The sequence below is a fragment of the Croceitalea sp. W27 genome (assembly GCF_055693185.1).
The window spans coordinates 1,095,368-1,210,710 of the sequence record NZ_CM146327.1 but is presented as its reverse complement, the minus strand read 5'-3'; the positions used below and the strand labels follow the sequence as shown (position 1 = coordinate 1,210,710).

General features: G+C 35.9%; 113 protein-coding genes and 1 tRNA gene (2 of these 114 running past the window's edge). 72 read left to right on the top strand and 42 right to left on the bottom strand.

The genetic code is table 11. From position 1 onward, the window contains the following. The 3 genes in view from ACZ1GR_RS05415 to ACZ1GR_RS05405 are tightly spaced (at most 13 nt apart) and all read left to right on the top strand, a layout consistent with a single transcriptional unit that may run on beyond the window. Window positions 1-1,031, top strand: partial view of an ATP-dependent nuclease gene (locus ACZ1GR_RS05415; protein WP_472611188.1) — the 3' portion only. Its footprint begins 1,000 nt before the window's first position; the window shows 1,031 of its 2,031 coding nt (coding positions 1,001-2,031); its start codon lies off the left edge, out of view; its stop codon occupies window positions 1,029-1,031. Next, window positions 1,021-2,775 carry a UvrD-helicase domain-containing protein gene (locus ACZ1GR_RS05410; protein ID WP_472611187.1) on the top strand — a complete coding sequence of 585 codons (1,755 nt, stop codon included), beginning with the start codon at window positions 1,021-1,023 and terminating at the stop codon, window positions 2,773-2,775. Before ACZ1GR_RS05415 ends, ACZ1GR_RS05410 begins: the two co-directional genes overlap by 11 nt. A 13-nt stretch (window positions 2,776-2,788) precedes the next feature. After that, window positions 2,789-3,499: a hypothetical protein gene (locus ACZ1GR_RS05405; RefSeq protein ID WP_472611186.1), complete on the top strand. Its 711-nt coding sequence runs from the start codon at window positions 2,789-2,791 to the stop codon at window positions 3,497-3,499. An 89-nt stretch (window positions 3,500-3,588) separates the two neighbouring features. On the opposite strand, the gene ACZ1GR_RS05400 is transcribed toward ACZ1GR_RS05405, so the two are convergent. Continuing rightward, window positions 3,589-4,227: an N-acetylmuramoyl-L-alanine amidase family protein gene (locus tag ACZ1GR_RS05400; RefSeq protein WP_472611185.1), complete on the bottom strand. Its 639-nt coding sequence runs from the start codon at window positions 4,225-4,227 to the stop codon at window positions 3,589-3,591. Window positions 4,228-4,392: 165 nt separating this feature from the next. Between ACZ1GR_RS05400 and ACZ1GR_RS05395 the strand changes: the two genes are divergently transcribed. The 8 genes from ACZ1GR_RS05395 to ACZ1GR_RS05360 are packed head-to-tail and all read left to right on the top strand — an operon-like array spanning window position 4,393 to window position 11,103. Further along, window positions 4,393-4,680 carry a hypothetical protein gene (locus ACZ1GR_RS05395; protein WP_472611184.1) on the top strand — a complete coding sequence of 96 codons (288 nt, stop codon included), beginning with the start codon at window positions 4,393-4,395 and terminating at the stop codon, window positions 4,678-4,680. 1 nt (window position 4,681) lies between these two features. Continuing rightward, entirely contained in the window at window positions 4,682-4,966 is a 285-nt protein-coding gene (locus tag ACZ1GR_RS05390; RefSeq protein ID WP_472611183.1) for a hypothetical protein, read from the top strand. Then, window positions 4,953-7,352: a TraG family conjugative transposon ATPase gene (locus tag ACZ1GR_RS05385; RefSeq protein WP_472611182.1), complete on the top strand. Its 2,400-nt coding sequence runs from the start codon at window positions 4,953-4,955 to the stop codon at window positions 7,350-7,352. Before ACZ1GR_RS05390 ends, ACZ1GR_RS05385 begins: the two co-directional genes overlap by 14 nt. A gap of 10 nt (window positions 7,353-7,362) precedes the next feature. Continuing rightward, window positions 7,363-7,944 carry a conjugal transfer protein gene (locus ACZ1GR_RS05380; protein ID WP_472611181.1) on the top strand — a complete coding sequence of 194 codons (582 nt, stop codon included), beginning with the start codon at window positions 7,363-7,365 and terminating at the stop codon, window positions 7,942-7,944. After that, on the top strand, window positions 7,944-8,783 hold the full coding sequence (locus tag ACZ1GR_RS05375; protein ID WP_472611180.1) for a hypothetical protein: 840 nt from the start codon (window positions 7,944-7,946) through the stop codon (window positions 8,781-8,783). The genes ACZ1GR_RS05380 and ACZ1GR_RS05375 overlap by 1 nt, the downstream gene beginning before the upstream one ends. A 4-nt stretch (window positions 8,784-8,787) precedes the next feature. Then, window positions 8,788-9,408 (top strand): conjugal transfer protein TraK, encoded by a 621-nt coding sequence (locus tag ACZ1GR_RS05370; RefSeq protein WP_472611179.1) that lies wholly within the window; start codon window positions 8,788-8,790, stop codon window positions 9,406-9,408. Next, window positions 9,395-10,324 carry a conjugative transposon protein TraM gene (traM, locus tag ACZ1GR_RS05365; protein WP_472611178.1) on the top strand — a complete coding sequence of 310 codons (930 nt, stop codon included), beginning with the start codon at window positions 9,395-9,397 and terminating at the stop codon, window positions 10,322-10,324. The genes ACZ1GR_RS05370 and traM overlap by 14 nt, the downstream gene beginning before the upstream one ends. Then, on the top strand, window positions 10,321-11,103 hold the full coding sequence (locus tag ACZ1GR_RS05360) for a DUF4138 domain-containing protein (protein ID WP_472611177.1): 783 nt from the start codon (window positions 10,321-10,323) through the stop codon (window positions 11,101-11,103). Before traM ends, ACZ1GR_RS05360 begins: the two co-directional genes overlap by 4 nt. Here the strand turns inward: ACZ1GR_RS05360 and ACZ1GR_RS05355 are convergent. Beyond that, the gene (locus ACZ1GR_RS05355) at window positions 11,095-12,351 is read right to left on the bottom strand and encodes a site-specific integrase (RefSeq protein ID WP_472611176.1); all 1,257 of its coding nucleotides are present in this window, start codon (window positions 12,349-12,351) and stop codon (window positions 11,095-11,097) included. The genes ACZ1GR_RS05360 and ACZ1GR_RS05355 overlap by 9 nt on opposite strands. Before the next feature lie 234 nt (window positions 12,352-12,585). Further along, window positions 12,586-12,659, bottom strand: a tRNA-Arg gene (locus tag ACZ1GR_RS05350). Between the two features lie 65 nt (window positions 12,660-12,724). Between ACZ1GR_RS05350 and ACZ1GR_RS05345 the strand changes: the two genes are divergently transcribed. Next, on the top strand, window positions 12,725-13,237 hold the full coding sequence (locus tag ACZ1GR_RS05345; RefSeq protein WP_472611796.1) for an adenine phosphoribosyltransferase: 513 nt from the start codon (window positions 12,725-12,727) through the stop codon (window positions 13,235-13,237). Here the strand turns inward: ACZ1GR_RS05345 and ACZ1GR_RS05340 are convergent. The 3 genes from ACZ1GR_RS05340 to ACZ1GR_RS05330 all read right to left on the bottom strand — a co-directional run bounded on the left by ACZ1GR_RS05340 (window position 13,234) and on the right by ACZ1GR_RS05330 (window position 16,391). After that, window positions 13,234-13,386: an SsrA-binding protein gene (locus ACZ1GR_RS05340; RefSeq protein ID WP_377765467.1), complete on the bottom strand. Its 153-nt coding sequence runs from the start codon at window positions 13,384-13,386 to the stop codon at window positions 13,234-13,236. The genes ACZ1GR_RS05345 and ACZ1GR_RS05340 overlap by 4 nt on opposite strands. A 570-nt stretch (window positions 13,387-13,956) precedes the next feature. Continuing rightward, on the bottom strand, window positions 13,957-16,032 hold the full coding sequence (locus tag ACZ1GR_RS05335; RefSeq protein ID WP_472611175.1) for a M56 family metallopeptidase: 2,076 nt from the start codon (window positions 16,030-16,032) through the stop codon (window positions 13,957-13,959). Further along, window positions 16,032-16,391, bottom strand: a complete 360-nt coding sequence (locus tag ACZ1GR_RS05330) for a BlaI/MecI/CopY family transcriptional regulator (RefSeq protein WP_377765463.1) — start codon at window positions 16,389-16,391, stop codon at window positions 16,032-16,034. The genes ACZ1GR_RS05335 and ACZ1GR_RS05330 overlap by 1 nt, the downstream gene beginning before the upstream one ends. A gap of 154 nt (window positions 16,392-16,545) precedes the next feature. On the opposite strand from ACZ1GR_RS05330, the gene ACZ1GR_RS05325 reads away from it, so the two are divergent. Beyond that, window positions 16,546-17,484 (top strand): calcium/sodium antiporter, encoded by a 939-nt coding sequence (locus ACZ1GR_RS05325; protein ID WP_472611174.1) that lies wholly within the window; start codon window positions 16,546-16,548, stop codon window positions 17,482-17,484. 63 nt (window positions 17,485-17,547) lie between these two features. Here the strand turns inward: ACZ1GR_RS05325 and ACZ1GR_RS05320 are convergent, their stop codons facing one another. Next, window positions 17,548-18,564: a glutamine synthetase beta-grasp domain-containing protein gene (locus ACZ1GR_RS05320; RefSeq protein WP_377765460.1), complete on the bottom strand. Its 1,017-nt coding sequence runs from the start codon at window positions 18,562-18,564 to the stop codon at window positions 17,548-17,550. Between the two features lie 203 nt (window positions 18,565-18,767). Here ACZ1GR_RS05320 and ACZ1GR_RS05315 point away from each other — a divergent pair, with 203 nt between their 5' ends. From ACZ1GR_RS05315 to ACZ1GR_RS05240, 16 genes are all read left to right on the top strand, one after another. Next, on the top strand, window positions 18,768-20,954 hold the full coding sequence (locus tag ACZ1GR_RS05315) for a glutamine synthetase III family protein (RefSeq protein ID WP_472611173.1): 2,187 nt from the start codon (window positions 18,768-18,770) through the stop codon (window positions 20,952-20,954). Between the two features lie 47 nt (window positions 20,955-21,001). Continuing rightward, entirely contained in the window at window positions 21,002-21,994 is a 993-nt protein-coding gene (locus ACZ1GR_RS05310; protein ID WP_472611172.1) for a serine/threonine dehydratase, read from the top strand. Window positions 21,995-22,163: 169 nt separating this feature from the next. Next, on the top strand, window positions 22,164-23,498 hold the full coding sequence (locus tag ACZ1GR_RS05305; RefSeq protein WP_472611171.1) for a serine hydrolase domain-containing protein: 1,335 nt from the start codon (window positions 22,164-22,166) through the stop codon (window positions 23,496-23,498). Between the two features lie 65 nt (window positions 23,499-23,563). Next, window positions 23,564-24,259 carry a hypothetical protein gene (locus tag ACZ1GR_RS05300; RefSeq protein ID WP_472611170.1) on the top strand — a complete coding sequence of 232 codons (696 nt, stop codon included), beginning with the start codon at window positions 23,564-23,566 and terminating at the stop codon, window positions 24,257-24,259. Between the two features lie 155 nt (window positions 24,260-24,414). Further along, window positions 24,415-24,831, top strand: a complete 417-nt coding sequence (locus ACZ1GR_RS05295; protein WP_472611169.1) for a hypothetical protein — start codon at window positions 24,415-24,417, stop codon at window positions 24,829-24,831. Between the two features lie 151 nt (window positions 24,832-24,982). Then, on the top strand, window positions 24,983-26,158 hold the full coding sequence (locus tag ACZ1GR_RS05290) for a putative Ig domain-containing protein (RefSeq protein ID WP_472611168.1): 1,176 nt from the start codon (window positions 24,983-24,985) through the stop codon (window positions 26,156-26,158). A gap of 86 nt (window positions 26,159-26,244) precedes the next feature. Further along, window positions 26,245-27,285: a succinylglutamate desuccinylase/aspartoacylase family protein gene (locus ACZ1GR_RS05285; protein WP_472611167.1), complete on the top strand. Its 1,041-nt coding sequence runs from the start codon at window positions 26,245-26,247 to the stop codon at window positions 27,283-27,285. A 55-nt stretch (window positions 27,286-27,340) separates the two neighbouring features. Further along, window positions 27,341-27,772 (top strand): EthD family reductase, encoded by a 432-nt coding sequence (locus ACZ1GR_RS05280; protein WP_472611166.1) that lies wholly within the window; start codon window positions 27,341-27,343, stop codon window positions 27,770-27,772. A gap of 7 nt (window positions 27,773-27,779) precedes the next feature. Next, complete coding sequence (locus tag ACZ1GR_RS05275) at window positions 27,780-28,238, top strand: DUF1801 domain-containing protein (protein ID WP_472611165.1); 459 nt, start codon at window positions 27,780-27,782, stop codon at window positions 28,236-28,238. 107 nt (window positions 28,239-28,345) lie between these two features. After that, window positions 28,346-29,524: an AIR synthase related protein gene (locus tag ACZ1GR_RS05270; RefSeq protein ID WP_472611164.1), complete on the top strand. Its 1,179-nt coding sequence runs from the start codon at window positions 28,346-28,348 to the stop codon at window positions 29,522-29,524. 49 nt (window positions 29,525-29,573) lie between these two features. After that, window positions 29,574-30,032 carry a QcrA and Rieske domain-containing protein gene (locus ACZ1GR_RS05265; protein ID WP_377765443.1) on the top strand — a complete coding sequence of 153 codons (459 nt, stop codon included), beginning with the start codon at window positions 29,574-29,576 and terminating at the stop codon, window positions 30,030-30,032. Between the two features lie 14 nt (window positions 30,033-30,046). Further along, the gene (locus ACZ1GR_RS05260; RefSeq protein ID WP_472611163.1) at window positions 30,047-30,478 is read left to right on the top strand and encodes a thioredoxin family protein; all 432 of its coding nucleotides are present in this window, start codon (window positions 30,047-30,049) and stop codon (window positions 30,476-30,478) included. Further along, the gene (locus ACZ1GR_RS05255) at window positions 30,478-31,473 is read left to right on the top strand and encodes an FAD:protein FMN transferase (protein WP_472611162.1); all 996 of its coding nucleotides are present in this window, start codon (window positions 30,478-30,480) and stop codon (window positions 31,471-31,473) included. The genes ACZ1GR_RS05260 and ACZ1GR_RS05255 overlap by 1 nt, the downstream gene beginning before the upstream one ends. A gap of 8 nt (window positions 31,474-31,481) precedes the next feature. Continuing rightward, window positions 31,482-31,691, top strand: coding sequence for a DUF4266 domain-containing protein (locus tag ACZ1GR_RS05250; RefSeq protein WP_377765438.1), 210 nt, complete (start codon window positions 31,482-31,484; stop codon window positions 31,689-31,691). Window positions 31,692-31,982: 291 nt separating this feature from the next. Then, a complete protein-coding gene (locus ACZ1GR_RS05245; RefSeq protein ID WP_377765436.1) occupies window positions 31,983-32,339 on the top strand; it encodes a bleomycin resistance protein in 357 nt (118 codons plus the stop codon). After that, on the top strand, window positions 32,336-33,613 hold the full coding sequence (locus tag ACZ1GR_RS05240) for a DUF3570 domain-containing protein (RefSeq protein WP_472611161.1): 1,278 nt from the start codon (window positions 32,336-32,338) through the stop codon (window positions 33,611-33,613). The genes ACZ1GR_RS05245 and ACZ1GR_RS05240 overlap by 4 nt, the downstream gene beginning before the upstream one ends. Here ACZ1GR_RS05240 and ACZ1GR_RS05235 read toward each other — a convergent pair. After that, window positions 33,600-34,259: an ATP-binding cassette domain-containing protein gene (locus tag ACZ1GR_RS05235; protein WP_472611160.1), complete on the bottom strand. Its 660-nt coding sequence runs from the start codon at window positions 34,257-34,259 to the stop codon at window positions 33,600-33,602. The two genes, ACZ1GR_RS05240 and ACZ1GR_RS05235, sit on opposite strands and share 14 nt — an antisense overlap. Window positions 34,260-34,612: 353 nt before the next feature. On the opposite strand from ACZ1GR_RS05235, the gene prfA reads away from it, so the two are divergent. Both prfA and pyrF read left to right on the top strand, forming a co-directional pair. After that, window positions 34,613-35,689, top strand: coding sequence for a peptide chain release factor 1 (gene prfA / locus ACZ1GR_RS05230; RefSeq protein ID WP_472611159.1), 1,077 nt, complete (start codon window positions 34,613-34,615; stop codon window positions 35,687-35,689). Window positions 35,690-35,778: 89 nt separating this feature from the next. After that, complete coding sequence (pyrF, locus tag ACZ1GR_RS05225) at window positions 35,779-36,600, top strand: orotidine-5'-phosphate decarboxylase (protein ID WP_472611158.1); 822 nt, start codon at window positions 35,779-35,781, stop codon at window positions 36,598-36,600. On the opposite strand, the gene ACZ1GR_RS05220 is transcribed toward pyrF, so the two are convergent. After that, window positions 36,592-36,786: a hypothetical protein gene (locus ACZ1GR_RS05220; protein WP_472611157.1), complete on the bottom strand. Its 195-nt coding sequence runs from the start codon at window positions 36,784-36,786 to the stop codon at window positions 36,592-36,594. The two genes, pyrF and ACZ1GR_RS05220, sit on opposite strands and share 9 nt — an antisense overlap. A gap of 180 nt (window positions 36,787-36,966) precedes the next feature. Between ACZ1GR_RS05220 and ACZ1GR_RS05215 the strand changes: the two genes are divergently transcribed. Together ACZ1GR_RS05215 and ACZ1GR_RS05210 are read left to right on the top strand one after the other, a co-directional pair. Beyond that, window positions 36,967-37,749, top strand: coding sequence for an alpha/beta fold hydrolase (locus ACZ1GR_RS05215; protein WP_377765427.1), 783 nt, complete (start codon window positions 36,967-36,969; stop codon window positions 37,747-37,749). Further along, on the top strand, window positions 37,746-38,258 hold the full coding sequence (locus ACZ1GR_RS05210; protein ID WP_472611156.1) for a hypothetical protein: 513 nt from the start codon (window positions 37,746-37,748) through the stop codon (window positions 38,256-38,258). Before ACZ1GR_RS05215 ends, ACZ1GR_RS05210 begins: the two co-directional genes overlap by 4 nt. A gap of 203 nt (window positions 38,259-38,461) precedes the next feature. Here ACZ1GR_RS05210 and ACZ1GR_RS05205 read toward each other — a convergent pair whose 3' ends face one another. The 6 genes from ACZ1GR_RS05205 to purU form a co-directional block, all read right to left on the bottom strand. Then, window positions 38,462-39,157, bottom strand: a complete 696-nt coding sequence (locus ACZ1GR_RS05205) for a hypothetical protein (protein WP_472611155.1) — start codon at window positions 39,155-39,157, stop codon at window positions 38,462-38,464. A 73-nt stretch (window positions 39,158-39,230) separates the two neighbouring features. Beyond that, a complete protein-coding gene (locus ACZ1GR_RS05200) occupies window positions 39,231-40,646 on the bottom strand; it encodes a RagB/SusD family nutrient uptake outer membrane protein (RefSeq protein ID WP_472611154.1) in 1,416 nt (471 codons plus the stop codon). Window positions 40,647-40,661: 15 nt separating this feature from the next. Further along, on the bottom strand, window positions 40,662-43,679 hold the full coding sequence (locus ACZ1GR_RS05195) for a SusC/RagA family TonB-linked outer membrane protein (protein WP_472611153.1): 3,018 nt from the start codon (window positions 43,677-43,679) through the stop codon (window positions 40,662-40,664). A gap of 231 nt (window positions 43,680-43,910) precedes the next feature. Next, the gene (locus ACZ1GR_RS05190; protein ID WP_472611152.1) at window positions 43,911-45,443 is read right to left on the bottom strand and encodes a helix-turn-helix domain-containing protein; all 1,533 of its coding nucleotides are present in this window, start codon (window positions 45,441-45,443) and stop codon (window positions 43,911-43,913) included. Window positions 45,444-45,789: 346 nt separating this feature from the next. Then, window positions 45,790-46,503 carry a DUF4197 domain-containing protein gene (locus ACZ1GR_RS05185; protein WP_472611151.1) on the bottom strand — a complete coding sequence of 238 codons (714 nt, stop codon included), beginning with the start codon at window positions 46,501-46,503 and terminating at the stop codon, window positions 45,790-45,792. 28 nt (window positions 46,504-46,531) lie between these two features. Beyond that, complete coding sequence (gene purU / locus ACZ1GR_RS05180; protein WP_472611150.1) at window positions 46,532-47,380, bottom strand: formyltetrahydrofolate deformylase; 849 nt, start codon at window positions 47,378-47,380, stop codon at window positions 46,532-46,534. Between the two features lie 141 nt (window positions 47,381-47,521). Between purU and ACZ1GR_RS05175 the strand changes: the two genes are divergently transcribed. Next, on the top strand, window positions 47,522-50,977 hold the full coding sequence (locus ACZ1GR_RS05175) for a methylmalonyl-CoA mutase family protein (protein ID WP_472611149.1): 3,456 nt from the start codon (window positions 47,522-47,524) through the stop codon (window positions 50,975-50,977). Window positions 50,978-51,101: 124 nt separating this feature from the next. Here ACZ1GR_RS05175 and ACZ1GR_RS05170 read toward each other — a convergent pair whose 3' ends face one another. Beyond that, window positions 51,102-51,491, bottom strand: coding sequence for a hypothetical protein (locus tag ACZ1GR_RS05170; protein ID WP_377765414.1), 390 nt, complete (start codon window positions 51,489-51,491; stop codon window positions 51,102-51,104). Between the two features lie 118 nt (window positions 51,492-51,609). Between ACZ1GR_RS05170 and ACZ1GR_RS05165 the strand changes: the two genes are divergently transcribed. Both ACZ1GR_RS05165 and ACZ1GR_RS05160 read left to right on the top strand, forming a co-directional pair. Next, window positions 51,610-52,065 (top strand): Lrp/AsnC family transcriptional regulator, encoded by a 456-nt coding sequence (locus tag ACZ1GR_RS05165; protein ID WP_472611148.1) that lies wholly within the window; start codon window positions 51,610-51,612, stop codon window positions 52,063-52,065. 61 nt (window positions 52,066-52,126) lie between these two features. Further along, window positions 52,127-53,542, top strand: coding sequence for an alpha/beta hydrolase (locus ACZ1GR_RS05160; RefSeq protein ID WP_472611147.1), 1,416 nt, complete (start codon window positions 52,127-52,129; stop codon window positions 53,540-53,542). Here ACZ1GR_RS05160 and ACZ1GR_RS05155 read toward each other — a convergent pair. After that, the gene (locus ACZ1GR_RS05155) at window positions 53,532-54,263 is read right to left on the bottom strand and encodes a DJ-1/PfpI family protein (protein WP_472611146.1); all 732 of its coding nucleotides are present in this window, start codon (window positions 54,261-54,263) and stop codon (window positions 53,532-53,534) included. The two genes, ACZ1GR_RS05160 and ACZ1GR_RS05155, sit on opposite strands and share 11 nt — an antisense overlap. Window positions 54,264-54,329: 66 nt before the next feature. On the opposite strand from ACZ1GR_RS05155, the gene ACZ1GR_RS05150 reads away from it, so the two are divergent. Then, entirely contained in the window at window positions 54,330-54,974 is a 645-nt protein-coding gene (locus ACZ1GR_RS05150) for a DUF1684 domain-containing protein (protein WP_472611145.1), read from the top strand. A 54-nt stretch (window positions 54,975-55,028) separates the two neighbouring features. On the opposite strand, the gene ACZ1GR_RS05145 is transcribed toward ACZ1GR_RS05150, so the two are convergent. From ACZ1GR_RS05145 to ACZ1GR_RS05125, 5 genes are all read right to left on the bottom strand, one after another. Beyond that, window positions 55,029-56,057: an outer membrane beta-barrel protein gene (locus ACZ1GR_RS05145; RefSeq protein WP_472611144.1), complete on the bottom strand. Its 1,029-nt coding sequence runs from the start codon at window positions 56,055-56,057 to the stop codon at window positions 55,029-55,031. 123 nt (window positions 56,058-56,180) lie between these two features. Continuing rightward, a complete protein-coding gene (locus tag ACZ1GR_RS05140) occupies window positions 56,181-57,434 on the bottom strand; it encodes an ammonium transporter (RefSeq protein ID WP_472611143.1) in 1,254 nt (417 codons plus the stop codon). A 23-nt stretch (window positions 57,435-57,457) separates the two neighbouring features. Further along, complete coding sequence (locus ACZ1GR_RS05135) at window positions 57,458-57,796, bottom strand: P-II family nitrogen regulator (protein WP_377765402.1); 339 nt, start codon at window positions 57,794-57,796, stop codon at window positions 57,458-57,460. A 253-nt stretch (window positions 57,797-58,049) separates the two neighbouring features. Beyond that, the gene (gene crcB / locus ACZ1GR_RS05130; protein WP_472611142.1) at window positions 58,050-58,418 is read right to left on the bottom strand and encodes a fluoride efflux transporter CrcB; all 369 of its coding nucleotides are present in this window, start codon (window positions 58,416-58,418) and stop codon (window positions 58,050-58,052) included. 107 nt (window positions 58,419-58,525) lie between these two features. Beyond that, complete coding sequence (locus tag ACZ1GR_RS05125; RefSeq protein ID WP_472611141.1) at window positions 58,526-58,705, bottom strand: hypothetical protein; 180 nt, start codon at window positions 58,703-58,705, stop codon at window positions 58,526-58,528. A gap of 339 nt (window positions 58,706-59,044) precedes the next feature. Here ACZ1GR_RS05125 and ACZ1GR_RS05120 point away from each other — a divergent pair, with 339 nt between their 5' ends. Continuing rightward, complete coding sequence (locus ACZ1GR_RS05120; RefSeq protein ID WP_377765399.1) at window positions 59,045-59,431, top strand: pyrophosphohydrolase domain-containing protein; 387 nt, start codon at window positions 59,045-59,047, stop codon at window positions 59,429-59,431. Window positions 59,432-59,457: 26 nt separating this feature from the next. Here ACZ1GR_RS05120 and ACZ1GR_RS05115 read toward each other — a convergent pair whose 3' ends face one another. After that, window positions 59,458-60,510 (bottom strand): branched-chain amino acid aminotransferase, encoded by a 1,053-nt coding sequence (locus tag ACZ1GR_RS05115; protein ID WP_472611140.1) that lies wholly within the window; start codon window positions 60,508-60,510, stop codon window positions 59,458-59,460. A gap of 123 nt (window positions 60,511-60,633) precedes the next feature. Between ACZ1GR_RS05115 and ACZ1GR_RS05110 the strand changes: the two genes are divergently transcribed. From ACZ1GR_RS05110 to ACZ1GR_RS05065, 10 genes are all read left to right on the top strand, one after another. After that, a complete protein-coding gene (locus ACZ1GR_RS05110) occupies window positions 60,634-61,116 on the top strand; it encodes a DUF4920 domain-containing protein (protein WP_472611139.1) in 483 nt (160 codons plus the stop codon). Window position 61,117: 1 nt separating this feature from the next. Further along, window positions 61,118-61,777: a tRNA (5-methylaminomethyl-2-thiouridine)(34)-methyltransferase MnmC2 gene (mnmC2, locus tag ACZ1GR_RS05105; RefSeq protein WP_472611138.1), complete on the top strand. Its 660-nt coding sequence runs from the start codon at window positions 61,118-61,120 to the stop codon at window positions 61,775-61,777. A gap of 138 nt (window positions 61,778-61,915) precedes the next feature. Beyond that, window positions 61,916-62,875, top strand: a complete 960-nt coding sequence (locus tag ACZ1GR_RS05100) for a TIGR01777 family oxidoreductase (protein ID WP_472611137.1) — start codon at window positions 61,916-61,918, stop codon at window positions 62,873-62,875. A 132-nt stretch (window positions 62,876-63,007) separates the two neighbouring features. Beyond that, window positions 63,008-63,571, top strand: coding sequence for a nucleotide exchange factor GrpE (locus ACZ1GR_RS05095; RefSeq protein ID WP_472611136.1), 564 nt, complete (start codon window positions 63,008-63,010; stop codon window positions 63,569-63,571). Window positions 63,572-63,580: 9 nt separating this feature from the next. Continuing rightward, window positions 63,581-64,690 (top strand): molecular chaperone DnaJ, encoded by a 1,110-nt coding sequence (gene dnaJ / locus ACZ1GR_RS05090; RefSeq protein ID WP_472611135.1) that lies wholly within the window; start codon window positions 63,581-63,583, stop codon window positions 64,688-64,690. Window positions 64,691-64,908: 218 nt separating this feature from the next. Further along, on the top strand, window positions 64,909-65,841 hold the full coding sequence (locus ACZ1GR_RS05085) for an ABC transporter ATP-binding protein (RefSeq protein WP_472611134.1): 933 nt from the start codon (window positions 64,909-64,911) through the stop codon (window positions 65,839-65,841). Continuing rightward, window positions 65,838-67,169 carry an ABC transporter permease gene (locus ACZ1GR_RS05080; protein ID WP_377765386.1) on the top strand — a complete coding sequence of 444 codons (1,332 nt, stop codon included), beginning with the start codon at window positions 65,838-65,840 and terminating at the stop codon, window positions 67,167-67,169. The genes ACZ1GR_RS05085 and ACZ1GR_RS05080 overlap by 4 nt, the downstream gene beginning before the upstream one ends. A 3-nt stretch (window positions 67,170-67,172) precedes the next feature. Then, a complete protein-coding gene (locus tag ACZ1GR_RS05075) occupies window positions 67,173-68,078 on the top strand; it encodes a mechanosensitive ion channel family protein (protein ID WP_377765385.1) in 906 nt (301 codons plus the stop codon). Then, a complete protein-coding gene (locus tag ACZ1GR_RS05070) occupies window positions 68,071-68,955 on the top strand; it encodes a DUF6268 family outer membrane beta-barrel protein (protein WP_472611133.1) in 885 nt (294 codons plus the stop codon). Before ACZ1GR_RS05075 ends, ACZ1GR_RS05070 begins: the two co-directional genes overlap by 8 nt. Window positions 68,956-68,965: 10 nt before the next feature. Next, the gene (locus tag ACZ1GR_RS05065; protein WP_472611132.1) at window positions 68,966-70,129 is read left to right on the top strand and encodes a sigma-54-dependent transcriptional regulator; all 1,164 of its coding nucleotides are present in this window, start codon (window positions 68,966-68,968) and stop codon (window positions 70,127-70,129) included. On the opposite strand, the gene ACZ1GR_RS05060 is transcribed toward ACZ1GR_RS05065, so the two are convergent. Next, entirely contained in the window at window positions 70,130-70,840 is a 711-nt protein-coding gene (locus tag ACZ1GR_RS05060) for a hypothetical protein (RefSeq protein WP_472611131.1), read from the bottom strand. A gap of 166 nt (window positions 70,841-71,006) precedes the next feature. Between ACZ1GR_RS05060 and ACZ1GR_RS05055 the strand changes: the two genes are divergently transcribed. The 3 genes from ACZ1GR_RS05055 (at window position 71,007) to ACZ1GR_RS05045 (ending at window position 74,404) form a co-directional block, all read left to right on the top strand. After that, window positions 71,007-71,891: a PPK2 family polyphosphate kinase gene (locus ACZ1GR_RS05055; protein WP_472611130.1), complete on the top strand. Its 885-nt coding sequence runs from the start codon at window positions 71,007-71,009 to the stop codon at window positions 71,889-71,891. After that, a complete protein-coding gene (locus tag ACZ1GR_RS05050) occupies window positions 71,888-73,285 on the top strand; it encodes a M20/M25/M40 family metallo-hydrolase (protein ID WP_472611129.1) in 1,398 nt (465 codons plus the stop codon). The genes ACZ1GR_RS05055 and ACZ1GR_RS05050 overlap by 4 nt, the downstream gene beginning before the upstream one ends. A 186-nt stretch (window positions 73,286-73,471) precedes the next feature. Then, on the top strand, window positions 73,472-74,404 hold the full coding sequence (locus ACZ1GR_RS05045) for a peptidylprolyl isomerase (protein ID WP_472611795.1): 933 nt from the start codon (window positions 73,472-73,474) through the stop codon (window positions 74,402-74,404). Window positions 74,405-74,849: 445 nt separating this feature from the next. Here ACZ1GR_RS05045 and ACZ1GR_RS05040 read toward each other — a convergent pair whose 3' ends face one another. Then, window positions 74,850-75,044, bottom strand: a complete 195-nt coding sequence (locus ACZ1GR_RS05040) for a cold-shock protein (protein ID WP_275648494.1) — start codon at window positions 75,042-75,044, stop codon at window positions 74,850-74,852. Between the two features lie 134 nt (window positions 75,045-75,178). On the opposite strand from ACZ1GR_RS05040, the gene ACZ1GR_RS05035 reads away from it, so the two are divergent. Further along, window positions 75,179-75,721 carry a YfiT family bacillithiol transferase gene (locus ACZ1GR_RS05035; protein ID WP_472611128.1) on the top strand — a complete coding sequence of 181 codons (543 nt, stop codon included), beginning with the start codon at window positions 75,179-75,181 and terminating at the stop codon, window positions 75,719-75,721. A gap of 97 nt (window positions 75,722-75,818) precedes the next feature. Here the strand turns inward: ACZ1GR_RS05035 and ACZ1GR_RS05030 are convergent, their stop codons facing one another. Both ACZ1GR_RS05030 and ACZ1GR_RS05025 read right to left on the bottom strand, forming a co-directional pair. Next, window positions 75,819-76,244 (bottom strand): GNAT family N-acetyltransferase, encoded by a 426-nt coding sequence (locus ACZ1GR_RS05030; protein ID WP_472611127.1) that lies wholly within the window; start codon window positions 76,242-76,244, stop codon window positions 75,819-75,821. After that, window positions 76,235-76,789 carry a thioredoxin family protein gene (locus tag ACZ1GR_RS05025; protein WP_472611126.1) on the bottom strand — a complete coding sequence of 185 codons (555 nt, stop codon included), beginning with the start codon at window positions 76,787-76,789 and terminating at the stop codon, window positions 76,235-76,237. Before ACZ1GR_RS05025 ends, ACZ1GR_RS05030 begins: the two co-directional genes overlap by 10 nt. Window positions 76,790-76,975: 186 nt before the next feature. Between ACZ1GR_RS05025 and ACZ1GR_RS05020 the strand changes: the two genes are divergently transcribed. Together ACZ1GR_RS05020 and ACZ1GR_RS05015 are read left to right on the top strand one after the other, a co-directional pair. After that, entirely contained in the window at window positions 76,976-77,893 is a 918-nt protein-coding gene (locus ACZ1GR_RS05020; protein WP_472611125.1) for a bile acid:sodium symporter family protein, read from the top strand. Next, window positions 77,890-78,951 (top strand): 1-acyl-sn-glycerol-3-phosphate acyltransferase, encoded by a 1,062-nt coding sequence (locus ACZ1GR_RS05015; RefSeq protein ID WP_472611124.1) that lies wholly within the window; start codon window positions 77,890-77,892, stop codon window positions 78,949-78,951. The genes ACZ1GR_RS05020 and ACZ1GR_RS05015 overlap by 4 nt, the downstream gene beginning before the upstream one ends. Here ACZ1GR_RS05015 and ACZ1GR_RS05010 read toward each other — a convergent pair. From ACZ1GR_RS05010 to ACZ1GR_RS05000, 3 genes are all read right to left on the bottom strand, one after another. Next, window positions 78,926-81,451 (bottom strand): M14 family zinc carboxypeptidase, encoded by a 2,526-nt coding sequence (locus ACZ1GR_RS05010; RefSeq protein ID WP_472611123.1) that lies wholly within the window; start codon window positions 81,449-81,451, stop codon window positions 78,926-78,928. The genes ACZ1GR_RS05015 and ACZ1GR_RS05010 overlap by 26 nt on opposite strands. A gap of 79 nt (window positions 81,452-81,530) precedes the next feature. After that, window positions 81,531-81,908, bottom strand: coding sequence for a PUR family DNA/RNA-binding protein (locus ACZ1GR_RS05005; RefSeq protein ID WP_377765366.1), 378 nt, complete (start codon window positions 81,906-81,908; stop codon window positions 81,531-81,533). A gap of 81 nt (window positions 81,909-81,989) precedes the next feature. Continuing rightward, window positions 81,990-83,741, bottom strand: coding sequence for an ABC transporter ATP-binding protein (locus ACZ1GR_RS05000; RefSeq protein WP_472611122.1), 1,752 nt, complete (start codon window positions 83,739-83,741; stop codon window positions 81,990-81,992). A gap of 167 nt (window positions 83,742-83,908) precedes the next feature. On the opposite strand from ACZ1GR_RS05000, the gene nusB reads away from it, so the two are divergent. From nusB to yajC, 3 genes are read left to right on the top strand one after another with little or no spacing between them, the layout of a single operon-like run. Next, window positions 83,909-84,856 carry a transcription antitermination factor NusB gene (gene nusB, locus ACZ1GR_RS04995; protein ID WP_472611121.1) on the top strand — a complete coding sequence of 316 codons (948 nt, stop codon included), beginning with the start codon at window positions 83,909-83,911 and terminating at the stop codon, window positions 84,854-84,856. 42 nt (window positions 84,857-84,898) lie between these two features. After that, complete coding sequence (locus tag ACZ1GR_RS04990) at window positions 84,899-85,381, top strand: DUF1573 domain-containing protein (protein ID WP_472611120.1); 483 nt, start codon at window positions 84,899-84,901, stop codon at window positions 85,379-85,381. 9 nt (window positions 85,382-85,390) lie between these two features. Next, window positions 85,391-85,681: a preprotein translocase subunit YajC gene (gene yajC, locus ACZ1GR_RS04985; protein ID WP_472611119.1), complete on the top strand. Its 291-nt coding sequence runs from the start codon at window positions 85,391-85,393 to the stop codon at window positions 85,679-85,681. A 128-nt stretch (window positions 85,682-85,809) separates the two neighbouring features. Here the strand turns inward: yajC and ACZ1GR_RS04980 are convergent, their stop codons facing one another. The 6 genes from ACZ1GR_RS04980 to ACZ1GR_RS04955 all read right to left on the bottom strand — a co-directional run bounded on the left by ACZ1GR_RS04980 (window position 85,810) and on the right by ACZ1GR_RS04955 (window position 92,482). Next, the gene (locus ACZ1GR_RS04980) at window positions 85,810-87,090 is read right to left on the bottom strand and encodes an HlyD family secretion protein (RefSeq protein WP_472611118.1); all 1,281 of its coding nucleotides are present in this window, start codon (window positions 87,088-87,090) and stop codon (window positions 85,810-85,812) included. After that, a complete protein-coding gene (locus ACZ1GR_RS04975) occupies window positions 87,090-89,285 on the bottom strand; it encodes a peptidase domain-containing ABC transporter (RefSeq protein WP_472611117.1) in 2,196 nt (731 codons plus the stop codon). The genes ACZ1GR_RS04980 and ACZ1GR_RS04975 overlap by 1 nt, the downstream gene beginning before the upstream one ends. 69 nt (window positions 89,286-89,354) lie before the next feature. Next, complete coding sequence (locus ACZ1GR_RS04970) at window positions 89,355-89,561, bottom strand: hypothetical protein (protein ID WP_472611116.1); 207 nt, start codon at window positions 89,559-89,561, stop codon at window positions 89,355-89,357. A gap of 177 nt (window positions 89,562-89,738) precedes the next feature. Continuing rightward, the gene (locus ACZ1GR_RS04965) at window positions 89,739-89,996 is read right to left on the bottom strand and encodes a hypothetical protein (RefSeq protein WP_472611115.1); all 258 of its coding nucleotides are present in this window, start codon (window positions 89,994-89,996) and stop codon (window positions 89,739-89,741) included. A 79-nt stretch (window positions 89,997-90,075) separates the two neighbouring features. Continuing rightward, window positions 90,076-91,653 carry a vitamin K epoxide reductase family protein gene (locus ACZ1GR_RS04960; RefSeq protein WP_472611114.1) on the bottom strand — a complete coding sequence of 526 codons (1,578 nt, stop codon included), beginning with the start codon at window positions 91,651-91,653 and terminating at the stop codon, window positions 90,076-90,078. A gap of 97 nt (window positions 91,654-91,750) precedes the next feature. Further along, a complete protein-coding gene (locus tag ACZ1GR_RS04955) occupies window positions 91,751-92,482 on the bottom strand; it encodes a LytR/AlgR family response regulator transcription factor (RefSeq protein ID WP_472611113.1) in 732 nt (243 codons plus the stop codon). Between the two features lie 42 nt (window positions 92,483-92,524). Between ACZ1GR_RS04955 and ACZ1GR_RS04950 the strand changes: the two genes are divergently transcribed. Further along, on the top strand, window positions 92,525-94,447 hold the full coding sequence (locus tag ACZ1GR_RS04950) for a tetratricopeptide repeat-containing sensor histidine kinase (RefSeq protein WP_472611112.1): 1,923 nt from the start codon (window positions 92,525-92,527) through the stop codon (window positions 94,445-94,447). A gap of 40 nt (window positions 94,448-94,487) precedes the next feature. Here the strand turns inward: ACZ1GR_RS04950 and ACZ1GR_RS04945 are convergent, their stop codons facing one another. Continuing rightward, window positions 94,488-95,087 carry a YdeI/OmpD-associated family protein gene (locus ACZ1GR_RS04945; protein ID WP_472611111.1) on the bottom strand — a complete coding sequence of 200 codons (600 nt, stop codon included), beginning with the start codon at window positions 95,085-95,087 and terminating at the stop codon, window positions 94,488-94,490. A 2-nt stretch (window positions 95,088-95,089) separates the two neighbouring features. Continuing rightward, window positions 95,090-96,316, bottom strand: a complete 1,227-nt coding sequence (pepT, locus tag ACZ1GR_RS04940; RefSeq protein WP_472611110.1) for a peptidase T — start codon at window positions 96,314-96,316, stop codon at window positions 95,090-95,092. A 95-nt stretch (window positions 96,317-96,411) separates the two neighbouring features. Between pepT and ACZ1GR_RS04935 the strand changes: the two genes are divergently transcribed. The 3 genes from ACZ1GR_RS04935 (at window position 96,412) to ACZ1GR_RS04925 (ending at window position 98,479) form a co-directional block, all read left to right on the top strand. Continuing rightward, window positions 96,412-96,834 (top strand): hypothetical protein, encoded by a 423-nt coding sequence (locus ACZ1GR_RS04935; RefSeq protein ID WP_472611109.1) that lies wholly within the window; start codon window positions 96,412-96,414, stop codon window positions 96,832-96,834. Between the two features lie 57 nt (window positions 96,835-96,891). Then, a complete protein-coding gene (locus ACZ1GR_RS04930; protein WP_472611108.1) occupies window positions 96,892-97,932 on the top strand; it encodes a quinone-dependent dihydroorotate dehydrogenase in 1,041 nt (346 codons plus the stop codon). Window positions 97,933-98,074: 142 nt separating this feature from the next. Next, window positions 98,075-98,479 carry a DinB family protein gene (locus ACZ1GR_RS04925; RefSeq protein WP_472611107.1) on the top strand — a complete coding sequence of 135 codons (405 nt, stop codon included), beginning with the start codon at window positions 98,075-98,077 and terminating at the stop codon, window positions 98,477-98,479. Window positions 98,480-98,482: 3 nt separating this feature from the next. Here ACZ1GR_RS04925 and ACZ1GR_RS04920 read toward each other — a convergent pair whose 3' ends face one another. Continuing rightward, the gene (locus ACZ1GR_RS04920) at window positions 98,483-98,812 is read right to left on the bottom strand and encodes a Dabb family protein (RefSeq protein WP_472611106.1); all 330 of its coding nucleotides are present in this window, start codon (window positions 98,810-98,812) and stop codon (window positions 98,483-98,485) included. 170 nt (window positions 98,813-98,982) lie between these two features. Here ACZ1GR_RS04920 and ACZ1GR_RS04915 point away from each other — a divergent pair, with 170 nt between their 5' ends. Both ACZ1GR_RS04915 and ACZ1GR_RS04910 read left to right on the top strand, forming a co-directional pair. Beyond that, entirely contained in the window at window positions 98,983-99,609 is a 627-nt protein-coding gene (locus tag ACZ1GR_RS04915) for a LysE family translocator (protein ID WP_472611105.1), read from the top strand. Between the two features lie 19 nt (window positions 99,610-99,628). Then, a complete protein-coding gene (locus ACZ1GR_RS04910; protein WP_472611104.1) occupies window positions 99,629-100,492 on the top strand; it encodes a hydroxymethylglutaryl-CoA lyase in 864 nt (287 codons plus the stop codon). Between the two features lie 50 nt (window positions 100,493-100,542). On the opposite strand, the gene ACZ1GR_RS04905 is transcribed toward ACZ1GR_RS04910, so the two are convergent. Next, the gene (locus tag ACZ1GR_RS04905; RefSeq protein WP_472611103.1) at window positions 100,543-102,762 is read right to left on the bottom strand and encodes a TonB-dependent receptor family protein; all 2,220 of its coding nucleotides are present in this window, start codon (window positions 102,760-102,762) and stop codon (window positions 100,543-100,545) included. A 225-nt stretch (window positions 102,763-102,987) separates the two neighbouring features. On the opposite strand from ACZ1GR_RS04905, the gene guaB reads away from it, so the two are divergent. The 3 genes from guaB to ACZ1GR_RS04890 all read left to right on the top strand — a co-directional run bounded on the left by guaB (window position 102,988) and on the right by ACZ1GR_RS04890 (window position 109,237). Beyond that, window positions 102,988-104,460 (top strand): IMP dehydrogenase, encoded by a 1,473-nt coding sequence (gene guaB, locus ACZ1GR_RS04900; RefSeq protein ID WP_472611102.1) that lies wholly within the window; start codon window positions 102,988-102,990, stop codon window positions 104,458-104,460. A gap of 213 nt (window positions 104,461-104,673) precedes the next feature. Next, window positions 104,674-105,561, top strand: a complete 888-nt coding sequence (locus ACZ1GR_RS04895) for an ABC transporter ATP-binding protein (RefSeq protein ID WP_377765343.1) — start codon at window positions 104,674-104,676, stop codon at window positions 105,559-105,561. 31 nt (window positions 105,562-105,592) lie between these two features. Then, window positions 105,593-109,237 (top strand): ABC transporter permease/M1 family aminopeptidase, encoded by a 3,645-nt coding sequence (locus tag ACZ1GR_RS04890; RefSeq protein WP_472611101.1) that lies wholly within the window; start codon window positions 105,593-105,595, stop codon window positions 109,235-109,237. A gap of 74 nt (window positions 109,238-109,311) precedes the next feature. On the opposite strand, the gene ACZ1GR_RS04885 is transcribed toward ACZ1GR_RS04890, so the two are convergent. Both ACZ1GR_RS04885 and lysA read right to left on the bottom strand, forming a co-directional pair. Then, window positions 109,312-109,821: a thioredoxin family protein gene (locus tag ACZ1GR_RS04885; protein WP_472611100.1), complete on the bottom strand. Its 510-nt coding sequence runs from the start codon at window positions 109,819-109,821 to the stop codon at window positions 109,312-109,314. Between the two features lie 60 nt (window positions 109,822-109,881). Next, on the bottom strand, window positions 109,882-111,123 hold the full coding sequence (lysA, locus tag ACZ1GR_RS04880) for a diaminopimelate decarboxylase (protein WP_472611099.1): 1,242 nt from the start codon (window positions 111,121-111,123) through the stop codon (window positions 109,882-109,884). 158 nt (window positions 111,124-111,281) lie between these two features. Here lysA and ACZ1GR_RS04875 point away from each other — a divergent pair, with 158 nt between their 5' ends. From ACZ1GR_RS04875 to ACZ1GR_RS04850, 6 genes are all read left to right on the top strand, one after another. Then, window positions 111,282-111,923, top strand: coding sequence for an LON peptidase substrate-binding domain-containing protein (locus tag ACZ1GR_RS04875; RefSeq protein WP_377765336.1), 642 nt, complete (start codon window positions 111,282-111,284; stop codon window positions 111,921-111,923). A 90-nt stretch (window positions 111,924-112,013) separates the two neighbouring features. Beyond that, entirely contained in the window at window positions 112,014-113,207 is a 1,194-nt protein-coding gene (gene sucC, locus ACZ1GR_RS04870; RefSeq protein WP_377765335.1) for an ADP-forming succinate--CoA ligase subunit beta, read from the top strand. A 166-nt stretch (window positions 113,208-113,373) separates the two neighbouring features. Beyond that, window positions 113,374-113,700 (top strand): hypothetical protein, encoded by a 327-nt coding sequence (locus ACZ1GR_RS04865; protein WP_472611098.1) that lies wholly within the window; start codon window positions 113,374-113,376, stop codon window positions 113,698-113,700. Between the two features lie 105 nt (window positions 113,701-113,805). Next, complete coding sequence (locus tag ACZ1GR_RS04860; RefSeq protein ID WP_472611097.1) at window positions 113,806-114,207, top strand: TerB family tellurite resistance protein; 402 nt, start codon at window positions 113,806-113,808, stop codon at window positions 114,205-114,207. 115 nt (window positions 114,208-114,322) lie between these two features. Then, complete coding sequence (locus ACZ1GR_RS04855) at window positions 114,323-114,748, top strand: Hsp20/alpha crystallin family protein (RefSeq protein WP_377765330.1); 426 nt, start codon at window positions 114,323-114,325, stop codon at window positions 114,746-114,748. A 134-nt stretch (window positions 114,749-114,882) separates the two neighbouring features. Continuing rightward, a protein-coding gene (locus ACZ1GR_RS04850) for a hypothetical protein (protein WP_472611096.1) crosses the window boundary here: on the top strand, window positions 114,883-115,343 show its 5' portion. It continues 136 nt past the right edge of the window; only the first 461 of its 597 coding nucleotides appear in the window; its start codon is at window positions 114,883-114,885; its stop codon lies off the right edge, out of view.

Genomic DNA, 115,343 nt, shown 5'->3' with positions numbered 1-115,343 from the left:
ATAGCAATTTGATTTTTATGGTTTTAGAGTTGGCCAGCTTCATTGAAGAATATAAAAACCAAAAGGAACAAGCAGATTTCATGTTGGTTCTAATTGAAGAACCAGAAGTTCATATGCATCCTCAAATGCAACAAGTATTTATCAAAAATATTAATAATCTACTATCAAAGTCAAAGAAAGAAAACAACTTAACATCTCAAATTTTAATCACTACACATTCATCTCATATTATTTCAGAAGCTGGAATAGATGAAAAAAGAGGTTTTTCAAGGATAAGATATTTTAATACTGCAAAATCAAGATTGGAAGTAAATGATTTTAGTGAAGATTTCAAGATTGAAGATGATGATGGGAAGACATATAAATTCTTAAAACAATACTTAACGATACATAAATGTGATTTGTTTTTTGCTGATAAAATCATTCTTATCGAAGGTGTTACTGAGAGAATGTTATTACCAAAAATGATAAGTAAACAAGCTTCAAGTTTAAACAGCGAATATATATCTGTTTTAGAGGTAGGAGGAGCTCATGCTAAGAGATTTAAGGAATTGTTAGAGTTTATAGGTGTTAGAACTTTAATTATTACTGATTTGGATTTTGGAAAGGAAGATGGAGAGAAGGTAGAAATAGAACAAGCAACCAAAACCACCAACCAAACTTTGATAAAATGGTTACCACAAAAAGAAAAAGTCACAGAGTTACTTAATTGTAAGATTGAAGAAAAGTTATCAAAAAATAAACTAATAAGAGTTGCTTATCAGGTAAATGAAGAAGGTGAAAATCCTAGAAGTTTTGAAGAGGCTTTCATTCTTAAAAATAGAAAATTAATAGAGGATAATAAGAATGACTTTGGTAAGACCAAGGTTATGAATCTTGATGATTTGAAAAAGAAGAAAGCTTTTGAAATTGCCCCAACATCATCAAAAGGGAAAATAAACTTTGCTTTTAATGTAATGCTTTTTGAAGAAGACTGGAGTGTTCCTAATTATATATCTGAGGGTTTAAAATGGTTAGCTAATGAAAACTAAAGAAAACCAAACTTTTAATGATATAAAGGTTGCGCTAGGAAATTATCAAAGCTTTGTTGTTGAGGCAGGTGCTGGCTCTGGTAAGACGTATACTTTGATTCAAACCTTAAGACATTTAATTGACATTAGACGAGAAGAATTATTCAAAAAAAATCAAAGAATTGTTTGTATCACTTTTACTAACGTTGCCAAAAATGAAATAGTTGAAAGGATAGAAGATAATCCTTTAATCGAAGTATACACTATACATGAATTTTTATGGAGTTGCATGAGTTCTTTTCAAATTCAACTTAAGAAAGAAATAATAGAATTAAATGAAGAATACAGAATTAGCAAAAGAAGTTACAAGTATTGTGAAAATTTAGAAACGGTTTTGATTGATAAAACTATAGTATATCATGATTACGGTAGGAATTTTTTGGAAGGCAAATTACACCATGACGATGTTATTCTTTTAGCTAACAAAATGTTTGAAAAATACTCAATGATATCTATTATAGTTGGAGATAAATATCCATATGTTTTTGTGGATGAATATCAAGATACCGAGCCAGGTACTATTGAAGCTTTAATTGATAATCATCAATTGAAAAATCCAACAAAAGTGTTAATGGGGTTTTTTGGTGACTCTCATCAAACCATATATGATAATAGAATAGGTTCATTAGAAGATTATTACAGTCAGGGAATAGAAGTTTTAAAATATATAACTAAAACGGAAAATTATCGAAGTAGGCCTGAAATAGTCAACCTTCTTAATAAAATAAGAACAAACATTAAGCAATACATTCCAGAGAGTAGCAGAAACAAACTAAAAAAAGGAACAGCTAAATTTATCTATGCTCACCAATCAGTAGACAAATATGGTTCAATTCAAAAAATAAAATCAGACCTAGAAGCTAATTTCGCCTGGGATTTTAAAAATACAGAGGAAAATAAAATTCTTTACTTAACCAATAGAGGTATTGCAAATCAATTAGGTTATGATTCCTTGTTTAGTGCATTCAATGGAAGATATGGTCAATATACTACCAACAGGTTGAATAACAAAGATGATAGGTTTATCGAATTTTTTATTGGTACCGAGTTTTATTTAGGACTAGAACAACTGATGTTAGACTATGAAGCAAAAGAATATGCTGAAATTCTTTCTAAACCTTCAATTCTGAATATTTCATTACGAACTCACCGTGATAAAATAACTATTAAGAATTTACTCGAAGAAATAATAGAGCTGAAGAATAAAACTATTGAAGATATACTAGACTTCGTTAGAAACCATGACTTACTAAACTTGCCAATGCGCATCATTGATTTTGAAGAGTATTTAAATAAAGATTTAGAAAATCCAGAAGAGATTGATAGGCAAAATAGAGATAAGAATTTTTATGAGGAATTAAAGAAAGTTAACTATGAAGAAGTAGGCTATTTTTATGAATATATTGAGAATCTCTCACCGTTTTCCACAAAACATGGTACAAAAGGAGATGAGTACAAAAATGTATTATTGGTAATTGATGATACTTTATGGAGAAACTACAACTTCAACGAAGTTCTTGCTGAAGACGAAACCAAAAATAGATACACCAGAACATTAAATCTACTATATGTTTGTTGTTCGAGGGCTAAAGAAAATTTAATTGTGGTTAGCCTTTCTGAAATGAATAATGAAGCAAAGAGAAATATTGAAAATTGGTTTGGAGATGAAAACGTTTCAACTTTTAATAACACCAGTGCTAGTTAGTAATTAAAAAAATATGAAAAAAACTGGAAAATGTAGATTATGTGGGGAGTATAAAAAGCTCTCATTTGAACACGTTCCACCAGAATCAGCATTTAACTCTAAACCTGTTTTCTTTCAAGATTATGAAAATCTACACGATAAATCTAGCTATGTTTATGGTAAAAGAAAAAAGAGTCTACGTGGTGCCGGGGGTATGTATTTATGTATTTCTTGCAATAATAATTCAGGTAGTTGGTATGCAAACGATTATAAAGAATTCACTGAAATAGGAATGTATGTTCTGAAGTCTAGGGTCTATGCAAACAAATATATTTGTGCAGAATACAATATCAAACCACTAAATGTTTTAAAGCAAATTTTAATGATGTTTGTTGCTTTAGACAGTAGCGAGTATCTTATTGGTCGCCCTGGTCTAAAAGAATACTTGATGAAGCCAAATAATACCAATTGCCCAAAGAATATTCGTTTGTTTTCATATTTGACCAGTACTATAAAACTAAGAAATGCACTATCCTTTTCAAATATGGATGGTTATATGAGGCACTTTGGAGAAATCAGTTATACGCCTTTTGGTTTTCATATATCTATTGATACACCACCTATTAATAGACCTTACTGCGAAATCACCAATTTTTCTCAATTCAAGTTCAACGAAAAGACAGAAATAATACTACTTCTTCAGTATTTAATTCCTAGGTTGAGTTTTCCAGGAGTTTATGTATAAATTCTAGATTTGATTTTCTTAGTTTACTTAAGAATTTTGGAAATAAAATCTTTTAGTCCTAAAACTTAGTAAAATCTTTTACAAATCAATTACTCATTACTGCATAACCCCATCAAAAGCGCCAACGCCATAGCCTTGATATTTTTAGTTTCCAAAAAATAATCAGCTTCATCAGTATTGGTCATGAATCCCATTTCCACAAGTATAGAGGGACAGTAGGCAATAGCTTCTCGTAGTACCTGAAAATTGGCATACTTCACACCCCGTTTTTCAAAACCTAGCTTTTGGTTGCCTTCATTCAGAATAGAAACACCAAGTGTAATAGACTTTTCATTTTTAGAATGATACACATAGACCTCCATACCCCTAGAATTGCTTGGAGAGGCATTACAATGTAACGATACAAAAACATCTGCATCTAAACTCTTAGCCAATCGATTTCTTTCCGATAATGAAATGAGTGTATCACCATATCGGGTTAGATAGATATCCAGTTCGTTATCAAAAAGGGATTTGTTCAGCTTCAAAATGGCTTTGGCAACTTTCAAAACCACATCCTTTTCATAAATGCCATTTATACCGATAGCACCCGAATCAGTTCCACCATGCCCAGGGTCTATAACCACGACTTTTTTCTGACCAAAAACCAAACACATTTTCAGCAGTAAAATCAGAAAACTGACGTTTTTGAGCGTTGAGCGATTCAAAAGTTTTAGAGTTATTAACATAGACACTTCAATTTTTAATACGATTTGATGTCAATTCACACCATTGAAAATCAATCAGGTATAAATAATATTTTATTCACAAAATACTGATAATCAGTATTTTGATATTCAATATAGTGTATTTTTCAAACAACGAAATCCAACAAATTTTAAATCAATTTCGACATGAAAAAATCACTATTCCTGACCACTTTTTTACTGCTTATTTCCAATACCATTTTTGCCCAAATTGGGGGCATTGAAGATTCCGTTAACGATGTTTCCGATACCATAAGAGCCATCTTTCCCATCATTCTGGGAGTCATCTTTCTAATAGGCTTCCTATTCAATGCAGGACACTTTTTTGGTGAGAATGCAGACCTCAAAAAAGGAATTACCCGTGTATTAGTCTTTGTGCTTATTGCGGGTGCAGTTGTGGGCATATTTACCTATCTCATAGGCATCGTAGTGTAGCATGAAACGCTACGAAATCTATAAGGATATCCGAAAGCGGGCAGTGATAATGGGGTTGCCTATTTCATTGTTCGCTTTGATGATGACATCCGTCATCGGGTCATTGCTGTTCATCATCTTTTCCTTCAGCTTTTTAGTCATCATATCGGTATTCCTTTTTAACGGAGGGCTATATGTGGTATTGACCCAGCTGACCAAACACCCCGCCTTATTACATATTAAAAAAGTATTCCCAGCCACCATCAGTAACAAACGAGAAAGTCAACTCCAATATGAAAAAAATTAACCTATCCGCATATCATCCTATCCTGAGCATAGAAAAGCATATAGTTTTTGCCAGTAATGGCAATGTAGTATTGTGTTATAAAGCAGACTTACCAGAAATCTATACTCTGGCCTCAACCGATTTTGAGGATATACATGGCTCTTGGTTTCAGGCATTCAAATCTCTCCCAACAAGTACGGTTATCCATAAGCAGGATATCTACAAGAAAAGCCGCTATGAGGCAGATAATTTGCCAAATAGAAGCTTTTTGGAAAAGGCAACCTATCGATATTTTAAAGGAAGGGAGTGCCTAACCCATCAATCTTATTTGTACTTCACGCTGCCTTTGGATAAAGCATTGAATGCTTCCAAATTTACCAACCCTTTCCGCAAGATTGAAAAAGGCATTCATAAACAACTGGACCATAATGTCCAAGAGTTTATTGCTTCGGTAAATGATGCTGTTTCCTTTATCAATAACAGCCGCAGGGTGTCCCTGAGACAATTAAATGAAAACGAAATTTTAGAGCTCACTAATGCCTACTTCAATGGGTTTAATGAAGGCTTTGATACGGATATTCAATTAAAGAAATCAGCGATTGAAATTGGCGAAAACCATTTTGACGTGTTGGCTGTAAATAGCGAACTCTGTTTCGGTGATGTAGTACAAAGCAGTAAAACCAATGATAAATTTACTTCGGATGATTTTGTGTTCCATCAGGGTTTTATTGATGGATTGGGATTAAATCTGAATGAAAACCATATCATCAACCAAATCATTTTCCTCGATGACAAACACAAATGGAGAAAACTACTGGACAAGAAAATTGAAGAACTTAGCAAGAGTTCCAACTTCGGAACACAGAACAAAGTCATTCAAAGGAAAATTGAAGCTATTGTTGCTAAAATTAATGAAGACGACAGTTCTAGAATTATACGTGGGCATATCAACATTGTTTTCTGGTGTCCGGAAGCCGGACGGCTAAAAACTATTGCCTCCAAGATTAAGACAGAGTTTAAGGAACTGGATATTGTTCCGTACTATCCGAAAGGGGAAGAACGAAAGCATTATTTTCTTAACTCTTATTGTTGTTTTAGTTCCAATTTTTCCAATGAAGATTTATACGTCACCGATTTAAAACATACATTGTGTCTGTATATCAACAACAGCAATTATAAGTCGGATAAGCAGGGTATCATTTTCAATGACAGGCAATACAATATTCCAGTTTTAAAGGATGTTTGGGACGAACAAAAGAAGCGTATCAAGGCCAGGAACTTTGCCATTTTCGCCCCAACGGGAGAAGGTAAATCCTTTTTAGCAAATAATATACTTCGGCAATACTTCGAAGCTGACGTTCGGTTGGTCATTATCGATTTGGGAGGGTCTTATTCCAAGTTTGCCAAACTCTATCCCAATAACCATATCATTCTGAGATATGAGCAGGGAAAGAATTTGGGCATTAATCCATTTTACATTTCCAATGAAGCAGATTTGACTCCCGAACGATTGGAAGACCTAGCCATTTTCCTATTGGAACTATTGGCAGAAGGAAACCAGGTTTCAAAAGCTAAAGAAGTAGCCATTAAAAAGGTACTGCTACATTACTACAAACATATCCGTGTAAATCATTCTCTGGCTTCTTTATATCAATTTATAGACGATAAAAAAGACAGCCTCATAGAGGCTCTTAGTATAAGGGAAGAGCATTTTAGCGTTTACAACTTCCTGCATATCCTTTCGGAATATGTGGATGATGGGTTGTATAGTTTCCTCTTCAATGTGAGTGAAGACCAGACCTATAAGATTGAGGACAAACGTATGATTGTCTTTGAACTGGATGAAGTGAAGGACAACAAGGAAATCCTTTCCGTAATGCTGAAACTCATCAAGTCTGCCATCCAGCGTACTATCTGGCGTAACCGCTCCGAAAGAGGTATTATCCTGTTTGATGAGTTTGCCAAACAACTGAAGTTTGACAATGTTTTAGAAAGTGTGGAATTCTACTATCAGGCTATCCGAAAACAAAATGGAGCAATCGGCATCATTCTACAATCTATCAATCAGTTGCCTAACAATTCCACATCGGCAAGTATTCTAGAGAATACACAGGTCATTTACAGTCTACGGAACGAGAAAGGGTACGAAGAACTTCAAAAGCGATTGAACCTGTCGAGCCACGATTTGAACCAGTTAAAATCTATTCGCAACAACCTTACGGGAGATAGAAAGTACACAGAGATGTTCATCAAGATTGGAAAGGAGAGCAACATCTTTCGTCTCGAAGTACCCAAAGAGGTCTATGCCGCTTACCTCACAGATGGTAAGGAAAGTGAGGCCATAATGAAACTCTACGAACAACATCAATCGATGGAAAAAGCCATCAACATATTTATTAATTCTTAAAACGAAAGCCATGAAACACAAAATCAAAATTCTAGTATTGTCACTAACTATAGCCATTTTATCATCTGGCCACATTGTGGCCCAAGGGATGCCAGTATATGACAACACCAATTTTATCAGCTTTACCAAATCCCTTATAGAATCGGCGAAACAGACCTCACAATTGCTAAAAACGGTACAGTTTCTAAAGACCCAAAAAGAGAACATAGAAAAGGTCAACAATGTCATCAGACAGCTAAAGGCAGTTCGAGAAATGGCAAGGAACAACCAACGCTTATTTAACATTGTACAGGACGATTTACGAGAGATTCTCAATTCACCCTATATCAAACCTGATGAAGTGAATCGTGTTTCAGAATCCTTCAATTCCATTATTGAAAACTCTTTATATGGATTGGAGTATATCGACCAGATATTATCCAGTAATACCCTTAAAATGACTGATGCAGAACGTGCGGAAGTTCTTAAGGACATGGAACTAAAATCCAAAGAAATGGTAGCTGAGATTGAAGCCAAGACCAAACGCTATCGTGAGATTATTGCTTTTCGTGAAATGCAGGATAAAATCAATAACAGGGAAACTAACTACTAATGGCAGGCATCTTTTTGAGCATAGGATTGGAATATGTTGATGCGGTGTTTACCACTATCAAGAACAGTGACTTTTCCCAGTACACCATTACTGGAATGAAGACACTGGCCATTCTGTTCTTTCTTATCAATATCCTCAAAAAGTACAATGAAGGCGTTGCTAACAACGATGGGTATACCTGGGGGCTGACCCCTGCAGAACTTGCAAAGAATTTTGCCGTGGTTATCCTGGTCATTTTCTCAACACAGGTATTGGATGTTTTTGATACCATTCTTGTGGCCATCGAAACCCAATACCGAGACACGGCTCCTGTGCTCCTCCCGTTACAAATGCAAGACATCGATTTGGAGCAGGATGTGGGCGCATTGGAAGCCGCCAAAAAAGCAATGGCGATGTTGTACGAAGCTCTGGTAACGCCACTGTATGGCTTAAAGATGTTAGCCTTTATCATCGGGATATTCCTTTGGTTATTGGATTTATTCATTTATCCCTTATTTCTTGCAGAACGTTTCTTTTTACTAGGTATCATGCAAGCTTTCTTCCCTTTGGTGATTAGTCTTGCCGTATTTGAAAAGTTCCGTTCATTGGCTTACAACTTCTTTAAGCTTTATGCAGGAGTATATATGTTGGTACCTGCCTTTTTTCTGGTCAATGTGTTTGTAAACAACCTGTATACAGAAATCAATACCAACTTTTGGAACACGCTTTTTGGAACGGATTGGGGAAGTACATTTTTTGCGCCATTGCTTCAATTTGGCTCCATCGGGTTTATTGTTTTTCTCAAATTCAAACTCTATCGCAGGGCAACATCATTTGTCTTTAAACTTTTTTCTTCCTAACCATATGAAAACACCTTATCAAAATATTTATAACGTACTACGCCTGAACCGATTCATTGTTTTGGCAGTTGTTATTGGAGCAGTTTTGACCTGTACCATCTCAGTAATTATGGTCGTAAAACTTCACAAAGAATCCGTCAATAATGCCTTTGTGGTCAATTCGGATGGAAGTGTCATTCCCCTTAAAATGGTACAGCAAAACGAAAATTTAGAAGTAGAAGTGTTATCACATTTAGAACAGTTCCATACCTATTTCTACCACATCGATGCAAGCAATTATGAAAGGAATCTGGAGAAAGCTTTATGGTTAGGAAATAGTTCTGTGGATGCATTGTACAGACAGAAAAAAGCTGATGGCGTTTACAACCGATTATTACAATATTCCTTAGTGCAAAAAGTATTGAAAATTGAATCGAAAATCTATATCCAGAAAGAACCCTATCGATTTGAAACCACTGTCATTTTTGAAATCAATCGAGGTTCGATAATCGACATTTATGAATTGACCACGTCAGGAAATATTATCCATGTGGATAGAAACTTTCCCAACAATACCCACGGATTATTGATAACCAACTTTTTTGAAAATAAACTGAAAAAACTAGAAAACTATGAAGATAGATAAGAATAAAATCGTGTTCGCTGCCATCATTTTAAGTGTAGTACTGTTTGTTGGCTCCTATGCCGTCATTGCATTGGGAGATGAAGAAGAACCAACGATTGAAAATAATCAGATTCCAGTTCCAGAATTGAGCGATGAACAAAAGGAGTATGATTCCAAATTAGAAGCCCTTGATGACCTTAAAGAAGTACGACAAACCAATGCTCCTAGCATTTATGATGAACGTTTGTTGGATTCTACTGGAGTCTATGACCCCGATTTATTGGATAAAGAAAAGATGCGGATTGTAGATAGCATCTATAATGAAGGACGCATCAGTTATTCCGATAGAAGTTTTAGAAAGCCCAAGGTCAAAATTGAACCAAAACCACTTCAGAAAGATTCTATTTCCAAGATAGATAAGAAAGAAGAGCGTATTGTTCCTAAAGAATTAGGATTGGAGCATCAACTGTTTTTTGCTTCAAATCCATTGGAAAATGAAAACCTCTTAACTCAAAATACGGATGCTTTTATATATGTGCGAGTAGATGGCACACAAACGGTACGGAATAATTATCGTTTGCAGATGCGTTTGACCAAAGATGCGCTTATCAATGGTAGTATTGTCTTAAGAAATACACCCATTTATGGTTTTGTAAGTTTTCAACCTAACCGAACCATTATAGAAATCGAAAACATCAATCACAAACCTATTAAACTAAACGCTTTTGACCTTCAGGACGGAAGTGAGGGTGTTTACATTGAAAACAGCTTTAGAGCTGAAGCTAGACAGGAAGTAGTCGGAGATATTGTGGATGATATCAATATCGTAGGTGTGCCACAAGTAAGCGGAGTTAAAAGGATATTCCAAAGAAACAACCGCACCGTAAAAGTTACCGTAATTGATAACTACCAACTCATTTTAAAACCCATACTATGAAAACTATAATCATAATTGCCATAGCACTATTTACAAACCTTGTAGTAGCTCAGCAAACCTTAGATACCATTTATGCCAATGATAAAAAAAATGTCGCTCTGTTTTTCCCAGAACCCATTCGCCAGGGAATCACAGGAACATCCAATTTTGTGTTTACCTATAACCGAGAAAAAGAGCAATACTTTGGCTTGTTACAAGCCACTCCAGGAACAGAAAGTAACTTATTGACAGTTACCAAAAATGGTCAGGTCTATTCTTTTATTTTGAAGTATAAAGAACAGTTGCCGAGACTGAATTATTTCATTACACCCAAAGAAAGTATTGGTAGTGAGCGACCTGTAACTTTAAAACAAAAGCCAATTTCTCAGCCTCCTAGCAGGATAGACTACTTTAGGAAATTCTGTAACTATTTATTGAAATCAAATTCTGGTTCTATAACAACCAAGCGAAAAAAAGGTATCAAAGTACAGTTGCAAAAGATGGTTTATAATGCCTCTGAATTTTATCTGGTATTAGAAATCAAAAACAAGTCTGAAATCGATTTTGAGATAGATTACTTAAATGTCTATAGAGTTAACGGAAACAAAAAGCGTAAAGCTTCTTTTCAAAGATTAGAACAAAAAGTGATTCACAAATTTATCATGCCTAATCTAGTAAAGACTGGAGAGAAAAAAAGGTTTGTATATGTGCTGCCTAAATTTGTTATTGGAGATAATGAAAAATTGATGATTGAATTAAAAGAACTTAATGGGGAAAGGAAAATCCAGCTTTTACAATAAAGCTGAATTTCCTTTTTCTTCCTTCTTAGGGTTTAACTTCATTCTTAGCGCATTCATATCATCACAGACTTTTCGTTCAACAACTCTGGCATAAACTTGAGTAGAAGCAATTTTTGAATGCCCCAATAATTTTGAAACCGTCTCTATTGGAACTCCATTACTCAAAGTTATTGTAGTAGCAAAGGTGTGCCTAGCCATATGAAATGTAAGATTCTTATTTAAACCACAAGCTTCAGCAATTTCTTTTAAGTACAAATTCACTTTTTCATTCGTAATTACTGGAAATAAAGTGCCCGTTACCTCCGTCATTGGATGGTTTTGATACTTGATTAGTAATTCTTTTGCCTTTCTGAGTAGTGGAACTTTCACCGGCGCTTTCGTTTTTTGACGATTTGTGAATATCCAGTCGCTACCATCAATCCCTTTAAGAATGTTATCAGAAGTAAGGTTCATGATATCTATGTAGGCAATTCCTGTATAGCAACTAAAAATAAACAAGTCTCGCACTCTTTCTAGTCGTGCAATTGGAAAGTAATAAGTTTCAACGTTAGACAATTCATTGACGGTCAAGAAAGGGCGTTCTCTTTTTTCATAGGTTGGCTTCCATCTAACAAAGGGGTCTCTATCTATCCATTCAATATGATATCCTAGCGTAACAATCTTTCGAAACCTTTGGATATGCTTCATAACAGTATTATTGCTCAACGCTTTAGGATGTTCTTTTGGCCAATACGTATGAAGAAAGTGTGCAAAGTCACAAATAAATTTATAATTCAAATCTTTTAAATAGATATCTGAAGTGTTCAGGACACTACCCAAGTACCTATTAACATAATTTTCTGTTACTGCAAAGTTTCTTAAAGTTCCCTTTGCTAGTGTCTTTTGGGTCTTCTTATTATGATATTCAAGAAGGCTTTGGAGTGTCTTACAATTATCGCTTTCACCTAAGTATGCAGCTTTAATTAATCTAGCAGTGATTAATTCTCCCTTAAATTTTAAATCTTGATAGCATTGAAATAGTTGAGTTCTGACCTGTTTTACATATTCATTAATCTGTATAGCCTCATTCGAATTTCCACGGGCTTTTTTCTTCTTATTATCCCAAATGGATAAGGAGATTTTCTTTTTAAGGCTAATGTCCGCTCTTTTGCCATTTACTGTAACCCTGGCATATAAGAGAGCTTCATTGTTAATTGCTTTAGATTTTTGAACTAAAAATAGGGTCGAAAAAGTGTTTTGTGTACGCATAGTTGTCGTCTTTAAATTATTAAATATTTACCTAGACGAAAGTCAAATCAACTATTCCAATTCAATGAAGTAATTTGATGAAAAAGTGTGCTTAGCACACTTTTTGAAAAAAGGTACCTTTTTAGCACACATTTAAAATCAAATCAATTCAAATCTTATGTACTCCTAAAAACTTGAAAACCATGTAAATCGTAAGACTTACATGGTTTTAATACTGTTTGATACAGTTTTTAGTGACCTCGGCAGGATTCAAACCTGCAACCTTCTGAGCCGTAATCAGATGCGCTATTCAGTTGCGCCACGAGGCCTTTTTAATGGGGTGCAAATATATTTCTTTTTAAATTTACAACAAAACCCTAGCAAGCAAAAACTAATGGATTTTAAGCCCTTTATAAGAGATGTGAACGATTTTCCTAAAACAGGAGTCATTTTTAAAGACATAACCCCACTTTTGAATGACAATAATGCTTTGAAAGCCGCATGCCAAATACTCTTTGAAAAAGTACATGGGCAACATATAGACAAGGTCGTCGGGGTAGATAGTAGAGGCTTTATTTTCGCTCCGCTTTTGGCTTCAAAATTAAATGCTGGCTTTGTGCCTGTGCGTAAAAAAGGCAAGTTACCGTATAAAACACTTTCGGAGTCGTACGCACTGGAATACGGTACAGATTCGCTGGAAATTCATGTTGATGCCATTAAAAAAGGAGAGAAAGTGCTAGTTCATGATGATGTCTTGGCCACCGGTGGCACAGCTGAAGCGGTATGTAAGCTAGTGGAGCGTTTAGGAGGAGAAATCGTGCAATGCAATTTTTTAATTCAATTAGACTTTTTAAATGGCGCTGAAAAATTGAATGGTTACGATATTAAAACCCTGTTGAAGTATTAGCCTAATGCTTTTGTGGTTACAAAATACCGCCACCCGATAATTGCCAATTGAAATTTGCTTGCTTTGGCTAAATCCAACCTTTTTTTTGTAAAAGAAGGCAAAATTATCTTGTTGATTTTTGCCAAGACTTTAAAAAACGATTTTTCCACTATTATTTTTTTGACAAAGTACAAAAAATAAAAAGCCCGCTTTAGAGCGGGCCGTTGATTGATTGATGTATTTTTTTAAAAAGGAGGAAAATGTTCAGTTCAGTTTTTTAAATAGTCATGAAAGGCATTCATTTATATTTAAATAAATAAGCCTACTACACTCATAAAAACAAGAACAATAAATTTTACAATGGCGATCATAAGTTTAAAATTTTCAGGTTAATATTTGATTACTTCGATTGATTGTTTTTTCAATATATGTTGATAAATATCATGTTTCCAAAGATTTGGACTGAAAACAATACAATTGAATACGGAAATGAAACTTTTTGAACGAGTTAGTATTTAGAAATGATGTGACCCTCTACAAATAAGTTATAATTTGTAATAAAAAACTAAGATTCTGTATTAGATTATAATAATTGTAGAGCGTTTCTTAATGCTTTTTGAAAAACCTAGGGGCGTTTCGTTTAAAAAAAGATGTTTTTTGCTGATTTCGTTTTTGCCACAAACAAAAAACCAGTCACTTATGTGACTGGAGTTTGACTAATTTAAAACCAATTTTGAGCTTTAGTTTTTCTTTTTGGTAGTAATTTCTACAACACCATTTTTACCTTTTCTACCATATTTTTCTTCCGCTGCTTTACCTTTTAGAACGTTTACAGATTCTATGTTATCCGGGTTGGTATCTTTTATCTTTTTAACTTTCTTGCCATCTACTACAAATAATGGTTTTTTACCTTTGGTTACAAATTTGATGTCATTAGAGAAATCACCTGCCTCGTTTGTATCTATAATGAACACGTTATCATCTTTTTCTATTTGAAGACCGTCTGAGTTATTGCGAAGTACAATTTGCTTTTTATCTTTTGTAATTATTTCTATTACGCCATCTTCACCTTTTTCACCATATTTTTCTTTTGCTGATATCCCTTTTAAAACATGCACGGTTTTGATATTTTCGCTAGGTAGATTGGTGATTTCTTTTTCGTCTACCTCTTCACCGTTAACAATAATTATGGGCTTGTCCGATTTGTTAGTTTGACCCTTACGAATTTTAATTTTTGTTTTTTTGGTATCGTCATTATCGTCGTTTTCAAAAATAAAGACACCTCCGTTGCCTTCTTCTTTGCTTTCAGAATCAATGATGAATTTCATATTGTTTGATTTTCCTTCCTTAATTCTGAAGATATTCATTTCTTCAAGTTCATCTTCGTCCACTTCTTTTCCGTCCACAGTGATGGTCTTTTTCCCATTGACAGTTTTGATGACTATTCTTTTTGATTCATCTTTATCAGAATCTACCCAAATTATCGATTCGTTGTTGGCGGCACCGACAGTGGAATTACTATTCCAAAAAGAAACGGCGTTACTTTCATCATCATATAAAATGGTTATTGGATTTATAGGGGTGTCTGAACTAGTGTTATAACTGCCATTGAATTTCTCTCCGTTAGTTCCTTCGCCGTTAATTTGTATGCTAATATCTATAATTTCCTTACTTGAATTTCGTACTACTGTATATGAAAAATCGGCACCTTCTTGCGCCAAATCATCTTTCATTTTGGCTAAAGATGCATCGGTGGTATTTTTGTCAATAGACAGTTTTATCGTTTTAATCGATGAACTAAAAGACGTCTTTTTTTCTTGTCCTGTTTTTTTATCCGTTTTGGTACTTGTAAATGGAATAAAGTCGGCAGGGTCAAGTTGAGTTTCAGGACTTTTAGAATCTGTCATATCCTCTTTGTTTATACTTGAACTTACCGGATTTTCTGCGAATTTAACTACCTCTTTCGTATTGAACCCAAAAAGGAAAATACCAAGAAAAGGAAGTACGACTAAAAGTTTAAGACGATTGATTGATTTTGATTGACTTTGATTTAACATGACTATTCGTTTTTTGATTATTGAATTATAAAATGGATTTGCGATTGAAATTTGATGATTTCCAATGGCTTGCTTAAGCATTAAATACTGGTAAAACTTCTTATTTTCATCAGCTTCACAGGTTTTGGCATCGGCCAAGAATTCTAGATTTTGCTTTATAATGGTTTTATAAAACCATATAACTGGATTAAACCAAAGTACTATAAGAAGCATTTGAGTAAGAAGAATGTCTATTGAATGTAATTCTCTGGCATGCACCTCTTCATGAGCAATGATGGTGTCAAGTTCCTCTTCGGGAAATTGATTTGGGTAATAAAATATATGTCTAAAAAAGGAAAAGGGAGAAATGTTCTTTTTCGTTCTTACATGAAAAAAACTTTTATTTTCGACCACTTCACTATTCTTTTTAATCTTTTTAATGGTCTTTAATTGAATAACGAGCTTTGTGGAAAAAAAGAGCACACCGGCAAAGTAGATGATAGCTAAAATTGTTTTCCAACTCAGCAAACTATGGGCTGAAGTAGTGTTAATTGGTTGCTCAACAAGGTATTGATAGCCTTGAACCAAGGGTACAGGCTCAACGATAATGGTTTTCGTAATGATTACAAAAGGCAACAGTAAGGCGATAACCAACCCAGATAATAGAAAGAGTCTATTACCGCTGAAAAAAGTCTCTTTCTTGAGAAAAAGGTGATAGCTTAACAAGAACACCAATAAAATGGACGAAGACTTTAAGAGGTGAATGAAGAGCGTATCCATTATTTTTTATTTTCGATAAGGTGAATAATTTCTTTTAACTCTTCAACAGAAATCTTTTCTTCTTTGGCAAAAAAGGAAACCAAGCTTTTATAAGAGTTATCGTAATAATCAGCGATGGTAGAATTTACAAAGGTTTTTCTGTAGTCTTCTTTGGTAATAATGGGGTAGTAGCGATGCGTATTGCCAAATACCTCGTAGCCAACATATTTTTTTTCTTCCAAATGCCTAACAATAGTTGAGAGCGTATTGTAATGCGGCTTATCGCCTGTGATTTCTGCCAGAATTTCTTTTACAAAAGCCTTTTCAAGCTTCCAAAGAATCTTCATAACCTCTTCTTCTTTGTTTGTTAGTTTTTGCATCACTTTAAATTTTAGATTTCAAACATACTAAGTAAAAAATAGTTAAACAACTATTTTTATAGTTATTTAACTATTTATTTAGTTTTTATATTCTATAAAAAAGCCCAATTCTACATTTAAAACTTCGGTTATCTTTGCCGTAAACACACCATTAATGCAAAATATACTTTTTATAATCCTTGGTCTTTTTTTATTGATTGTAGGGGGTAATTGGCTTCTAAAGTCTGCCGTAGCGCTTTCGTTAAAACTTGATATTCCGAAGATTGTAATTGGAATGACGGTAGTTTCCTTTGCAACCTCTGCACCTGAGCTCATTGTTAGTATAAAAGCGGCTTTAGATGGTTTTCCAGATTTGGCCTTGGGTAATGTGGTGGGTTCTAACATTGCAAATTTGGGTTTGGTTTTGGCCATAACCATTTTGTTGAGCAGTATTGAGGTTCGCAAAAGTTTTTATACTACCGATTGGCCTGTGATGATAGTAGCTTCATTATTGTTTGTAGGGTTTATTTATTTTGACGGTAGGCTCGAGCGTTATGAAGGTATAATAATGCTGGCATTTTTGTTTGCATTTCTAATTTATATACTAAGATTTCAAAAAATCGCTGTGGTAGATGAATTACCGGAAGATGATGAGCCGTTACCTCTATATAAAACTGTACTTTTTTTAGGTTTAGGAGGAGTAGCCCTTTGGGGTGGGTCAGAATTTTTGATTGATGGGGCCGTTGGTTTGGCCTCTAAATTTGGCGTTAGTGATAGAATAATTGGGGTGACCGTGGTTTCTGTGGGCACTAGTATACCCGAGTTGGCAGCTTCTATTATTGCAATCATCAAAAAAGAAAAGGCAATTTCACTTGGTAACCTGATAGGTTCCAATATTTTTAACCTGCTGGCCGTTTTAGGAATAACCTCGATTATTACCCCAATAAATGTAGTTGATGAGGGTTTGTTGACCAATGATATTTTCTGGATGCTCGGTATTTCTTTCTTGATCCTTCCGCTGGTCTTGTTGCCAAAAGGGCTTCGTTTGGGCTGGCGAGATGGCTTAATATTGATTGCGGTCTATATCACTTTTGTGTATTTAACCTTAGTGTAGTACAATAAAAAAGACCGCCTTAATTTTAAGACGGTCTTTTTTATCAAACAACAACTAATAATACTAAATCTTTGCAGATTTTACTGTTTTTACAATTCTACCTGCAATTTTGTATGGATCACCGTTAGAGGCCGGTCTTCTATCTTCTAACCATCCTTTCCAACCACTTTCTACGGTTGCGATAGGAATACGGATAGAAGCACCTCGGTCAGAGATACCAAAACTAAATTCGTTTATAGACTGCGTTTCATGGTCACCGGTCAAACGTTGGTCGTTGAACTCACCATATACTGCAATATGTTCTTTTACAACCGGACGGAAAGCTTCACATATTTTCTCATAGGTTGCTTTATCTCCACAAGTTCTTAATGTAGTATTAGAGAAGTTTGCGTGCATACCAGAACCGTTCCAGTCCATGTCCTTACCAAGTGGCTTTGGGTGGTATTCAATATAGTAACCATATTGCTCTGTTAATCTATCTAAAAGGTATCTGGCTACCCAAATTTCGTCACCTGCTTTTTTGGCACCCTTTGCGAACAATTGAAATTCCCACTGTCCGGAAGCAACTTCTTGGTTTATTCCTTCAAAGTTGATTCCTGCAGCGATACATAAATCGGCATGCTCTTCAACTAAATCTCTACCATGGGTATTTTTGCCACCTACGGAACAATAATACATTCCTTGTGGAGCAGGGTAACCACCAATAGGGAAGCCTAATGGTAATTGCGTTTGCGTGTCCATTATAAAGTACTCTTGTTCAAAACCGAACCAGAAATCATTGTCATCATCATCAATAGTTGCTCTTCCGTTAGAAACGTGTGGTGTTCCATCAGCATTTAAAACTTCGGTCATCACTAAAAAACCATTTGTTCTTGCCGGGTCTGGAAAAATAGCAACTGGTTTTAATAAACAATCTGAAGAACCCCCTTCAGCTTGTCTTGTTGAACTTCCATCAAAAGACCACATTGGGCAGTCTTCTAATTTACCGCTAAAGTCATTTACTACTTTAGTTTTGCTTCGCATGTTTTGCGTTGGAAAATAGCCATCCAACCAGATGTACTCTAATTTTGACTTACTCATAATAGTGGGTAGTTTACTTTAATTTTAATAAGCGGTAAAAATAATTATTTTATCAGCATTATGAATTTTTTGGGGAGGTAAATCGTTAAAAGTTATCAAAAATTTGTTAACCCCCATTTTGAAGGGGGTTAATTAATAAAATATCATTTTTAAGGCTATATATTGCTAAATTGTTAATTTTACAGTCCTAAAATTCATTCAAAATGTCTAAAATGAGATTCGATGCCTTGGCAGACAGCCATAAAAGAGAGAAAATATTGATTGATGAGACCGGAAAACGCTCTGATTTATTTGGTAAGAATGTGTTTAACGAGTCAAAAATGCTTCAGTTTTTGACCACAAATGCCTATGATAAAGTAAAGTCTGCAATTTTATCTGGTAGCAAAATAGATCGGAAAATTGCCGATCAAGTTGCCGAAGGTATGAAAGCTTGGGCACTATCAATGGGGGCAACCCATTATACTCATTGGTTTCAACCATTAACTGGAGCTACTGCAGAAAAACATGATGCCTTTTTTGATTTGTTGCCAGATGGCAGGGCTATGGAAAAGTTTGGTGGCGGTCAATTGGTGCAACAAGAGCCAGATGCCTCAAGCTTTCCAAGTGGCGGTATCCGCAATACGTTTGAAGCTCGCGGTTATACAGCTTGGGACCCAACTTCTCCGGCCTTTATTTATAAAACTACACTTTGTATCCCTACTATTTTTGTGTCTTATACAGGTGAGGCTTTAGACAACAAAGCTCCACTGTTGCGTGCGCTGAACGCTATCGATGAGGCGGCCACAGGTGTAGCGCAATATTTTGATAAGAATGTTAGAAAGGTTAATGCTACTTTAGGTTGGGAACAGGAATATTTTTTAATAGATAAGGCCTTGGCGCAATCTCGCCCCGATATTCTTATGACAGGAAGAACATTGGTCGGTAATTCTGCGGCGAAAGGGCAACAATTAGACGATCATTACTTTGGTGTTATTCCTAGTCGGGTTTTGAGCTTTATGAGCGAATTGGAAAAAGAGTGCACCCAGTTGGGCATTCCTGTTAAAACAAGGCATAATGAGGTGGCACCAAACCAATTTGAATTAGCGCCTGTTTTTGAAGAAGCAAATTTATCCGTAGATCATAATCTACTTTTAATGGATGTGATGGATGAAATTGCCGATAAACATGGCTTTAAAGTGCTTTTTCATGAAAAACCGTTTGAAGGTATAAATGGTTCTGGCAAACACAATAACTGGTCATTGGCAACTGATACCGGGGTTAATTTGTTGAGCCCGGGCAAAACACCAATGAAAAACCTTCAATTCTTGACCTTTTTTGTAAATACCATTAAAGCGGTAGATACCTACGAAGAACTGTTACGTTCGTCCATAGCATCTGCAAGTAATGACCATCGTTTGGGGGCAAATGAGGCTCCACCGGCAATTATCTCAATATTTGTTGGCAAGCAACTAGGTGAGGTTTTAGATGAGTTGGAAGGTGTTTCTAAAGGAAAGCTTTCACCTCAAGAGAAAACGGAGTTAAAGCTAAATGTAGTCGGTAAAATTCCTGAGATTTTATTGGACAATACAGACCGTAACCGTACATCTCCTTTTGCTTTTACCGGAAATAAATTTGAAATGCGCGGTGTCGGTTCAAAAATGAATTGCGCCAAACCAATGACCATTTTAAATACAATTGTGGCAAAGCAATTGACCGATTTTAAGAAAGAAGTCGATGAGCTAATTGATAAGAAAAACCTGAAAAAAGATGAAGCGGTCTTTAATGTACTTAGAGAGTATATTAAAAACTCAAAACGAATTCGTTTTGATGGTGACGGATACAGTATAGATTGGGAAGAAGAGGCACGTCGCAGAAAATTAAGTAATAATAAAAATACCCCAAAAGCGCTTCAGGTACTTACATCAAAAGAAAGTATTGCACTGTTCGATGTTACAGGGGTAATGAATGCGAAAGAATTAACGGCCCATAAAGAGGTGGAGTTAGAGAATTATATATTCCATATTCAGATAGAAGGTCGAATTTTAGGCGAGCTGATTTATAACCATATCATTCCGGCTGCCATTAAATATCAGAACCTTCTTTTAGAAAATGTTGCTGGACTAAAAGAGGTCTATGGAGCGGCACATAAAAAGATTACCGAGCCGCAATTGAACATCTTAGAGAAAATTGCCGAGCACATTGTGGCAGCAAAAAAACTTACCGATGCCATGCTGCTTACAAAAGATAAGGCCCATAAGGCAAGCACTATCGCTAAAAAAGCACAGGCATATTGCGATGACGTAAAACCTTATTTTGATAAAATTCGTGCTGAAGCCGATGGTTTGGAGCAGTTGGTGGCAGATGATATGTGGCCCTTGACAAAATACCGTGAGCTGTTGTTTGTAAAATAATTTCAAGTTGTGATTCCCGCGAAAGCGGGAATGCATATTTTTATGCAATGCAACTGGAATTAAAAGACATACAGGCGGCAAAAAATCGAATAGAACCTTATATCAATAAAACCCCTATTCTCACTTCTTCGCTGCTTAACGATTGGCTAGGTCATGAGATTTATTTTAAAGCCGAAAACTTTCAAAAAATAGGTGCTTTTAAGGCCAGGGGAGGTGTAAATACCTTAGCATGGCTTTTAGAAAACGGACATAAGCCCAAGCACATTGTAGCCAATAGCTCTGGTAATCACGCACAGGCTGTAGCTTATGCCGCCAAGCAGTTTAACATTCCTGCTACGATATTTATGGCAGCCTATTCCTCAAAAGTAAAGGTACAAGCTACAAAAGCCTACGGAGCGGAGGTTTTACTTAACGAAACTAGGGATATTACGGATGAAAAGGTGGCGGAGGCAGCAAAGGAAGAAGGTGTTTTTTGGATCCCCCCTTTTAACCACGAACAGGTCATTTGTGGTCAAGGTACTGCGGCCTATGAAGCGTTAACCGAGTTAAAAAATATAGATGCCGTGTTCACCCCCTGTGGCGGTGGTGGACTCACATCAGGTTCTTTGATCGCTACTCGCGGATTGGCCCATAAGGCAAAGATGTTTGGGGTCGAGCCTTTAAATGCCAATGACGCAGCAGAATCTTTGCGAAAAGGAAGTATTCAACGCTTATCTGGGGTGCCAGATACCCTTGCAGATGGCGCCATGACCATGGCAGTGGGTGACATTACTTTTGAGTATTTAAAGCAACTGGATGGTTTCTATGAAATTGAAGAGGAGTATTTAATCTATTGGACCCAATGGCTTACCCATTTGCTTAAATGTAGAATAGAACCAACCTGTGCCATGCCTATGGAAGCTATTCGTAGATGGTTGGAAACCCAAAAAACAAAACAACGTGTGTTGATGGTAATTTCTGGAGGTAATGTAGACCAAGCAACAACACAAAAAATCTGGGCAAAAGATTGTCTTGTCCAAGAGCCTCATTTCTCTGATTAGTATTTCCTTACATTTAATGATTTATATTGAAGGTTTTATTTATATAAATTTTTAAGCTGGATAGCATCAATAACTATATTCAATTGTTGCCTGCAAGCTGAAAAACCAATATTGAAAATCCCGAAAATCATATATAAACACGTCAGACTCAATAAAAAAACAATCGAATATGTTAAACAGTAAAGTGTCACTAAATGCAATTATAATTTTCTGTTTGCTTCTATTAGTTGGATGTAAACAACAAGCTAAAGAGCTTACTTTAGAAGAGAAAATAACATTAGCTGTAGAGTCAAGGAAAATACCCACATCAAAAGACCATAAAGTAAGTTTTACACTTCCTGAATCACTTATTGGAAGAGGACCTCAAATAACAGAGGTATTTAGCCATATGGAAAACTATATTCCTACTGTTCTGATAGAAAAAGGAAATACAAAAACAACAAAGCTTCCAGAAAATATCAGTCATACCCTCGGTCAAGAGATTCTCACCAGTGCCTTCTTTGAAGAGGAAACATCACTTGACCAAATTTGCGATGAAAAACAAGTTAATGGTGTAATTATTCTTCATAAAGGACAAGTGGTTTATGAAAGGTATCCTGAAATGAAACCTTTTGATAAGCATTTTCTAGGTTCTGTTAGTAAAACATTTTTAGGAACTATAATCGCACACTTGGCAGATGAAGGAAAACTTAACGAACAGGATCCTATTGGGCAGTATCTAACAGAATTTAAAGGTAAGCCATTGGAGAATGTGACTATTGAAAATTTGTTACGAATGACCTCGGGAATCAACTGCCGAGAGAGCGATAAGGGATCCTATACCGACCCAAACCATTGTTTTTATAAATTACTTCAGCATTCTGCAGTTTATACAGAGCCAAATCCTGGATTTGAAGAAAGCCTAATAGAATTATTAGCCAATTCAGGAAAAATTGAACCTGCTGAGCAAACCTACGATTATACTTCCGCCAATTCTGTTATTCTGACTACCATCGCTGAAAGAGTTTCTTCCAAACCTTTTCATCAGTTGGTTGAGGAATATATATGGACAAAAATTGGAGCTGAAGATGATGCAAGGGTAACGCTATCCAGTACTGGCGTTGCTGGAAGTTACGGTTTAATGCTAATGCGCTTGAGAGATCTAGCCAGATATGGACTGGCCTTTACAGATGATGCTACTACAAAAATAGCATCGGAACGATATATAAATCAAATTCATACTGGAGATAGAGCTTTATTTAGATCTGAAAGAGGAACTGATCAGCATTTGAGAAAAAAATATTATGAAGGACAAGGTGCAGATTTTCAGAGCTATCATTGGGATGTGATTTTTGAAGATGGTGACATCTTCAAAGAAGGCTTTGGAGGTCAGGGACTTTACGTATCCCCTTCAAAAAGATTAATTATTGGATTTTTTAGTGCAGGCAAGGATAAGACCAATAATAACCGTAATATGATATCCCTTGTTCGTAGTTTGGCATTATTAGAACAGTTTAAAGAATAAATTAGTAATACTACTGAGCATAACAACTTGTATAATTAATTACTAACGGGAAAACGACAATCAAAATGAAAACTAAACTTATTTTAATTTTACTTACCTCTCTTCTAGTTGGTTGCTATGGAAAATCTGACAAAAAGGAAGAAGAAAATAAAATAAGCGAAAATAAGTTTGTAGAGGTTTATAAAGAGCCAAGACATAAACTAGTCTTTGAAAATAAGGATTTTAAAATTTTAGATGTTCAAATAAAACCGAACGATACAACATTGTTTCATAGACATATAAATCCAATGTTTTATGTTTCGCTTGGATGGCAAGACTATTCTGAACAATCAATAAATACTGATTGGAAAATTCCTACCAAAAAAGGTTTGCCGAATGGAAAAACGGTTTTGGATTCTACTTATCTAGCCCAAAATTTAATCCATAGAATTACTAATGTTGGAACAAAAACTTCGCGATTAATTGGAATCTTGAACACTGGTGACGGATTAAAGTTGAATAATGAATCGAATACTAGTGAATTATCTAATAGATGGTTTCGTTCAAAACGAATAGAACTGAACGGAAATGAAAGTCTTGCTTATCAAAAAATGGAATTCCCTACAATAATCATTAATATATCTGACAATGAAATTGAAGTTATTAAAGATAATAAAAGTAGCATCCATAATTTAATATGGCTAGTGTTAGAGGATATGACCCAATTGAAAAATACAAGTAATAATAAGATTGAAATGATTCAAATTGAGGTGTTGAAATAAAAACCAGCAGGCAACACCGTGTATGATTCAATGCTAGTAATAGCCTACTTACGAAAATCCTCGCGGATTTTCTATTCGGTTTCTATTTGCTAGTTTAGTTGCTGAAACACGCAACGAAATCATATGCAAGACCGTTGTACGCAATTATGATTTTAATGAAGAAGTATTTTATAATTCTATTGGGACTAACTTGTTTTTGTTTCACAAAATCTAATAATGACTTCAATATTGTTGGCAAATGGAAGTCTAAGGATAAAAGTGGAAAAGTCATAATTACTTTTGACGAAAAGGGTTATGCAATTTTTGAATCAAAGAAGAGAAAAATTGGCGGGCAAGAATTCTATTCGGATAATGGACGGAAATTTAGTCTTGAATATAAAGTTTCTCTTGATGAAATCCCTCACCAGCTTGACCTGATTTTCACAGATTTTAAAAGTGGCAAACAGAAAATTGATAAGTGTATTTTTAAAGTTGAGTCTAAAAATAAAATCTGGTTTTCCCGAAGTGAAAATGGAAAAAGGCCAGCAAAATTCATAACATATCCAACGGTTATCCTAAAAAGAATGAAGTAAACAGCATACAACAAGAGCCATAATTTATAGCTGCGTTTTGCCAAGTTCAAAATTATTACTTTTAATACAGCTTGATTTCAGTCGGACAATTCCCGTTGGGAATCGTCGCTACCATATCATACACAAATATGTTGTATATCATCAAAACCTAATGCTCAAAACAGTACTCCCATTTATTTTAATTCTTGTACTTAGTAGTTGCAAATCTGTTGTAGAGTCTAATGATTATTTTGGGCAATCTTACCCTGATAATACACCTGAGGTTTTTGCACCAAATATCGTTTCAAAAAAAAGCAGGTTTGAGCATGGCATTTCTTTTACTCCCAACATCAGAGAAGTACTTTTTGGCACCCTTAATGATGATTTTAGCGGTGACATATTTTACGCGAAAAAGACTAGTAAAGTGTGGTCCTCACCCACTTTGTTTAAACCTTTAAAAAACGAGAGCGTATACCTTCCTTGTTTTTCGCCTGATGGAAAGTCTATTTTATATGCTAAAAGTGGGGCCGATATAAGTACTGGGATTACTGATATTTGGATGTTAACTAAAATAGATGATTCTTGGGGTAATCCAAAAATAATGACTAGCCCGATCAGCTCTTTGTCAAGAGAAGCTTCGGCCTGTATGACTTTAGACAATACAATTTATTTTTCTTCGAACAGAAACTGTGAGGGTATCGAAAACTGTTACACTGCCGATTTGTTTTCATCAAAGTTGGATGGTGGTACATATCAAAATGCAGAAGTAATAGCTGAATTGGCTTCTGCTAGTGATGAAGAAAGTGTATTTGTTTCTCCAAAAGAAGATTTTATCATTTTTTGTCGTTTTACCAATGATAAAACTTGGATGGATTTGTATATAAGTTATCGTAACGTAAACAATGATTGGACTGCACCCATTATGCTCGATTCAAGCATTAATTCAAAAGATTGGGACAGGAGACCATTCGTAACCCTTGACAACAGATTTTTGTTTTTTACACGGCTACAATTTGTAGAAAATACCCTTGTAGAATCTGATATTTATTGGGTGAACACTTCAAAGGTGTTTAAGCCCTTTGTATTCAATTCGCTTTCTGACAAGACACTCAAGGTTGGAGAAAAATTTGAAATAGAGGTTCCTTCAAATTACTTCAAAGACATAAATGATAAGCTATTAACTTTAAAACTTAATCAAGAGGATTTTGATTGGCTAACTTTTGATGCTAAACAAATGAAGCTATCGGGGGTTCCTTCTCAAGAGGGTGATTTTGAATTGACTTTTACCGCTACTGACACCTCTTTAAATAATACAGAGGATAAGGTAGTTATTAGAGTGGTAAAGTAAATGCAATGTCAAAAATGGTATAAGGTCATCTGCCCCTGAATTCTTAACTTGACTTATTAATGATTCAAATAAAACTTTAGATTATAATGGTGAAAATCTTTTCTCTGCTGCTTACCTTTTTTATGGTTAGCAATGTACTTGCCCAAAATATTTTTCAAAAGAATTTCGAAAATGCAACAAGATCTTCGCATTCGCAGATGCGTATCGATTTTAAAGATAGCCTCGGTAATACGGCTTATCTGCCTATTTCTATAATTAAGGGTAAAACAAAAGGCCCTACTTTTACTATTGTTTCTGGGGTGCATGGTTTTGAGTACCCTCCAATTGTTGCGGTGCAACGACTACTAAAAGATATTGATGTTGATGAGCTCAAGGGTACTTTGATTATCATCCCAATCGCCAATACTGCCTCATTTTTTAAACGAACACCTTTTATCAATCCTCTTGATAAAAAGAATTTGAATAACGCCTTTCCGGGAAATGTGGCAGGTAGTGTTACGGAGCAAATAGCCTGGTTTATTACGGACAATATCATTCCAGTTTCCGATGTTTTTCTTGATGTTCACGGGGGAGATGCCTGCGAAGATTTGATACCCTTCGTGTGCTACTACAACAACACCAAAAGCACCGAGCAAACTGCATTGGCAAAGAAACTGTCTGAGAATAGCGGATTTGACTATGTTGTGTCCTATCCTTATACCATTTCAGATACAGACCCGGCAAAGTATGCTTTTAAACAAGCGGTACAAGATGGAAAAACTGCCTTAAGCATTGAATGTGGTAAAATGGGTAACGTGCAAGAAGAGAATGTAGGTTTAATAGAAAAAGGAATCTACAATATGTTGGCTACCATGGCCATGTACGATAAGGGTACCGGCCCAAACAAAAATATTAGCTATCTTAATAGTCAAACCTATATAAACGCCCAGGTCAAGGGTATTTTTTATAGTGTCTATAAGGCTGGCGATAGCGTTAAAAAAAATGACTTGGTGGGTTATACTTCCGATGAATTCGGAAAAGTAATAGAAGAGTATAGATCACCAAAAGATGGGGTTATTCTGTATAAACTGGCCACGCCACCTATAAATGAAGGCGATACTGTAATGTGCATTAGTTCTTCCGAATAAGGGCTAGCCTATTTTCTGTATCCAGCGAACTTGAAAATAATTTAAAAGGACTACTATGAAAACAAAATTTTACCTATTGATCTTTGCCATTGTCATTTTAACGGGCTGTCAAAGTAGGATAGCAGATAAGTCAGAAATTAAGGCAGGTATGGTCAAAGTGACCATAATGTATCCTAACAGCGAAGGAAAAACATTTGATATGGACTATTATGCGACTAAGCACATGCCCATGGTTGCTGAATTGTTAGGAGAGTCTTTAAAGTCTTTGTCCATAGATAAAGGTATATCAGGAAGAACACCAGATGACGACATACCATATGTAGCTATTGGATACTTGTATTTTAATAAGCTTTCAGACTATCAAGAATCTTTCGGACCTAACGCAAAAAAAATTGTTAGTGATATTCCCAATTACACCAATATTCAACCAATTATTCAAATTAGTGAAGTTTTTAAGGCTCCGAAGAAAAGTTTATCAGATAACTAGACAGGTTATGGAAGCTAATATTAAACTAATGGGGTTTATACAGCCTTATGATAAAAGAATTCAAGAGTTAACAATTCAATTGCGAGATTATGTGGTCAATTTGGTTCCCGAGGCCAATGAACTAATTTGGGATAATTACAATGCGGTGGCAATGGCATATTCTAAATCTGAAAAACTAAAAGACGCTTTTTGTCATATTTCGGTATATGCTAAACATGTGAACTTTGGATTCAATAGAGGTGCAGAATTGAAGAACAATAGTGTGAAACTGGAAGGGAAAGGGAAATTGATTAGACATATTTCCTTAACGGCGTTTGAATCTTTTCCTAAAGAGGCAATGGAGAAAATGATTTGGGATGCTGTTGAAATTTCCGAAAAGTATAATACAGACTTACGTGAAAAGCAAACAACTGGCAAGAGTTTGGTCATGTCGGTTTCTGAAAAGAAAATAAGACCAATGAAATAACTAATTTAGTTTTTGAGAAGGATGTTAATAAGCAAGATATACTACTCTAGTTCTCTTTTGTAATTTTCAATCAACTACTTTCCTTATTTTTGCGCAAAACCGATTAGATGTCCTCAGACGCCAGTAAAAGATATGCCCAGCGAGGTGTTTCCGCTTCAAAAGAAGATGTTCATAATGCCATAAAGAATATAGATAAAGGGCTTTTTCCCAAAGCGTTTTGTAAGATTGTTCCTGACCATTTAACGGGCAGTGAAGACCACTGTTTGGTGATGCATGCCGATGGGGCGGGTACCAAGTCTTCGCTAGCTTATATGTATTGGAAGGAAACTGGTGATGTTTCTGTTTGGAAAGGTATTGCGCAAGATGCGCTCATTATGAACATAGATGATTTAATTTGTGTTGGCGCGACCGATAACATCATGCTTTCTTCCACCATCGGCCGTAATAAAAATTTGATTCCAGGAGAAGTGATTTCAGCAATTATCAATGGTACTGAAGAATTGATTGCAGATTTAAAAGATTACGGAATGACCATTCATTCCACAGGGGGTGAAACTGCCGATGTAGGCGATTTGGTGAGAACCATAATCGTTGATTCTACGGTTACTGCAAGAATGGAGCGTAATAAGGTTATAGACAATGCCAATATAAAAGTAGGAGATGTTATTGTCGGGCTTGCTTCTTTCGGCCAAGCTACCTATGAAAAAGAATACAATGGCGGTATGGGAAGCAATGGTCTGACCTCTGCGCGCCATGATGTATTCTCAAAGTATTTAGCGGAGAAATATCCAGAAAGCTTTGATGCCTCGGTACCTGAAAATTTAGTGTATTCAGGTAAAACAAAACTAACTGATTCGGTAGAAAATGCCCCGCTTGATGCGGGTAAATTGGTATTATCGCCAACACGAACATATGCGCCCATTGTAAAGCGCATTCTTGAAAAATATAGCGCTCAAGAAATTCATGGTATGGTGCATTGCAGTGGAGGAGCCCAGACCAAAATCCTCCACTTTGTAGATACGCTACACATCATAAAAGATAATCTTTTTGATGTGCCACCTTTGTTTAAATTAATTCAAGGGCAGTCAGGCACGGATTGGAAAGAAATGTATCAAGTATTTAACTGTGGGCATCGCCTTGAGTTGTACGTTGATGCGGAGATTGCCGAAGACTTAATTTCAATCTCGGAAGCTTTTAATGTTGGTGCTAAAATTATAGGTCGTGTGGAAGAAAGTACGGCCAAAAGGCTTACTATTAAAAGTGAATACGGAACATTTAAGTACTAGTCATACGATTCGTTAAAATCTCACGTTCTTTTAATAAACATATCACGCTATGGAAAGAAAAGAATTTTTGAGAAGCCTTGGAGCAGGCGCCGCTTTTGCCCTTACATTTCCTTGTTTAAACGGATGCTCTTCCGACTCGGAAGATTTGGAAACATTTCCAGAACCTACAGGGGTTGATTTTACCGTTGATTTAACAGATGCGAATTCGGCACCACTTGCCAATAATGGAGGTTTTATTTTGGCAAAATCGAACCCGGCCGATAGATTGACCGATATTGTTGTCGCACGGAATTTAGAAGGTAATTTTGTGGCCGCTAGCCAAATATGTAGCCATCAACAAACAGATGCTGTCCGTTTTATCAGCGAGGATGGCGGTATTTTCAGATGTTCTACTCATGGCTCTAGATTTAGTCAAACGGGTACTCCTTTAAATTCTGTTACAAATAATCCGCTTAAAGTATTTCAAACAGAATTAAATGGCGACATACTTCGCGTTTTTGAAAGCTAAATGTTTTATGACTCATGAAGTATCTGCTAGCTAGTGTTGTACTTTTTTTTTCAGTAGGAGTGTCGGCTCAAGACTGGAAACAGGATTATAGTGAAGCCTTGGAAAAGGCAACTAAAGAGAATAAACCCTTAATTCTTGTATTTTCGGGTTCAGATTGGTGCCCTCCATGTAAACGATTGGATAAGAATATTTGGACATCAGAAAAGTTTATTCAATTCTCTTCAGAAAGGTATGTGTTGTATAAAGCAGATTTTCCTAGAAAAAAAATAAATAAACTCCCCCAAGAGCAGTTAGATCAAAATAAAAGATTGGCCGAAAGATTTAACCCAAAAGGCCATTATCCCTTGGTTTTGGTGCTGGATAAGTCAGAGCAGGTTCTTGGTTCTACCGGATACCAAAAAATAAGCCCAGAAGCTTATATCGCTGTTCTGAACTCTTTTCTATAATGAAACAAATCGCTGTAATTCTTTGCTTTTTCTGTTTCCTTTCCTATGGTCAGGAACGAGAAAAACTTGTTACGGTGAAAAAGGTTTTGAAACTCATGGGAACCCGTTTTGAGTTAACGGTTGTTGCCCAAAACGAAGAGATTGGCTATATAAATATTCAAGAGGCGGTATCGGAAATTACCAGAATCGAAAAGATGATTTCATCATGGGATGCCCATAGCGAAACTTCCTTGATTAATAAAAATGCAGGAATCAAACCGGTAAAAGTGAGCATGGAACTCTTTAGGCTAATTGAGCGCGCCAAGAAAATTTCTGAGATTACTGATGGCGCTTTTGATATCTCGTATGCCTCCATGGATAAAATTTGGCGTTTTGATGGTAAAATGGATAAGTTGCCTACAGAAACGGCCATAACTTCTTCAATAGCGAAAATAGGGTATAAGAAAATACTACTTGACAAAGAAAGACAGACCGTTTTTTTAGAAGAAGAAGGAATGCGTATTGGGTTTGGAGCAATAGGTAAGGGCTTCGCCGCCGATAGAACCAAAGAACTTTTAATCTCAAAAGGGGTAAAGGCCGGACTTATCAATGCATCAGGTGATTTAACTACTTGGGGCACAAAGGCTACTGGAGAAAAGTGGATGATCGGTATTGCAAATCCGCTTAGTAAGAATAAGGTGTTTTCATGGCTTCCGGTTGTAGAGTCTTCTGTAGCAACTTCAGGCAATTACGAAAAGTATATAATGTTCAAAGGCGAAAAATATTCCCATATTATAGATCCAAGAACCGGGTACCCGACCAAGGGTATAAATAGCGTTTCGATTTTCGCAAAAGATGCGGAGCTCTGCGATGCTTTGGCAACAGCGGTTTTTATATTGGGTAGAGATAGTGGCATACATTTAATCAATCAAATACCTGGAGTTGAGGTTGTTGTGGTAGATGGTGCGAATAAAATCCATAAAAGCTCAGGTATTTTGTTCGATAATAATCAGTAGTTTTAGCTATGCGTAAAATATTTGTTGCAATACTGTTGCTGATTTGTTCTACTTCTTGTGTGGCTGTTAAAGAGTATGATAAAATTTATTTAAACGATAGCGACATGCAATTGAGCGCAAAATCGGTAGAGCGGTTCGAAACCAATTTTCAGCTTTATAGAGAAGCTTCTTCTGGAGCTAATGGCGGAAAAACTGGCGGAGGCTGCGGATGTAATTAAGTGAGACTCATTTTTAGCGCTGCTAAAAATGTCTAGTCGAACTTACCCTGAGCTTGGCGAAGGGTCTTTTTGATATGATGATAGGTCTGTGACTCATTTTTAGCGCTGCTAAAAATGTCTAGTCGAACTTACCCTGAGCTTGGCGAAGGGTCTTTTTGATATGATGATAGGTTTATGACTCATTTTTAGCGCTGCTAAAAATGTCTAGTCGAACGTATCCTGAGCTTGGCGAAGGGTCTTTTTGATTTGACGGCAGGCCTTTGTAATTTTTTAATCCTTTATAAAGAAAAAATGCTAACGACAATTAACCCTAAACTTCCAATGCGGAATAAAACCGTAACTGAAGATTATTATATTAATAAACTTGGTTTTGTGAAATTTGGAGTTGCAGATTACCCTGACTACTTGATGTTGCAAAAAGATAGTATTCAAATCCATTTTTTTCAGTTTAAAGGATTAAGACCAAAAAAGAATTATGGGCAGGTTTATATTCGTACTAGTGAGATTGACAAATTATATAGGGAATTTATAGCTAATGGTATAGCTATTCATCCAAACGGAGCTTTAGAAACCAAACCTTGGGGGCAAAAAGAATTTTCGTTACTTGACCCAGATAGTAACTTACTAACTTTTGGTCAGGAGCTATGAAGAAAATTGTAGAAATACTTATTCTATTTTCTGCAATTGGCATATTTGCCCAGCAAAATGATACGTCCTACAAAAAAAGGGTTCTTGAGACCGGTGAGTTAGATGTATTATTTAGTTATTACAATCAAGATGGTCAAAATGCTGCAGTTACTGGTGGCGAGGGTACCGAAGAATTGACCGATGCCACTTCTACATTAGTATTAAGAATGCCCTTAAACGAAGATGATGTGCTAACCGTAGATGTAGGTATATCTGCTTATACTTCGGCATCATCAAGTAATGTAAATCCTTTAGATGGCACTAACCCTAATGTAACTCCGTTTGATGCTTCATCGGGGGAGTCGAGAAAAGACGTGTTGGCCTATTTCAATCCTACTTACCAACATAGTTCTGATGACCGGAATTCTATTTGGAGCGCTAATGCCTATGTATCTAATGAGTATGATTATTTCTCGATAGGTTTTGGAGGTTCTTATGCCAAACTTTTTAATGAAAGAAATACCGAAATTTCTATAAGCGGAAGAGTGTTTTTAGATAACTGGAATTCGCAATACCCAATAGAATTAAGGCAAGGATTTTTTGATGATAGGGTTACAGGAGTCGGTGCCTATGCCCCAAACTTCTCAGAATTTACTAATGAGAAAAGAAACACTTATTCGGTTTCCTTTTCTTTTTCGCAGATTCTTACTAAAAAATTACAGGGCTCCCTATTTATTGATTTGGTCTCTCAACAGGGTTTATTAAGCACTCCTTTTCAGCGTGTTTATTTTGGTGATATCAATGATTTCTTTATTGATGATTTTCAATTGGCAGATGATATTGAAAGACTGCCAGAATCAAGATTTAAAATTCCTGTTGGCGGACGTTTGAACTATTATTTAAACGATGCTGTCGTATTACGCTCTTATTACCGTTTTTATTATGACGATTGGGGAATAATTGCTCACACAGCCAATATAGAAGCACCAATAAAGTTGAATGATAAATTTACCCTTTACCCCAGCTACCGTTATTACACCCAAAGTGGAGCTGACTATTTTTACGCAAAAGAGGATGCCTTGTCAACTTTTGATTTTTACACATCTGACTATGATTTATCAGAATATCAAGCTAATCAATTTGGATTTGGACTGCAGTATAAAGACATTTTCAATAGTGCAAAATTTTTCTTTTTTGGCCTTAAAACAATAGACCTTCGCTATAGTTATTATGATAGAAGTGACGGGTTAAATGCTTCAATATTTACCTTAGGAACTACTTTTATTTTAGATTAAGTTTTAGATAACCTTCATTGCGTAGATCTTTTTCGTCCTTTATTAATTTAGAACTTCTGTTTTTTATTAAATAGATGCTATCACTCAATTGCAAAATATCATCATAAAAGTGGTCTGTAATGATAATTGCTTTATGTTTTTTTTGTCGAGTTAGAATTTTTTTGAATTCAGCCACGTAAAGCGGAGCGATAAACGAAAATGGCTCATCTAATAGAATAATTTCTTGTTTGGCAAAAATTATCAAATAGGTCTCTATAATGCGAATTTCACCACTGGACAGTTGATTCATCTTAACATTTTCATACCTGCTAAAAGAATCAAAATGAGCTATAAAATCCTCCCATTTCAGTTCGTGAAGTTTGAATGCCGATTTTAGTTTAATATTTTTTGGCAGTAAACTATACTGGGGCAGATAGGCCATTTTTCCTGTGGCATAGCCTTTTACGGTAATAGTTTTTGAATTTATTCGTATTGTACTGTATTTTGGTGTTAAGCTTCCAAAGATAATCTCTAATAAGCAAGATTTTCCACATCCGTTACGACCTAAGATGCCGGTTATTTTACCTTTTTCGGCTTTAAGATAAATGCTGCTGAGTATTTTTTTGTTGCCAAAGCTTAATTCAATATTATCTGCTTCTAAAACCAAATTTTCACCATTATTAAGATTGAGATAAACAGGATGAGATCAAATACAAAACTAATAACGAATAACATGTTTTTTGATAGCCCTAAATTATTGTAGAAAGTAAAACGCTTATTTAGATTATTTTCTAATTGAAAGATGTATGTTACCGCCCAGAATATAATTTTAAATAGTATAATCGAGATTATAGGGATTTTCAACATTGAAAATAGAACGCTTAAAACGGTCGAAACCATCAAAAGATATTTTGAAAAAAAGAAAACTAAATAATAAGTTTTACGCAGGAATAGGATGCCCATAGGTTTTACTAAATGTACAAATTAATTGTAAATTCGCATTTTAAGGAGGATTGAACTATGCTAGATAAATTGAATATTGTAAAGCAGCGTTTTGATGAGGTTTCGGACTTGATTATTCAGCCCGATATTATTTCAGACCAAAAGCAATACGTAAAGCTGAACAAAGAATATAAAGATTTAAAAGCCCTTGTAGACAAGCGTGACTTGTACATTGAACTTACTAATAATTTAAGTGAGGCAGAAGAGATTATCTCTGACGGAAGTGATGCAGAAATGGTTGAAATGGCCAAGATGCAGTATGACGAAGCAAAAGAAGCTATTCCTAAACTGGAAGAAGAGATAAAACTAATGCTCATCCCCAAAGACCCTGAAGATGAAAAGAACGTAGTGATGGAAGTTCGTGCCGGTACCGGGGGCGATGAGGCAAGTATTTTTGCGGGAGATTTGTATAGGATGTATGCTAAGTATTGTGAATCTAAAGGTTGGAAAACCAACATCATCGATTTAAGTGAAGGTACTAGTGGGGGATATAAAGAAATACACTTTGAAGTTAATGGCGAAGATGTGTATGGAACTTTAAAATTCGAAGCGGGCGTGCACCGTGTACAACGTGTTCCGCAGACAGAAACACAGGGTAGGGTACATACAAGTGCCGCGACAGTAATGGTTATTCCAGAAGCAGAGGATTTTGATGTTCAAATCGACCCTAAAGATGTTCGTATTGATTTTTTCTGTTCATCCGGTCCAGGAGGTCAGTCGGTTAACACGACATATTCGGCAGTGCGTTTAACACACGTTCCAACCGGTTTGGTAGCGCAGTGTCAGGATCAAAAATCACAGCACAAGAATAAAGAAAAAGCCTTTAAGGTGTTACGTTCTAGATTGTACGATTTAGAATTGGCAAAGAAACAGGAAGAAGATGCGGCTAAACGTAATTCTCAGGTGAGCAGTGGTGACCGTTCAGCTAAGATTCGTACTTACAATTATCCACAAGGAAGGGTTACAGACCATAGAATTGGATTGACCTTATATGACTTACAGAATATTATCAATGGAGATATTCAGAAAATCATAGATGAGTTGATGTTGGTAGAAAATACCGAGAAATTGAAAGAAGCTTCAGAGATATTTTAAGAATAGCTAAAGCTGTCCGTTCGAGCGCAGTCGAGAACTTTGGACATGAATATTTAATGACCTCTCGACTGCGCTCGAGGAGACAAAGGATGAAGATAGAGACACTGATTGACCAAATCAACAAGAAAAAATCGTTCCTCTGTGTTGGCTTGGATACAGATTTAGAAAAGATTCCGAATCACCTTTTAAAGGAAGAAGACCCAATTTTCAGCTTTAATAAGGCAATTATTGATGCGACCCAAGAATTTTGTGTGGCCTACAAGCCTAATATTGCATTTTATGAGGCTTATGGACTAAATGGTTGGAAATCGCTTGAGAAGACCGTTAATTACCTTAATTTAAATTATCCCGAGCAATTCACTATCGCAGATGCAAAAAGAGGGGATATTGGAAATACATCTACTCGTTATGCAAAAGCCTTTTTCGAAGAGCTGGCTTTTGACTCCATAACCATTGCGCCTTATATGGGTAGGGATTCGGTAGAGCCTTTTCTGGAATTTACAGATAAACATACCATTTTATTGGCATTGACTTCAAATCAAGGTGCTTTTGATTTTCAGACTAAAAAAGTCAACGAGAAAGAACTTTATAAAGAGGTGTTGAGCGTCTCTAAGAGCTATAAAAATTCAGAAAACCTTATGTATGTAGTTGGTGCTACAAAAGCTGAATATCTCAGAGATATTCGCGAAATAATTCCTGATAGCTTTTTATTGGTGCCAGGTGTTGGTGCTCAAGGCGGAAGCTTGCAAGAAGTGTGCAATTATGGCCTAAATTCTAACGTAGGTTTATTGGTAAATTCTTCTCGCGGAATTATTTATGCTTCTACGGAAGAAGACTTCGCTTATAAGGCAGCTTTGAAAGCAAAAGAAATGCAAATTCAAATGGCCGAAGAGTTAAAAAAACTATACTAGATTCTCAAGTATCTTCTTGATGTTTTGGGCTTTGCGCTCAAAAAACTCACCAAGTTTAGTGTCCATATAATTGGCATCCATAGCTTTGCTTAAAAAGTCCTCATATCGGTATTGTAATATCGCTACAGAATGGCTTCCACTTGTTATTGGAGTCACAGCTCCAACTCTACAATATTGATTTTCCATAATTCAAAAGATTTGTTCTAACAAAGATACGTTTGAAACTATGTTTTGGACTACTGTGATTTAGTCTACACACCTAAAAATCAGGCAGTTTGTCTAATTTTTAACTAATAATTAGTAACAAGGCGACGATTTCTGGGTTTCGTTGGCTAAAAATTAACGTACTTTTATAAAAATTTAAGCTTGCTTCACTATACCAAGTATTTACATAAAACTTCAGATGAATGGGTAACCTTTGTGCATGGTGCAGGAGGAAGCTCTACAATTTGGTATAAACAGCTCCGCGATTTTAAAAAACACTTCAATATTCTTTTACTCGATTTAAGGGGTCATGGCAATTCAAAGCCTAACTTAAAAGATGCTTTTAGTGATAAATATACCTTTGATTCGATTACAGACGATATTGTTGAGGTAATCGACCATGAAAGTATTAAGAAGTCTCATTTTATTGGAATATCGTTAGGAACTATTTTAATACGCAATCTTGCTGAAAAATATCCTGATAGGGTATCGAGTATGGTAATGGGCGGGGCAATTATGAAATTGAACCTTCGATCTCAGGTTTTAATGCGATTGGGCGTTATTTTCAAATCAATTGTACCGTATATCTGGTTGTACAAATTTTTTGCCTTTGTAATCATGCCGAATAAAAACCATAGAGAGTCGCGTTCGTTGTTCGTAAGAGAAGCAAAAAAATTATATCAAAAAGAATTCATAAGATGGTTTAAACTTACTTCGGAGATTAATCCGTTGCTTCGTTTTTTTAGAACCGTAGATATTGAAATCCCAACATTGTATATCATGGGAGGAGAAGACTATCTTTTTCTGCCAACCATTGAAAAGGTGGTGAAGTCGCACCGCATGTCTCAACTTGCGGTAATTGATAATTGTGGTCATGTTGTAAACGTTGAACAACCGATTGTTTTTAATAATAAGGTAATACACTATTTATCTAATTTGAAATGATTTCCGTAAAGGGTATACTGACCAATTTAATGTTGCTACTTGTTTTCACAGTATCGTCACAAGAAGTAGCTTGTAGTTGTTGCTCTGAAAATCACAAGGACTTTGATTTTTGGTTAGGTAGTTGGAGCGTCACGAATGCTGATGGTTCAAAGGCGGGTACCAATACGATTACAAAAGACCAAGACAACTGTATTTTAAGAGAAAATTGGGTTAGTGCTACCGCAGGTTATACAGGTGCTAGCGTTAACTTCTACAATTTGAAAACAGCGCAATGGGAACAACTCTGGATCGATAATTCTGGCAACCATTTAAAGTTAAAGGGAAATAGAGTTGGGAATCGAATGATTATGTCTTCAGATGAATTTAAAAATGAAGATGGTAAGCTGTACGTAAATCGAATTACTTGGACTTTAAATGACGATGGTACTGTGAGACAATTATGGGAAGTTTTGCACAATGAAAAGGCGGTGAATATACTTTTTGATGGACATTATACTCCAATAAAGTAAACTATATAAAGACGACTCTGAAGATTTTGATAGCTAATTCAAATAAATCACCCTAAAAATGAGACATATTTTTTTTTAGAAGTATGTATCAGAGCCGCCTTATATAGTTAAGCTGAGTGTAAATAAACACCATAAATAAAACACTTTGGGTAATCCTTATAAACCATTACCCGCTCCCGATAGATAATTACTATGTTTGTTTTTTACTGAAAATAATAGTTCAGAATTTTGATCAAATCCTCTTCTGAGGATATTTTTAGGTTTTGCATTCTGATGTACTTGCTCATTTCTTTAGCTCTGTTTCCAAAAAAGTTTGGAAAAACTTTCTTTTTTCTTGGTAACTCTAACAAATGACCTGGATTTTTCTCGAGATTCATTACATAATAGATAGCATCTAGTGGTATAAATTCGGGGTCTGTTGCCGGTTCATAACTGCTCTTGGCAGGCTTCGCAGGTTGAAATTTTATGCGATGTTTTTTGTATAGCTTGTAGTTTTTAGAAGTATGTATACTTTCAAAAAAAGTATTCTCTATTTCTCCATCGGTATTAATAAATTGTTGTGTTTCATAAGTGCCCGTACCATCTAATAATTCGATTTTGTATTGATATTTTTTAGATAGATTTAATATGTTGTTGTCTTCCTTTTTGAGTTGAATAATATTATCCACTGGGTCAAATCGCACTAAGTGTGATCCAGAAAGACCCTCAATCTTTGCCAGTTTAAAATCGGCATAGATATACTTAGATCCTTGGGCATTGGCGTACTTTTTATTATTGACATCTATAAAAAAGGCAAGATCTTGTAATGTGCTGTTACTATTTGGTGGTTGCAGTTGTGAATACCCCGATAGGGTATACAAGATTGCTAAACCGAAGATTATTCTTTTTGATTTGTACATAGCTTTTAATTTATGAAAAAACCACCACCCAATTAAATTGAATGATGGTTTCTCAATTGATTGATGAAATTATTTAAAAATTACCCGGATTTTGAGTAATGTTTGGATTGTTTGTGGTTTCATCTTCCACTATAGGGAATATAACCTTATTGGCTCCAGGTGCCGAAGCGGCACCGCCATCGGGTCTAAGGTTTAAGTTATTCCTAAGTAAGTCCATTCTTCTATGACCTTCAAAACAAAGCTCTTTTCTTCTTTCCAGCGCAATAGCATCCAGATCAACAGAAGCAAGATTTCCTAAACCTGCACGAGTTCGAAGTAGATTAATGTCGTTTAAAGGACTGTCTCCTACAGATGAACCATTTCTTAGGTTCGCTTCAGCACGAATTAAATACATTTCTGTAATGCGAAGCGCCATACCATCTGAAGCATTGTTCACAACGTCAGGATATTTGGTGGTGAAAAAGGTATCGTTACCACCCGCATCTGATGCAGCCTGAGAGAGTTCACTAAATCTTCTATCACCAGCTTCCGCAGCAAATGCATCTATCAACTCTTGGCTGAAAGGTGCATCTCCTCTACCACCTGGTGCGGGATTATAAAAATTCACATAAACTTCATCAGATCCGGCGTTTTCTTGCGGACCATCTGTAGGGGTATTAACCACTACAAAGATGTGTTCTGAGGAGTTAGGGTTGTCATCATAGAAATCATAATCGCTAGCTAAGGTATATTCGCCTGAAGTAATTACTTGATTTGCCAAGTCTGCCGCTTCGGCCCATTGCTCTCGATACAACGCTAATCTAGCTAATAAAGCTCTAGCGGCCCCAGCTTCTGCTCTTACCCCATTATCTTCAGGTAAGGCTGCTGCCGCATCCAATAGGTCTTGCTCAATAAAAGCATGAACTTCGTTTACGGTAGACCTTTCTAATTGAAATTCAGATATATCACCGCCTTCAAAAGGTTGTGTCACGAGTGGAATACCAAGATTAGTTCCATTTGAAAATTGGAATGGCTGTGCAAATAAATTCACCAGCTGAAAGTTGGTGATAGCTCGTAAGAACTTTGCTTCTGCTACAAAAACTGTTTTATCAGCTTCTGTAAGACCAGTGACATCATCTACACTTACTTCAGGCAGATTTACAATTATATTGTTTGCAGCGCCAATCAATTCATATCCATCTAGCCATATATTATCTATAGTAGCATTCGTAGCTAATGTTTCAAATTGATCTATTTCTTGTAGAGAAGGAAAACTTCCAACGAAGTTTACATTGTCAGCCATAAAATCTGACATTAACTGTGGATTTCCATTTAAATCTCCACTTTGATTTTTACTGTAGATACCTACCACAGCACCGTTAATTGTAGCAAAACTACCAAATACAGTATTTGAAGCAACATTATCTTCAGGTACAACATCTAACTGATCTTCACATGAAAAAGCAAAGATTATTGCTAGAAATGCCATTGTTATTTTTATCGTTTTCATTTCTATTTTTTTTAGTTAAAATTGTATTCTTGCTCCGAACGAGTAAGATTTTGCTTGTGGCGCTGTAAAGAATGATTCTCCTTGAAATAAAGGATCAATATCATCTGTCACCTCTGGATCAATACCATCCATTTCATCAGCTTTGATGGTGAATAGATTAGTAGCGGTTGCATATAACCTTATGGACTGAAAGAGACCTCCCAGTTTATCCAAGGCTTGTTGAGGAAGACTATACCCAAGAGTAACATTCTTTAACCTCAAGTAAGAAGCGTCAAGTTGTTGTTGGCTGGATCTTTGGTTGAACAGGTTAAAAGTAGAACTGGTAGGGCTCGGTAAAAACGCATTATCACCGGGTTGTCTCCAATAATTCAAGTTTTGTCTTCTAATATTTACAATACCGCCAATGGCATCATTTCCATCAGCAAAACGTAAACCATCGATTACAACTTCGTTACCATATGAGTAATTCATTAAGAATGACAAATCGAAATTCTTATAGTTGATGATATTTGTAATACCTCCTGAAAAATCTGGTAACGGACTTCCGGTAACAACACGATCATTTGAGCTTGGGTTGTTTGTGATATTTCCATCAACATCTAGCCATTCGGCATCACCTGTTTGCGGATTTACTCCTACGTAGCGTATTAAGAAGAAGTTGTTCAATGATTCTCCTTCGATAGCTCTTTGAATAGGTCCGTCTATAATTCGTCTACCCTGTGTATCAGTAGCTGCATCTTCGTTTAATCGCAACACCTTGTTTTTAATAGAGGTTAAGTTGAAGTTAGTTCTCCACGTAAAATTTTCTTTTCTAACATTTACGGTGTTCAACTCAAACTCCCAACCTGTATTTTCCATTTCACCGATATTTCTACTGATACTAGTAAAACCTGTTTGTGGTGGTAAAACCTGATTCAATAATAAATCACTAGTGGTTTTTTGGAAATAAGATGCATTAAATGTTACTCTACCATTTAAAAATGTAGATTTAAGGCCAATATCCAAAGTTTCACTTTCTTCCCATTTTAAGTCAGGATTTTCAGGTTGATTTGGAATTACACCAGATTCTCCATTGTAATCTGCAATAGGTCCGGCATTAAACAATCCTAATGAAGGGAAAGTTCCTAATCTATCATTACCTACGGTACCTATACTTGCCCTAAGGGATAGAAAATCAAAGAAGTTCAGATCTCGAATAAAGTCTTCTTCAGATAGTGTCCAACCCGCTGCTGCCGACCAGAAATATCCAAATCGATTATTTGCCCCAAACCTTGAGGAGCCATCTCTACGAATAGATCCTTCCGCAATATATTTTCCTTTGTAGTCGTAAGTGACTCTTGAGAACAAACCGAACAGCCTAGACGGAAATCTATCTCCGTTTAATACCGTAGGTGTGGAGCCAGAACCTAAATTACGCAGGTCGTCTGTAAGAAAACCTGTTGAAGATACATTTGAGCGTGTTCTTAATGTTTCCTCGTAATTAAGACCTAATAGTACCGTTAGGCTATGATCTTCAGCAAAAGTATCTGTATAATTCAGAGTTTGGTTAGTCAGCCAACGATCCTCATTAACAAATATTTGCTGTGCGAATCCACCTGGTGAATTGAATTCAGCATTTCTAATAAATTCCTCTAAACTTAATTTATCAATACCAAACTCTGAACGCCAAGTTAAACCTTTAATAGGAGTAACTTCGGTAAAAGCATTACCGATAACACGAAAAGTTTTAAGCTCATCTGTATTTAAAGCAACACGAGCAAAAATATTAGGAATAAAAGAACCAGATTGCGCAAAATTACCTTCATCATCAAATGCACGTACAACTGGGCTTTGAAGAAATGCCGTAGTAAAAGGAGCATTGATATTGTTCTCTACACCAACTCTATTTAAGCGGTTGTTAGTAACCCCCAGATTCATTCCAGCTTTTAACCACTCCGTAACTTCTGTGTCTATATTAATTCTTGCACCAGCTCTTTGCTGATCATTACCAACAATAAAACCTTCGGTGTCTTGAAAATCCAATCCAAAGAAGAAAGAAGTTTTTTCGCTACCTCCTCTAATACCTAAGTTATAGTTTTGAGAAATTCCTGTTCGTTGTACACCCCCTAACCAGTCAGTACCTCCAGAACCTAAAGCTCCTAATCCTAAATCTTCAGGAGATGTAGGTGTACCATTTTGTAAGGTTGCTACTTCTGACTTAAACTGACGAAATTCGTCTGCCGTTAATATATCTGGAACATCTGTGGATTCAGAATACGCGGTATTTACGTCTAATGTAACCGAAGTTCTAGAGTTCTTTCTACCTTTTTTAGTAGTAATCAAAATTACACCGTTAGCTCCACGAGAACCGTAAATAGATGTTGCACCAGCATCTTTTAAAACCGTTAAAGATGCAATATCATTTGGGTTAACATAAGATAGTGGGTTGATACCCGTATTTCCACCTCTATTTAAGGTATTACCGGCGGTATCTGTAATAGGTACCCCGTCAATCACTATAAGTGGTTGACTACCTGAGTTAATTGAGTTAACCCCTCTTACCCTAATAACGGCGGCAGACCCGAGAACCCCAGATGCATTTACAATTTGGGTACCAGCACTTTGCCCCTGTAATAATTGATCTGCGGAAACCACTTGCAAATTCTCAATGGCCTCTTCTTTAACAATACCCACATTTTGAATAATTTTTCGTTCTTCTTGATTACCATAACCAACAACAACGACTTCTTCAAGCGCCTGGGTGTCTTGTTCCATCTGAACATTTATAGTATCAGATGCCCCCACAGTAATTTCAACCGTTTTTTGTCCTAAATAGGAAAAAACCAATACGTCTCCAGTACTTGCCTGAATAGTATAGTTTCCATCAAAATCTGATTGCGTACCGGTAATGGTACCTTTTACCAAAATGTTTACTCCTGGTAGCGGCAAACCTTCAAAATCGGTAATTGCTCCAGTTACATTTTTTTGTTGTGCGAATACGGAGAAAATCCCCATTAAAAAGAGCATGCACAACCATTTAGTCCTGTTTTTCATACTTAACTATTGTTTTGAGTTAGAATGTAAGTACAGCCCTGACGTTTTGATGACTAATTCAAATAATTACTCTAATAGAAAATGAGACCAAAGTCTAGTCTTTTCGTGTAAGCGTAAATGTCTCAGGGCTGTCTACATTTTTAAGTTATTAGGTCAAATTAACAGCGTGAGCAATGGTTTTCAGGAAAGTCCTATAAACGTTTACTAATCCGATAAATGTTTACTAGTAATTTACGCCTGTATTTGCGGGGTAAGTCTTTGAAATTGACTAGGGGTGAGCTGGGTGTCTTTTTTAAAGGCCTTATTAAAAGTTACCTTATTGTTATAGCCTACCTCATAGGCTATATCTATAATATTCAAATTGCGTTGTTGATCATCGGTTAAAATTTTCTTGGCTTCTTCAATTCTATATTTATTTACCAACTCATGAAAACTAACCTTAAAATGTTCGTTTATGACTTGTGAAGCATTATGTCTTGAAGTGTTCAATTTATGGGCTACCATTTCTAAGTTAATATCATTTTCTTTATAGATTTTTTCGTCTTTAAAAAGATGCTCTAAGTGATTCCTTAGTTCTAATGATAAACTCGTTGTAAGACCGGACTTTTCGTATTTCGGAAATAGACGATTGGTATAAGAAATCACGCCATTAAAGACGCTTGGCTGAATGTTTGCGGAATAACCAATATACAGTACCATTAAAGCCATACTGCCCAATTGAAAATGATAGAAAAAACCAGAAGAAATGGAATTACCAATTAAGATTCCATAAATAGCATATGATAAAATATACAAGAAATGGATATGGTAAAGATTTCGCTGCCAAACACTATTTGATTTTTCAGTACCATTTCTTTTAGAACTATCTAGATACAGTTTTCTTATAAAAAACCCGTATACAATTAAGGAGGTTAATTTAAGCAAGACTATGGTTACTAATTGTTCGGAATCTGATGGATTAAAACCATTTTGTACCCTAGATAACATTAAGGATAATTTATCACTAGTGCTTAGTGCATAAATAGGAACGATATAAATTAAGAAAAGAACAGTAGGCAATAAGTGCAATATGTCACTATATTTAAAAAAATGCTTATGAACTACTTTTTTAAAATAAAGGTACAATAAGGGCCCGTATAAGAAAGAAAAACAAGTAGACATTAAATAAGAATGGGGATATTCAAATTGATAGTTTGATATGACTAGACCAATATGGAATATGAAAAAGGAATGAATGAAGATAAATCCGCTAATTAGAAGTCTAGCGGAAAGTCTTATTTTCTTATTGAAATTGAGCATTAGTACGGTATAGAAACCTATAAATGCTACAAAAAGATAAAAGAAAGACCAAAAACTTAGGTTCGGGGTGTACTTTTCTAAAACTGCTTTGAATAGGTAAGTATCCCTAATATCATCAAAACCTTCATGATTTAAAAAATCTGTATTGAATTCTTGAAGCAAGTAGGATTCAATGTATTCAATAGATTTCTCGGTATTTCCGAGTCCAGCTTGACTTAATGCAAGCTTTTTTAAGAATTTTGATTTATTAACCCCTTTTTGCTCTAACCCTTTTCCATATAACCTTATGGCGTCTTCAAATCGCTGAATATTATAATAATAGTCAGCCCAGCGAATAGAATCCTGCGGAAAAGCCAAGTTAATATTATCTTTTTCAAGTATCGTATTCGCGGGTGTGATTGCACCAAATACAATTTTCGTGGCTAGCAGGAGCAAGAAAAGTATTTTTACTTTCAATGAACCCATTTTTTGATTGATGAATTAGCACTACCCTACAAGGTAAAAAATGTTAGAGGTTGAAATCTTAAATAAATCTTAAAAAAAGTAAATCCCGATAAGATGTTACCTTTTAACAAGTGAAATTGAAGTTATAATTTGTTTGAATATAAACTACTGACTATCAAAATATTAATTGCATAAACAAAAAAAACCGATGCGGACACCGGTTTTAAACTAACTAACTCAAAAAAATGTTAACTCAAATAAACTTTTACAAAATTCATTTAAAAGGCTTTTATCAAGGTTGAATGAATTTTAGCAATATGTTATAATTGCTACGCTTTCTTAAAACAGTAACGGTTTTTTTTGAGTCTTATTGTCTGCCTTGATCTTGAAGAGCAAAAACCTTCTTGAGAATATCGGTCGTGCGAGACGATATTTTTGTTCTTATCGCTTTTTCTTCAATCTCGACCATAGTAAATACCCCATCAAGAGCTTCTTGGGTCACATAGTCGGTCAAATTAGGATTTACATCACTTGTAAGCGGGATATTATTGTATTTGGTAATTAGGTTTTCCCATATCTTATCAGCACCAACTTTCTCAAAAGAGTTTTTGATTATCGGATTGAACTTTTCGTACAATTTGGTTTCTGTTCCTTGTTGCAAATAGTTCGTTGCCGCATTATTGCTTCCGAGTAATATATTTTTTGCATCATTAAAAGTTATTCCTTTTATAGCTTCCACAAAAATTGGGGTCGCTTCGCTTACGGCATCTTCTGCAGCTCTATTTAATACTTTTAGGCCCTCGTCGGCAAGGTTGCCAAGGCCAATATTTCTTAAGGTGTTGTCAACTTTTTTCAATTCCTCCGGAAGTAGTATTTTGACTAGTTCATTTTTGTAGAAGCCATCTTTTAAGGTTAATTTACTTACCTGCTTTTCAATGCCCATATTAAGGGCTTCTTTTAGACCTAGAGCTATTTCGGCATTTCCTAAAGTGCCACCTTGAGGCAATTGATTAACCACCTGTTGTAGCTCGGCACAGCCCATCAACTGAAAAATTATAAGAAATATGACTATTTTTTTCATGATAATTTGTTTAAGGTAAAGGTACCATTTATGAAAATACCAAAGTTTTATTATTGCACACCATGGTTTTTCTGTCTATATGGAGTTTAACAGCGGTAGAAAGAACAATTTTTTCCAGGTCTTTTCCTTTGGTAATAAAATCTTTAATAGAATGCGAATGGGTGACTCGAGTTACACCTTGCTCTATTATTGGCCCGGCATCCAATTCTTCGGTAACATAATGACTTGTAGCACCAATTATTTTTACGCCTCGCTTGAATGCCGCATGGTAAGGCTTAGCTCCCGCAAAGGCGGGTAAAAAGGAATGATGAATGTTTATAATCTTATTAGGGTATTCATTAATTAACTTTGTTGAAACTATTTGCATATACCTTGCTAAAACAATAAAGTCTATCTGGTGTTTTTTCAATAACCCCAATTGCTTTGATTCAGCCAGGTCTTTTGATTCTTTGGATACTGGGATATGGTAAAAAGGAACATCAAATTGTTGGGCTATGTAGGCCAAATCATCATGGTTGCTGATTATAAAAGGAATTTCAACTGCAAGCTCTCCCGAATTATATCTGCTCAACAAGTCATATAGGCAATGGTTGTATTTAGAAACAAAAATCGCCATTTTGGGTTTAACATCTTGAGCGTGCGAACTCCACTGCATATTATAGCTATTCCCTAATTGCGAATTAAAGTCAATATCAAAATTGGTTTTATTGAAACCATTATCAAACTCACATTCAATACGCATAAAGAAGACGTTTGTTTCTGTATCAACATGCTGGTCTAAATAAACAACATTTCCACCTTTTTTGTGTAAAAAGTGGGTAACGGCACTGATTATGCCAATTTGGTCCGTGCAATGTATTACTATAGTAAGCTTCAAAATAGATATTTAGCCTTCAAAATTATAGTATTCAAAAAAGAGTAGGCTTAATGTTAAGTATTTTTATAAAATTCGAAATACAATCCTTTTTTCTTTGCATTTATCGTAAATTGCACTCAAAAATTTGATTCTTTTTTGCTAATGGAACAACAAACGCCATACCAACCTAAAAACAAAATTAGAATTGTAACCGCAGCATCGTTATTTGATGGTCATGATGCTGCTATTAATATCATGCGAAGAATTATTCAGGCAACCGGTGTTGAGGTAATTCATTTAGGTCATGATAGAAGTGTTGCCGAGGTAGTTGATTGTGCAATTCAGGAAGATGCAAATGCCATAGCAATGACATCTTATCAAGGTGGTCATAATGAGTATTTCAAATACATGCATGACTTGCTAAGGGAAAAAGGAGCTGAACATATCAAAATTTTTGGTGGTGGTGGAGGCGTAATTCTTCCGGAAGAGATCAAAGAGCTGATGGATTATGGTATTACTAAGATTTATTCTCCTGATGATGGCCGAAAAATGGGCCTTCAAGGCATGATTAATGATTTGGTCTCAAAAGCCGATACTGCCGTACCGGAATTGAAAATTGGCAAAGAAGTTAATTTAACAGATCTACTTAAGGCAAAGAATACAAATACCATTGCCAGAATGATATCGTTGGCCGAAAATCGCCACGAAGAATTTGAAGCTCATTTTGCAAGCTTAAAAAAATCAGATGCTAATGTCCCAGTCTTAGGAATTACGGGAACTGGCGGGGCCGGAAAATCTAGTCTTGTAGATGAATTGGTAAGAAGGTTTCTGATAGATTTTCCTGATAAAAATCTCGGAATAATTTCTGTCGACCCATCAAAACGAAAAACAGGTGGAGCACTATTAGGTGATCGTATTCGTATGAATGCGATCAATGACGAGCGTGTCTATATGCGGTCCTTAGCAACAAGGCAATCAAACTTGGCCTTGTCCAAATATGTGAGTGAAGCGGTCGATATTCTAAAAATCGCTGAATTTGACCTAATAATTTTAGAAACCTCTGGTATTGGCCAATCCGATACTGAGATTTTAGAACATAGCGATGTTTCCTTATACGTAATGACCCCCGAATTTGGTGCGGCAACACAGTTGGAAAAAATCGACATGTTAGATTTTGCCGATATAGTAGCCATCAATAAGTTCGATAAAAGAGGTTCTTTAGATGCCTTACGCGACGTTAAAAAGCAATACATGCGTAATCATGGGCTATGGGATATAAGTCAAGATGCATTGCCCATTTATGGCACCATTGCTTCTCAATTCAATGATCCTGGGATGAATCGATTGTACAAATCGATAATGAATATTTTGGTAGACAAAATAGATGCTAAATTAGATTCTACTTTTGAGGTCGGTAATGAAATGACCGAGAAAATTTTTGTGATACCACCTGCAAGAACGAGATATCTTTCTGAAATTTCTGAAAATAATCGAACGTATGATTTAAAATCTAAAGAGCAGGCAGATGTAGCGCAACGTTTGTATGGCATTTTCAAAACCATTTCATCTGTTTTACGACTAAATTCGCCAGAGAACGAAGAGTCCATTTTATTAAAATCGGGACTAGATGAGACCAAAATAATAGCGCAGTCGGATGAAAGTGATAAAGAGCTGGTTTCACTCTTAATAAAAGAGTTTGATAGGGTAAAAATGGATTTAAACCCACACAATTGGGATTTGATTCTAAATTGGCCCCAAAAGGTGGAAAGTTATAAAGCCCCTATTTATTCTTTTAAAGTCCGCGATAAAGAAATAAAAATAGAAACACATACAGAGTCACTTTCACATTCACAAATACCTAAGGTTGCGTTGCCAAAATATAAAGGTTGGGGCGATTTATTAAATTGGATGCTTCAAGAGAATGTTCCAGGAGATTTCCCATACACCTCAGGATTATACCCATTTAAAAGAACCAGCGAAGATCCTACTCGAATGTTCGCAGGTGAAGGTGGGCCAGAACGTACGAATAGAAGATTTCATTATGTGAGTCTTGATATGGATGCAAAGCGTCTATCAACTGCTTTTGATTCAGTAACTTTATATGGAAATGACCCGGGTCATCGCCCCGATATTTATGGTAAAATCGGTAATGCTGGTGTTTCTATTTGTTGTTTGGATGATGCGAAAAAATTATACTCAGGTTTTGATTTAAGTAATCCAATGACCTCGGTGAGTATGACGATTAATGGTCCTGCTCCGATGCTACTTGGGTTTTTTATGAATGCCGCGATTGATCAAAACTGTGAAAAGTATATTCTTGAAAACGGACTACAAAAAGAGGTTGAGGAAAAAATCAAAAAGATATACAAAAATAAAGAGGTAGAAAGACCTTCTTACGTTGGTGATTTACCCGAAGGTAATAATGGTTTGGGTCTCATGCTTTTAGGGGTTTCTGGTAATGAGGTTTTACCTGAAGAAGTATATCAAAAAATAAAAGAAAATACCTTAAGTCAAGTGAGGGGTACGGTGCAGGCCGATATTTTGAAAGAGGATCAAGCACAGAATACCTGTATTTTTTCGACAGAGTTTGCCCTACGCTTAATGGGTGACGTACAAGAATATTTTATTCAAAAGAATGTAAGAAATTTTTACTCGGTATCTATATCAGGTTATCACATTGCCGAAGCGGGAGCAAACCCAATATCACAGCTGGCATTTACCCTTTCTAACGGTTTTACATATGTAGAGTACTATTTAAGTAGGGGAATGGACATTGATAAATTTGGTCCAAACCTGTCGTTTTTCTTTTCTAATGGAATTGACCCTGAATATGCAGTAATAGGACGTGTTGCCAGACGTATCTGGGCCAAAGCCATGAAAGAAAAATATGGTGCCGGACCACGTGCACAAATGTTGAAGTACCATATTCAAACTTCGGGTAGAAGCTTACATGCCCAAGAGATTGATTTTAATGATATAAGAACTACGCTTCAAGCATTATATGCCATTTATGACAATTGTAATTCGCTACATACAAATGCCTATGATGAGGCAATCACGACACCTACGGAGGAATCGGTAAGAAGGGCAATGGCGATTCAATTAATTATAAATAAAGAATTAGGTCTTGCTAAAAATGAAAATCCGCTCCAGGGCTCGTTTATTATTGAAGAATTAACCGATTTGGTTGAAGAGGCAGTGCTTTTAGAGTTTGATAGAATTACAGAAAGAGGTGGGGTTCTTGGTGCTATGGAAACTATGTACCAACGTTCTAAAATTCAGGAGGAAAGTCTTCATTACGAAACCTTAAAACATTCTGGTGCCTATCCCATAATAGGGGTAAATACTTTTCTATCTTCTAAAGGGTCACCGACCATATTGCCTGCGGAAGTTATAAGGGCGACGGAAGAGGAAAAGCAAAATCAAATACGAACACTGCAGAATCTGCAAACTAGAAATAAAGAAAAGTCTACAAAGCTTTTAAAAGAGTTACAAGAATCCGCTATTAAGAATGAAAATATTTTTGATAAGTTGATGGAGGTTAGCAAATATTGTTCTTTGGGTCAGATTACTAATGCACTTTTTCAGGTGGGTGGGCAGTATCGCAGAAATATGTAAACAGAGCGTCTAATTTAAAAAGCATAGCAGCGTATAAAGAAGAGTTCGAATCACTTACACATAGCTCGCAGAACTGCCCTTTTTGAAATTTGTTTCGGCCTGTTTTTACAAGTTTTAAAGGTATCTATTTCAAAGATTTACGCCATTGCTTAAAGGAAACGCGGAAAGATTTTAACTCCCTGCGCAATAAGTTTACATACTCTTTTTCCTTAACCCCATCATAATCAAGGCCATTGCAGTATGAGCTTAAATTTCTTGTAATCGTATTAATAAAAGAGGCACTTTGTAGTCTAGCTTCATATGAGTTAGTGGTTACGGCCTGCTCTATCTGTTTAGCGATTAGATTAGAATCTATAAATAAAGAACTTGCAATTTGCTCCCTCAAACTAGCGGTTTTTTTAAGCTTCAAAATATTTTTTTCCTTTGAGAAATATGAAGCTACCGCCGAACTTAAATCATGAAGTGCTAGCGATTTTTGATAAACAGGTAATGCGTAGTAGGGTGTGTGCTTCATCTTTTTTCAAAAACAATTTCTACTATAAAATTACATCTGAAAAATAAAAATTAAATTTATAAAATAAATGATAAAGTTTTTTTTACTTTATTAAAGAAAGAATTAAAATGCTAAACCTTTGAAAAATAAAGTAGATAAGATTAATTGGAAAATACTGGAGTGTTTGCAATTAAACGCAAGGGAGTCCTTTGTCAATATTGGAAAGAAAGTTGGGCTAACTCCCCCAGCGGTGGCGGAGCGCGTAAAGAAGATGGAAGATTTGGGAATAATTGAAGGTTATAATACGGTTATTTCTCACTCAAAAATAGGATTGCAACTAAGGGCGATAGTTGCTTTAAGAGCTTTTGTCGGTAAATTGAAACCCTTTTTAAGTAAGGTTGATACCTTTAATGAGGTAGTAAACTGCTATAGAATTACTGGCAATGAAAATATTATAATGGAAGTAGTTTTAAAAGATCAGTTCCATTTAGAACAGTTTATTGATACCTTAATAACCTATGGAGAGACAAGAACGCATATTATTTTGTCAAATGTAGCTTCGAATGTTCCCATAACTAAAATAGGTAACACATAAAAACGTTAATTTTATGGAATATCCAGAATCTTTTTGGCTAGATTTTTGATGTAATTGCTGTATGAAAAGAAATTATTTACCTGTACTTCTTGTATTTTTTGTTTTAAATTTTAGTTTTTCTCAAGGTCTTGTTTTGCAGAAGGGTGCAATTATAGACTCCATAACGGTCAAAGATTCTATTCAAGAAACGTTTTCGTTATACCTGCCCACAAAATTTGAAAATAAAGGACAATGGCCAATTCTTTTCTTATTTGATGGTGAGGGAAGAGGTAAGCAGGCTTTAGGGATGTTTCGTCAGGTTGCCGAAAAAGAGAATTATATTTTAGCTGCTTCCAACGCTGTTAACGATTCAATATCGGTAGCGAAAAATGTGCTTATAACCAAGCGCATGCTCTCTGAAGTAAATAGCCTACTACCGATAAACTTAAACCGAATTTATACTGCTGGTTTTGATAATGGTGGACGTTTGGCCAATTTGATGCCTATTTTTTTTAAAGATATCGAAGGCGTAATTTCTTGTGGTGCAGGATTGGCGAATGTGGAACTTCTAACTTCTAAAAATCCTTTTCACTTTATTGGTATAGTAGGTAAAGAAGATTATAACTATCCAACTTTATTATCCCATGAAAAGATTTTAAATGGACTTAACATTCCTAATAACCTGCTTGTATTTGATGGCGGAAAAGAATGGCCTAAGGCCGTATATCTTCAGAAAGCGTTGCGGCTATTTACTTTATCGGCAATGGCAAAAGGCCACGAAACCAAAGATTCTTTATACGTCAAAAGAGCTTACAATGAAGATGTTACTCTCATTGAACAATTAAAGAAAGAACAAAAATTGCTCTTGGCAGATAGAGAAATCTCTGAAATGCTTAATGTATACCGAACACATAAAGATTTAGACTCGCTAAAAACCATAGGAAAAAATATTAAAAAGGAAAAGCAATATCGAAGTTTGAAAAGGAACGAAAGTGCTGCTTTTTTCAAGGAAGAGCTTCTAAGGGAAGATTATATCTATTATTTAGAAGAAGATTTATACACCTATAATTATAATAATTTGGGCTGGTGGAATTATCAGGTAGGCGAATTGAATAAGTTTATTAAAGGTGATACGGAAGCTGAGCGACAAATGGGCAAACGCCTCTACGGATTTTTGAATGCCCTCATAGAAGATGAAATCGATATTGTAAAGTCTGAAAAAATTGTTGATGATGAAGCTTTGATTTTGTTATCTATGCTTAAAACAATCAGTGAGCCAAAAAACTATGATCACTACTTAAGTGTAATTTCATTAAGTTCAAAATATGAGGAATATGGCACGGCACTTTTTTATTTAGAAGAAGCCTTTAAAAAGGGATTTAAAAACAAAGAGAGGCTTGACGGCTTAGAGCATACAGCGCTGCTTCGCATAGCACCGGAGTATAATAAACTAGTAGAGAAGTATTTTGACGAGGCCCGTTACAAAATCACTGATTAACAAATTTAGGCACTTCCGATAAGTTCCAATCAATTACAAGACCGCCCGCTAACGACTCTGCAATTTCCTTTCCATAGAGGTACTCACAGAGATATAGTGCTGCTTCAAAACTTTTAGCCCCTCCGGCAGAGGTAATGTACTTTCCATCGTGCACAAATAAAACGCTGTCTTTTACCTTCAATTTTGGAAACATCTTTTTATAGCTGCCAATATCACTGGGGAAAGTAGTAGAAACAACACTATCTAGCAATCCTGCTTTGGCTAAAACAAAAGCGCCATCGCAATGTGAGGTCATAAACAGGGCTTCTTTATCAACTTTTTTAATGAAATTTAGCATGATGGTGTCCTTAAGGTCAGTATCTAAATGATGTTCGGCACTCGGTACAACCAAGATGTCAATTTTAGGTAGCGAATCTTCAGTATAGTCAAAATCTGGTAAAATACGAACGCCTTCAAAAGATGTTATAGGAGTAAGCGTATTAGCTACTGTAAAGGTATTCATGGCTTTAATGCCTTTTCTGTACTGCGTATGCTGAAAGATATCATATGGTGCTGTAAACTCTGTGTTGTAGACTCCGTCCATTATTAAAAAGGCTACATTATACCTGTTTGGCTCTAATTTAGGAAGATGTCTTTTTTCTTTTTTAGTTACTGTCGGTGTTTTTTCTCTACATCCAAAGAGGATAAAACCCAATATTATAATGAGAACTATGTTTCGCATCCTGTAAATTTGAAATTGGATTTCAAGGTAAAAATTTAAAAAGGAAATCCTTAGTATTTTTGTAGTATGAGACAGATAATCTTATTCTTTTTTAGCTTTTCGTTGTTAACCTGTGGTCAAGATAAAAAATACCATAACACTAATAGTGATGCAGAAATGGTTGCATCAAAAGGAATCGCTGCCATCTTAAATTTTCAAGAGGAGTTGAATGCTGAGTACAAAGACCCCGAAACTTCACCATTACCTGATAGGTATCGGAAAGATTTTGAAGAGCTAGATTTCTTTAAACCAGATACAAGTTATATTGTTGAGGCAAGGTTTGAACGAACACCTGATGCCCTGCCTTTTATGCTAGCTACAACTACGGATAGAAAAACAGAGGAGCTTTTATACGGTATAGCTCATTTTGAGCTTAACGATGAAAAACATGAACTTGAAATTTATCAAAGCTTAGGTCTTATAGAAAAGGAAGAATATAAAGACTATCTGTTTTTACCTTTTTCAGATGAAACCAATGGTGATGAAACATATGGAGGGGGCCGATACATAGACTTAACGATTCCGGAAGGAGATACAATTATTATCGATTTCAACAGGGCCTATAACCCATATTGTGCTTACAATAAAAAATACTCCTGCCCCTTAGTGCCAAGGCAAAATTATTTGAAAACTAAGGTGATGGCAGGAGTAAAGGCTTTCGATAAAAAATAAAAGTCCCCCAACATGCCGTTGGAGGACTTTAAGAATTTATATGTCCTCTATTATTTAGAAAGAATAGACTGCTGCAATTAAGAATGAAGACAATCCATTTGTTGCTTCTCCGTCATTGTCAAAAAATACCGGAGCATCATCGCTCCAACTGTCCAATCTAATTTCTGGTTTAAAAGTTAAATTGTCCACACTATAGCTCCCTGTTAATGTTAATCCTAAAACGGATGGAATATCTCCTGTATCGATACCGTCAATTGTTGGTTGAAAATATTCACCTCTCAAACCAAGCGTGAAAGCCTCGCTTGTTTTATACTGTGGATACAATGCTGCCCCGTAAAAACCATTTCCTTCATCCGTAGCTAATGCCGCATTTATCCCCAAAAAGAAGTCATCAGATAAATCAACACCGCCAGTGTAGTCAACTTCAAACCCTAAGACTTCTCCGCCGTCATAGTAAAAATTCAAATACTGACCAGAGTAACCGAGTTGTGCACCCAAAGAATAAGCTCCGGTTCCTGAATTAAAATTGGTGTCAGTTGGGTTCATAATGGCCAGCATTAAACTAAAATCATCTGATAAGGCAAAATCAGCCTTCAATCCTACATGTGAAAAAGGACCGCTAGAGAATAAATAAGAAGTACTGTAGTTGAAATTTCCCGTTGGGGAAATAACCTCATAACCTAAGAATGTATTGAACCTACCGAAAGTAAGTGTAGTGCTTTCGGAAACATTCCAATATGCGTACAGTTGATTTACATAAGGAATATCACCACCTACAGCGGCATCTCCCCTTGGACCAAAAACTAAATCGGCCACGGCACCTACTTTACCGCTCTCGTAAGAAGCAATTAAATTAGCCATACCTAGATTAAAGCCGGTACCATCTGCAAAAGAGGTCCCTGGATTTTGGGCGCCAACATCTGTTGAGCTTAAGTTAGTTCTAAAATAGGTATCGACTGAACCTCCAAGTGTAAATTTCTTTTCTGTTTCTTCTTCCTCTTGTGCAAAAGAAGCTGCTGACATTAACGCAAAACCTGCCAAAAATAAATTTTTTACGAAATTTGTATTTATAATCGTTTTCATATTTCAATGTTTAGGGCACCCAAAAGGCGCTATTAAATTTTTGAGTTTAATTGTAACTGATTAATTTGTTGAAAAGGTTATTAACGGAGCACTCTGCCAAGTGCTCCGTTTCCTTTTTTAGATTTAGTGCTCGTTTGTTCTAAAGTCAGGATAAGCATCCATACCATGTTCGTGAATATCCAAACCTTCTAGTTCTTCTTTTTCTGATACTCGTAAGCCTGCCACTTTTTTGATTATGAATAGAATGATGAAGGCAGAAAGGCAACAAAATGTTCCTGCTGCGCCAACTCCCGCCAGCTGAACCAAGAACTGGTCGAAACCAGCCATAGCTCCAAAAATCCCCACGGCTAAAGTTCCCCATATTCCACATATCAAGTGAACTGCAACTGCACCTACTGGGTCATCAAGTTTTAACTTATCAATTAATGCCACGCCTAATACAATGATTACCCCGGCAATAAGCCCGATAATGACTGCTTCGTTTGGTGACATTTGGTCCGCACCTGCCGTAATACCTACTAGACCACCTAAAATACCATTTAAGAACATGGTCAAATCATAGTTTTTATAAAGTACAGTTGAGGTTAAAAATGCTGCAACACCACCAGCTGCTGCTGCTAAACAAGTGGTTACTAATACTAAAGAAGTAGCTGCCGGATCGGCTGATAAAACTGAGCCTCCGTTAAAACCAAACCATCCTAACCATAGAATTAACACACCTGCTGCTGCCAATGGTAAATTATGACCTGGTATTGCCTTTGGTTTTCCATCTTCTCCAAACTTTCCAACTCTAGCCCCTAATAAATAAATTGCAATTAAAGCTGCCCATCCCCCAACGGAGTGAACTAATGTTGAACCTGCAAAGTCATAAAAGCCTTCTGCTTCTCCATAAGCAAGTGAAGAAAGAAATCCTCCGCCCCATTGCCATGAACCTACAATAGGATACACTAGGCCTACATAAATAATAGTGAAAATCATAAAGCCACCAAGCTTTACGCGTTCAGCAACAGCTCCAGAAACTATAGTTGCTGCCGTTGCTGCGAACATCCCTTGGAATAGGAAGTCTGTCCAATATGTGTAACCTTCGTTATAGGTTAAATCAAGCGAACCTTCGGCATTAATAGGTGCTGGAAGACCAAATCCTGCAAAACCTAAAAATCCATTGAAATCTCCTGGATACATAAGGTTAAATCCTCCGATATAATAAAGTAAAAGCCCAACCGTAATGATAAAAACATTTTTAAATAAAATGTTTACCGTGTTTTTTTGTCTTGTTAGTCCGATTTCTAAAAAAGAAAATCCTAGATGCATGAAAAATACCAGTGCGGTACAAACCATCATCCATAAGTTATTTGCTGTAAATAATCCTGCTTCCATATTAAAAGTGTTCGTTGGTTAGTTTAGTTGATTCCTGCGTGACCGCTTTCTTTAGTTCTAATTCTGTAGGCTTCACTGATTTCAGAGACAAATATTTTTCCATCTCCTACATTACCTGTCATTGCAGATTCTAATAGTGTGTTTACGGTTCTTTCTAGAAATTCGTCAGATACCACTATTGAAAGATATCTTCTTTGAATATCTGTAGTGCTGTATGAAATACCACGATATACATGACCTTGTTTTTCATTGCCTACTCCGGTTACATCCCAATAACTGAAGAAGTTCACCTCGATTTCATGAAGTGCTTTTTTCACCTCATCAAACTTTGATTTTCGAATAATTGCCTCGACTTTTTTCATAATTGATTTTGTTAGTTAACTGTCCAAATATATATTAATCCTTAAATAAAGGTTAAATTAATGAGGGTATGAAATGTATTTTTATGACAAAAAAATATATACCCCTATTTTTTTAGGGGTATCTCAAATTAAATACGGAAAAAATATATTATTATTGATTCTACTAAAAAGTTTAGTAAACATGTAACCAGATAATCGGTTTAATAAACTCGATTAGATAATTAAGTATTTGAACGATAGAGATAAAAAGTATTTAAGACTTGGTGAGCCATAGCCCAAGTGCAACAGCAATTATACCCACAGCGATACTTAAAAGAGTATAAACTGAAAAATGAAATAGTTCTCCAGATTTTAATAAAGAGTGTTTTTCAAACGCAAATGCTGAAAATGTTGTAAAGCCCCCGCAAAAACCGGTCGCTAGAAGAAGCGTATGATTTTCAGATAGAAAATTGGTTTTCGTTGAAAAACCAAGTATAAGACCTATCAGTAGGCAACCTAGTATATTAACCAAGAAAGTACCTAAAAAGAAATTTTGAAAAGTTGGGTTTAAGGCTTTTGCCATTAAAAACCTTAGTGCGCTACCTAAACCACCACCTATAAATACAAATAAGACTTGCTTCATTTACTTGTCTTTAATTCATGCAAAGGAGAGGAATACAAACCGCAGTGACAGTTTTTTAAAATAACGACTCGACCAGCATATTATTTATATCCTTATAAAGGTATAAATTAAACAGCTTTTTTGTAGGCGGTTTTCGAGTATTGTTCAGGATAAAGTTTAGGAACAGCGTTCTGAGAAATCTTATGAATGTTCTTTTTACTGTTTCCAGACACGCCTTTTAAACTAAATACGAGTAGCAAAATATTAATGCCAAGCAGTACAAGAAGAATGCTAAAAAATGTAATCATGGGTCTTCGTTAATTTTGCACTACAAAAGTACGTGTTTTCTTATATTATACGCTCAAGAGCCCAATTATGTTGTGAAAGTCCGAATTTTTGTGGTGTAAGTAATTTTCTTGTTAATTTTTAAGGAAGTATTTAATTAAAAAGAGAAATATTAAGAAAAATACAAACGAAAACAGCACCCAAACCACACCTTTGTAATTTTTTAAATGTATTTTTTTGTCTTTTTTATAAGAGAAGACGATAAGGGCTATAAAAGATATCGCGAAAAATACTGCAAAAATCAATTGTCCGGTGCTGAACATAAAACATTTATTTTAGCGCAAATTTAATTGATTTAAACAATGAAAGATAAAATAGCTGCAGTAGAAAAATTTCACAGCGCATTCGGACTTGGGATTAAGCATGAACCGACCGCAGATTTGGGCAAAGCAAAGAACTTATTACGTTTTAATTTGATGGATGAAGAGAATAAGGAATATCATGAGGCCGCCCAGAACAATGATTTGGTCGAAGTTGCAGATGCTTTAGGCGACATGTTATATATACTTTGTGGAACAATCTTAGAGCATGGTATGCAATATAAAATTGAAGAAGTTTTTGAAGAGATTCAGAGGAGCAATATGAGCAAGTTGGGTGCAGATGGAAAACCCATTTATCGTGAAGATGGTAAAGTACTTAAGGGACCCAATTACTTTAAACCGAATATTGAGGCTATCTTAAAAAAATAAAAAAAGCGCCATCGGCGCTTTTTTTATTAGATAACCCTATAGCGCCATCCAAACTTGTCTTCGGCCCTGTTATATTGTATGTCCGTAATACGCTTTTTCAATCGCATGGCATAGCTGTTCTCCAACTCAGGTAGGTCATAATCCGTGCCTTGATGTCCAAAACCGGAAATTGGAGAAACCACGGCGGCTGTACCAGCACCGAACATCTCTTTTAACTCCCCTGATTTTGCTGCCGCAACCACTTCGGCAACACTTATTTTTCGAACCTCGGCTTTAATACCTTCATCTGCAGCGATATCTAAAATACTTTTTCGCGTAATTCCGTCAAGTATACGATCACTGGTCGGCCCAGTAATAAGAGTATCGTTTATTCTTACGAAAATGTTCATTGCTCCGGCTTCTTCGATATATTCATGTGTGTTGTCATCTGTCCAGATAACTTGTTGGTATCCTTTCGCTTTAGCTAATTGAGTAGGGTAAAATTGACCTGCATAATTACCTCCTGCTTTTGCAAAACCAACACCACCGTTCGCTGAGCGAGAATACTTCTCTTCAATAAGTACGCTTACTTTTCCAGAAAAATAAGCTCCCGAGGGTGCGGTAGCGATTATAAATTTATACTCATCGGCCGGTGAAGCGTGAAAACCATTGCCCGATGCAAACATAAAAGGCCTTATATACAATGAGCTTCCATCGTTTTCAGGAATCCAGTTTTTATCTACTTGTAAAAGCGAAGTTAGCCCCTCCATAAAATATTCTTCCGGCAATTCGGGTATCGCCATACGTTTTGCAGAAATATTAAAGCGTTTTTGATTTTCTAATGGTCTAAAAAGCCAAACACCTCCATCTTTATCCTTATAGGCTTTCATGCCTTCGAAAATGGATTGTCCATAATGAAAGATTTTTGAAGATGGATCCAAAGTTATAGGTTGGTAGGGAACAATTTTAGGTGTTTCCCAAGCGCCATTTTTATAGGTGCACTCAAGCATGTGATCAGAAAAAACACTTCCAAACGCCAAGTTGTCAAAATCAACTTCATTGATTTTTGAAGATGTTACTTTTTCTACTGCTATATTCATTAGTTGAGCATTCATTTTAAAAGGTATTATAAAAGTTAAAATTAGCTATTTATCATAAGTTTTTACCTTTTTCTTAATTTTAAATCCGTTGTTTTGTTAACGTGTAACTAATTTTTAAGTACAATGAAAAGATTTAACATTTTTACTATCATTTTAGTGGTTTGTTTCACGTTTGCAGGTGCTTATGCTCAAGACAATGCATCCTCCAAAAATTATGGAGCATTCGGAGCAAATTTTGAAGAGGTCGAAGGCGCAGAAGATAATTCTATAGTATATCAAAATATTCAAGCAAAAGATACCATTACCACACAACTTATTGGTTCAATAAAGGAAGTTTGCCAAGCCAAAGGATGTTGGATGAAAGTTAACTTAGCAGGAAATAAAGAAGTTTTCGTAAAATTTAAGGACTATGGTTTTTTTGTGCCCTTAGATGCTTCTGGCAACAAGGTTGTCATGAATGGAAAGGCTTTTGTAGAAGAGGTGTCCGTAGACGAGCAAAGACACTATGCTGAGGACAAAGGAGCAACTAAAGAAGAAATAGAGAAAATCACAAAACCGAAGAAAACATTACGTTTTGAAGCTGACGGGGTACTAATTAAAAAGTGATTTGGAGCGTAAAATTATTACTACCGGTGACGGTTCTAAGACCATTCAAATAACAGATTGGAATGAGCAGTACCATTCGATTCATGGAGCCGTTCAAGAAGCCTATCATGTTTTTATTAAAAATGGTCTTGACCAATTTAAAAATGAGGAAATCGCATTGCTCGAAGTTGGATTTGGGACCGGACTTAATGCGTTGATAACCCTTTCGGAAGCGACAAAAAGGGGTTTAAAAATTCAATATGAAGGTGTAGAGGCTTTTCCTGTAAGTATGGAAGAGGTAGAAGCCTTAAACTATATTGAGACACTTAATCTTTTATCCTTTAAAGAGCATTTTTTTCTAATGCACCGATCAGCATGGGGCCAGCGGCAAAAAATAACACCCGACTTCTTACTTTTTAAAAATCAATCGGATTTTCAAGAAATAGCGTATCAAAATTTGTTCAACCTTATTTATTTTGATGCTTTTGGTTATCGGGTGCAACCAGAATTATGGTCAGAGGCTATATTTGAAAAAATGCTCAAGGCTTTAAAGCCAGGGGGTATTTTAGTTACCTATTCCGCTAAAGGCAGTGTGCGCAGAGCAATGCAAGCGGTCGGTTTTAATGTAGAGCGTTTACCTGGCCCACCAGGAAAGCGAGAAATGTTGAGAGCGACAAAATAAATGGTTTTCATAAAGTCTTCTTAAGAGCTATTAGTATTTTTTAGATAAATTAACCTAAGCCTTAAACAATACTGTTAAACCTTTTTTAAGTATTCTTCATCAGCCCTTGAATCATATACATTTGTAAAAAATGATAGCATGAAGGTACTGATTACAGGCGCGACTGGTTTGGTAGGAAAAGCGATTGTAAGCGAATTGAATGATAACGGAGTTCAGGTAAATTACTTGACCACTTCGAAGGCAAAACTTGTAGTAAAAGAAAATTATAAGGGATATTATTGGAATCCTGCAAAAAATGAGATTGATTTAGATTGTTTTGAAGGTGTTACTTCCATTATCAATTTAGCAGGAGCAAGCATATCAAAACGTTGGACGACTTCATACAAGGCCAAGGTACTGGATAGTCGTATCGATAGTTTACGCACCTTAAAAGAAGGTATCGAAAAATCCGGTTCAGATACAATTACCGCTTTAGTGTCCGCTTCGGCAATAGGTATTTATCCAAATTCCCTCTCATCTTTTTATACCGAAGAAGAGCAACAGGTCGACGAGAGCTTTTTGGGTGATGTCGTAAAAGCTTGGGAAGAAGAAATAGATACGTTTAAAAATTTTGGTTTTAACGTCGCAAAAATTAGAATTGGCCTCGTTTTGTCTAATGAAGGCGGAGCACTGCCACAGATGGCAAGACCAATAAAAAATTATGTTGGTGCAGCATTTGGTTCTGGTGAACAATGGCAATCATGGATCCATGTAGATGATTTGGCAAGAATGTTCGTTTTTGCAATAGCGCATAATCTTAAGGGTATTTACAATGGGGTAGCACCGAACCCTGTGACCAATACCAAAATGACTAAAGAATTGGCCAAAGTGTTGGAAAAACCTTTATTTCTGCCAAACATCCCTGAATTTGCGATGAAAACAATTCTTGGGGAAATGTCATATTTGCTTTTCGCTAGCCAACGAGTTAGTAGTAAACGAATTGAAACAAAAGGCTTTAAATTTAATTTTAAATCTGTTTGTGACGCTTTAAAAGAAATTTACGGGAAACAAGCCGCAAAAGAAGAAACGATGTCTTCTTTTTCCAAAGAATACGTTTAGCGAGAACTTTTTTCGAAACAAAACAAAATCCGCCCTATGGCGGATTTTTTTATAAATAGTGGTGACATTTTGACATTTTGAGTCAATTGGCAGTACTTTTGCCATCTTTGAAATGATATAAATTTTAATCACATGAGTAAAAAAAGTAAGGTTCAAGAAATGGATGAAGAAATGGAAAACTCACAATCCGTTAATGAAACTGAACTTAACGAAGAGGTAGGGCAAGAACAGCAAGAAGAAGAGGTTTCCGTAGAAGAGCAACTTCGTGAAGACCTTGCCAAAGAGAAGGGTAAGTTTTTACGCCTTTTTGCGGAATTTGAAAATTTCAAGAAAAGAACCTCTAAAGAGCGAATGGATTTGTTTAAAACAGCAGGACAAGATGTAATAGTTTCACTTCTTCCTGTTATGGATGACTTCGATAGAGCTTTAAAGGAAATTTCTAAATCTGAAGACAAAGAATTGTTCAAAGGGGTCGATTTGATAAATAACAAATTCCGAGAAACCTTAAAGAATAAAGGTTTGGAGGAGATGGAGGTAAGTCAAGGAGATGCGTTTGATGCTGAGATGCACGACGCGGTAACTCAAATTCCTGCCCCTGAAAAGAAATTAAAGGGCAAAATTATAGACGTTATTGAAAAAGGCTTTAAGCTTGGCGATAGAATTATTCGACACCCAAAAGTTGTAGTAGGTAACTAAGACCAATTTATGAAGGAAGATTTTTACGAAATATTAGGTGTTTCCAAAAGCGCCTCGGCGGCCGAGATAAAAAAAGCTTACCGTAAGAAGGCCGTTGAGTATCATCCTGATAAAAACCCTGGTGATGCAGCTGCTGAAGAGATGTTCAAAAAAGCGGCCGAGGCTTATGAAGTTTTGGGTGACCCAGACAAACGTGCAAAGTATGATCAATTTGGCCATCAGGCATTTGAAGGTGGCGGCTTTGGTGGCGGTGGCATGAATATGGATGACATATTCAGTCAGTTTGGCGATATCTTTGGTAGTGCTTTCGGTGGCGGTGGTTTTGGTGGTTTTGGTGGCGGCGGTCAAAGGCGAGTAAAAGGAAGTAATCTTCGTATTCGTGTTAAACTTACCTTAGAAGAAATAGTAAATGGAGTAGAGAAGAAGGTAAAAGTTCGAAGAAAAGTACAAGCGGACGGAGTAACCTATAAAACATGTTCTACTTGTAATGGTAATGGGCAAGTAACCAAAATAACCAATACTATTTTAGGTAGAATGCAAACCGCTGTAACTTGTAGCACTTGTGGCGGAGCAGGCCAAATGATAGACCAAAGACCTAGTGGGGCAGATGCTCAAGGTTTAAAGGTAGTTGAAGAAACGGTATCCATAAAGATTCCTGCAGGTGTTGAAGAAGGTATGCAGCTTAAAGTTTCAGGAAAAGGTAATGGAGCTCCTGGTAACGGAATTTCGGGAGATTTATTAGTAGCCATTGAGACCGAGGAGCATCCTACATTGAAAAGAGAAGGTGATAATTTGCATTACGACCTATATATTAGTTTTTCGGAAGCGGTATTGGGCAATTCAAAAGAGATTGATGCTATTGGAGGTAAGGTGCGTATCAAATTAGAGCCAGGTATTCAATCGGGTAAAATTCTCAGACTAAGAGGTAAAGGTGTTTCCAGTATTAATGGATATGGTTCAGGTGATCTTTTAGTTCATGTTAATGTTTGGACTCCGAAGGAATTAAATCGTGAACAAAAAGAATTTTTCGAGAAAATGCAAAACGACGAAAATTTTGTGCCCAAACCAGAGAAATCTGATAAGTCTTTCTTTGAGAAAGTAAAAGATATGTTCTCCTAATCAAATAAAATTTTAGAATTAAATAAAAAACGTATATTTGGAATTGATACTGTTTTACAGTATCTAATTTTCTTTTTCATAGCAATTTTTTTCCCATCCTTGATTTGTTTTAAGGGTGGGTTTTGTTTTTAGGGCAATTTCAATTAAGAAATGTGCCTTTTTAATAAAGTTGGCAATAGAACCTTTTCGATATCTTTACCACTAATAAAAATAACTGAATGAGCCATATACTTGTTGCCGAGGGGGTTTCTAAAAAATTTGGAACACACACCGCACTAAGCAACATTTCCCTTGAAATTCCTAAAAATTGTATCTACGGTTTGCTCGGTCCTAATGGAGCTGGTAAGACTACTTTAATTCGGATCATTAATCAAATCTCGTTTCCTGATACCGGAAAAGTATTTTTTGATGGTGAACTTTTAGCACCTCACCATATTGCGGCTATAGGTTATTTACCAGAAGAAAGAGGCCTGTATAAAAGTATGAAAGTAGGGGAGCAGGCGCTCTATTTGGCACAATTAAAAGGACTTTCTAAAACGGAAGCAAAAAAACGCTTAAAATTTTGGTTTGAGAAATTCGAAATAGGAGATTGGTGGAACAAGAAAATACAAGAACTATCAAAGGGAATGGCCCAGAAAATACAGTTTATTGTTACCGTATTGCACGAACCAAAACTGCTTATTTTTGATGAACCCTTTAGCGGGTTTGACCCGATTAATGCCAATAAGATAAAAGATGAGATTCTGTCTTTAAAAGAAAAAGGAACTTCCATTATTTTTTCAACCCATCGAATGGAATCTGTTGAAGAGTTATGCGAATATATTGCACTGCTTCATGAATCTGAAAAGTTATTGGACGGGAAACTTTCAAATATAAAAAAGGCCTACAAGAACAATGTGTTTAAGATAGGTTTGCAAACTGAAGAAAATACCGAAAGCCTGTTACAGGATTTAAATGAGGCCTTTGAAATTACGCATTCAGAATTCAACGCCGAGGAAAAACAGTTTTATTTTACCGTAAAATTACCTTCAGATGATACTTCGATCATCCTTAAGAAATTAGCGGCTTTGGGAAACATTAATCATTTTAATGAAACGATACCTTCGGCAAACGATATTTTTATACAAACCGTTAATTCTAAGAACGCATGAGCAAGCTTAAATTGATAATAAAGCGGGAGTATTTAGCGAAAGTTCGAAACAAGTCTTTCGTGATTATGACATTTTTGAGTCCTATTTTAATGGTAGGCATGATAGTTTTGATTGCATTCTTGACCAAGGTGAACGATAGTGAGAAAAGAACAATAGCGGTATTAAATGAGAGTGATTACTTTTCAAATGAATTTAATGCATCGGCATCTGTTTCTTATATAAAGTATAAAGATTTAGACCTTGAAACTGCCAAAGATTCTACCCTTTCAATGGGCTTATATGGACTGCTTTATATTCCTAAAGAAGAGAGTCTAGAGAAAGTATCTAACGGTGCCTTTTTATATACTAAGGATAACCCGGTAAGTTATATTTTAGAAAGGTTGGAACGGGTTTTTGAAAATCGCCTGAGGCAAGACAGGTTGCAAAAAATAGGGGTTTCCTCAGAAGATTTTGCAAGTATCGAAAAGAATTTTGATATACGAACGGCAACTTTTAAAGGCGAAGAAAACGTAAAAGGACTAAATATGATGAAAGCTTTTGTTGGTGGGGCATTTGGTTACCTGATTATGATGTTTATCATTATTTATGGGGGCTTTGTAATGCGAAGTGTAATCGAAGAAAAAACAAGCCGAATAATCGAGGTGATTATTTCTTCGGTTAAACCGTTTCAATTGATGTTAGGTAAGATTATTGGTACCTCGTTGGCTGGATTAACGCAATTTGCTATCTGGATTTTCTCAGCTTCATTATTGCTCATTGTTGCTTTGTTGGTACTCGATATCGATTTGGGTGTTATGGCTTCAAACCCTGCGTTAACCTCTAACCCTATGATGAATATGCCAACTCCGCAAGAAAATGAAATGGAGTTTTGGGCAAAAGAATTCTTCAATCTACCATTATTGTTATTATTGGTGTCTTTTATTATTTATTTTATACTAGGCTATTTAATTTATAGTTCTATTTATGCTGCTATTGGTGCCGCGGTGGATAATGAAACGGATACCCAACAATTTATATTTCCAATAATTTTACCTTTGATGTTGGCAATTTATGTAGGTTTCTTTTCGGTTTTTAGTAATCCTCATGGACCAATAGCCGTTGGTTTTTCTCTTTTTCCACTGACCTCACCTATTGTGATGCTAATGCGATTGCCTGGCGGAATAGGCGAAGGTGGTGTGCCTTTATGGCAATTAGTAACAAGTATTGTACTTTTAATTATTACCTTTTTGGGTATCGTTTGGCTTGCCGCCAAAATATATCGAGTAGGTATATTAATGTATGGTAAAAAACCTACCTATCGTGAATTATTTAAATGGTTAAAATACTAGCACATGCTTCAAGATGAAGAAAATGGTATAGAAGAAATCATCAAAGAAGATATCTGGGGCTCTATTGAAGAGTTTTTGGGTTTGGGTTTTCACTACGGTGAAGGTGAAAATTCAATTCATATTACCGTTGGGCTTTTACTTCTGCTAACGGTGACCATGATAATGACAGGTTTTGTCTTAAAATGGCTCCGCAAATTATTTACCCGTAAAATGGAAAGTGACGATAAGTTGAAATTTATCAGCATTTTCAAGTTTATTAAATATGTAGTTTATGTCGTTGTTATTTTATTAACAATGAGTGCTGCGGGTATTAATGTAACGGTTATTCTGACCGCTTCCGCTGCACTATTTGTGGGTCTGGGTCTTGCCTTACAAGAGTTGTTTCAAGATATTATCGGTGGTATATTCATAATAATAGATAAATCGCTTAGAGTTGGTGATATTGTGGAGGTAAATGGTAAAGTCGGAAAGGTATTTGAGATCAAGTTACGAACAACAAGGGCCATTACGAGAGACGACAAGGTTATTATCATACCTAATCATCACTTTATAAGTGATATTATTTATAACTATACGCAGAACCATAAAAGTACTCGTGAAAAGGTTAGTGTCGGTGTTGCCTACGGAAGTGATGTTGAATTGGTGACCAACTTGTTGTTAGAAGCCGTAGGTGAACAAAAAGGGGCTTTAAAAAATCCGAAACCGTTTGTGCTGTTTGATGATTTTGGAGATTCTGCATTACTTTTTTCGGTAAATTTTTTTATTAATGATAGTTTTAGTGACCCAAGAATAAAAAGTGAAATACGTTATCGTATAGATACAAAGTTTAGGGCCAATAATATTAGTATTCCATTCCCGCAGCGTGACGTTCACATTATTCAACAACAGCTTAATAAGGATAATGTATAATACCGGCGTTACTAGTATTGGAGTTCTAATTTTACTGTTTTTTGCTGGTATTTTTTGTCATGCCCAGAGCACCGATCTATTGCGGATAGAAACAACCCACGTTCCCGAAAACAATAGCGGAATCGAAACAACGAGATATCGATTTCTGGTAAATGTTCCTATTAAATTGAAGAATGATAAGTATTTGGTGACCGGTGCGGAATACAACCGTTTTGACTTTGAAACTTCGGTGCAATTTCCTTTTGAGACCAGAGAACTTAACCGCCTATATGTAATAGACTTAAATCTTGGTTATATTACAAAATGGAATGATAACTGGCGTTTAATAGGTATTGTAACACCCCGTTTGGCTTCAAATTTTACTGGAGAAATTTTGGCCGAGGATATGCGGTTGAATTTAACGGCTACTTTACTAAAGGATGTTAAGGACATTGAAAAACCTTTTCGTTTAGCTTTAGGACTGGCGTACAATAGTAATGCAGGGCTGCCTTTTCCTTTGCCTCTGGTAAGTTACTATAAAAGGTTTCATCCAAATTGGTCATATACCCTTGGTATTCCTAGAATGAACTTTAAATATCACCCTTCAAAAAAACATACCTTACAAACGGCATTATTATTGGATGGCTACTATATAAATATTCAAAATGATATTGTGCTGCCAGACGCTGAACTAGGTAGCAATATTTCGCTATCCGCATTAGTAGGGGCTTTTGGATATCAATATCATATAACTAAGTACATTTCGCTCTACGGCCTATTTGGCTATACCTTGACACAGAACGGGGTCTTGCGAGACGATTGGCGTAACGAAGTTTTTCTCTTGAACAATCAGGGAAATATGTACTTTAGGGGAGGTTTTAAAATTGGAATTTTTTAAATAAAAAAGAATGTCAAAAATACTGGTAATAGAGGACGAGGCGGCGATTAGAAGAGTTTTGGTGAAAATATTAAGTGAAGAAAGTGATTCGTACAATGTGCAAGAGGCAGAAGACGGACTTAAGGGTATCGAAACCATTAAAAAGGAAGATTTTGACCTAGTACTTTGCGATATTAAAATGCCAAAAATGGATGGGGTCGAAGTTCTTGAGGCCGCTAGAAAGCTAAAGCCTGAAATTCCCTTTATTATGATATCCGGTCACGGCGATTTAGACACCGCAGTAAACACGATGCGTTTAGGAGCTTTTGACTATATCTCAAAACCACCGGATCTGAATCGTTTATTGACCACAGTGCGTAATGCGCTCGACAGAAAAGAATTGGTTGTTGAAAATAAGATTCTCAAGAAAAAGGTCAGCAAAAATTATGAGATGATCGGTGAGAGCAAAGAAATCGGTGCTATTAAAGATATGATCGAAAAAGTTGCCCCTACCGATGCACGTGTTCTTATAACCGGTTCTAACGGTACAGGTAAAGAATTGGTAGCCCATTGGATCCATGAAAAAAGCCAACGTTCTTCTGCCCCTTTTATCGAAGTTAATTGTGCTGCAATTCCTTCAGAACTTATTGAAAGTGAGCTTTTCGGGCACGTTAAAGGGGCGTTTACTTCGGCTGTGAAAGATAGAGCTGGAAAGTTTGAGGCAGCGAATAAGGGCACTATATTTTTAGATGAAATAGGAGACATGAGCCTTTCTGCCCAAGCTAAAGTTTTGAGAGCTTTACAAGAAAGTAAAATTTCTCGTGTAGGTACCGATAAGGATATTAAGGTAGATGTGCGGGTAGTAGCTGCTACAAATAAAGACCTAAAAAAGGAAATTGAAGAAGGTAATTTTAGGGAGGACCTTTATCATCGTTTGGCGGTTATTTTAATAAAGGTTCCCTCTTTAAATGACCGAAGAGATGATATACCAATGCTAATTTCGCACTTTGCAAAAAAGATTGCCACGGAACAGGGCACGGCACCAAAAGACTTTTCTAAAAAAGCTGTCGAATTGCTGAAGACCTACGATTGGACCGGTAATGTACGAGAGCTACGTAACGTAATAGAACGTTTAATAATATTAGGAGGAAAAGAAGTAACCGAAGATGATGTAAAGCTTTTTGCGAGCAAATAGTTATTTACAATCTTTTAGTTTGGTAAGTGCGTTTGCCGTTACTTCTTTAATTCGTTTATGAAAATGTCTTTTACCCGGTGAAACATTTTCATCTATTGATTTTTGTGAAGAGGTTTCATGGGTTTCTTGCACATAATTTAAAGCAGTAGCACAGTCATTTGCAGCAATCATATGCTCTAAAGACTTTTGAAATTTAGCTACTCCGTTTTCTATTTTATCAGAAAGTGTTCGTCCTTCCAACTCCATAATATCGTTGACAATCACGTTAGACTGTTTGGTATTCATGGTTAAAAATCCCTCACCATAAGTGCTTTTGTTGTTTTTTTTATACTTCGTTAAGGCGTCAATACTAAGCGCTGTGTTTTTAAGCGCTATCTCAACAAAAGTCTTGGCGTCATAAATAGAAGGTGACTTTGTTGCATTTTTTAGATTCAGTTTTGTACGATCTATACTTTGGATGGCAGTGTCACAACCACAGTCTTTAAAGCTGTTTTTGGCTCTTTCGATTCCTGTTAAAGCTTTGTAAGCGTGGTATTTTACCATTTTAAACTCATCAGCTTCATAAGCAAGTAAAGTTTGGTCTTTAATATAGATAGAGTTATTGTTGGCAAACTCACAAGCGTTGTAGCTAGTGAAAGAGGTTATTGGTAATAGGCCAAATATACCGAGTAGGGCGGTAATAAGAAGTATATGGCTTCGGTAGGTTTTCATTATAATAAATTTGGGATTCTAAAGATATGGTAGCACTAAAAGATTAAAAAAATCTATCGGTAGAAAGCCCGAATTCTCTGCGTTCTGCATGCTTAAAACAAAAATATCGTTAAACAGTAGTGTTTTTACGAGAACTGAATTTTGAAATTTATGTATCTTACCTCTTATGAATGAATTAAAAGAAAAAAGCTTTCGCGTAAAAGGGCAAGTGAAGCTTTCAGAAATTGATACTTTACAAGATTTTGGGCGCTCTGATAAAGAACTGAAGAAAGAACTAGAAGATGTAAGAGAAGCACTGGGTAAATTTCAAGACACTCTTTATGCTCACAGTAAATATGGTGTTTTGGTCTGTTTACAGGGCATGGATACTTCTGGGAAAGATAGTCTAATACGCGAAGTATTTAAAGATTTCAATGTTAGGGGCGTAGTAGTCCATAGTTTTAAAGTGCCTACAGAACTTGAGCTAAAGCATGATTATTTGTGGCGACATTATATTGCGTTACCGGCAAGGGGCAAATTCAGTGTATTTAACCGTACGCACTATGAGAATGTTTTGGTTACAAAGGTTCATCCAGAATATATTTTAGGTGAAAACATTCCTGGTATCAATAATGTATCAGATATTGATGAGATTTTTTGGGATAATAGATACCGCCAAATCAATGATTTTGAAAAGCATATTGCTGAAAATGGCACATTGATTTTTAAGTTCTTTCTACATCTTTCAAAAGAAGAACAGCGACAGCGTTTGCTAAGAAGATTGGAGCTAAAAGAAAAAAATTGGAAATTTTCCCCTGGTGATTTAAAAGAGCGCAAGCTTTGGCACTTATATCAAGAGTGTTATGAAGAGGCTATAAATAAAACCTCGAAATCGCATGCCCCTTGGTACATTATTCCTGCAGATAATAAAAAAGCAGCGCGTTTGACCGTAGCTTCTATCCTTTTGGAAGCGTTAAAAAAATACAAAGATATTGAGGAGCCCGAGTTAGACGAAAAAATAAAGGCTAACTTGGAGAACTTCAAAGAAGAATTGGAAAAAGAAAACAAATGAGAATTCTAGTATTACTTATTATATTGTGTATTTCGGGCTCGACAATTGGGCAGTCTGATGATGAAAAACAGCTAAAAGCTATATATGATAAGGCTTTAACCGATGGCAAGGCTTATGAATGGTTAAATTACCTATCGAATCAAATAGGTGGACGTTTGTCGGGCTCTGTAGAGGCACAACAGGCTGTAGAATATACAAAAAGGCAGATGGATTCTCTTGGGCTGGATAGGGTTTGGCTACAACCGGTTATGGTGCCAAAGTGGACCAGGGGAACTCCTGAATTTGCCTATATAGAAACTAAGCCAGGTTTAACTACCAATGTGCCCATTTGTGCACTTGGTGGTTCTGTTGCAACACCAGATGGTGGATTAAAGGGAAATGTAATTGAAGTTCAGGGTATTGAAGATTTAGAAACCCTAGGGGCAGAAAAAATAAAAGGGAAAATAGTCTTCTTTAATCGCCCCATGGATCCCACGAAAATAAGCACTTTTGAGGCGTATTCAGGTTGTGTAGATCAGCGTTACTCAGGCGCTGAAGCTGCAGGAAAATATGGCGCTGCCGGGGTAATTGTAAGGTCTATGAATTTGCGCTTAGACGATTATCCACATACCGGTTCTATGGGTTATGGCGAAACATCAATTGCAAATAGAATACCCGCAGCCGCAATTAGCACCAAGGGTGCAGAATTACTTAGTACGACGTTAAAGTTGAATCCTGATGTGAAATTTTATTTTAAACAGAATTGTAGGCAATATGCCGATGTAGAATCGTACAATGTTATAGGTGAAATACGGGGTTCAGTATATCCTAACGAGGTTATGGTCGTTGGTGGCCATTTAGATTCTTGGGATTTAGGTGACGGTTCTCATGATGATGGTGCGGGTGTGGTGCAGAGTATGGATGTACTTCGTTTAATCAAAGCAAGTGGGTATAAACCCAAAAGAACCATACGTGCGGTTCTTTTTATGAACGAAGAAAATGGTCTACGAGGTGGAAATAAATATGCTGAAGTGGCCAAAAACAAAAAAGAAAATCATGTATTCGCCCTTGAGAGTGATGCTGGCGGATTTACGCCTCGTGGCTTTTCTTTTGATTGTTCCGATGAAGATTTTAAACAGGTTTTGGGTTGGAAGAGTCTTTTCGAGCCCTATTTGATTCATATGTTCGTTAAAGGGGGTAGCGGTGCCGATATAGGACCTTTAAAAGATGAAGGATTAGTACTTGCAGGATTAAGACCCGATTCACAACGTTATTTTGACCATCATCATGCTGAGAATGATACTTTTGAACATGTTAACAAAAGAGAATTAGAACTGGGTGCTGCAACTATGGCCAGCTTGGTGTATTTGGTCGACAAGTACGGTTTTCAACAGCAAAAGAAGGTGAAAGGGTGATTTTGGCTAGATTTTATTGAGTCTTATCTTTTTTCTGAGAGGAATATCACCATACTTTTATGGTAGATTTCTAAACACCTCTCAGGTATTCCGATTTTTCAAAATTTCTGTAGAAAAGCTTTTGTCCAAGAAATTTTTATAAAGTCTAAAAACCCCTACCTTTGCCGCTCAATAAAAATGAGTACGATGCAAGACGGTATTTACGCAAAATTTAATACTACAAAAGGCGAGATTTTAGTAAAATTAACCCACGATAAAACCCCAGGAACAGTAGGTAACTTTGTTGCCCTTGCCGAGGGAAATATGGAAAATAAGGCCAAGCCACAGGGTAAACCTTATTACGACGGTCTAAAATTTCATAGGGTAATTCCAGATTTCATGATACAAGGAGGGTGCCCGCAAGGAACCGGAACTGGAAGCCCAGGATATCAATTCGATGATGAGTTTCATCCTGAACTGAATCACTCTGAGCCAGGAGTTTTATCTATGGCAAATGCTGGCCCAGGTACAAATGGAAGTCAATTTTTTATCACTCATGTGCCAACACCTTGGTTAGATAATAAGCATACGGTTTTTGGTCATGTTGAACACGGACAAGAAATTGTAGATACTATAGCTCAAGGAGATACGATAGATAGTTTAGAAATCGTAAGATCTGGAGTTGAGGCAGAAAATTGGAACGCAATTGAAGCTTTCCGCACTTTTGAAGGCTCTCGCGCAAAGAGAATTGCAGAAGAAAAAGCTAAAGCCGAAGCTGCCATGGAGAAGCTGGCTGCAGGTTTTGATAAAACAGAATCTGGATTGCGTTATAAAATGATTCAAACTGGTTCTGGTGCCAAAGCAGAAAAAGGGAAGACCGTGTCGGTTCATTATGAAGGTAGTTTGCCAAACGGGCAGGTTTTTGATTCTTCTTTTAAAAGAAATCAACCAATAGATTTTCAACTTGGCGTAGGGCAGGTAATATCTGGTTGGGATGAAGGAATTTCATTATTGAAAGTAGGTGATAAGGCCCGCTTTGTAATTCCGTCGCATTTAGGTTATGGTAGTGCCGGTGCGGGGGGAGTGATACCACCAGATGCAACTTTAATATTTGATGTTGAATTGATGGATGTCAAATAGTAGAGCGTAAAAGACTTTAAAAAAGAAAAGCTTCCTATTTCAGGAGGCTTTTTTATTTTGCACTATTAAGACTGACCAATAATAAAAAAATATTGATGATCAGTAAAAAAAGTAGAATCGTAAAGAATGTGTTCATAAGGGTATCGGTTATTTTTTACAAAAAATGACGCTTTCACGTATAACAACTTAACGCAGAAAAACCCTACTTATTTTTTAGATTTACTAATACTCGCAAATAACATAAAAATATTAATGGCAAGCAGTATAGAAAGTATTCCAAAAAAGGTAATCATGGTTATCTTCATTTAAAGTCTGGGGAACTTATATTGTTTAACAATAAGAGGCAATATTTTGCATTGGTTGCGTAAAAAGTTAAACAAAATGAAAATAAAAAACCCCGGCCGTTTGGCGGGGGTTTATACTATAAAAAAGTGTGCTGTTTACCTTAATCTATAACTTGTACATTTACGGCGTTCAATCCTTTTTTACCTTGTTGTAGTTCGAATTCTACAACATCACCTTCACGAATCTCATCGATTAAGCCTGAAATGTGTACAAAGTGATCTGTGTTTGAACCGTCTTCAGTGATAAAACCATAACCTTTAGAATCATTGAAGAATTTTACTGTTCCTTTACTCATAATAAATATTAAAAAAAATTAATTGAGGTGCAAAAATACAATTAATTTGTTGGTAATGAGGAATTTTATTTTAATTCTTTGTAAGTTTTCTATTAAATAAAGTGAAAGTCTAACTAGAAATTGTAGTTTAAAATATGGAAAAAGATACCTTGGAGCACTTAAAATACCCCATTGGTAAATACGAGATACCAAAGCCGATAACTACCGAACATTTAAATGATTGGATTGCAATTCTGGAACACTTGCCCGCTAAATTGGAGGCATTGGTAAAGGGCCTTTCGGAAGAACAATTAGAGACTCCTTATAGACCAGACGGTTGGACTGTTAGACAGGTAGTTCATCATATTTCAGATAGTCATCATCATAGCTATATCCGTTTCAAATGGGCACTGACTGAAGACAACCCAATAATAAAACCCTACTTTGAAAAAGAATGGTCAAACTTGTTCGATGCAAGAACTGCACCTATTCAAATGTCTTTAAATCATTTGAGTGCTGTACATGCTAAGCTGGTGTATTTGTTAAAAGGCCTTTCGGTCGAAGACTTGCAGAGAAAATTCACGCATCCTGAAGGCAACCAAGAAACCACGCTAGCCGAAAATGTAGGCCGCTATGCCTGGCACGGAAGCCATCATTTTGCACATATCAAAAATCTCATAGAAAGAAATGTTTGGTAGTTAAAGTTTTTTAACCATTAGCCACATTTCTTTTTCTTCGTCGAGAACATGGGGTAAATGAATAAAAGCTTCTTTGAGTACATCAAAGCCATGATTTTTATAAAAAGTTTAAAGGCTTACCTTTCTTCATGGCATATAACCAAAGAACTTTCTTTTGGTATTTCTTACCTAAATCATAAACAAATTCCAATGTTTTGCTACCTATACCCATCCCCGAATATGATTTGAGCAAGTAGATTTTATTAAGTAAAAGATTCCGTTTAGGGATGTTCTTTTCTTGCTCTACGTCAAAAGTAAGATTTAAAATACCCACATTGCTAGTGCCTGCTTTTATCAAATAAAATAGCTGTTTAGGGTCTTTCAGTGCATTTAAAATAGGTACTTCTTTAAGGTATGCGTCAATAAATGGAGTTGGATCGTTATTCTGCCATAGGTGGAGGTAGTGTTCTTTGTATGATTGTATACCAACGGCTATATAATCATTAATATTTTCCTTTGTAACAGCATCAATGGTTACTTCCATTTTATATTGCAGCCTATACTTGGTTTTTGATTTTCATCAATTGTTTTATTATTTAAAAGACTATCCAGTGCATTACGCAGGTCGTTGCCGGTTAAGAGTATTCCGTTACCTGGTCTAGAATCGTCCAGTTGACCGCGATATGCTAGATTTAAATCAGAATCGAACAAATAGAAGTCTGGAGTGCAAGCAGCATCATAAGCCTTGGCAGTCTCTTGACTTGAATCATATAAGTAAGGAAATGGGTACCCTTCCTGATCTGCTACCTTAGTCATTAAATCCGGTGCGTCTTGAGGATAATTTTCCACATCATTGCTTGAAATCGCAATAAAACTGATTCCTTTTTTTTGGTAAGCATTTCCTAACCGTACTATCTCTGGATTCACATGTATGACAAAAGGGCAATGGTTACAGATAAACATTACTACGGTACCTTTTTCCCCTTTTAATTGTTGTAAACCTAAAACAGTGTCGCTAACAGTGTCAAAAAGCTCAAAATCAGGAGCTTTAGTCCCTAGGGCCAGCATATTGCTCGGTGTTCTCGCCATTATTTTCTCAGTTATTTATTTTTAATGCAAAGTTAATTCTTATCGATTAAACTGCAGGTGATTAAATTTCACCTTGAGTTAGTTCCTTAATAGGAATGCGGTTACAGACCTTATTAGCGAATATCTTATCTTAGATGTTATTGCATTCTATTTTAATATGCCGAACCGACCAAAAATGACTATTATTTGGAGCAAATCATAGATAACGTTCATATAAAATTTGACCCTAGCACGCTTTGGACCTTGAATATGGCTTTAGCCCTGGTGATGTTCGGAATTGCCTTAGAAATCTCAGTAAAGGATTTTAAAGAACTATTTAAAAAACCGAAAGTCGTAATTACAGGCGTATTCAGTCAGTTTGTAGTGCTGCCTTTTGTGACCTTTTTATTGGTTTGGCTATTGCGACCACTGCCTAGTATTGCATTGGGGATGTTTATGGTCGCTGCTTGCCCGGGAGGCAATATTTCTAATTTTATTACGCATCTTGCTAAAGGTAATACTGCCCTTTCTGTTACCTTGACCGCTATTGCAACCTTGTTAGCCATAGTGATGACGCCGCTCAACCTTCAATTTTGGGGTTCACTTTATGAACCTACCGAAATTCTCTTGAAAGAAGTTGCTATTTATCCAATAGAAATGATAAAACTGGTAGCATTACTGCTAGGTCTTCCATTAGTTTTAGGTATGTTGGTCAACTATTTAAAACCTCTGTTAGCCATTAAATTGGCCAAGGTTTTTAAGATAGTATCGCTGCTGTTTTTTGTAACATTGATATTTTTGGCGCTCTATAAAAACAGGGGTATTTTTTTAGAATATGTGTTCTATGTTTTTTGGATTGTAATACTTCACAACCTACTTGCTTTCTTAACTGGGTTTTCACTCGCTAGAGCTATGGGTTTTTCTAAAGAGAATGTAAAGAGTATTACTATTGAAACAGGTATTCAAAATTCTGGATTGGGATTGTTGTTGATCTTCACTTTTTTTGATGGATTAGGTGGAATGGCCTTATTGACTGCTTTTTGGGGTATATGGCATTTAGTATCAGGTTTGGTGTTGGCAAGTGTGTGGGGTTATAAACCAATTAAAAAAGAAGAATTGGTTTGAGGCAAATCGGATATTATTTTTTTAAATATTGGATCTCATTAGGTCTCTTTTTTTATTTTAAGAAAATAAGGATTACTGGTTTGGATGATATGCCATCTAATAAACCGACACTCCTTCTTTCCAATCACCAGAACGCTTTGTTAGATGTATTGCTAATTGCTACAAAAAGTAATCTTAAACCTTGGTATTTAACACGTTCAGATGTTTTTAAGAATAAGCTTTTTAGTCCTCTGTTTTATTTTTTACAGATGTTGCCTATTTACCGGATGCGGGATGGGAAGGATACTTTAGCAAAAAATGAGGCTATCTTCAATCGTTGCGGAGATTTATTGGCAGATAGACAAACATTGCTCATTTTTCCTGAAGCAAACCACAATTTAAAACGTCGGGTCAGACCTTTGAGCAAGGGTTTTACCCGAATAATATTTAAAGCCTTTGAGCAGAATCCTGATTTGGATTTACAATTAGTTCCAATCGGCCAAAACTATAAATCGGCGGCTAGTTTTCCCGATAGTACGGCCCTGTGTTTTGGTAAGCCAATAGCTGTTCAAGATTTATTAGAAGAGCACACTAACAAAACGGTTTCGCAAATTAAATTGACTGTAACCAAACAATTAAAGCAGTTAACCACTCATATTGATAGTGAAACTGGGTATGACTATATTTTAACCGCATTAAAGAATGAAGGTATAGATTTTTTAAACCCTGAATTAGCCAATAATTCGATTAAGAACTTAGATGCAAAAGGGTTTTTAAAAACAGAAGCAAAACACCAAGTTTTGAATAAAATCATGAAATGGATATTTGTTTTACTGAATCTTCCGCTAGTATTCGTTTGGCGCACTTTTATTAAACCTAAGGTTCCAGAACCAGAATTTATGAGCACCTTTCGATTTGCATTTTCAATGATAGCTTATCCGATATGTTATTTATTATTTCTGGCACTCCTGGCGAATGTCTTTTCCATAAAAAAAGCATGCCTAATTATTGTATTGCATGCTTTTTGTAACATTCTTTTCGTAAAATTCGCGCTTACATCATCGGTCCAAAGAAAATAGCGTTCATAAGCAACTTATTGGTGCCATACCAAAATGCTCTAAAGTTAGTATTATCCGTAAATAGAATTACACGTCCTCTACCCATTCGAGTTACTTTAAAGGGAACACTGCTTTTAATTAATTCGGCATTCTCTTCAGAAATATAACCGCTCTGTAATGGGTTATTGGTGTATTGAATCGGGTTGTTATAGCTATTTTTATCAGGTTTTATGTAAATGTTGGTATTTCTGAATAAGGATATTTTAGTATTCTTATAGCCATAATTTATGGGGTGTGAGCGATCTTGCGTTGCTTCAAAAATTGCGCCCCCAGTAACTTGTGCTCCCAAGAAATCTCCTTTTTGGTCAAAAGAAATATTTTTTGCAACCAAAGAGTCTTTCTTTAGTTCCATTTTCATTAACCCATTTTTCTTGTACCAGTTTGCCACATTACGGTAACCAATTACCGTTCCTCCATCTTTTACCCATTCTTTAACCTTATCAGCCCCTTTTTTATCTAAGATATTACTGCCCCATCCGCTAGGGAGAATCAAATCGGTGTATTTATCCAAATCGACACTATTAAAATATTCAGTATCTATTTTGGTGATTTTCATATCATAACGCGTATCGAATAAATGCCAAATTTCACCCGCATCATAAGAACGCACGCCATCGCCTACTAGAATGGCCACTTTCTGTTTTCTAACGGGGTCGAAATCGTTACTTCCTAAATCAATTCCCTTTGTGAGCCCTGTAGCAACACCTGTAATTTGCAGCTGATTTTCTTCTGCAATTTTACCTAAAAAACTATGAAGTTCTTGAGCGTTTAGTTTTTGATTTTGCACAGGAATCATAATGGTGCCATAATCATAATTTTTGCCCTCAAGACTAAAAGGTGACTTCGCGGTTTTTGCCCTTAAGCCTTTTTCTAGAATTGCATTTAAAGCGCGCGGGGTATAATACTCATGCCATTCGAACAAATAAGCATAATTGCTTTGTCGGCTAATTGAACCCGTAAGGGGTTTAAAATCTGTAACCTGATTACCGGCATTTGCTAGCGAGGTTAATTCTGCGTAATCTAAATTAAACGACAAAGGTAATGTCCAGGCAGAGACGTCATAGAAAAGACTGTCTGTAAACGTTGTTCTTTTTTCGAACATGGCATTGATAAGTCTTGGATTTTTCTGATTTAGCGGCACTACATAACTCGATCCTTTTTTATATGATTTTCCCGCAATGGTAGCATCGGAAGCCAGTTCATGAAATTTAATTTTATGGCGGTTTAGAATTTCTGCTAAATGCCAAGCTCTTGAGGCATCTTTACCATCGCCAAAAACGTATCCTTTTGTTCTATTACGAGCTGCTTCGTTCTTAATATCGCTATAAAACTTGCGTTGGTAATCCAAAATTTTAGAACGCATATTCTTTGCCGCATCGATGGTAGATAAGGCCGTAGTGAATTGGTTACGGATTGTAAAAGGGAAAGTCAATATTCCGTTTTCACTTTCTTGAATGTGACCGCGAGAACTACCTTGTTCAAAAAGGATTCCAATACTTCCGTTTACATCAGGAAAAGTTGAACCTTTTCCGTAGTAATAGTCATCATAGTTTTCTTCAGAATAATACAGCGAACCTATTTTATCCAATGCTTTGGCATGATAAGTTCCTATTTCCGCTGTTAATTCTTGATTTATTTTTGGTGTAAGCGGATTTACCCTTGTTGGCTCACCTGGTTGAAAAAAGAAAGTGGAATTTGTACCCATCTCATGATGGTCCGTTAAGATGTTTGGCAGCCATTTGTGAAAAGTCTTTATTCTCGCACGACTTTCGGGCAATTGTACAGGTAGCCAGTCTCTATTCATATCGAACCAATAGTGGTTTGTGCGACCGCCCGGCCAAACCTCATGATATTCTCTTTCATTGCCATCAGGATTAAGATTTTGACTTCTATTGGTATTAGCCCAATATGCAAAACGTTGCAGACCATCAGGATTAAAACTTGGGTCTAAAAGAATTACCATGTTGTCTAACATTGCCTCTATTTCTGGCCCTTGGGCTGCAGCTAAATAATAAGCATATGCCAATGAAGCATTGGATCCGCTAGGTTCATTGCCATGAATGGAAAACCCTTGATATACCACTATGGGCATTTCAGAAGTATTTAAATTGTTAGAGCCGCTTTCGCTCAAGGCGATATGGTCTATACGTAGCTGCTCTAGGTTATTATGATTTTTTGCTGAAGTAACAGTGAGCAATAAAATAGGCCTTCCCTCAAAAGTTTTACCTCTGGTTTCGATGGTCATTCTATCACTGGCCTTGGCCAAAGCTTGCATATAGAAAACCAGTTTGTCATGGGTAACATGCCATTCACCAACCTCGTGACCAATAATTTCGGCGGGCTTCGGAATTTTCGAATCATAAGAAACATCTTGGGGTAAATAATAATCTAACGATACCTTGTCTTGAGCAAATAGGGCTAAAGTGGTTGTTAAAAATAAGAGCGTAAAGAATTCCTTCATGGTTGATTTTTTAATTATCTAAAAATAAAAAACGACCTGCGGAAACAGGTCGTTTTATTAATTTATTTTTTCTGGTGTTTTATATATCATCGAAACTTACATCTGTAAAATTACCGGAAGTAGAATCATCTTTCGCCGAACCGTTTTCTTCATCCTCTTTTTTGAAATCTTTTTGATGGCGCTCAGAGATGACCTCTTGTCCTTTTTCATCAATGATGTAATCCATCATCTCTTCCATAATTTCTTTAAATGCTGTAAAGTCTTCTTTGTACAGGTAAATTTTGTGCTTTTTATAATGGAATGAGCCATCATCATGTGTAAACTTTTTACTTTCTGTAATAGTTAGATAGTAGTCTCCTGCCTTTGTGCTTCTAACATCAAAAAAATAAGTCCTTCTTCCTGCTCTTAGAACTTTGGAGTAAATTTCTTCCTGGTCCATTAAATCTTTATCGCCCATCTGGTATAGTGTTCTTTAAGTGTTCTGTTACTTAATAGTATCAAAAATGTAAAAAAAAAGCTAATTCAGCAACTTTTTAGATTAATCTTTATCTGACAATTGATCCAAGAAAAGTTCTTTATAATATCCTTCAGAATTATTAAGTTGTTCATGGGTTCCCTCTTGAAGGATACTACCATCCTCTAAAACAATAATTTTATCTGTGTTTTTTGCAGAAGACACCCTATGGCTTACAATAAGTGTGGTCTTATCGGTTGAGGCGTTTTTTAGATTTGCCAAAATTTCTTCTTCGGTCTCTGTGTCTACAGCAGAAAGGCAGTCATCAAATAAGTAAATCTCAGGGTCTTTAAGTAGTGCCCGAGCAATAGATACCCTTTGTTTTTGGCCACCGCTTAAAGTTATGCCGCGCTCGCCGAGTATGGTGTTGTATTGCTTTGAGAAACCAATAATATTTTCATGGACTACTGCCTTTTTTGCGACCTCAATAATTTCATCTATAGAGGCGTCCTCTTTTCCGAATCTGATGTTATTCTCTATAGTGTCTGAAAATAAAAAGGCATCTTGGGGCACGGCACCTATAGCGCTACGCACACTATTAAGATTTAGTCTTTTAATCGGGACATCGTCGATAAGAATTTCACCCGAAGAAACATCATAAAGCCTTGAAACTAAGTCTAAGATTGTAGATTTCCCTGAACCTGTTTTGCCCAAAAAAGCAACGCTTTCACCAGGTTCAATAGTAAAAGAAATATTTTTTAAGGCCGTAATTTCGGTGTCTTCGTAAGTAAATGTAACATTTCTAAATTCGATTTTTCCTTTTATCGGAGTAGGCTCAAGAGCTTCATTTTTAATAGTTGGCTGTTCGGTTAAAAACTCATTTATTCTTTTTTGAGAAGCCTCTGCACGCTGCACGATTGAGGTTAACCAACCTACTACCGCAACAGGCCATGTGAGCATGTTTACATAGAGAATGAATTCTGCAATAATTCCAATAGATTCAATTTCACCATTGATATATTGCTTACCGCCAATGTATATGACAAAAATATTGCTGATACCTATTAAAAGAATCATTAATGGAAAAAACCAGGCGTTCACTCTGGCCAAATCCATACTTGTATCTTTTCCTTCTTTGGCTAAGCCTCTTAATTCAGCATTTATCTGAGGTTCTAACCCATAAGCCTTTATAACGGATACTCCTGAAAATGATTCTTGGGTAAAAGTGGAAAGGGTAGATAGGTACTCTTGTACTTTTGTACTTCTTTTATGAATGACCTTGCTAATCTGATAAATTAAAACTGATAGTATGGGCAGCGGTATTAGGGTATAAAATGCTATTGTAGGTGCCTTTATAAACATTAGCGGTATTAGACAAACAAATAGGGTCAACGTTTGAATGCCATACATGATAGCTGGACCCGCATACATTCTTACTTGACCTACATCTTCGCTAATTCTGTTCATTAAATCTCCAATGCGGTTGCGCTTGTAAAAATTAAGATTTAAGAATTGGTAATGGTCAAAAACTTCGTTTTTTAAGTCATATTCAATATACCGCGAGACGTTAATGATCATCTGGCGCATTAAAAAAGTAAAAAGCGCAGATAGCAATGCAGCCCCTACAATTATGAGTATATATTCAAGTAAAACGTCTTTTGCCTCAGATTTAGAAATCGAATCACCGATATAATTTTCGACCGCTTTTATCGATTTGTTTACGTAAGATGGCATTACCAAAGAAAAAATCCTCGCAATAATCGTAATAAGTATCCCTGCAAATATTTTAACCCAGTATTTTTTAAGGTACTTATTTAGGTATTTAAGTTCTTTCATAAATTTAAAAAAGGACAGGTCAAATTGGTAATCGGGCAAAGATATAGGATTAGCACAAAAACTAATGTTATAAAACTGATAAGATATTTTTTGGTCTAGGTATGCTGAAAATATAGCATTACTTTTGCGATGTGATACTGACCATATTTACTTTAAAGTTCTTTTAAATGCTAACAAGAAGGCATATTCGCGTAAAGGTAATGCAGTGTATTTATGCATTAATTCAGTCTAAAGATGATTCTTTGGAAAAACAAGAGAAATTCTTGAAATATAGCATAGATAGTATGTACACCCTTTACTTGTTGATGTTTAGCTTATTGACCGAATTACATCAGCTTGCAGAAAAACACGTAAACCATGCAACTAAAAAGTATATGGCTTCTGAGGATGACAACTTTCCTCAGCGTGATAAGTTTCTTAAGAACAGGCTTTTGCAACAGATAGTTTCAAACGAAAGTTTGCAAAAAGAGTTCTCAAAGCGAAAACTTCAAAATTGGTACTTGAACGATGAATATGTAAAGCTCATTTTTAAAGATATGATTGCTAGTGATATCTATAAAAATTACATGTTGTCTTCCACAAACAGTTATCAAAAAGACAAAGACGTTATCATTTCGCTCTACAAAGAGGTAATTGCACCGAACGAAAAGATTTATGAATATTTTGAGGATGATAGACTTACTTGGATAGACGATATTCCTATAGTAAACACCTTTATATTTAAACAGTTGAAAAAGGTTAAAGAAGATGCGCCTGATAGTTTTTTCTTACCCCGATTGTTAAAAGATGAGGAAGATATGGTCTTCGCAAAAGAGTTATTGACCAAAACTTTATTGAAGAATACCGAATGGGAAAAAGAAATAGAGGGTAAGACCCCTAATTGGGACAAAGACAGAATAGCCGAAATCGACTACATTCTTTTAAAGATGGGTATTTGTGAGCTACTGAATTTTTCGTCGATACCTGAAAAGGTGACCATAAACGAGTATTTAGAGATAGCCAAAGAATACTCTACACCAAAAAGCAGCATTTTTATCAATGGTATCTTAGATAAATTGGTCAAAGAATATAAAGCCGAAGGAAAGTTGCAAAAAATTGGCAGGGGATTGTTATAAGTAATATTTCGTTATTTTTGCATTAAATTAAAAATTCATAAGATGAAAAGAATAGTTACAGCGCTAAGTGTTGTTGCACTTTTGTTTATTTCGACTTCTTGTAAAGACAAGGCAATTGCTAAGATTAATTCTGACAATGTTGAGGTTGCTTCAAATAGAGATGCGGCTCAAAAGAAAATTCCTGTAATGAGTTTTGATAAATCAGAGCATGATTTCGGAACCATAGAACAAGGTACTCCGCAAGAGACTATCTTCAAATTTACCAATACGGGAGATGCTCCCTTAATCATTACTGACGCTAAAAGTAGTTGTGGTTGTACTGTTCCTGAGTATCCAAAAAATACACCTATTGCTCCTGGTGATTCTGGAGAGTTGTTGGTGAAATTTAATGGTTCAGGACAAAACTTGGTAACAAAAACGGTTACGGTAACCGCAAATACAGCAAAAGGTTCTGAATTGTTAAGAATCAAAGCTTTTGTTAACCCTAAAGGAACGGCTGCGGTAGCTGGCCCTGTAAAAGGATAAATAGACTAGATGGAAGGATTAGGACAGTTCCCTTTTTTAATAGCAATTTTTGCAATTTTCTTCGTTTTTATGATTCTACCTCAGATGAGGAGACAGAAAGCGGAAAAGAAGTTCGCAGCAGAATTAAAAAAAGGCGATAAGGTGATGATGAAAAGTGGTCTTCATGGTAAAATATCAGAATTGAACGATAAAGACAATACCTGTGTTATTGAAACCATGGCCGGACGATTAAAGTTCGATAGAAGTGCCATTTCTATGGAGATGAGCAAAAAATTGAATCCTGTTCCTTCCAAGAAATAGTTTTGCAAAAAGATGTAAAAAAGCCTATGACGAAAGTCATAGGCTTTTTTGTTTGCCTTTAGATAAGATAATTGTTGTTAAATAAGAACAATTATGAAGTTCAGATTTTTAGGTGGTACTTACCTTGGTCAGGAAAAAATATTTCGAATTTTATAAAAAAAGCGTTCAAACAAACTAAGATCTTCAACTATTATCTCTGCAGAACCTTTTAATTCGCCATTAAACGGAATAACTTTCGAGTAGTTGGTAATTAGGTGTTTGGGTAGTTCGACGTCAATTAAGTAGTTACCCGTATTATCTGCTATTGGTGTTATATGTTTAACATAACTTGTTAGTTTGCCAAATTCTTTTTCTGGAAAGTTATCTAGTTTTAAATAAACCGTTTGGCCTTTTTTTATTTTTCCAGAATTAATTGACGATGCTTTTATTTTGCCAATGTTTTTTTGACTTTCATTTGGTATAATGGTAAATATTAAATCACCGTTATTAACGTATTGGTTGAGGCTCAAGAACTTTAGAAAAAAAGCTTGACCATCATAATCAGATTTAAGCACGTAGCGGTTTTCCCAATCGAAAATTGCTTTTTTAAGTTGGCGGTAAGACTGCAACACGTTGTTTAGTAATAATATTTCTTCTTCTTCATTTAAGCCTCTATCTTGCTTGTAACTGATTTTTGAAGTTGAAATGTTCTCTTTGACTTGAGATATTGAATTGTTTAAGTTTTTGTAGTCGCGTTGGGCTTTAAAAAAACTTAATTGTTTGTTTTCAAACTGTTGAAGAGAGATTACCCCATTTTTGTAGAGTTTTTTATACCTATCCAGTTCTTTTTGCTGTAGTTCCAATTCATTACTTTGAAAACTATATTGATTTTTTAAAATATTTAATCGATACCGTAACTGCTGATTTCTTAGCTTATGAGATTCACTTGTATTGTAAAAGGGTTTAAATTCTTTGTTATGCGTATACAAGGTATATTTCGTTTCAAAATCGGAATAAAATGAATTGATTTCACCTAAGTAAAGTATAGGTATATCGCCTATGGGAAACTCAAAGTTGTGTTTGGTAAATTCTAGGGTGTCCGTTATGCTTTTCAAATATTTTACATCCTTGTAATTTGCGTTGTTCTCTATTACTGCTAGGTGCTGTGCTTTTTTGACTTGACTGTTGTTAGAAATAAAAATATGGGTAAGTTTTCCGTTATGCTTCGCAAACTCTTTTTGTGGTGGAATATCAGTGGTTATTACCATACTAGAGTCGATTACATCTGGATATCTTATAAACCAGCTCAAGCTCAAGAAACCAATTAGTAAAGTAATGATTAGTAAATTGCCCCATACGATTGTCCAATGAGGAATTTTGGTAAGAATGTCTTGTACGGCTTCACTACGAATATTTTGAACTTGAGGCATTAGCTTGCGATTTCTAATTGATTTTTAACTAAATTGAAATAATTTCCTTTTTGGTTTACCAGTTCTTCATGGGTGCCAATTTCTATAATTCTACCATTTTCAAGCACTACAATCTGATCGGCATTTTTAACTGTGCTAAGACGATGCGCTATAACTATTGCTGTCTTACCTGAAAAAAAGGTGTTAATATTTTTCATGATGATTTTTTCATTATTTGCATCAAGCGCGGACGTGGCCTCATCGAAAAAGATATAATCTGGATTTTTGTAGATGGCTCGGGCAATTAACAAGCGTTGCTTTTGACCGGTACTTAAACCGATACCCTCCATACCAATCTTTGTATTTAGGCCTAATGGCAATTTTTCAATGAAAGGTTTTATGTTTGCTAGAAAGATGGCATTTTCCAGTCTTTTTTTATCAATATTATCTTCTCCGATAGCAATATTGTTTGCAATAGAATCATTGAAGATGTAGCCTTCTTGCATTACAACACCGCAGCTTTTGCGCCATGTCTTGTTAGACACTTTAGTCAAATCATTTTTACCAAGAGTTATTTTGCCGGCAATAGGGTCATAAAATTTTAGTAGCATTTTCATAAGTGTTGTTTTTCCACTACCACTTGTACCTACTATAGCTGTTGTTTTATTTGCGGGTATTTTTAAGGATAAATTTCTGAGAACCAAATCATCACTTCCTGCATATCTAAAATCTACATTTTTTAAGGCTAAGCCCGAATTTCTTTTGACTTTTTTAATTAAATTTTCCGTATTACTATCTTCATCTGGTTTGCTATGTATTTCTGCCAATCTTTCTAAAGAAATTTTTGCGTCTTGTACTTGTCTTATGAAATTGATGAACTGTTGAATAGGACTATTTAACTGGCCCACGATATACGTTATTGCCAACATCATACCTAGTGTAATTTCACCTTTAATAACCAAGGTTGCAGAAAAAACGGTTATCAAAATATTTTTTAATTCATTAATAAAGGCAGAACCAACACTTTGGTATTGTTCTAAAGCAAGATTTTTTGTAGAAATATTAAATAAGCTGGCCTGTAGGTGTTCCCATTGCCATCTTTTTTGCTTTTCGGCATTATGTAATTTAATTTCTTGCATTCCATTTATCAGTTCTATGACCTTGCTTTGTTCATTGCTTACTTCAGAAAATCTTTTATAATCCAGTTCTTTACGTTTTTTAAGAAATAAAGAAACCCATATAAAATAGAGCGCACTACCAACTAAAAAGATCAAAAATATTTGAATACTATAATAAGCAAGAATAAAGCTAAAAATGACAAAGTTGACTGCAGAAAAAAGTATACTTAGTGACGATGTAGAAAGCACTCTTTCTACTCGTGAATGATCATTGATCCGCTGCATAATATCTCCGGTCATTTTAGTGTCAAAAAAACTAATAGGCAAGTTCATTAGTTTTACAAAAAAGTCTGATATCAATGAAATATTAATTCTAGTGCTTAGGTGCAACAATATCCAACTACGAATAACGCCAATTGCCGTACGACCAATAAAAAGTGCAATTTGTGCAAACAGAATGAGATAGATAAAATCAAAATCTTGATTATCGATACCTACATCAATAATACTTTGAGTTAAAAAAGGAGCTGCCAATTGTAAAAGACTCCCAGCACCTAAACCAAGACAAAGCTGAATTATAAATTTTTTATAGCGCCAAACATAATTGAACAAAACCTCAAAGCCTAAAGACTTTTTCTGGTTTAAGTTCGAGAACTTATATTCCCTTAGTTTTGGTGTTTCTTCAACCATTAGGGCTATGCCTTCTACCGTGTCTATTGTTGTGTTTGCGCCAATCCAATTTTTTAAGAATTCGTCTTCATGGTACACTATTAAGCCATAACTAGGGTCAGAAATGTAATGCTTTTCTTTTTTTATTTTGTATAGAACCACGTAGTGCTTGTTTTGCCAGTGCAGTATGCACGGAAGCTGAGCATCTTTTAAAGTGCGTGCAGAGAGTTTTACACCTAAGGTTCTAAGGCCGATTTGTTCAGCTGCGTCGCTTAGGTTTAATAACGAGCTGCCTTCACGTGTAGTTTCGCTTAACTTTCTTAGTTCTTCTATGGGTATGGTATAACCATAGTATTTGACCAATATGCGTAAGCAGGTTGGGCCACAATCTTTGGCGTCTGTTTGTTTGTAGAAAGGGAATGGGCGCATTTTGTAGTATTAATTTGAATACAGGCCATTATGCCAATGGCCTGTAAGTAATTTATCTAGAGGTAATACCTATAAAGGGATTCCATTGTCCCCACCTCCACCTGGACCAGGTGAAGGGCCGTCTATTAAACAATAGCAGTCCTCAGGCATACAATTCCAATATCCGCCCGCATCTTCACAAGCCTTTTTATCATCGTAATTACCTCCTTTAATAATTTTTTGCTCTGTCTTATTTAAGATCTGAGCGCCTTTCATGTTTAAAATGTTTTTTAACATTGTAAAAGAATTTTAATTAATACTAGTGATTGCGAACATTTAAAGACACTCGCAACTTATGTCTGCTCTAGCTAGATTTTCTAAAAATTGAGTTTAGTCTCTGCCATTAGTACCATGCTACACTAATTTCAGTATTGATAAAAATTACAGGCTAGTTTTTATGGATTGTAATTTAATTTATAACATGTCTTCTGTGCCATCGGGGTTGGTGGCCCCCCCAGAATAATCAGTTTCCATCACGCAGTTAGAATCTGGTACTTGCCAGGGACTATTGAATCCACCAATAACAGATGGATGCTTTTTGCCAATTACAACCCAAGTTCCGCCAGCTTGCTCGCAAGCAAGTTTATCGGTATAATTACCTCCCTTAATTACTTTTTGCTCCGTCTTATTTAAGACCTGAGCACCTTTCATGTTTAAAACGTTTTTTAACATTATAAAAGATTTTAAATTATTAATTAGTACTGTGAACATTTAAAGACACTCACAAGTTATGTCTGTTATGAAATGATTTTTATACGGCTATCAATTTGGTTTTATCAGTATCTTTTTTAAAGTCATCTATAAAAAAAGCCAAGTCTTCTAACTCAAAATTTTGTTTAGGAAATAAGTGACCATTAACAATAGTTTCTGGGGTGTAATTGATACCATTGTGTTTTGCCCATTTAGAATGATAATTTAAAAGCTTATGTGAATATGTATTTTCAACCGTTTTTAGAGCATATTTATTAGACCACTCGTTGATATTCCTGTTTTCATACCAATCATTTATCGCTTTAAAAGCGATAGTTTTATTTTGGCAATAAAGCGACACTACAGTATTTGCTATTTTTGTCGCTGTATTATTTGGGTCGGTAGAGACATTAAAAATGAGTTGTAACCGAATATCATTTGAATGTTTGGCAAGTAGCTTTGCATATGCTCTAAAAGGTTCTTTGCAAAAACCGCAAAGCGGATTGGTGATTGCGGTAATTTGTATTTGCGCATTACTCGGGCCAAATACTAACTGAAAGTCTTTATCTAAATCGATATTGATTTTTTTACCGTTATAAAGTGCAGTAAAAAACACCATTTTATCAAGTTTAAATTTGTGGAGTTGCTTGTGCGCAATTTCTAGATCTAAATTATTCGACCACAATAATTTCAATTGCTTCAACCCTGTGAGGTTAATAAAAAAAAGCATTGATAATAGCATATAATGCATTGGTAAAGTATACCAATCATTATCAATTGTAAGTAACAATATGAATTGGCTACAAACTTTAGTACTGATTAACAGACATACACCACACCACTTTCTTAACTTAAATGCCTGTAGGTATAGCGAATACCCAACGACGGCTATCGCGGCTAGTGAAAGGTATACTGTGACACTACTTATTCCATATACCAAAGTAAAAATCAATAAGCTTGAGAAGTATAGAAAACCACCATCTGCCAAATTAAAATTACCCCATACTTCTCCGGCTTTAGAGGTTATTACATCATTACATTCTTGATTTTTTATGAGAATTGAATTACATATCTTGTTGGTAAAGGCGTCTCTTAAGCCCAATCCCTTTCTGATTGCCAAAAAGCTTAGTATAGTTCCTGCCAATAATAGTAAACAATATAAACTTAGATAGGTACTGTTGAATTGAGAATATATCAGAACTAAACAACCTATAATTAAAGAACTTGCGAAAAGGTGCTGCGAATTAAAAAGGTTTCTTAGTCTATAAAAGGATTTTGTTCCTTGTTTTTGAATAACAATAATATTACCGGTCCAAACGGCTAAGAATGATTTTAAATCCAATTTTTGTTTTGTACCATTCTCGAATGTGAGGTAGATTTTATTTTTTCTTTTCTCAACTAACGATAGTATCTGATTTTTTTCATTTTCAATAAGCGTTATAAAGCAATTAGGTAATTGCTCAAGCCCCTCTTTAGGAATATTCGCGGCTATGTTTTCTATTTCAAAATAGTCTAAGGTATCAGTAACAGATTTAAAACTAGGATAGTCGTGATGTGATTGTAAATGCAGTGAAAGTTGTTTGTAAGTAGTACTGTAGTCCTGATTCTTTTCTAAAAACAATTGTATTAACTTATCCATTGAGCAACTCTTTAGAGTTAAAGCTACTGCTCACATAAAGTCATGCTAGTAAAAAAGGTGTAAGCGTTAGGGGACTTCTTTTGGGCGTTTGAAAATGTTAATTAAGCGTTGCGATAAGATCTTTAAGGCGATTCTTATTACGAACAGAAACATGAATTTTATCACCGTTTGATAAGATCAGGGTCTCTTTTTTAAATATAGATTCTAAATGATCTAGATTTATTACACAAAAGCGGTTAGCTCTGAAAAAGCCTTTTTCACTAAATAAATCATAATAATACTTAAGTCCTTTATTGGCTAAAAGTTTTTTTTTATTGACCAAAGTGAAATTACTGTAATTTCCATCTGATGTTATACTTACAATATCTTTTAAAGCTACAGACTCATGAGAGTTTCCTGCATTTATGAAAATTTTTGGTGACCTACCGAACAAAAAGTCCTTTAAATCATAATATTCTTGTTTCACTTTTCGCTTTTTAGCCCTATAATGTTTTATCGCTTTTGTAAGATCATCTTTAGAAAAGGGCTTTAGAATATAAGTCATTGCAAAATGTTCAAATGCAGTCTTATAATAATCGGTAAAGGCCGAAATAAATATTACATCAAAATCTCTATTTTCAAAATGTTCTAAAATTTTAAAGGATAGTCCATCATCTAGTTCAATATCTAAAAAAACAAGGTCAGGATTACTGCTAGAGATTATATCTATACCATCTTTTATATTTTTTGCTTTATTAAGAATCTGAATATCAGTGAAATGAGTTGTTATAAGATTCTCGAGGTAATCCAGTGCAATTAAATTGTTTTCAATTAGCACAACTTTTATCATAACTTATGTATTATTTAACCATTAAAATAATACAAATAGACAATGAAACGAACTACGATGTTCTTTATTTTTTTTGTTCAATTGGCCATTTCACAAGACATTGAATGGTTAAAAGAATATGATTCAGAAAAAATATATACCCAAGAGTACATAGATTCTTTGACCTCAAAATATGCATCAGGTCATATGTTGGGTTTTATTAATGAAATTAATCTAAAAAAAGTTCTGGACAACAATAATCATTTAGACGGTTATATGCTTTACTATGCTCTAAAATCAGTAGATAAGTATCGAAATAATGATGCTGATTCTTCATTATATTATGCAAACCTTGGCGTAGCCCATTTTAATAAAATCAAAAATAAAAGACCAATTGATGAGCATATAGTGATGCGATGTTTTTATATGAAAGGAATCGGTTTGCTTAATCTGAAGGATTACGGAGGAGCATTAAAAAATTATCAAAGAGCGAATGATTTGGCCGATATTCATGGGTATAAGTGGCAGAACTATATTGTTGCCGGTATCGCTGATGTTCATATAGAACTTGGAAATGATTCATTGGCCCTGAAGAATTATAAACAACTTGGCCGAGATACACTTTACATTAAAGTACCAAGAGTAAATGTTTCAGTCTTGAATAGGATAGGGGTTTTATACTCAAAATTTAATAATGTAGATTCAGCTATTGTTTACTATAATAGGGGGATAAAGGTTTCATTAACTAATGGATATTATAGACTTTTACCGGCGCTTTATGGTAATATAGGAAAAGAGTACGAACTGAAATCTAAGATTGATTCAACGATATTATACTATAAAAAATCGGTTGACGCTTCATTGCAATACAATCTGCATGACCTTTATAGCGGATTTGATGACTATCAGGCTTATTATAAGGGATTTTTAGCTTTTCATAGCTCAGATTTTGCCCTTGCAGAGAAGATGCTCTTATCCGTAGTTGAGAACATTGGAGGGTATGCTATTATTGATAAAGATGATTTCGATTTATTCACTAGTTCTTGTGCGCTACTTGCTCAAATCTATCAGAAAACCCAAAACCCTTCTAAATACGAGTATTTGACAACAATTTTAAAAGAGAATACAGAAGCTTATTTTGATAATCAGTCAAAAATTAATATTGAAAAACTTGAACGTCAATATCAATCTAAGAAAAAGGATACCGCTATTTTGAAATTGGAGGAAGCCCGTAAAACTCAAAAAGTAATGCTTGCCCAAAGAACCACCATAGGGTGGGTGTTAGGGGCTTTACTTTTAACAATTCCTACTTTGATTTTCCTCTTTTATCGTAATATTAGGCAAAAAGAAAAGATTGCATCCATAGTATTGGAGCAAAAACTATTGAGGTCTCAGTTAAATCCACACTTTTTATTCAATTCTTTGAATTCTATTAGTGCTCTATCAATCTCAAATCCTAAACTTATCGGAGCATATGTGTCGAAATTAGGCCTTCTATTTCGTTCTATTCTAAGAAATTCAAGGGAGGAGCTCGTATTGCTAAAAGAAGAATTGGACACTGTAAATGCCTATCTTGAACTTCAGTCTGATTTTTCTACTAAGTTTGATTTTGCAATAATTGTGGAAGATAATGTTGACTCAGATAGCATACTTATACCACCTATGTTCATTCAACCTTTCATTGAAAATTCTATTCAACATGGTTTTAGAGGTGGAAATCGAGACAAACTTTCTTTGAATATTGCTTTAGAAGCTGATAAAATGCGTTTGCATTTTGAAATAATCGATAACGGTATTGGTTATTCTAAAAGCAGAAATATAACAGATTCCAAAACCAAAAGTCTTTCTGTATCAAGTCATATTATTAATGAGCGGTTGGCTGCCTGTACTAAAAGGTTTAAGGTAAAAGCAAACTACAGGATAGAAGATATTAAAGATAATAAAGGTACCAAAGTAGACCTTTATTTGCCTTATTTACTTGATTAATAGAAAATCGGTGATACTGGTTGATTATCCTTTAAATAAACTAGTATTGCCGATATCTGTCGCTAAGACCTTCACCCCTTAAAATCATTGGAATGATTTTTTCGAGCCGTCTAAGTTTGGTTTTTTCTTGCTTCGCACTCGCAATATGCTCATTGAACTCTTTTTGCTTGTAATCACTCATTTGATTAAAAGCTAGCTTTAACTTTTTATCCTCATCCAATTTTTTGGCAAGTAGTTCTGGTACCGCAACTTTTTTTGTCGATTTTGATGGAACTAATACCCTATTGTTTTTTTGATTTTCAATCGCTTCGCGGATGTACCCAAGAACTTGGGTTTTGTTTATATCTTCAAGGCTATGAAACTTCCAATGACGCATTGCTTTTGTTTTCCCTTCTTGCGCATTTTCGAGCACATTATGCGGATCATTTAGAAATACCCCATTGAAGAACCAGATGCCAAAATGGTTCTTGAACTTACAAATGGCGAGCACATTTTTGTTTTTTAGGGTATAGGTGGGAAAAAGCCATTTGAACGTTTCCTCTAAGTCGGTTTTTAAGGCTAAATCCCTTAAAATACCAATGGCTTTTTTGTAATGATGTTCTTCGGCAAAATAGGCCTCAACTTTTTCAGACCGATTCATAATTAGAATTTTTCACCAGTAAGTTCGCAAATTTTTACAATAGTTTCAACTGCTTTTTGCATACTTTCTAGCGGCACGTATTCATACTTGCCATGAAAATTATGTCCTCCTGCAAAAATATTAGGGCAGGGCAGGCCCATAAAACTCAATTGTGAGCCATCAGTGCCTCCTCTAATGGGTTTAATTATAGGTTCGATTCCTATTTTCAGCATAGCCTCTTCAACAATTTCGATAATATGAAAAACAGGCTCTATTTTTTCTTTCATATTTCTGTATTGATCATTGATTTCTACAGAAATAATCGCTCCATATTTATTATTCAGCTTTTGGGAAATAGCTCGCAACAAGCCCTTTCTCGCCTGAAACTGCTCTTCATCATGATCACGTATAATTAGCTCGAATTCGGCATTTTCAATATCTCCTTTTATACCATGAATATGAAAAAAGCCTTCATTGCCCTCGGTCATTTCGGGTACCTCTCGTGGAGGCATAAGACTTATGAACTCATTAGCAACACCAATGGCGTTGATCATTTTGTTCTTTGCATAGCCTGGGTGTACACTTTTACCTTTTATAATCACCTTTGCGCCGGCGGCATTAAAATTTTCATATTCAAGTTCACCAATCTGACTTCCATCTACCGTATAGGCCCAATCTGCCCCAAACTTTTTTACATCAAACTTATGTGCGCCTCTACCAATTTCTTCATCAGGGGTGAAGCCTACGCGAATTTTCCCATGTTTTATTTCAGGATTTTGAATTAAAAATTCCATAGCGGTTATAATTTCGGCTACTCCGGCCTTATCATCAGCTCCTAATAAAGTCTTTCCGTTTGTAGTAATCAGCGTTTGCCCTTCGTATTGTTTTAAATCTTTGAAATAATCGGGCGATAAGACTGTATTTGAAGCTTTATCCAAAACAATATCGCCACCATCGTAATTTTCAATGATTTGTGGTTTTACATTAGCGCCTGTATAATCTGGTGTGGTATCATAATGCGCTATAAAACCAATTGTAGGAACTTCTTTGTTTAGATTACTGGGCAAGGTGGCCATGATATATCCATTTTCATCGATAGAGACCTTTTCCAGGCCAATCTTACTCAGTTCAAGTACAAGTTTTTTAGCTAATTTCCACTGTTTTTCTGTACTTGGGGTAGTTTTGGAATTAGGGTCACTTTGTGTATCAATTGAAACATATTCCAAAAATCGAGGTAGTAGGTTTTCCATAAAACATGCTTTTCATCAAAAATAATGCTTATTAAATCGGAAATATGATAAAAAAAAGCCGATTGCAGCTATATTGTTGTACTAACCTAACTGATTTGATAAGAACTTTACTCCCTTTATTTCTACTACTAATGCACTTTTCCGCCTATTCGCAAGAAGTATGTTACTTGGGGATTGGTGGTAAAGACGATAATACTATTAAAAATGTCTTTAAGTTAGATTCTACTCAAGTTCAAAAACTTAAAGATTGGGGGGCAGAGCTAAAATACCGCAATAGTTTTTTAATCGATCAAGCGAACAATTTGGTCAAAAGGCATGCAGAGAGCTCACCAGAAGTACTCATGACGATGTCTTACCAGTACAGAAAATTATTGGATAGTATGCAAAGTAATTTGCATATGCTCGATAAGCGTATGTTGGGTATTTTTACTGACGAGCAATACAGCCTTTACGTTAAACTCTGCCATGAAATTTCTAGTAGTCCGCTTTACCCGACCATTCCTGTTAACGAAAAATAGCAAAAGATGTCAGATTACCAGGTAAGAGTTTCTATTTTTGCGCAAATTTCAGAGTAGATGTATAAGTACCTAATTAGGCCCTTATTGTTTTTATTTGATGCCGAAACTGCGCATCATTTTTCTTTCTTTTCTATAAGAATACTATCTAAATTGGGCTTTGCTTCGATATTTAGGTCATTGTACTTAGTAGATGATAAAAAATTGGAACGCGAAGTTTTTGGTATAAAATTTAAGAATCCCGTGGGTTTGGCAGCAGGTTTTGATAAAGATGCCAAGCTTTTTAATGAATTTTCAGACTTTGGTTTTGGTTTCGTTGAAATCGGAACGCTAACACCAAAAGGCCAACCAGGTAACCCTAAACCAAGATTATTCCGCTTGAGAGATGATCAGGGAATTATTAACCGAATGGGTTTTAATAATGGCGGCGTTTTTGATGCGGTCGAAAGACTTAAGAAAGAGCATCGCGTAATTGTTGGCGGAAATATTGGTAAGAACAAGATCACTGCTAATAAAGATGCGGTCAAGGATTATCTAATTTGCTTTGATGCCCTTTTTGAACATGTGGACTACTTTGTAGTAAATGTGAGCTCCCCTAATACTCCGGGACTAAGGGAACTACAGGATAAAAAACCTTTAACCGAACTATTAAAGCAATTAAAACGAGAGAATTCAAAAATTGCCAAGACGAATAATGTCAAAGAGAAACCCATTTTATTAAAAATAGCTCCCGATTTGACCGAAAGCCAGTTATTGGACATAATTGATATCGTGGCAAATACAAAGATTGAGGGAATTATCGCCACGAATACGACCATCAATAGAAAAGGTTTGAAATCTCATTTAACACTGGCAGAAGAAAAGGGTGGACTTAGTGGAAAACCTTTAAAGAACAGAAGTACCGAAGTAATACGCTTTTTGGCAGAAAAGAGTAATAAGGCATTCCCTATTATTGGGGTTGGTGGAATTCATTCTGCTGAAGATGCTTTGGAAAAATTGGAAGCTGGTGCTGACCTAGTTCAATTGTATACTGGTTTCGTCTACGAAGGACCGGGTTTGCTTAAGAAAATCAATAAAGCTATCTTGGAAAGGGAACAGTAATCCTTTTCAAATGAAGCAATTCTCACTAGTTTTAGTAGCATTAATTTCTACCACCTTAGTATTTAGTCAGCAAGAAAAAGAGCCAAAAAACAAGTTTACAAAAATGTACCTCCCCGTTTGACTAGAGGCGCAATCACATTGCTTGGAGGTTGCCGAGGCAATGCCCCAAGAACTATATAATTTCAGACCAACCCCTGAAAGTAAATCCTTCGCAGAGCAAATGGTTCATATTGGGTATACCATAGAACTTCTGACCAAACGTTATGTTCAAGGTATGGAAGTGGTTCCAAATACCCCGGATGCTTCCAAACTTAGTAAGTCCGAAATTATCACCTTGTTAAAATCAGGGTTTGCCTATACTACGGAAATCATTAAAACTATAGAACAAGAAAAACTCGATGAAAACTGCGTGATGTATCATAGTGGAAATACGGTAAGCAGGGCTTTCGCATTTTTTTATGTGCAAGACCATTTAACCAATCATAGGGCGAAAGCCAACCTTTATCTACGAATGAATGCTATCGAACCTCCAGAATATACTTGGTAAATTTTACTGCGCCCAGTAATCTAAGACCAAGACATCATCAATATGAGGTGAAGCAACGACTATAAAAGCCTTATGATCTGGATGAGGCAGATAGATAGCCCTATCTTCTTCATTTTTAAAGCTTACAAAAAAGGAATGGGTAAAACCTTTATCCAAACCTTCAGGGCTATTATTGGTTCCCCATTCAAAATCCACAATTTGCGGAATTTTTCCTGGTAAAGCTGCAAATGTCTTTTCAATAGTAGCTAGCTCTTCTGTACTTGTATCTTCTTTAAATTTAAAGAGTACGATATGGCGTAGTAAGCTGTTTTGTGTTATTTTTTCAGTGGTCATTGTTGATTTTTCTTTTACATCGATTGAAACACACCCTTGTATAAGGAAAAAGGAGACTAGTAAAAATAATGAACTGATTAGATGATTGATTCTCATATTTGATTTATCAGGAGCTCGAATTTAGCTTTTAAAATTATAGAATTTGTATTTTGAGCACTTAAAATTCAATTTTGAATTACGAAATACTACTTGGTTTTATTCTTGCCACAGCTGCGCTTAGTGTATCTCCCGGACCGGATAATATTTTTGTACTTACCCAGAGTATTGCCAATGGTAAAAAATATGGTTTAGCGACCGTTGCGGGGCTAATGACCGGTTGTTTGGTGCACACCAGCTTTCTGGCTTTCGGTGTTTCAACGATTATAAAGAACAATGACACGGTCTTTTTAATTATTAAACTGTTCGGTGTGGCCTATCTCTTATATCTTTCTTATTTGGTTTATAAGGGTGGAAATACCATTGAGATAAATAGGGAAGTAGCTCCACAAAAGGGAGTGTTAGCGCTATTTCGAAAAGGCTTTGTAATGAATGTCTTAAACCCAAAAGTGACTATCTTCTTTTTAGCATTTTTTCCCGGTTTTCTTTTTAGCGATAGCTTAAATACAATTTGGCAATTTTATATTCTGGGTTTTATCTTTATACTAGTTTCTTTCATGATTTTTGCGGCTATTGCCATTCTTGCAGGCGCTATTAGCACCTATATTTTAAGAACTCCAAAAGCCGGCTTTTTTCTTAAGTGGTTGCAGATTGTTGTTTTTGTTGGTATAGCTATTTATCTACTGCTATCGGATAAATAATGGTAATTTTGAAATTAGAATGTCAAAAGTAAAACTCATAGAATGTCCACGAGATGCCATGCAGGGTATAAAGGCATTTATTCCAACGGAATGGAAGGTCAAATATATTCAGTCGCTCTTAGGCTGCGGTTTTGATACTATAGATTTTGGAAGTTTTGTTTCGCCCAAGGCAATTCCTCAAATGGTAGATACGGCAGCGGTTTTAAGTAGGTTGGATTTATCAAAAACCAATAGCAAACTTTTAGCGATTGTCGCTAATGTTAGAGGTGCTGCGGATGCGAGCGAGCATAAAGAAATAGATTATTTGGGCTACCCTTTTTCAATTTCTGAGAACTTTCAAATGCGAAACACGCACAAGACTATTGAACAGTCTGTTGAAACCCTTAAAAGTATTTTAGATATTGCCAATAACACTGGTAAAGAAGTGGTTACTTACATTTCAATGGGTTTTGGAAACCCCTATGGTGACCCTTGGAACGTTGAAATAGTGGGGGAGTGGACAGAACGTCTTGCAGGGATGGGAGCAAAAATATTATCGCTTTCTGATACCGTGGGTACTTCAAACCCAGAAACCATAGATTATCTTTTTTCCAATCTTATACCAAAATACCCAGAAATCGAGTTCGGGGCACATTTGCATACCACGCCCGCAAAATGGCACGAAAAGGTTGATGCTGCTTATAAAGCGGGGTGTAGGCGTTTTGATGGGGCCATACAAGGTTTTGGTGGCTGCCCTATGGCTAAAGACGAATTGACCGGTAATATGCCTACCGAGCGTATGTTATCTTACTTTACTGCGGAAAAGGCAGATTCCAATGTAAACGCTATGGTTTTTGAGGCAGCTTATAACAAGGCAACAGAGCTTTTTTCTTCTTACCACTAAAAACGCCCAACAAAAGTCGGGCGTTATAAATCATAATATCTATTATTTATCTAATACCTTAATTCTAATCCTCCAAAAAAGCCAAAAGGCATTCCTGGTCTAAGTCCAGCAGGTACTCTTGCCACTGCATAAGTTTCATCTAGCAAGTTCATCATATTCGCTGTTAAGGCAATATGTTTTCCTAAACGGTACTTGCCACCTAAGTCCAATACTAGATTCGAATCGACTTTTTCATTTTCTGGAATAGATCCGCTACCAGCTTGGGTTCTAAAAGCGCCATTAAATCGACCATTAAAGTTTATCTCATACTTTTCATGAACAAAAGAAAGCGTTGCGTTTAATTGATGTTTAGAAAGATAGGGTAGTTCATCGCCGGCATTTACTTCACCCCAAATATCATTTTCGCTACCAAAACTATTCAGAAATTCAGTATCTGTATAAGTGTAACCAATTGTCAATGGGAAAACGAAATTTTCTGAATTTGGAAGCAGGTTATAGTTTAAAAGCACTTCCAGTCCTTGAACTTTTACTTCTCCCGCATTGAACTGATCCAAAGACCCTGTGCCTCCGGTAGCCGCCAAATCGCTTCCCAGTAGGTTGCTATAATCATTATAGAAACCAACAACCTCACCTGTTAGTCCTCCATAGGTAAAACGCGTGCCTAATTCATAGTTTACACTTTCCTCAGGTTGTTCCCCCACTTGATTGCTTGGCGGAGAAAAACCTTTGTGAACTCCTCCAAAGAGCGAAATATTTTCGAAATTATAATTGAAACCCATACCGGGTATAAAAACGTCAACTTTGTTTTCACGTTCCGAAAGGTCGATACCAGTTCGTTCAACATCGTTATTTCCAAAATTCCTCCTGCCAAGATTTATATTCTCATATCTAATACCTGGCGTCAAGGTCAGGTTCTTATATTTTAACTTGTACAGCGCGTACGATGAAAAAGCGGTAGCATCACTAATTCTATTGGCATTAGTCCCAGGTATCCCCACATTTGTTAATTGCATTATACCATTGGTTATCCCGTAATCATCAATCCATTGAAAACGGTCCTCTTCATCATAATGGTATCGCAGTCCTACTTCGATATCATGAAACGTATTTTCCCCTGTCCAATGATAGTCCAGTTTTGTTTGCACACCTGTTGAGAGATACTTTCTGTTATTGGCCCGAACATTGATTGCATCATCTGCTCCGCTATCTGTATTACCTCTAACAAGATCAATATAAGGGGCAAAGTTTTCCGGGTTATTGAATACCGTCCCTATTCCTTCTCTTTGGCCATTTATTGTTATAAAGTCAGATTTGTACCAATTTCTGCTAAAATCATTAATATATCCAACGGTGGTTATTCTAAAATAATCATTGAACTTAAGAATATGGGTACCCATGAATTGTAGGTGCTCTGTATTCATTTGATCCACTTGAGAACCTGCATATCTTCTAAAAGGAGTATTTTCAAAATCTTCTTGGGTAAGCCCTAAGTAGGTTTCATCTGAGGTTTCATCAGAATATTGAAATTTAAATTCGAATTCTTGTCCTAATTTAGCCTCAGGGTTGGTTCTCACCTTGAATTTTGCAACCAAATCATTTTTGTCAAAACCGGTATCCGCGCCGTTATCCAATTGTTTAAATCCGTTAGAATTATAATTCAGATATTCTATAGAGTAACCAAAATTCTTTTTGCTGTCACCAAGCTGGGCATGAATTCTGCCACTCTGAAAGCTACCATAACTGGAATTTAAGAAAATGCCAAAGTCTTCAGGCACCTCGGTTGATAACATGTTTATCGCTCCTCCAGTAGTATAGGGGCCATATTGCACTTGACTACTTCCCTTAAGTACTTCTACAGCCTGCATTCTGGCGATTGTTGGAAAATAATATGCGGATGGTGCACTGTATGGAGCGGGAGCAATTAAAACACCATCTTCCATTAATGTAATCTTTGAACTTCTTTCAGGTGAAGTGCCACGTAAGCTTATGTTTGGTCTTAATCCAAAACCATCTTCTTCATAAACATTTACCCCGGGTACACTTCTTAGGGTTCTATTAACATCTGTGTAATTAAATCTTTTAATCTCTTCAGGAGAAATATAATACGCAGAACCTGTTCTGTTCTTTGCTTCAAACTTACTTCCAAGAATAACCTTAGCTGAAAGAACCACTTCGTTTAATCGAATTGAATCTATCTTCTGCGGAACATTTTGTTGTGAAAACAATGAAAAGGCGATAAAGAATACAGGTAAAAATAACTTTTTTGGCATCACTATTTATTTAGACTGATTTAAAATAACAAGGCAAATGTAAAAATGGAGTAGCTAAAATCAAAGCTTATTTAGAATAAATAAAAATAAGAATGTTTTATGTTTTCATTCCCAATGGGTTACATCAAAAATTTAACATACTGGGCTTTAACACTGGTTCAAATTCTTGATAAAACCACCTAAGTAAAAAACAGTATCTTTGCACGCAATTAATCCGTAATTGCAATGGAAGCCCACCTAAATAAGATTCTCGGCGAAGGCCTTACTTATGACGATGTTCTCTTAGTGCCCGCTTTTTCTGAAGTGCTGCCAAGGGAAGTGAGTATCAAGTCTAAATTCACACGAAATATTACCATTAATGTTCCTATAGTATCCGCTGCTATGGATACCGTGACAGAATCTAAAATGGCAATTGCAATTGCCCAAGAGGGGGGTATTGGGGTTTTGCACAAGAATATGACTATAGAAGAGCAAGCCTTGAAAGTGCGCAAAGTAAAGCGTGCAGAAAGCGGTATGATAATGGATCCTGTCACAATGCCTTTAAACTCTAAGGTTATTGATGCAAAGGCCAATATGAAAGAGCATAGTATCGGTGGAATTCCTATAGTTGATGACTCAGGAAAATTGATTGGTATTGTGACCAATCGTGATTTGCGTTTTGAAAAGAATAACGAAAGACCAATAGCTGAAGTAATGACTTCAGAAAATCTTGTAACTGCAGGCGAAGGGACTTCCCTTTCGGAAGCTGAGGATATTCTGCAAGAACATAAAATTGAAAAGCTGCCAGTTGTAGACAAAGATTACAAATTGGTAGGCCTTATTACATTTAGGGATATAACAAAGCTTACCCAAAAACCAATTGCTAATAAAGACCAATACGGAAGGCTTCGCGTAGCTGCAGCCTTGGGAGTTACAGGAGATGCGGTGGATAGAGCCAAGGCGCTGGTAAACGCTGGTGTAGACGCCGTTGTTATAGATACGGCACATGGGCACACCAAAGGTGTGGTGTCTGTTTTAAAAGAGGTTAAAAGTAAATTTCCCAAGCTTGATGTGATTGTAGGAAACATTGCTACCGGTGAAGCTGCAAAATATTTAGTTGAAGCTGGTGCCGATGCGGTAAAAGTAGGTATCGGACCAGGTTCTATTTGTACAACAAGAGTTGTGGCTGGAGTTGGATTCCCACAGTTTTCTGCAGTTTTAGAAGTGTCAGCGGCTATAAAAGGTTCAGGTGTCCCCGTAATTGCGGACGGAGGAATTAGATACACGGGTGACATTCCTAAAGCAATTGCTGCGGGAGCAGATACTGTCATGTTAGGTTCTTTATTGGCAGGTACCAAGGAGTCGCCTGGTGAAACTATTATTTATGAAGGGCGTAAATTTAAGAGCTACCGCGGAATGGGTTCTGTTGAAGCGATGAAACAAGGTAGTAAAGACCGCTATTTTCAAGATGTTGAAGATGATATCAAAAAATTGGTTCCAGAAGGTATTGTAGGTCGTGTACCCTATAAAGGAGATTTGTTTGAAAGTATTCATCAATTCGTTGGGGGCTTACGTGCCGGTATGGGTTATTGCGGCGCAAAGGATATTGAAACCTTAAAGGAAACGGGTCGTTTTGTTAAAATTACCGCTAGCGGCATTAATGAAAGCCATCCTCATGATGTAACTATTACTAAAGAGAGTCCTAATTATAGTAGATAAGAATTTTTTAGCTTCAGAATTTATAGGTCAAAGTTTTATCTACAGTTTTAATTTCAACGCATGTATACTTGCGGGTTTTAGTTCATCCAAATAAAAATCACTACTTTTTGTAACAAGTTTGATGAGATATAGTCTCATTGAAACAAGAGCGCTGTTGTCGTTTATAACCGACGATAAATAGAATCATTTAACTAAATCAACTAATCTTCGCAAATGGATTTACAAATTGAAAACTTGAGTAAAACGTATTCTAACGGTGTACAGGCCCTAAAAAATGTCAATCTAACCATACCTAGGGGCATGTTTGGTCTTCTAGGTCCAAACGGAGCAGGCAAATCCTCGCTCATGCGCACTTTAGCAACCTTGCAACAAGCAGACGAGGGTGCGGTAACCTTAGGTGAAATCGATGTTTTAAAAGACAAGGAGAAAGTTCGTGAAATATTAGGCTACCTACCCCAAGAATTTGGCGTTTATCCAAAAGTGAGCTCGTATAATATGCTTAATCATATTGCTTCGCTAAAAGGTGTTTCAAGCAAAGGTGAGCGCAAAGATTTGGTAGAGTCTTTATTGACAAAAACGAATCTTTGGCATGTGCGTAATAAAAGTTTGGGTACCTATTCCGGTGGTATGAAACAGCGCTTTGGCATTGCGCAAGCACTTATTGGAGATCCTAGATTGATTATTGTGGATGAGCCCACAGCAGGTCTCGACCCTGCGGAGCGTGTTCGTTTTCATAATCTATTAAGCGAGATAGGGGAAAATACTATCGTTATTCTATCGACACATATTGTTGAAGACATTTCTAATCTATGTAATAATATGGCCATTATTTGCCTTGGTGAAGTGGTCGCAAAAGGTAACCCGGCCGAATTGACCCAAGCGGTAAAAGGTAGGGTCTGGAAAAAGGCCATTGAAAAGTCTGAACTTGAATCGTATCAGTCAGATCTTCAGGTTATCTCCACACACTTAAAAGCCGGTAAAACAGTAATACATGTTTTAAGTGATAACCAACCCGATGCTTCTTTCGAAGCTAGCGATGCTAATTTAGAAGATGTTTACTTCGCTGAGATTACCTCGCGTATGGAAACTATTTCTGCATAATTGTTTTACTAACCATTAAAATTTTACAATTATGTTTAAAGAAATATTCTTATTCGAAATTAAGTACCGTTTAAAAAGACCAGCCACTTGGGCTTACTTTGGTATACTGCTATTATTTGGGCTTTTTGTGGCTATAGGTGATAATGGTCCGGCATCCGAAAAGGTGTTTGTGAATGCTCCGGTTGCAATTGCAACGACACTCGCTACCATAAGTATTTTTGCGATTATGATTGCAAGCGCGATAATGGGGGTACCTGTATATAGAGATATTGAACACAAAACCGAGAACTACTTCTTTTCTTACCCCATTACGGAAAAAGGATATATACTGGGTCGCTTCTTTGGTTCTATGAGTACGCTATTTTTAGTGAGTATGGGCTTGCATATTGGTCTTATTGTTGGGGCTTTAATTGGGCCGTATGCCGGGTATGTAGAGGCAGACCGCTATACCTTTCTTAATCTATGGCATTATATACAACCTACTATAACCGTTTATTGGACAAACCTATTTTTTGCTGGTTGTATCTTTTTTGCTTTGGTAAGTTTAACAAAACGGGTGATGTTGGCCTATGCCGGGGGTGCCATATTGTTTATTACCTATCTGGTAACCTTAACACTTACGCAAGACATTGAAAATAAAACATTGACCAGCTTGTTAGATCCTTTTGGTTTTACAAGTCTTAATAATATTATTCAATATTGGACTCCTGAAGAGCAGAATACCCGACTGATTCCTTTTGAGGGAATGTTATTATGGAATCGTTTGTTATGGGTTGGTATAGGCGTAGCCTTGTTTTTATTTACACTATTTAAATTTGATTTTCAATCCTTTTTAAACAAGAACTTTAGCAGTAAAAAGAAAAAACTGGTTGCAGATGAGGTTAAGAGTAGCGCCGCATTGACTAAAATTCCATCGGTAGCCAAGGCCTTCTCGAGCAGTTTAAACATAAAGTTGCTTTTTAAGCTTGCCTTTATGGAGTTTAAGAATATAATTTCAGATAACTTCTTCAAAGCTATTTTTATAGCGGCGGTGGCCTTTTTGTTTTTTGACGGTTGGTTCGGTGCGCCAATTTATGGAACCCCTTCTTTGCCTTTGACCTATTACATGTTAGAGGTGAAAAACTTCACGTACATCATTTTGATTTTTATACTTATTGTATTTATGACCGGTGAGGTTTTGCATCGTGAAAGGGGTGTGAATTACGATCAGATTTTTGGGTCATTGCCAATTCCTAACCGAATTGTATACGGTTCAAAATTCCTTGCTTTGGTAATGGTGAGCTTTATTTTGGTCAATATGATTTTGGTCAGTGGGGTTCTAAATCAGGTTCTGAAAGGGTACTTCAATTTTGAGTTTGATAAATACTTTACCGATTTATACCTTTTTGAATTTCCGAAATACATCAGTTTTGTGATGTTGGCCTTTTTTGTTCATTCTATAGTTACCAAGAAGTTTTTAGGTCATGTAGTTGCCATCGCTATTTGGACTGTATTATTTGGACTTAATGCCATGGCCGATATTGATAATAACCTATACTTGTACAGTTACGCTCCAGGCTATACCGTTAGTGACATGAACGGTTTTGGTCATTTTGGGAAGGCTCTGTTATGGTTTAAAACGTATTGGTTGGCATGTGGAGGTATTTTAACGGTTATTGGTTATTTATTTTGGAAAAGGGGTACGGATTCTGGAAGAAAAGCAAGATGGAGCCTGGCTAAAAGTCGTTTAAATTCAAAATCAATTGGTGCCTTAGTAATATTGCTCGCTGTTTTTATCGGTACAGGAATCTTTATAAACAAGAATACAAGAACAATAAATAATTACAGAACGGACGATGAGGCAACTATAGGCAGAGCCAATTACGAGAAGACTTTAAGACAATACGATAAAATTGCTCAGCCGAAGGTGATAGATGTAAAACTGAATGCAGATTTAATTCCCGAAGAACGTTCTGCAAATATTAGCACAGTGATGACAATGGTAAACAAGACCAATGAGACCATCGATAAGCTTCATTTAAATTGGGGTGCTGAGGGCTTATTGAAAAAAGAGGTCACACAATTTTTAATAGAAGGTAAAGAACCTAAATTGGATAAGGAATATGAAGATTATGGGTACAAAATTTATGCTTTTGATACACCAATGGCACCGGGCGATACCCTAACAATGAAATTGGCTGTTTCTTCCGGATATAAAGGATTTCCCAATGAAGGTTCAGGTTCTTCTATTGTATATAATGGAACTTTTTTAAATGATGGATTTTTCCCTTCTTTTGGGTATAGTAGTCAAGGAGAATTATCAAGTGATCAAGACCGTAAAAAATACGAATTGCCCGTTAAAGATTATCAGCTCCCAGAACAGACAGATGAGTGGGGTACTAGTAATTTGCTGTTTAATGATGATGCAGATTATATCACTTTTGAAGGCACTGTAAGTACAGCTCCTGATCAAATTGCAATCCTTCCAGGATATTTACAAAAAGAATGGGAGCAAGATGGAAGAAAATACTTCACATACAAAATGGAGGGCGAACTTGATTTCTTTTATAACATATCATCTGCGGCATATGCGGTGCACCGAGAGGTTTGGACAGGTAAAAGAGGTGAGCAGGTAAATATTGAAATTTTCCATCACCCTTCGCATACCTATAACTTAGATCGTTTCGTAAACGGAGTTAAAAAGTCCATGGATTATTTCACTGAAAACTATGGTCCTTACCAATATCGTCAGATACGTATTTTAGAGTTTCCAAGGTATAGCACTTTTGCACAGAGTTTTCCCAATACCGTGCCTTTCGCAGAAAGTTTTGGCTGGGTCGGTGACTTTAGTGACCCTAATAATCTGGACTATGTATTTACGGTTACTTCGCATGAGGTAGCCCATCAATGGTGGGGTCATCAAATAACACCATCGGCGACCCGAGGAGCCAATCAAATTTCTGAAACGATGGCAGAGTACTCTTCGTTGATGGTAATGAAGAAAGAGTATGGCGTAGATGCTATGCAACGTTTTTTGAAGGAAGAGTTAGACCGTTACTTGCGAGGTAGGGCCAATGAGGGAAAATTTGAAAAAACACTTTTAGATAATGATACCCAGTCCTACGTTTGGTATCGTAAAGGAGGTTTAATTTTATACGCCTTACAAGATTTGATAGGGGAAGATAATTTGAATAGGGAGTTTAAGGCCTATACAGAGGCCGCTCGTTTTAGGCCAAAGGCCCCTTTTACCACCACACATGAATGGTATGATTATATGAAAAAGGCAACGCCTGATAGTTTACAGTATTATTTAGAAGATAGTTTTGAGAAAATAACACTGTATTCTAATAAGACTACAAGTGCAACATATAAAAAGAAAGATGATGATACCTATGAGGTTCGCATAGATGTAGAGAGTAGCAAAACCTATTTTGACGGTCTTGGAAAAACTTTAGAATCGCCAGATAAACCTAACTATTTAGAAGTTGCTGTTTTTGAATCAGATACGACCAATGCAAAAGGTTTAACCGTAAAACGGCCTTTAGCATTGAGAAAAGCATGGGTTACCCCGGGCACTTCTTCATATACGTTTATAACAAAGAAACTGCCTGTAAAAGCGGGAATAGACCCCTATAACAAAATGATTGATCGTATACCTGATGATAATTTAATTCCGGTCGAAGAATTAGAAGATTAGGATTGCAATCTTGAAATCAATAAAAAAGGCATCCTTTTTTTGAGGATGCCTTTTGTGTTTGTTAAAGCTGTCAGCTATTTGCCGATACCAGCATAGCTTTTCCAATCTTTCTCTTTATAAATATTTTCTCCAAAATAACGTGCAATTTGCATAAAGGGCTCTACTTTTTGGTATCCTGGAACAGGGGAAAGCATACCAAAGTTTTCATCTAAAAAAACTACTGTTGGGTAGCTCATTTTTCCTTGTAATAAGGCAGCTGCAAACTCATGATAGCCACGTCGGCCCTGTGGCACAAACTTAAAAGTTTTACCATTATAGGTAATATCTTCTTTTCCTTCCGCATCCAACTTTACCATATAAAAATTAGCTTTCATATAGGCGGCTACCTCCGGATTTTGAAAAGTATCTTTGTCCATTTTCTTACACCATCCGCACCAATCCGTATAAACATCTATAAATATTTTTTTAGGATTCTTATCGCTTTTCGATAGGGTATAGGCCTCATCCCAAGAAAGCCAAGTCACCTCTTGGGCCGTCAGAGATACCGTAAAAATAAACAGCAATGAAAAAAGCACTTTTTGCATAACAAAAATTTGAGTTTTTAGTCTTAAGACTATATAAAACCTAACGAAAATTATGCCATATTATTTCGCAACGAGCTTCTCACGTTTTACATCAAACAAATGCTTGGCATCCACTTGGTTGTTTATAATGTCATCAAAGGTCTCCCTTTTCCGTATTAAATGGGCTTCATTATTGTACCATAAAACTTCGGCAGGTCGGTAACGAGAATTGTAATTGCTGGCCATGGTAAAACAATAGGCCCCTGCATTTTTAAAGGCCAAGATATCGCCTTCCGATATTTCGTTTATACGTCTGTTGCTTCCAAAAGTATCCGTTTCGCAGATATAGCCTACAACAGAATAGTATCGTTCACGTCCTTTCGGATTTGATACATTAACTATTTCATGTTGCGATCCATAAAGCATGGGTCTGATTAAATGATTAAATCCAGAATCTACGCTCGCAAACACTGTTGAGGTGGTTTGTTTCACCACATTTACTTTTGCTAAAAAGAAACCAGCTTCACTTACCAAAAATTTTCCAGGCTCAAAAGCTAAAGTAAGTTCTTTGCCGTATTCTGCGCAGAATTCGTTAAAACGGGTCGTTAATTTCTTACCCAGTTCTTCAACATTAGTCTCGATATCCCCAGGTTTGTACGGTACTTTAAATCCGCTACCAAAGTCAATAAAGTCTAGGTCTTTAAAGTTTTTAGCGGTCTCAAAAAGAATTTCCGAAGCATATAGAAAAACATCAATATCTAGAATATCACTACCTGTATGCATGTGTATTCCGTTGATATTCATTTTTGTGAGTTCCACAATGCGCAATAAATGCGGTATTTGATGTATGCTGATCCCGAATTTTGAATCTATATGTCCAACGGAAATATTTGAATTGCCGCCTGCCATTACATGTGGATTAATACGAATGCATACAGGCACATCTGGATGCTTGCTTCCAAACTGTTCCAAAACCGAAAGATTATCGATGTTAATCTGCACTCCTAATGTGGCCGCTTCTTCAATTTCTTCTAATGACACCCCGTTTGGGGTATAGATAATTGATTCTGGTTTAAAACCAGCTAAAAGCCCCAGTTGTACCTCTTGAATGGATACCGTATCAAGCCCACTTCCTAAACTATTCATCAATCGTAAAATAGAAATGTTAGAAAGTGCTTTTGCTGCATAGTTCAATCTTAGTTGCCCAACACCTTTAAACGCATCGGTTAGTCGTTTAAATTGCGAACTTATCTTTTCAGCATCATACACATAGACCGGAGCTCCATGAGTTTTTGTTATTTTAAATAAATCTGCGGACTTCATACCTTCTTTCTGTTTTTGATAAAATTAAATTTCGAGCAACTAAAAAGCAAAATTAATTCACAAAAATAAATAAACACAACAATTTGTTATAAAAATAACAATAATTAGAATTGTAGTTTTTAACCTATGTTCTTATTTTTAGCAAAAATATTCAAGCCATGCAACTGCCGTTATTTCCGTTACAATCTGTTTTTTTTCCGGGGGAAACCGTACCTCTTCATATTTTTGAGGATCGTTACAAACAATTGATCAATGATTGCAGGGCAGAAGCCATGACTTTTGGTATTCCCGTTTACATCAACGACAAATTGGAATATGGCGTTGAGGTTCAACTAGTAGAGGTGGTAACCACTTATGAAGGCGGGGAGATGGATGTTACCTGTGTGGCAAGGCAGGTCTTTAAGGTACTCACTTTTGATAATGAAATGGACGGTAAGCCCTATGCTGGTGGTACGGTGGAGTTTTTGGAATCACATTATGACGCCGATGAAGATTTGCGTCAAGAAGTATTGGGTAAAATTGAAGAGTTATACGATTTAATGGCGGTTCAACTTCCACAAATAGCTATAGATAAGTTTAATAGTTATGCTTTTGCCCATAAAATGGGATTGTCCTTTGAACAAGAATACGAGCTGCTGCAACTTACCAATGAAACCAAAAGGCTAAACTATATTAGAGAGCATTTAGATACTACAATAACTGTTTTAAATCAAATAAATAGAACCAAGGCCGTAATTGAGATGAACGGACACTTTAAAAACTTTGATCCATTAGATTTTGAAGACTTCAAGGTGAACTAGTTTAGCTCTTGGTCAAATACACAACTATTAATTGTTAATTGTAAAAGTGGTTTCCTATTTTTGTGCCACAATTAAAACAGTACTCGTCATATGAATCTTCACGAATATCAGGGAAAAGAAATTTTAGCAAGTTTTGGTGTTAGAATCCAACGTGGAATTGTAGCCCATAATGCAAAAGAAGCTGTTGATGCGGCGAAACAGCTAACGCAAGAAACAGGCACAGGTTGGCATGTAATAAAGGCACAAGTTCATGCAGGCGGTCGCGGAAAAGGTGGTGGTGTCAAGTTGGCAAAAAACCTGAAAGAAGTTGAAGAACTTGCGGGAAGTATCATAGGAATGAACCTAGTCACTCCTCAGACCAGTGCCGAAGGTAAAAAAGTGCATCAAGTTTTGATTGCTGAAGATGTATATTATCCCGGCGATAGTGAAACGAATGAATTTTATATGTCGGTGTTATTAAATCGTGCAACGGGCAGAAATATGATTATGTATTCTACAGAAGGTGGAATGGATATCGAAGAAGTTGCAGAGAAGACGCCACACTTAATATATACAGAAGAAATTGACCCTGCTACCGGACTTTTAGGTTTTCAAGCTAGAAAGATTGCCTTCAACCTAGGGCTTTCAGGTACTGCTTTTAAAGAAATGACAAAATTCGTTGCTTCTTTATATAGGGCATATGTAGAAAGTGATTCTAGTATGTTTGAAATAAATCCAGTTTTAAAAACGTCTGATGACAAAATCATGGCGGTTGATGCTAAGGTTTCAATAGATGATAATGCATTGTATCGCAGAAAGCAGTACGCAGAAATGCGAGACCTGCGTGAAGAAAACCCAATTGAAGTAGAAGCACGTGCTGTAGGATTAAATTATGTTGATTTAGATGGAAATGTGGGTTGTATGGTCAACGGAGCTGGTTTGGCAATGGCCACTATGGATTTAATTAAAATGGCCGGGGGCGAACCTGCAAACTTCTTGGATGTTGGTGGAACAGCTGACGCAAAAAGAGTTGAAGAGGCTTTTAGAATTATTTTAAAAGACCCTAACGTTAAGGCCATATTAATAAATATTTTTGGTGGAATTGTACGTTGTGATAGGGTCGCTCAAGGCGTGGTAGATGCGTATAAGAATATGGGTGATTCCATAAAAGTACCGATTATAGTGAGATTGCAAGGTACCAATGCTGAGCTGGCCAAAGAGATTATAGATAATTCTGGTTTAGCCGTGCATTCTGCGGTTCAGTTTCAAGAGGCGGCAGATAAAGTAAAAGCTGTTCTGAGCTAAGACAGGATGAAATTATAGGATTTTAAAAAGGGTGAAGCCAATTGGCTTCACCCTTTTTATTTCTTTAAAATTCTGTTAAAATCATTTTTTATTGTAACAATCACAATCTTAGGGAGTCTCTTATGTATATTCATCAATTTTATTAATCACAAAAAACGAAATTATCATGAGAAAAATTAGTCTAGTACTAGTAGCAGCTTTGTTGCTTTTAGTTAGTAATGTTGTAGCGAATGACTACAACCCAGAAAACCCTACAAAAAGAATATCATTTCAAATTCACAAGATGTTAAAGGATAATAACTTTGATATCAATGACGATTTAACAGCCGATGTAAAATTCATCATTAATGACGAAGGCGAAATCGTGGTTTTATCGGTGACCACATCTAATGAAACACTTGAAGGTTTCGTTAAAGGAAGACTTAACTACAAAAAAGTAGACAATGCCCAAGAGGGTAGAGTTTATACGGTTCCTGTCAGAATCGAAGCATAACATACTGTAGTTATTTGAATTAGCTAGAAAATCCCAAGGAAACTTGGGATTTTTTTATACTAAATAGGCGCTACATGGAGTTATAATGTAGAATTGGCTGTAAATATGAGTACCTACCAAGAAAAATTGAGTATACTTTCAGAGATGATTGCCTTTGCACGCGTGGGTAAAACCATAAAACGATCCGAGTATGATTTTTTGATTGGCGTCTCTAAAAAACTTGGTGTTGATAAAAAAGCCTTTGAAGAATTACTACATCAAAAGGTTGAAAAGAAAATACTCAAAAGTCAAATTGATAGAATAGTTCAGTTTCATCGCTTGTTACTTTTAATGAATATCGATAAACGTCAAACAAAGACTGAAATTACAAGATTGCACAATATTGGTCTAAAAATGGGCCTACCGCCATCAGCTATTGATCAGGTGCTAGAAGTAATGCACAAGTACCCAGACAACATAGTTCCTTCTAAAGTTCTAATCGACATATTCAAAGCACATTACAATTAAAAAAGTGACATATTGTCATTATTAATCATGTTGATAGCGTCATAATGGCACTATAATAATGTTGGTACATAATTTGTCCTTTGCTGTGTGAAAGTTTAACTAAAAATAAAATCACATGAGTATAGTAAAGAGAAACAATATGTTATTTCCGGCATTAATGAACGATATTTTTAAACCAGATTGGTTTGGAGGAATGGAAAATTTAAATTCTAATGTTCCTGCTGTTAATATTTTAGAAAATGAAACTGGTTTTGAACTAGAACTTGCCATTCCTGGTTTTAAGAAGGACGATTTTAATGTAGAGATCGATGATAATGTACTTACCATATCATCAGAATTGAAATCTGAAAAAGAAAATAACGAGGACAATTATACGAGAAGAGAATTCTCATACACCTCTTTTAAAAGAGCATTTACTTTACCTGAAACTATTGATGAGGCTAAGATAAATGCAAATTACGAGAATGGTATTTTACGATTATCATTGCCTAAAAAAGAGGAAGCTTTACCAAAACCAAAACGTTTAATAGAAATAGCATAAAGAGCTTACAAAGCTATTTGGCTTTGTGATGGTTTGTTTAGTTGGTTAGTTGAAAAAGTACTGTTCGTTAGAACAGTACTTTTTTGTTTAAGTGTAGTTTTTAATGATATATTAGAGTTTTAATATTTACAAACATGAGTAATCTTAGATTTTCTTTATCAATATTCTTTGTATGTATGTTTTTAGTGACTACTGCACAAAATAGACCAGCAGAAGTTTTTCTTAAAGATGGAACTGTTCTTAAAGGGCTAGGTAAGCTTACTGCAAGTAATCAGGTTAGATTTAGAACATCTAGAAAATCTGAAAAACAGCTTTTTTCTTTTGCAGATGTCGATACCTTAAAGGTGTTTTATGACAACGAACCAACAATTTATGTCAGTGTAAAGGTTAAAGATAGAAAAGAGACTATGGTATTGGAAGTTTCTCAAGCAGGAAAAAATGTAGTTCTTTATACTTTGGAATCTCAAGGATATATGGTGAGTCCGATGGGAGCGGGAGGAATGCCAATGGGAGGTAGTTTTTATAGTATTTCAAATTCTTACGTTCGTAAAACGGATGAAGAGGAAGCAGCTCATTTAGGCTCTAATCAACTATT

Bases quoted from the DNA above. Each gene is read 5' to 3' on its own strand.
- ACZ1GR_RS05410 (WP_472611187.1), top strand. From the start codon at position 1,021: ATGAAAACTAAAGAAAACCAAACTTTTAATGATATAAAGGTTGCGCTA.
- ACZ1GR_RS05405 (WP_472611186.1), top strand. From the start codon at position 2,789: ATGAAAAAAACTGGAAAATGTAGATTATGTGGGGAGTATAAAAAGCTC.
- ACZ1GR_RS05400 (WP_472611185.1), bottom strand. From the start codon at position 4,227: ATGTTAATAACTCTAAAACTTTTGAATCGCTCAACGCTCAAAAACGTC.
- ACZ1GR_RS05395 (WP_472611184.1), top strand. From the start codon at position 4,393: ATGAAAAAATCACTATTCCTGACCACTTTTTTACTGCTTATTTCCAAT.
- ACZ1GR_RS05390 (WP_472611183.1), top strand. From the start codon at position 4,682: ATGAAACGCTACGAAATCTATAAGGATATCCGAAAGCGGGCAGTGATA.
- ACZ1GR_RS05385 (WP_472611182.1), top strand. From the start codon at position 4,953: ATGAAAAAAATTAACCTATCCGCATATCATCCTATCCTGAGCATAGAA.
- ACZ1GR_RS05380 (WP_472611181.1), top strand. From the start codon at position 7,363: ATGAAACACAAAATCAAAATTCTAGTATTGTCACTAACTATAGCCATT.
- ACZ1GR_RS05375 (WP_472611180.1), top strand. From the start codon at position 7,944: ATGGCAGGCATCTTTTTGAGCATAGGATTGGAATATGTTGATGCGGTG.
- ACZ1GR_RS05370 (WP_472611179.1), top strand. From the start codon at position 8,788: ATGAAAACACCTTATCAAAATATTTATAACGTACTACGCCTGAACCGA.
- traM (WP_472611178.1), top strand. From the start codon at position 9,395: ATGAAGATAGATAAGAATAAAATCGTGTTCGCTGCCATCATTTTAAGT.
- ACZ1GR_RS05360 (WP_472611177.1), top strand. From the start codon at position 10,321: ATGAAAACTATAATCATAATTGCCATAGCACTATTTACAAACCTTGTA.
- ACZ1GR_RS05355 (WP_472611176.1), bottom strand. From the start codon at position 12,351: ATGCGTACACAAAACACTTTTTCGACCCTATTTTTAGTTCAAAAATCT.
- ACZ1GR_RS05345 (WP_472611796.1), top strand. From the start codon at position 12,725: ATGGATTTTAAGCCCTTTATAAGAGATGTGAACGATTTTCCTAAAACA.
- ACZ1GR_RS05335 (WP_472611175.1), bottom strand. From the start codon at position 16,032: ATGGATACGCTCTTCATTCACCTCTTAAAGTCTTCGTCCATTTTATTG.
- ACZ1GR_RS05330 (WP_377765463.1), bottom strand. From the start codon at position 16,391: ATGCAAAAACTAACAAACAAAGAAGAAGAGGTTATGAAGATTCTTTGG.
- ACZ1GR_RS05325 (WP_472611174.1), top strand. From the start codon at position 16,546: ATGCAAAATATACTTTTTATAATCCTTGGTCTTTTTTTATTGATTGTA.
- ACZ1GR_RS05320 (WP_377765460.1), bottom strand. From the start codon at position 18,564: ATGAGTAAGTCAAAATTAGAGTACATCTGGTTGGATGGCTATTTTCCA.
- ACZ1GR_RS05315 (WP_472611173.1), top strand. From the start codon at position 18,768: ATGTCTAAAATGAGATTCGATGCCTTGGCAGACAGCCATAAAAGAGAG.
- ACZ1GR_RS05310 (WP_472611172.1), top strand. From the start codon at position 21,002: ATGCAACTGGAATTAAAAGACATACAGGCGGCAAAAAATCGAATAGAA.
- ACZ1GR_RS05305 (WP_472611171.1), top strand. From the start codon at position 22,164: ATGTTAAACAGTAAAGTGTCACTAAATGCAATTATAATTTTCTGTTTG.
- ACZ1GR_RS05300 (WP_472611170.1), top strand. From the start codon at position 23,564: ATGAAAACTAAACTTATTTTAATTTTACTTACCTCTCTTCTAGTTGGT.
- ACZ1GR_RS05295 (WP_472611169.1), top strand. From the start codon at position 24,415: ATGAAGAAGTATTTTATAATTCTATTGGGACTAACTTGTTTTTGTTTC.
- ACZ1GR_RS05290 (WP_472611168.1), top strand. From the start codon at position 24,983: ATGCTCAAAACAGTACTCCCATTTATTTTAATTCTTGTACTTAGTAGT.
- ACZ1GR_RS05285 (WP_472611167.1), top strand. From the start codon at position 26,245: ATGGTGAAAATCTTTTCTCTGCTGCTTACCTTTTTTATGGTTAGCAAT.
- ACZ1GR_RS05280 (WP_472611166.1), top strand. From the start codon at position 27,341: ATGAAAACAAAATTTTACCTATTGATCTTTGCCATTGTCATTTTAACG.
- ACZ1GR_RS05275 (WP_472611165.1), top strand. From the start codon at position 27,780: ATGGAAGCTAATATTAAACTAATGGGGTTTATACAGCCTTATGATAAA.
- ACZ1GR_RS05270 (WP_472611164.1), top strand. From the start codon at position 28,346: ATGTCCTCAGACGCCAGTAAAAGATATGCCCAGCGAGGTGTTTCCGCT.
- ACZ1GR_RS05265 (WP_377765443.1), top strand. From the start codon at position 29,574: ATGGAAAGAAAAGAATTTTTGAGAAGCCTTGGAGCAGGCGCCGCTTTT.
- ACZ1GR_RS05260 (WP_472611163.1), top strand. From the start codon at position 30,047: ATGAAGTATCTGCTAGCTAGTGTTGTACTTTTTTTTTCAGTAGGAGTG.
- ACZ1GR_RS05255 (WP_472611162.1), top strand. From the start codon at position 30,478: ATGAAACAAATCGCTGTAATTCTTTGCTTTTTCTGTTTCCTTTCCTAT.
- ACZ1GR_RS05250 (WP_377765438.1), top strand. From the start codon at position 31,482: ATGCGTAAAATATTTGTTGCAATACTGTTGCTGATTTGTTCTACTTCT.
- ACZ1GR_RS05245 (WP_377765436.1), top strand. From the start codon at position 31,983: ATGCTAACGACAATTAACCCTAAACTTCCAATGCGGAATAAAACCGTA.
- ACZ1GR_RS05240 (WP_472611161.1), top strand. From the start codon at position 32,336: ATGAAGAAAATTGTAGAAATACTTATTCTATTTTCTGCAATTGGCATA.
- prfA (WP_472611159.1), top strand. From the start codon at position 34,613: ATGCTAGATAAATTGAATATTGTAAAGCAGCGTTTTGATGAGGTTTCG.
- pyrF (WP_472611158.1), top strand. From the start codon at position 35,779: ATGAAGATAGAGACACTGATTGACCAAATCAACAAGAAAAAATCGTTC.
- ACZ1GR_RS05220 (WP_472611157.1), bottom strand. From the start codon at position 36,786: ATGGAAAATCAATATTGTAGAGTTGGAGCTGTGACTCCAATAACAAGT.
- ACZ1GR_RS05210 (WP_472611156.1), top strand. From the start codon at position 37,746: ATGATTTCCGTAAAGGGTATACTGACCAATTTAATGTTGCTACTTGTT.
- ACZ1GR_RS05205 (WP_472611155.1), bottom strand. From the start codon at position 39,157: ATGTACAAATCAAAAAGAATAATCTTCGGTTTAGCAATCTTGTATACC.
- ACZ1GR_RS05200 (WP_472611154.1), bottom strand. From the start codon at position 40,646: ATGAAAACGATAAAAATAACAATGGCATTTCTAGCAATAATCTTTGCT.
- ACZ1GR_RS05195 (WP_472611153.1), bottom strand. From the start codon at position 43,679: ATGAAAAACAGGACTAAATGGTTGTGCATGCTCTTTTTAATGGGGATT.
- ACZ1GR_RS05190 (WP_472611152.1), bottom strand. From the start codon at position 45,443: ATGGGTTCATTGAAAGTAAAAATACTTTTCTTGCTCCTGCTAGCCACG.
- ACZ1GR_RS05185 (WP_472611151.1), bottom strand. From the start codon at position 46,503: ATGAAAAAAATAGTCATATTTCTTATAATTTTTCAGTTGATGGGCTGT.
- ACZ1GR_RS05175 (WP_472611149.1), top strand. From the start codon at position 47,522: ATGGAACAACAAACGCCATACCAACCTAAAAACAAAATTAGAATTGTA.
- ACZ1GR_RS05170 (WP_377765414.1), bottom strand. From the start codon at position 51,491: ATGAAGCACACACCCTACTACGCATTACCTGTTTATCAAAAATCGCTA.
- ACZ1GR_RS05160 (WP_472611147.1), top strand. From the start codon at position 52,127: ATGAAAAGAAATTATTTACCTGTACTTCTTGTATTTTTTGTTTTAAAT.
- ACZ1GR_RS05155 (WP_472611146.1), bottom strand. From the start codon at position 54,263: ATGCGAAACATAGTTCTCATTATAATATTGGGTTTTATCCTCTTTGGA.
- ACZ1GR_RS05150 (WP_472611145.1), top strand. From the start codon at position 54,330: ATGAGACAGATAATCTTATTCTTTTTTAGCTTTTCGTTGTTAACCTGT.
- ACZ1GR_RS05145 (WP_472611144.1), bottom strand. From the start codon at position 56,057: ATGAAAACGATTATAAATACAAATTTCGTAAAAAATTTATTTTTGGCA.
- ACZ1GR_RS05140 (WP_472611143.1), bottom strand. From the start codon at position 57,434: ATGGAAGCAGGATTATTTACAGCAAATAACTTATGGATGATGGTTTGT.
- ACZ1GR_RS05135 (WP_377765402.1), bottom strand. From the start codon at position 57,796: ATGAAAAAAGTCGAGGCAATTATTCGAAAATCAAAGTTTGATGAGGTG.
- crcB (WP_472611142.1), bottom strand. From the start codon at position 58,418: ATGAAGCAAGTCTTATTTGTATTTATAGGTGGTGGTTTAGGTAGCGCA.
- ACZ1GR_RS05125 (WP_472611141.1), bottom strand. From the start codon at position 58,705: ATGATTACATTTTTTAGCATTCTTCTTGTACTGCTTGGCATTAATATT.
- ACZ1GR_RS05120 (WP_377765399.1), top strand. From the start codon at position 59,045: ATGAAAGATAAAATAGCTGCAGTAGAAAAATTTCACAGCGCATTCGGA.
- ACZ1GR_RS05115 (WP_472611140.1), bottom strand. From the start codon at position 60,510: ATGAATATAGCAGTAGAAAAAGTAACATCTTCAAAAATCAATGAAGTT.
- ACZ1GR_RS05110 (WP_472611139.1), top strand. From the start codon at position 60,634: ATGAAAAGATTTAACATTTTTACTATCATTTTAGTGGTTTGTTTCACG.
- ACZ1GR_RS05100 (WP_472611137.1), top strand. From the start codon at position 61,916: ATGAAGGTACTGATTACAGGCGCGACTGGTTTGGTAGGAAAAGCGATT.
- ACZ1GR_RS05095 (WP_472611136.1), top strand. From the start codon at position 63,008: ATGAGTAAAAAAAGTAAGGTTCAAGAAATGGATGAAGAAATGGAAAAC.
- dnaJ (WP_472611135.1), top strand. From the start codon at position 63,581: ATGAAGGAAGATTTTTACGAAATATTAGGTGTTTCCAAAAGCGCCTCG.
- ACZ1GR_RS05085 (WP_472611134.1), top strand. From the start codon at position 64,909: ATGAGCCATATACTTGTTGCCGAGGGGGTTTCTAAAAAATTTGGAACA.
- ACZ1GR_RS05080 (WP_377765386.1), top strand. From the start codon at position 65,838: ATGAGCAAGCTTAAATTGATAATAAAGCGGGAGTATTTAGCGAAAGTT.
- ACZ1GR_RS05075 (WP_377765385.1), top strand. From the start codon at position 67,173: ATGCTTCAAGATGAAGAAAATGGTATAGAAGAAATCATCAAAGAAGAT.
- ACZ1GR_RS05070 (WP_472611133.1), top strand. From the start codon at position 68,071: ATGTATAATACCGGCGTTACTAGTATTGGAGTTCTAATTTTACTGTTT.
- ACZ1GR_RS05065 (WP_472611132.1), top strand. From the start codon at position 68,966: ATGTCAAAAATACTGGTAATAGAGGACGAGGCGGCGATTAGAAGAGTT.
- ACZ1GR_RS05060 (WP_472611131.1), bottom strand. From the start codon at position 70,840: ATGAAAACCTACCGAAGCCATATACTTCTTATTACCGCCCTACTCGGT.
- ACZ1GR_RS05055 (WP_472611130.1), top strand. From the start codon at position 71,007: ATGAATGAATTAAAAGAAAAAAGCTTTCGCGTAAAAGGGCAAGTGAAG.
- ACZ1GR_RS05050 (WP_472611129.1), top strand. From the start codon at position 71,888: ATGAGAATTCTAGTATTACTTATTATATTGTGTATTTCGGGCTCGACA.
- ACZ1GR_RS05045 (WP_472611795.1), top strand. From the start codon at position 73,472: ATGCAAGACGGTATTTACGCAAAATTTAATACTACAAAAGGCGAGATT.
- ACZ1GR_RS05040 (WP_275648494.1), bottom strand. From the start codon at position 75,044: ATGAGTAAAGGAACAGTAAAATTCTTCAATGATTCTAAAGGTTATGGT.
- ACZ1GR_RS05035 (WP_472611128.1), top strand. From the start codon at position 75,179: ATGGAAAAAGATACCTTGGAGCACTTAAAATACCCCATTGGTAAATAC.
- ACZ1GR_RS05030 (WP_472611127.1), bottom strand. From the start codon at position 76,244: ATGGAAGTAACCATTGATGCTGTTACAAAGGAAAATATTAATGATTAT.
- ACZ1GR_RS05025 (WP_472611126.1), bottom strand. From the start codon at position 76,789: ATGGCGAGAACACCGAGCAATATGCTGGCCCTAGGGACTAAAGCTCCT.
- ACZ1GR_RS05010 (WP_472611123.1), bottom strand. From the start codon at position 81,451: ATGAAGGAATTCTTTACGCTCTTATTTTTAACAACCACTTTAGCCCTA.
- ACZ1GR_RS05005 (WP_377765366.1), bottom strand. From the start codon at position 81,908: ATGGGCGATAAAGATTTAATGGACCAGGAAGAAATTTACTCCAAAGTT.
- ACZ1GR_RS05000 (WP_472611122.1), bottom strand. From the start codon at position 83,741: ATGAAAGAACTTAAATACCTAAATAAGTACCTTAAAAAATACTGGGTT.
- nusB (WP_472611121.1), top strand. From the start codon at position 83,909: ATGCTAACAAGAAGGCATATTCGCGTAAAGGTAATGCAGTGTATTTAT.
- ACZ1GR_RS04990 (WP_472611120.1), top strand. From the start codon at position 84,899: ATGAAAAGAATAGTTACAGCGCTAAGTGTTGTTGCACTTTTGTTTATT.
- yajC (WP_472611119.1), top strand. From the start codon at position 85,391: ATGGAAGGATTAGGACAGTTCCCTTTTTTAATAGCAATTTTTGCAATT.
- ACZ1GR_RS04980 (WP_472611118.1), bottom strand. From the start codon at position 87,090: ATGCCTCAAGTTCAAAATATTCGTAGTGAAGCCGTACAAGACATTCTT.
- ACZ1GR_RS04975 (WP_472611117.1), bottom strand. From the start codon at position 89,285: ATGCGCCCATTCCCTTTCTACAAACAAACAGACGCCAAAGATTGTGGC.
- ACZ1GR_RS04970 (WP_472611116.1), bottom strand. From the start codon at position 89,561: ATGTTAAAAAACATTTTAAACATGAAAGGCGCTCAGATCTTAAATAAG.
- ACZ1GR_RS04965 (WP_472611115.1), bottom strand. From the start codon at position 89,996: ATGTTAAAAAACGTTTTAAACATGAAAGGTGCTCAGGTCTTAAATAAG.
- ACZ1GR_RS04960 (WP_472611114.1), bottom strand. From the start codon at position 91,653: ATGGATAAGTTAATACAATTGTTTTTAGAAAAGAATCAGGACTACAGT.
- ACZ1GR_RS04955 (WP_472611113.1), bottom strand. From the start codon at position 92,482: ATGATAAAAGTTGTGCTAATTGAAAACAATTTAATTGCACTGGATTAC.
- ACZ1GR_RS04950 (WP_472611112.1), top strand. From the start codon at position 92,525: ATGAAACGAACTACGATGTTCTTTATTTTTTTTGTTCAATTGGCCATT.
- ACZ1GR_RS04945 (WP_472611111.1), bottom strand. From the start codon at position 95,087: ATGAATCGGTCTGAAAAAGTTGAGGCCTATTTTGCCGAAGAACATCAT.
- pepT (WP_472611110.1), bottom strand. From the start codon at position 96,316: ATGGAAAACCTACTACCTCGATTTTTGGAATATGTTTCAATTGATACA.
- ACZ1GR_RS04930 (WP_472611108.1), top strand. From the start codon at position 96,892: ATGTATAAGTACCTAATTAGGCCCTTATTGTTTTTATTTGATGCCGAA.
- ACZ1GR_RS04920 (WP_472611106.1), bottom strand. From the start codon at position 98,812: ATGACCACTGAAAAAATAACACAAAACAGCTTACTACGCCATATCGTA.
- ACZ1GR_RS04910 (WP_472611104.1), top strand. From the start codon at position 99,629: ATGTCAAAAGTAAAACTCATAGAATGTCCACGAGATGCCATGCAGGGT.
- ACZ1GR_RS04905 (WP_472611103.1), bottom strand. From the start codon at position 102,762: ATGCCAAAAAAGTTATTTTTACCTGTATTCTTTATCGCCTTTTCATTG.
- guaB (WP_472611102.1), top strand. From the start codon at position 102,988: ATGGAAGCCCACCTAAATAAGATTCTCGGCGAAGGCCTTACTTATGAC.
- ACZ1GR_RS04895 (WP_377765343.1), top strand. From the start codon at position 104,674: ATGGATTTACAAATTGAAAACTTGAGTAAAACGTATTCTAACGGTGTA.
- ACZ1GR_RS04890 (WP_472611101.1), top strand. From the start codon at position 105,593: ATGTTTAAAGAAATATTCTTATTCGAAATTAAGTACCGTTTAAAAAGA.
- ACZ1GR_RS04885 (WP_472611100.1), bottom strand. From the start codon at position 109,821: ATGCAAAAAGTGCTTTTTTCATTGCTGTTTATTTTTACGGTATCTCTG.
- lysA (WP_472611099.1), bottom strand. From the start codon at position 111,123: ATGAAGTCCGCAGATTTATTTAAAATAACAAAAACTCATGGAGCTCCG.
- ACZ1GR_RS04875 (WP_377765336.1), top strand. From the start codon at position 111,282: ATGCAACTGCCGTTATTTCCGTTACAATCTGTTTTTTTTCCGGGGGAA.
- sucC (WP_377765335.1), top strand. From the start codon at position 112,014: ATGAATCTTCACGAATATCAGGGAAAAGAAATTTTAGCAAGTTTTGGT.
- ACZ1GR_RS04865 (WP_472611098.1), top strand. From the start codon at position 113,374: ATGAGAAAAATTAGTCTAGTACTAGTAGCAGCTTTGTTGCTTTTAGTT.
- ACZ1GR_RS04860 (WP_472611097.1), top strand. From the start codon at position 113,806: ATGAGTACCTACCAAGAAAAATTGAGTATACTTTCAGAGATGATTGCC.
- ACZ1GR_RS04855 (WP_377765330.1), top strand. From the start codon at position 114,323: ATGAGTATAGTAAAGAGAAACAATATGTTATTTCCGGCATTAATGAAC.